The following is a 115343-nucleotide window of genomic DNA, read 5'->3' on the forward strand; positions in this document are numbered from 1 at the left end:
GCAGCGTATTGTGCATCTGCATCACCTTCCAGCAGATTTGGATTTGCCAACCAGCTTTCCATACCGTTGATACGGCGCTCCAGCGTACGGCGATCACCGTAACCTTCAGCAATCATCCACTTCAATAGCACAATGTTGGATTGCAGATATTCAGTGATAGGTGCTTTATCTAGCTTAATGGTACAGCCAGCCGCAGAACGCTCGGCAGAAGCATCTGCCAGTTCGAACGCTTGTTCGACCTTCAGCTCAGGTAAACCTTCAATTTCCAGAATTCGGCCAGAGAAAATATTCTTCTTGCCTTGCTTCTCGACAGTCAGCAAACCTTCCTGAATCGCGTAGTAAGGGATTGCATGCACCAGATCACGCAAGGTGATACCCGGCTGCATTTCGCCTTTAAAACGCACCAGTACAGATTCAGGCATGTCCAGAGGCATCACACCGGTTGCCGCCGCAAAAGCGACCAGACCAGAACCTGCAGGGAAAGAGATCCCGATAGGGAAACGGGTATGGGAGTCACCGCCTGTACCAACGGTATCTGGTAGCAGCATGCGGTTCAGCCATGAGTGAATGATACCGTCGCCCGGGCGCAGAGACACACCGCCACGGTTCATAATAAAATCAGGCAGTGTGTGATGGGTCGTCACGTCAACTGGCTTCGGATATGCCGCTGTATGGCAGAATGACTGCATCACTAAATCAGCGGAGAAACCCAGACACGCCAAGTCTTTCAGCTCATCACGCGTCATTGGCCCAGTGGTATCTTGTGAACCGACCGAAGTCATTTTAGGCTCACAATATTCACCCGGACGCACTCCAGCAACACCACAGGCGCGACCCACCATTTTTTGTGCCAGCGAGAAACCTTTGTTGCTTTTCGCCACCGGTTTCGCCACACGGAATACTTCACTGGCAGGCAGCCCTAATGATTCGCGAGCTTTCGTGGTCAAGCCACGGCCCACAATCAATGGAATACGGCCACCGGCGCGGACTTCATCCAGCAACACATCCGTTTTAAGTTCGAAAGTGGCTAATATCTCGCCAGTATCATGGCGGCGAACTTCACCCAGATACGGGAAGATATCAATAACGTCGCCCATATTCATATTGGCAACATCGACTTCGATTGGCAGAGCACCAGCATCTTCCATGGTATTAAAGAAGATTGGCGCAATTTTGCTGCCCAGCACCACACCACCACCGCGCTTGTTCGGCACGTAAGGGATATCGTCGCCCATAAACCACAGCACAGAGTTAGTGGCAGATTTGCGCGAAGAACCAGTACCAACGACGTCACCGACATAAGCCAGCGGGAAGCCTTTTTTGTTCAGCTCTTCAATTTGCTTAATTGGGCCAACACTGCCCGGTTGATCCGGATGAATCCCCTCACGCTCATTTTTGAGCATTGCCAGAGCATGCAATGGGATATCAGGGCGAGACCAGGCATCAGGGGCCGGAGACAAGTCATCAGTGTTGGTCTCACCAGTGACTTTAAAGACCGTGACCGTGATTTTCTCAGCCAGTGCTGGACGGGAAAGATACCATTCGGCATCAGCCCAGGATTGCATCACTTTCTTAGCATGCGGATTACCGGCTTTGGCTTTTTCTTCCACATCGTAGAAGTTATCAAACATCAGCAAGGTATGAGATAAGGCTTTGCCCGCAATTGGAGCCAGCTTTTCATTATCTAACGCATCAATCAGCGGATGAATATTATAACCGCCTTGCATGGTGCCAAGCAGTTCAATAGCTTTCTCTGCGGTAATCAAAGGGGAGTGGGCTTCGCCCTTGGCGATAGCAGCCAAAAAACCAGCTTTAACATAGGCTGCTTCATCAACACCAGGTGGTACGCGGTTAATCAGCAGGTCTAATAGGAATTCTTCTTCGCCCACAGGCGGATTTTTTAATGATTCAACCAGCGCTGCCATTTGTGATGCATCTAATGGCTTGGGGACGATACCCTCTGCAGCACGCTCGGCTACGTGCTTACGGTATTCTTCTAGCACGACTCTCTCCTCGCTCTTATTGTCATTTATTTTGCCGGGCTTATTCCACCAGCCATCATCACTGATGCAGTAGGTGTAAGGTAAGAGGCCCAGTTTCGCTCAACCAGCATACCAGTATTTAAACTCAGTGTTAATTCGTTCACATAAAAGCAACATTAAATTTTTGCTGAATCGTTGAGCGCAGTGTAATCATCTTACATATTGATAACGGCTCTCAGTTAGCCCATCACTAAAGGCCAACACACCTGCTGATTGAAAGATGACAAGTATAATAACCATAACTAATGAATGGATACCATCGCTCTCTGAGTGTCTCGTGCTGTTGGTAGGACTTTTATGGCGGTGAATGGCAAATGGAAAATATTGTGGCGATAAAGAGAGCAGAAACAGCCGAAAATGGCCGTATCTGCTCATTGTAGAGAGGTAAGTTTAGAACTGAGTATTCAAGCTCACAAAGAATGTCCGGCCCGGCTCATTATAAGTGGCCGCCCCAGCACCCGCGATATTGGCAACGTTCTGCGCATTACCCGCACGGAACTGGCGCTTATCAAACAAGTTTTCGATACCCGTGGTGACACTGACATTTTTTGTCACGGTATAGCTGGTGCTCAGACCAAAAATGGCATACGGGCTGACTTCATTGAGCGCCGTACCTGTCACAGGCAAACCTTGATAGTCATATTTCTTCGGTTTCTGACGCCCATACCATGTCACAGTCGACAGGAAGGACAGATCATCCGTTGCTTGCCAGCTCAATGAGCTATTCAGTGTAAACTCTGGGGTGATCGATAGATAATCCCCGGTCGTTTTGTTCTTCGATTCCAACATGTAGGTCAGGTTGCTACTCCATTGCACCGTATCAGTGAATGGAACGGTCAGGTTACCTTCCAAACCTTCAACCAATGCTTTCGGCACATTCTCCCACTGGAAAATATCGGAGTTAGCATAAGCGCCAGTTCCGCCACTGGCGTTGCCCAGTGAGACCAAGCCCGGCTCAATCTTATTGCGATAATCATTACGGAAGTAAGTAATACCGGCAATAATGCCATCGTTATTATGGAACTCGAACCCAATCTCTTTGTTCACACTCGTTTCGGCTGATAGAGAATCATTCCCCATCAAGTAGCAACTGCCGCCACCACCATAGCAGCCCTGACCACGGCTATATAACAGATAGTTAGGGTTGGTTTGATAGAGATTCGGCGCTTTATATGAACGCGCGATACCCATTTTCATGGTGAAGTAATCGCCCAGTTCTTGTGACAGGTTTAGGCCCGGACTCCAGTTACTGCCCGCGGTGCTGTGATGATCAAAACGCAGCGCAGGGGTGAGCATCGTGGTGTCTGTCAATTCAATATTGTCTTCAACAAAGACCGACGCTATCTGTGCTGACGAGCGAGTATCGCGCCCGGTGCCAGTTAAGCCACTGACACTGCCCCCTTCGCTCGTTGTTTGGGTATTAGAGGTTGGGTCATTCATTTTCTGGTCATTCCATTCGGCACCCACAGTCAGTACCTGATTAACGCCCCAATCAAAGGGCAAGTTAATTTCGGAATGGGCCAAATAGTTATCCAGCTTGATAGTGCTGAAATGGTTATTAGAGAAAATACCTTCTGTACCGCCCGCCAGTCCCTCATTAATACGTGAGTTGCGTGTATCTTCATACTGAACATAAGAGGTCGTGCTGACACCGTTATCCCAGAAACCACGATGTGTGAGTGAGAAGTTATCGCGATACATCACGTTAGTTTCTGCGCCGTATAAACTACGAACAATGGCATTGCTGTTGGTGTTTTGGGTATCACCAGCGTAAATATTCCCCTGACGGCTATAACCCACCTCAAACTCCAGAGATTGGCCGACCGCGAAGTCCCAACGCAGTAACCCATTGATATCTTTATTGCGCACCCCTTCACGCCCGGCCGGCAACGTCCCAGCCTGATTACCTGTTCGGGCTGACTCATGACCGGCGTTAATATCCCAATCATCAGCATCAGTTTTATTGTATCCACCGTATAAACGGAAGCTGAGGGTGTCACTTAATGGCCCCATCAGACTAAAATCAGTGCGCCGCGTTGCCCCTTCTTCACTGTGCTGTGGCAGGTTCATATAAGCATTCCAGCTACCGTGCAGCTCTTTGTCTGGTTGTTTGGTGATGATATTCACCACACCACCTGCGGCACCATTACCATAGCGTGCCGCTGCCGGGCCGCGTAACACTTCGATTTTTTCAACCATATTAGCGGGAACCCAGTTGGTATCACCACGGGTATCACGCTCGCCACGCCAACCATAACGCACCGCATTGCGGCTCGAAACCGGAATGCCATCAATCATAATCAGGGTATTTTCTGGCCCCATGCCACGAATATCAATCTGGCGGTTATTACCGCGCTGACCACTGGCTGAGTTGCCGGAAAGATTCACACCCGGCATAGTACGGATAATTTCGGATAGGTCATTTGCCGGTGGGCGTTTGCGGATATCTTCCGCAGTAATAGTGGATGCCCCTAATGCTTGACGCACTTGCTGTTGAGCCGTCACCACTAGAGTATCGCCAGACGCCGCTTTGCCTCCGGCTTCAGAGGGTTCTTGCTGTTGAGTCGCGGTGACAGTTTGTGTTTTTTCTATCGCGGCTGTATCAGAGCCGGTTTGAGTGCTATCTTGTGTCTGCGCCCAAAGCGGAGTTGAAATACACAGGCCAATCAAGCTCGCCAAGGTCGTCAGAGAGCGCCGCTGCCATTTTACTTTCATTACACTTTCCCCGATGCAAAAGCCCACAGCAAATGTCAGCAGAGGAAAATCTCTACCGATCTATTCATAGGGCAACAAAAACGAACAAGATTGATAATTATTTTCATTATCAATTCATCTTGCTAATTGTTACATTTGCTATCAGAAAAAAGGTTTGTGTAAACAGCAAAGCTCTTTGTCAGAACGTCAATGTCAGTGGAGAATTTGTCATGCCCGCGGTGAAAAGAAATAATTTACGCAATGTTTCCCCCTCATCCAAACCGATTTACCGCGACCAGATTGTGCAGCAATCGAATCTGGTTGCCAGCGATTATCAGTTGAGCGGGGCTAAATCTTTGTCTACTGACCCGGTATTATATGGTGATTTTCAGGTGTTACGCCTAAATCCACACCTGATTTTGCATACCGCAAACGTCACTAATCTCTACGATATTAAAACGCAGAGTCAGCTCAATCCTGCGCTGAAACTGGCGATTGTGGTTAGCGGTAGCGCACATGTTTCATTTGGTGGTAAACAACTGCATTTGCAGGAAAAAGGCGATGCCTCCCTAGTTTCGCTGACGGAAAGCACTCTATTTACTCGCCATGGCAAAAACAACAGTCACGAACGCACGCTGACTCTCACCTTTGACCGTGAATGGTTGTACGGTGATTTATTGCCGCACTCTGGCTCCTGGGATGCGCTGTACAACTTTACTCAGCAACACTTGGCGATTCATTTATGGCGTCCATCCATCCACGCTCAAGCCATCGCCCAGAAAATAGCAAGTGCTCCGCCCTTTTCAACACCACTCGAGCGGCTACAGTGGGAAACTCAATGTATTGGGTTGATTATTGAAGCGTTCAGCTCACTGGAGAAGCAGGCCCAACAACAAAATAAAATGTCATTACGTGGGTTGAATCGTATTCAGCAGGTACGCGATTGGCTGGAAAGTGGCGAGGCTGACCACCTATCAATGAGTGAGTTAGCGCATTTAGTGAATATGAGCCAAAGTACGTTACAGCGGCGTTTTCGTGAAAGTTACAACATTACGGTGTTTGAATACCTGCGCCATTGCCGTTTAAAACGCGCCATGCTGGCACTCCAGAAAGAAGGTATCAGTATTGATCAAGCGGCCACCCTTGCCGGATATACCAGTTCAGCTAATTTCACGACAGCCCTACGCCGCACATTTAATATTACAGCAAGTCAATTACGCAATGGATTCCACCCCTGAAATAAATAAAATAATTTCACAGTCTATTATTTTATTTATTTCATATTAGCGTAATCACGGTTATTAATTCGCAGACACACATCCTCCTTAAAAAATAAAATTCCCTCCATTCATCAAAAACAATATTTTAATGCCAATGCATCGCCATGCTATTTAAATCTCAATAAAGCTTACATGTAAAAGGAGGTGATATGAATAAAATTGGAGTCGCATTTTTTTCTCTAACGGTCTTTGTTATGAATGATATTCATGCTCGACCCATGGAGCCTAAACGTAGAATTGGTCAGAACTGGACTGAGTTTCAGCACCAACATTGCCAATGGCGTACCGGGTATGCATGTAAAACAGTCCCTGAAGATGAGGGAAAATTACCCCCCAAGACCGGTGAAGAGATCGCTGTAGAGGTGAGTTTGGGGATATTATCTGGTGGGCCGACACCTCAACCCAAGGGGTTCAAAGTCGGTATCGGTGCGAAACCCGGCACGAGTGGAAGTCCCCGGCCCGGCCCAACCAGGATAACTAACCCCAGAATGACTGCACCAAAACCTCGACCTCGTACCAGCACAGAACGAACCCCCTTATTACCGACCACCAGCCCCAAACCTAATCCCAAGACTTCTGGCAGATTACAACGAGTGAATGGCAAAATAGGTTTCCTATTAGGGGATACGAAGCCCCCTACTATCAACGAGGGAGCAAGCACAAGCAGAGTTAAAGTAGAGTTATCGGATAATAGCAGTAACTCCTCTTTGGACATGTATGACGTAAAAGGGCATGACCCAATAGAAAAAAATAAAATTGACCGTATCAAATTAATTAAACCTCGTGATTTCGCCAAAATAAAAGAAGAAATGGAGAATATCTATGGTAAAGAAAGATTAGATGAAGGTGAGTTAGATATTGAAAAAGAGATCGAGCTTTATAATACATCTTACGCACATGAGAATATAAGTTTCAGAGAATATTTTGCTATTAGAAACTTCCAAGAAGAAGGATTTGTCGCTATAAATCATGCCCTACGAACAGGAGAGGCCGGCGACGAGTTAGACGTTGAAATAGCAGAAACCTACACCGCGCTCGATAATAATTCAGATATTAACATTTCACTGCGTGAAGATGGATATATCCCCTCTGAAGATGAGAGCGTCGTCGATGAAGTATATCGTGGGGAAGTCAGAGATCGTGCTGAATTTCTGGCCCAAGTAATACCAGAAGAAATCATTGAAATAGACTCATTCTTAAGCACTACGGCTGATGAGGACAGTATTGCTCACTTCAATAGCAGCGACCTGAATGATGGGCAAGTCAACGTAAGATATACCATAAGATTTTTCCTTGGCCGTACTAATAGCACTGAGATCGGGGATTTACTTGATGAACCGGGGGAAGAACGTATTTTTTTACCTAAAAGCCGTTTCTTGATTACAGAGTTAGAAGAGTCCGCAGATAGCTCAACTTTCAGGGTCAGCATGCTTGCCATTACCGATGAGCCTATGCCCCCACCCATTCAAATCAACTAAGCCAGTTCACCTTACTTTTATCCCAATAAAAAACGGCCCCTGTTCAGGAGCCGTCTTAACTAACTCATTAGCAATAAGAAATTATTTCTTTTTCGCTTTTGGGTTAGGCAAATCAGTAATGCTACCTTCGTAGATCTCTGCTGCCAGACCCACAGATTCATGCAACGTTGGGTGAGCATGGATAGTCAATGCGATATCTTCCGCATCACAACCCATCTCGATTGCCAGACCGATTTCACCTAACAGTTCACCACCATTAGTACCGACAATAGCACCACCAATGATACGGTGAGTTTCTTTGTCAAAAATCAGTTTAGTCATACCATCGGCGCAATCAGAAGCGATAGCACGGCCCGATGCCGCCCACGGGAAGGTGGAGGTTTCGTAGCTGATGCCTTTTTCTTTTGCTTCTTTCTCAGTCAGACCAACCCATGCGACTTCTGGCTCAGTGTACGCAATGGATGGAATAACTTTCGGATCGAAGTAATGCTTCATGCCAGAGATAACTTCAGCGGCAACATGGCCTTCGTGAACACCTTTGTGTGCCAGCATTGGCTGACCGACGATATCGCCGATTGCAAAGATGTGCGGCACGTTGGTGCGCAGTTGTTTATCAACGTGGATAAAGCCACGCTCATCAACTTCAACGCCAGCCTGACCAGCATCCAACAATTTACCATTAGGTACACGGCCGATAGCGACCAGAACGGCATCATAACGCTGTGGTTCAGCTGGGGCTTTTTTGCCTTCCATCGTGACATAGATGCCGTCTTCTTTGGCTTCTACCGCGGTCACTTTGGTTTCCAGCATCAAGTTAAATTGCTTGCTGATACGTTTGGTAAAGACTTTTACTACGTCTTTGTCAGCAGCCGGGATGACTTGATCCGCCATTTCAACGACATCAATTTTCGAACCCAGAGCATGGTAAACCGTCCCCATCTCCAGACCGATGATACCGCCGCCCATGACCAGCAGACGTTCTGGGACAGTTTTCAGTGCCAGTGCGTCAGTTGAGTCCCAAACACGTGGGTCTTCATGAGGAATAAATGGCAGTTGGATAGGACGAGAGCCGGCAGCAATAATCGCGTTATCGAACGTGATGGTCGTTGGACCATTTTCACCTTCAACAACCAAGGTATTTGCGCCAGTAAATTTACCCAAACCGTTAACCACTTTGACTTTACGGCCTTTAGCCATACCTGCCAAACCACCGGTTAACTGATTGATAACTTTCTCTTTCCAGACACGTACTTTATCAATGTCAGTCTTAGGTTCGCCAAAAACAATACCGTGTTCAGCCAGTGCTTTAGCTTCTTCGATAACTTTAGCGACGTGCAACAGTGCCTTGGAAGGGATACAACCCACATTCAGGCAAACACCGCCCAGAGTGGCGTAACGCTCAACTAGAATAGTTTCTAAACCTAAATCCGCGCAACGAAAAGCAGCAGAGTACCCTGCTGGACCTGCCCCAAGTACCACGACCTGAGTTTTAATTTCAGTACTCATCATGACCTCTTAATTGTTTGTCCGGCGGGTCTGACGTCATTTTTTAGGCTAATTAATTTCATAACGCCCTCATCCACCGTGACGTTCTTGCCTATTCCTGGATACAGACACTTTCAGGGATACTGACACGCGGCAAGTTTACAGAATTGTTAACAAACTGAAAAGCCGCATCACGTGACGAGTGTCTCAACAACCTTGTCGACTAATGTAACAGCCTGACAAACTTGGTATCAAAGTGTCTTTATCTGTCCGTATCTGTCTATATAACAACAAGGCCGGCACAAAGCCGGCCCCAGTGATTACATGACCAGACGGCGAATATCAGCCATAATGGTCGCGATATACGCTGCGAAACGCGCACCTGCAGCACCATCGATCACACGGTGATCGAAGGACAGAGACAGAGGCAGCATCAGACGCGGAGCAAACTCTTTACCATTCCAAACTGGCTTCATGGATGATTTTGACACACCCAAAATAGCCACTTCTGGCGCATTAACGATCGGCGTGAACGCCGTACCGCCGATGCCACCCAAGCTGGAGATAGTGAAACAGCCGCCTTGCATGTCAGATGCAGTCAGTTTGCCATCACGTGCTTTCTTGGAAATCACAGACAGCTCGCGAGACAACTCAACAATACCTTTTTTGTTCACATCACGGAATACCGGAACAACCAGGCCGTTAGGGGTATCAACCGCAACACCGATATTGATGTATTTCTTCAATGTCAGTTTCTGACCATCTTCAGAAATAGAGCTGTTGAAGCGAGGGAATTCTTCCAACGCCTTGGCAGCTGCTTTCATCAAGAACACCAGCGGAGTGATTTTCAGATCTTGTTTTTTCTTCTCGGCTTCGATGTTTTGTTGCTTACGGAATGCTTCAACTTCAGTGATATCCGCTTCATCGAATTGAGTCACATGTGGGATCATGACCCAGTTACGGCTTAGGTTAGCACCAGAGATTTTCTGGATACGGCCCAGTTCCACTTCTTCGATTTCGCCGAACTTACTGAAATCAACTTTCGGCCAAGGCAGCATGCCTGGCAGACCACCACCAGTGGCAGTCGCTGGTGCCGCTTCAGCGCGTTTGACCGCTTCTTTCACATAAGCCTGAACGTCTTCGCGCAGGATACGGCCCTTACGACCAGTCCCTTTCACTTTCGCCAGATTCACACCGAATTCACGAGCCAGACGACGGATAACCGGTGTTGCGTGAACATAAGCATCGTTTTCAGCAAACTCGCCTTTGCTTTCTGCTTTTGCTGCTGGCACTGCGGCTTTCGCCGGTGCCGCTGCCGCAGGAGCCGCTTGCTGAGCTGGAGCAGCCGTTGGGGCTGCGCCTTCTACTTCGAAGACCATAATCAGAGAGCCGGTTTTCACTTTGTCACCGGTGCTGATTTTAATCTCTTTCACTGTACCTGCGAATGGTGCCGGTACTTCCATTGAAGCTTTATCACCTTCAACAGTAATCAGTGATTGTTCAGCAGCAACCTTATCGCCCACTTTCACCATTACTTCGGTCACTTCAACTTCGTCACCGCCGATATCAGGTACTTCAACGTTTTTAGCCGCAGAAGCTGCCGGTGCTGCTGTTGGAGCTGGAGCTGCCGCTGCTACTGGAGCCGCTGCACCTGCAACTTCAAAGACCATGATCAAAGAACCGGTGCTAACTTTGTCACCCGTACTGATTTTGATCTCTTTAACTGTACCCGCAAAAGGTGCGGGTACTTCCATAGAGGCTTTATCGCCCTCTACAGTGATCAGAGATTGTTCTGCGGCAACAGTGTCGCCCACTTTGACCAGGACTTCAGTGACTTCAACTTCATCACTGCCGATGTCTGGTACTTCAACATTTTTCACAGCAGATGCCACAGGAGCCGCTGCCTGAGCAGGGGCCGCTGGTTTCTCTTCTGTTTTAGCAGGAGCGGTTTCAGCGCCCGCAGCTTCAAAGATCATAATCAGTTTGCCCGTTGCGACTTTATCGCCCACAGCAATTTTGATTTCTTTAACTACACCCGCCTGCGGTGAAGGGACTTCCATGGAAGCTTTATCACCTTCAACGGTGATCAGCGATTGTTCCGCTTCAACGGTATCGCCTACTTTCACCATAATTTCGGTGACTTCCACTTCATCTGCACCGATGTCTGGTACGTTAATTTCAATAGCCATTTGTTCTTTACCTCTTATGCCAGACGCGGGTTAACTTTATCGGCGTCGATACCAAACTTAGTAATTGCTTGTGCAACTACGCTGGTGTCGATGTCACCGCGTTTAGCCAATTCACCCAGAGCTGCAACCACCACGTAAGAAGCATCAACTTCGAAGTGGTGACGCAGGTTCTCACGGCTGTCAGAGCGGCCGAAACCATCTGTACCCAGTACGCGGAACTCGCTGGCAGGAATAAAGTTACGAATCTGTTCAGCGAACAACTTCATGTAGTCAGTTGAAGCAACTGCTGGTGCGTCGTTCATCACCTGAGCCACATAAGGAACACGTGGAGTTTCTGTTGGATGCAGCATGTTCCAACGCTCACAGTCTTGACCATCACGAGCCAGTTCAGTGAATGAAGTTACGCTGTACACATCAGAACCTACGCCGTAGTCGTTAGCCAGAATCTGAGCTGCTTCACGAACGTGACGCAGGATTGCACCAGACCCCATCAACTGCACTTTGCCTTTGCTACCTGCAACAGTTTCCAGTTTGTAGATACCTTTACGGATACCCTCTTCTGCGCCCTGCGGCATTGCTGGCATGTGATAGTTTTCGTTCAGCGTCGTCAGATAGTAATAAACGTTTTCTTGCGCTTCGCCGTACATGCGTTCCAGACCATCATGCATGATGACTGCCACTTCGTAAGCATAAGCTGGATCGTAAGAGATACAGTTCGGGATAGTCAGTGACTGAATATGGCTGTGACCATCTTCGTGTTGCAGACCTTCGCCGTTCAGTGTGGTACGACCGGAAGTCCCACCAATCAGGAAGCCACGAGCCTGTTGGTCACCCGCAGCCCAGCACAGGTCGCCGATACGCTGGAAACCGAACATGGAGTAGTAGATGTAGAACGGGATCATTGGCAAATCATTGGTGCTGTATGACGTCGCAGCAGCCAACCACGAAGAAGCCGCACCCAATTCGTTAATCCCTTCTTGCAGGATCTGGCCTTTTTCGTCTTCTTTGTAGTATGCAACCTGCTCACGGTCTTGCGGGGTGTACTGCTGACCATTCGGGCTATAAATACCAATCTGACGGAACAGACCTTCCATACCGAAGGTACGTGCTTCATCGGCGATGATTGGAACAATACGGTCTTTAATAGACTTGTTCTTCAGCATCACGTTCAGCACACGCACGAAAGCGATAGTGGTAGAAATTTCTTTATTCTGCTCTTCCAGCAATGAGCTGAAATCTGACAATGCTGGGATTTCCAGTTTTTCAGTGAACTTAGGCATGCGGGTTGGCACGTAGCCTTCCAGCGCCTGACGACGTTCATGCAGATATTTGTACTCTTCGGAATCTTTCTCGAAGGTAATGTATGGCAGTTTTTCGATATCAGCATCAGCTACAGGCACATTGAAACGATCGCGGAAGTGGTGAACCCCTTCCATGTTCATTTTCTTCACCTGGTGAGCAATGTTTTTACCTTCAGCTGTTTCGCCCATGCCGTAACCTTTGATGGTATGGGCCAGGATAACAGTCGGTTTGCCAGTAGTTTCTTGTGCTTTTTTCAGTGCAGCAAAGACTTTCTTCGGATCATGACCGCCACGGTTCAGGGACCAGATCTCGTCGTCGCTCATGTCTTTCACTAATGCAGCAGTTTCTGGGAAACGGCCGAAGAAGTGTTCGCGCACATAAGCGCCATCTTTGGATTTAAAGGTCTGGTAGTCACCATCCAGAGTTTCGTTCATCAATTGGATCAGTTTACCGCTGGTATCTTTACGCAGCAGTTCATCCCAACGACTCCCCCAGATGACTTTCAGAACCTGCCAGCCAGCACCACTGAAGATGCCTTCCAGCTCATTAATGATTTTGCCGTTACCTGTAACCGGGCCATCAAGGCGTTGCAAGTTACAGTTGATAACGAAGACCAAGTTATCCAGTTTTTCACGGGTCGCGATGGTGATCGCACCTTTAGATTCTGGCTCATCCATCTCGCCGTCACCCAAGAAGGCGTATACGGTTTGTGCTGAAGTGTCTTTCAAACCACGGTGAGAGAGGTATTTCAGGAACTTGGCCTGATAGATTGCACTGATTGGGCCAAGGCCCATAGATACAGTCGGGAACTGCCAGAACTCAGGCATCAATTTCGGATGCGGGTAAGAAGACAGACCCTTACCGTCAACTTCTTGGCGGAAGTTATCCATCTGCTCTTGTGTCAAACGGCCTTCAAGGAAAGCACGTGCGTAAACGCCCGGAGAGATGTGGCCTTGGAAGTAAACCAGATCGCCGCCGTCTTTTGGATTACGAGCACGGAAGAAGTGGTTGAAGCAGACTTCGTAGAAGGTAGCGGAAGATTGGAAGGATGCCATGTGGCCGCCCAAATCCAGATCTTTCTTCGATGCACGCAACACGGTCATCACGGCATTCCAACGGATGGCAGAACGAATACGACGCTCCAGATCCAAGTTGCCCGGGTAAGCGGGTTCGTCTTCTACTGCGATAGTATTGATGTAATCACGGCTGGCTGAACCAGCTGCAACACTCACACCACCTTTACGGGCTTCGCCCAAAACCTGATCAATCAGATACTGAGCACGCTCAACACCCTCTTCACGGATGACCGATTCGATCGCCTGTAGCCAGTCGCGGGTTTCGATCGGATCCACGTCATTATTTAAACGTTCTGACATGGTGGTATTCCTTATCTGTTTCTAATGGTTTATTTGGAGCCTATCTTCCTGTGCTTTAACCCGGGGCTAAAGCACGTGCCCTGGTGAAAACACCGGAAGATAGGCCCATCAGTTTAGTTGCCGCTAATGATTCTCAAATGAGAACCTATACCCACAGGAATTGGAGTTGCGGATAGACAGCAAGGGAACGAATCCCGATGAACTTACTCAAGTAAATCATTCGGGGGAGTTCACGCAGCTAACAACCCTGCAGCTTCAAGTACAAAGGGTACAAAACGAGTTATTGAGGTCTTGCAGAGGCGCAACCTGAATGATTCGTTTCTAGTCCTTGCGCTGTTGGAGCCGACGCAAAGATCGCTCACGGCGACTGTGCTCCCGACTGAGGTCCAACAGGATCTCCTCAATAAACGCCAAGTGACGGTGTGAAGCTTCGCGGGCTTTTTCTGGCTCGCGTGCCACAATCGCCTCAAAAATCCCGGCGCGGTGACTGCTCACCGTTGCCAGCATTTCGCGGCGCGAGTAAAGCAATTCAAAGTTTTGTTTTACGTTTTGTTCCAGCATTGGCCCCATACAACGCAGTAAATGCAGCAAAACCACATTATGCGCAGCTTCTGTGACAGCCACTTGATACTGCATGACAGCATCTGCCTCGGCATCCAAATCGCCGCTGTCCTGTGCTTGCTGAATCACAGTATGACACTCACGGATCCGTTGCAGGTCTTCATCAGTACCACGTAAAGCGGCATAATAGGCTGCAACACCCTCAAGAGCATGACGGGTTTCTAACAGGTCGAATTGTGATTCAGGATGGTCGGCCAGCAGTTCAGCCAGCGGATCGCTAAAGCTTTGCCACAGATTGGTTTGTACGAAAGTACCACCACCCTGACGGCGCAGCAGCAGCCCCTTAGCCTCAAGGCGCTGGATTGCCTCTCGCAGAGAAGGTCGGGAAACATCAAATTGCTTCGCCAGCTCGCGCTCAGGCAGTAATTTCTCACCCGGGCGTAGCGTCCCTTCCAAAATCAGGTATTCGAGCTGCTGCTCAATAACATCTGATAATTTGGGCTGACGGATTTTGTTGTAGGCCATATTTTTTGTAAGTCGCGCTGTAAGCCGTATTGAGTGAATCGTCTCTGCGAGTGGCGCGGAGTCAATTGGTAATACCAATTTCAAAAACGTGACGATAAAGTAACAAAGTATTCACTACCTGTCCATACGGACCTTGACCGAAATCATGAAACCCAGCACATTTTAACAACTTTGCTGATAAAGGGGTGCAAAGTGATAACGTGGCGGTGGTAATACCATTACTTGAGACAAACGAGTTTTAACTTTTATGAAACGGGTAATTAGGCAAGCTGAAGCGTTATAGTCATTTTATTTATGAGTTTAAAATCATTTTTTATGAATAAAAATTCAAAATGAAACAAGAAAAATCTGTATTCCTCTTTTCTTTCACCTGAACACTGGTATGACCATTATAAAAATAGCCAACTGGTGACTTTTCGTACTAAAAATGCACATTATTACTTTTTCCTGAAAACAACAGCTTGATCACGCATCAACATTTTTCTGCATGTTTTGACTAAAAATTCGCCGGTTAAAATAAAAAGCAGATGCAATAATTCTCGCCTACCACTATTCTCTTCTCAACGGTAGCCAAAATCGTAAATTCCACATAAAGCAACCGTAAACAAAACAATACAAATAATGTAATCAAAACCTTACGCATAGCAAGCAGCATCGGTTTAGCTAACTAAACCTGCTAAAAGTGACAACGACAGAGGATGCAATGATGAGTGTTCAACAAGAAGGTGCGGAGCTAAAGCGGGGGCTTAAAAACCGCCACATTCAGCTTATTGCCTTAGGTGGTGCTATTGGTACCGGGCTATTTCTTGGTATCGCGCAGACGATTCAAATGGCGGGGCCTTCAGTTTTACTGGGGTATGCAATTGGGGGCTTTATCGCATTCTTGATTATGCGCCAGTTGGGGGAAATGGTGGTCGAGGAACCCGTTGCCGGTTCTTTCAGCCACTTTGCTTATAAATATTGGGGCAACTTCGCCGGCTTTGCCTCTGGTTGGAATTACTGGGTTCTCTACGTACTCGTGGCCATGGCTGAACTCACGGCCGTCGGTATCTACGTGCAATATTGGTGGCCGGAGATCCCAACATGGGTATCTGCTGCGGTCTTCTTCCTTGCCATTAACGCCATCAATCTGGCGAACGTAAAAGTGTATGGTGAGATGGAGTTCTGGTTCGCCATCATTAAAGTGGTCGCCATCATTGCGATGATTCTGTTCGGCGGCTATTTACTCCTTAGTGGACAAGGCGGCCCAGAAGCCACTGTCACCAACTTATGGGCGCAGGGTGGGTTCTTCCCCAATGGCATCATGGGTCTGGTGATGGCGATGGCTGTCATCATGTTTTCTTTCGGTGGGCTTGAATTAGTGGGGATTACCGCTGCAGAAGCAGAAAACCCAGCCAAAAGCATCCCGAAAGCCACCAATCAGGTAATCTATCGTATCCTGCTGTTTTATATTGGTTCTCTGGCTATTTTACTGTCCCTCTACCCATGGGGAAAAGTGGTTGAAGGCGGTAGCCCATTTGTCCTTATCTTCCACGCATTGAACAGTAATGTGGTCGCAACAGTATTGAATATTGTCGTGCTGACGGCGGCATTGTCGGTCTACAACAGTTGCGTTTACTGTAACAGCCGCATGTTATTTGGTTTAGCCAAGCAAGGTAACGGCCCGAAAATACTGTTAAAAGTTGATGGTCGTGGTGTACCGGTGATTGCTATCGCCGTCTCTGCATTTGCCACTGCCTTCTGTGTACTGATTAATTATCTGTTGCCGGGGCGTGCTTTTGAATTACTGATGGCCTTAGTGGTATCAGCGCTGGTGATTAACTGGGCGATGATTAGTCTAGCCCACCTTAAATTCCGTGCAGCTAAAAACCGCCAAGGTGTCATCCCGCAGTTCAAAGCATTCTGGTATCCGTTCAGCAACTATTTATGCTTACTGTTCCTGACGGGTATTCTGGTCATCATGTACCTGACACCGGGTATCCAGATTTCAGTGCTGCTGATCCCAGCGTGGGTATTGCTTCTGGCTATCGGTTATGTCCTGAAAAACCGCCGTCAACGAGCAAAATCCTAATAGCAGAAATTAACCTGTTATCCATGAAAATCTGACGATTTCGTCTCTAACGGGCCAGCCACCAGTGCTGGCCCGTTTATTTTATTGTTTAGCAAAAATAAACCAATTTATCCTCCATCAATACCTTTCCATCGTAACCAACTGATTCTTATCTATAACGAATACTGACAGCTCATTATTCTCAGAAAAAAATTCGCGATAACTTATCTGTTTAATTTACTAAATCTGTATTTTGCAATCTGGCTCACACTTTGATGGCAATGGCTTATTTGTCCATCTCTATAACCATTAACTTCTGATGCCCCAGCCAATTGTGCGGCAATAATCCATCCCTAAGACTGTTTTTGATCCATAACGGAGAAAATATCCATGAACACCGCACTTACAGTGAAGGAAAAGATCGGGTATGGAATGGGGGATGCTGGTTGCAACATGATTGGCGGCGCAATCATGCTTTTCCTAAATTATTTCTATACTGACATTTTCGGACTCGCCCCAGCGCTAGTGGGGGTTCTGCTGCTTTCAGTTCGAGTTCTGGATGCGGTGACTGATCCGATTATGGGTGCTATCGCCGATCGCACTCAAAGCCGTTATGGTCGTTTTCGCCCCTATTTGTTGTGGATGTCCCTGCCCTATGTCTTATTCAGCGTTCTCATGTTTACTACGCCGGAGTGGACCTATAACAGCAAAGTTATCTATGCTTTCGCCACTTACTTCTTAATGTCACTCTCCTATACCGCCATTAACATTCCTTACTGCTCATTAGGTGGCGTGATTACGTCTGATCCCAAAGAGCGCGTCTCATGCCAATCATATCGTTTCATCATGGTGGGTATCGCCACCTTGATATTATCAATGACATTATTGCCGATGGCTGAATGGTTTGGCGGGGCGGATAAAGCACGCGGTTATCAAATGGCAATGGGGGTATTGGCGACAGTCGCCTTCTTTATGTTCCTATTCTGCTTCGCGACAGTAAAAGAGCGAATTAAACCCGCTATCCCCACAAATGATGCCCTAAAAGCTGATCTGCGCGATGTGTGGAAAAATGATCAGTGGGTTCGCATCTTATTACTGACATTCTGCAATGTCTGCCCCGGATTTATTCGTATGGCAGCAACAATGTATTACGTCACCTATGCCATGCAGCAATCATTCTCTTTCGCCAGCCTTTTTATCAGCCTTGGCGTCATCGGTATGATGATTGGCAGCGCACTGGCGAAACCATTGACAGATAAATTCTGTAAATTAAAAGTCTTTTTCTGGACTAATATCATACTGGCCATTTTCTCATGCGGTTTCTATTTCCTAAATCCCCACCTGACCGCACTGATTGTGGTGGCTTACTTCCTATTAAATATCCTGCACCAAATTCCCTCCCCACTGCACTGGTCACTCATGGCTGACGTTGATGACTATGGTGAATGGAAGACAGGTAAACGCATCACCGGTATCAGCTTCTCCGGCAATCTATTCTTCTTGAAAGTAGGATTAGCGGTAGCGGGCGCTATGGTAGGTTTTCTGCTGTCTGCCACCGGTTATCAAGCAGAGGCTATCAACCAAACACCGAGTGCATTAAACAGTATTGTGCTGCTGTTCACCGTGATCCCTGGGGTGGGTTATCTGATCACCGCTGGCGTCGTTCGGTTATTGAAAGTCGACCGTAATCTGATGAAACAAATTCAAATCGATCTGGAAAAACGTCGCCATAACTATCAAGAACTCAGTGACTATCGCACTGGGAAGCAACTGGAAGCCAAGGAGTCAGTATGACCGAGCGTACCTACCCTAACCCTTTAATTGAGCAGCGGGCAGACCCATTTATCTATCGGCACACTGATGGTTATTATTATTTTACCGCGTCTGTTCCGGAATACGACCGCCTCGAATTGCGCCGTGCAGCATCACTGACAGGGTTAGCTCAAGCCGAAGCTGTGACAGTGTGGCGCAAACCACAACAAGGCCCAATGTGCTCGTTAATCTGGGCACCTGAGCTGCATTTTATTGACGGCAAATGGTATCTCTATTTTGCTGCTGCCCATTCACCTGACATTGCCGAAGGTTTATTCCAGCACCGTATGTTCGCACTAGAGTGCGATGCCGCTAATCCACTGACCGGAAAGTGGGTTGAAAAAGGACGCATTGCCACACCACTGGATAGTTTCTCACTGGATGCAACGCACTTTGAACATAACGGGAAACACTATTATTTGTGGGCACAGAAAGACCCTCGCATTCAAGGAAACTCAAATTTATATTTGGCTGAAATGGCCAATCCATGGACGCTGAAAGGTGAACCAGTCATGTTGAGCCAACCAGAATTACCTTGGGAAACCATCGGTTTTTGGGTCAATGAAGGCCCTGCGGTTATTAAATATGGGGAGCGTATTTTTATCAGTTACTCCGCCAGTGCTACAGATGAAAACTACTGCATAGGGCTGCTATGGGCCGATATCAACAGTGATATTTTGGATGCAGCACAGTGGCATAAATTACCGGAACCCGTGTTTCGTACCCAATATCAAAATCGCCAATTCGGCCCCGGCCACAATAGTTTTACTCGCAATGAGTTTGGCGAAGATGTGCTGGTTTATCACGCCCGTAACTACACTGAAATTGAAGGTGATCCGCTTTATGATCCTAATCGTCATACTCGAATCAAGACTATCAGTTGGGATAAGCAAGGTATGCCGATATTTGGCGAGCCACCAGCAGATAATCACTGATTCACTCAGAAAATAGTTTATATCTTATGGGATAGCACTGGCCGGGAGCAAGTATTCCGGCCAGTACAGAAAGCACGTTAGCTATACCAACGCACCATAAATCGTGAGTAAAGCAACCACCACAATCACTGTCAGTGTAACTTTTCGCGCCAGAGAAACCGCCGCTCTTGGTGTCTGCACAGGGTCTAAATGAGGCTCTCGTGCCAACGAGTACTGTGCGAGACGAGTCAATACCTGATATTGCTGTGAGTGAAAATCACCCAATGAAGCGAACCAGGCTGGCAATGCTCTTTCGCCATGCCCTAATAATGCATAAGCGACCCCCACCAACCGCACAGGAATCCAGTCCAGCCAATGTAGGACACGATCAATGCCAGATTGAGAACGCTGCAAAGGTGTGTGATGACGAGCCAGCCAAGTTTGGTATCCACGCAGCATCGCGTACCCAGCTAATGCCACTGGGCCATACTTAGCACAGACGACAAACCAAAAGATAGGTGCTAAATAATAGCGGAAGTTTATCCATAACAATGCATTTTGCAGGGATTGCAGCCTGACCTTCTCACCACTCTCCATCGGTAAACCATGAATCAGCGCTAACTCCTCGGCCATTTTGTCAGTAGCATGAACATCGCCCTGTTTAGCGGCTTTCAGGTAGGCACGATAATGTTTACGAATGCCACCAGCACCAATACACAACAGACAAATCAGTATCCAAAGCAATAAAAGAGGGAAGCCAAACAAGATATTTTGCACGAGTTGCAAAACCAACCACACCAGTGTCATCCACACCGCAGTCAGTAAAATTGTTTGTATCAACGAAAAGCGATGAAAACGCGCAAATACCACTTCAAGGCGATGATCTAGCTGCCAATGTTCGCCCAGCTTAAACAAGCGCTCCCATGCCAGCACCAGCAACAGCGTAAACAGTGTCATTAGCTCTTATTCTCCCTTTGCTCTTAACCAGCCCTGAAACAGGGCATACGCCTCCCGGCATGTGTATACGACAATAGCAGACGAAGCGACAAACCCATAAGCGCTCGGCAGTAAATTCTGATTAACACATTGAATGCTCTCTACATTACGACGGTGAAGAGAGCGATGCTAAATGCTGCTGATACAACACCCAGTCAAAAGCGGGGCCAGGATCAGTTTTACGCCCCGGAGCAATATCACTATGGCCCGTCACCCGCTCGACGGTTATTGGATAATGAGCAAACAGTAATGCACTTATCTCCGTCAGGCTGCAATATTGTGCGGGCGTAAACGGTAACACATCTGTCCCTTCCAGCTCGATTCCAATCGAGAAATCGTTACACCGCTCACGTCCAGCAAAGGTGGAGACGCCAGCATGCCAAGCTCGTTTATCAAAAGGAACATATTGAATAATTTCACCATCTCGGCGAATCAGACAATGGGCTGAAACACGCAAGTGAACAATATCGGCAAAATAAGGATGTTCATTAGCATTCAATGTGCCAGTGAATAGCTGGTCGATATACGGGCCACCAAATTCACCGGGGGGCAGACTAATATTATGAATCACCAACAGGGAAGGAGTTTCACCATCGGGCCGCTGATCAAAATGGGGAGAAACGACCCGCTTAACTCCTGAAATCCAGCCATTATCTAACTGCATTATTTACCTTAGCCCCTATTAATACACACCAACCAGCTCTTTATAGTTAACACACCGACGACTTCAAGTACGAAGGGTATATGGCACTTCTGCCAGCAACAGAGTAGCATGTTTGGACAACTATCTATCCGCCATTTCGGAGTTTTCTATGCCGACCCGCAGCTATAATGCCGACAGCCGCCGCGCCGAGCTATTGGAACGAATTCAATATGATATCCCTTCTACTGTTGCCCAAGCTCTGAGTGAAGATCTGGGTGGAGAGGTCAATGCCGATCGTGACCTTACTGCACAATTGCTCCCAGCGGATAAACATGCCAAGGCCACTATTATTACCCGTGAAGAGGGTGTTTTCTGTGGTCAACGCTGGTTGAATGAAGTGTTCATTCAACTTGGCGCTCAAGTATCAGTCGAGTGGCTCGTTAACGATGGCGACAAATTGACAGCTAATCAGGTGCTCTGCCATCTGACTGGTCCGGCCCGCATCCTATTAACAGGCGAGCGTACTGCCCTCAACTTCCTACAAACACTTTCGGGTGTCGCCACGGAAGTCAGCCACTATGTCGCGATGCTATCAGGGCTAAATACACAATTACTCGACACCCGGAAAACATTGCCAGGGCTGCGTACCGCACTGAAATATGCCGTACTTTGTGGTGGTGGAAGCAATCATCGGCTTGGCCTATCCGATGCTTTCCTTATTAAGGAAAATCATATTATTGCCGCTGGGTCGATTAAAGAAGCTGTTGCCAAAGCATTTTGGATACATGCCGATGTCCCTGTCGAAGTTGAAGTGGAATCCCTTGATGAGCTACAGCAAGCATTGGAAGCGGGGGCAGATATCATTATGCTAGATAACTTCACCATTCCAATGATGCGTGATGCGGTAAAAAAACGCGATGAATTTGCCAAGGGCGGGAACAGTGCACAATTGGAAGTTTCAGGCAATGTCACACTGGAAACACTGCGTAGTTATGCTGAAACAGGCATTGACTTCATTTCAGTGGGTGCGCTTACCAAACATATCACCGCCTTAGACCTTTCCATGCGTTTTCAATAATCCTAGCAGATCATCTTCGGCGGAATATAACCATTAACAGACTCTGATTCTGTTTTGCGAACGCCGCCGAAGTTATCTGTCATGCCTATGTAACAACCTAAATATTCGACAGTATGCTTCGCAAATCGTGGCAGTGTTGCTATTGCCATGAATGAAAAACCTGCACTCTTACCTTGTTTTCTCATACACAAGGAAAGTGGCATATGGCTAATCAACGAGGTTTTACATTAATTGAACTGATGGTCGCGATCGCCATCATTGCAGTCCTCAGTGGCATTGGTATTCCGTCTTATCAACGCTATATCCAAAAAGCGGCACTCACTGATATGTTACAAACCATTGTCCCTTACAAAATGGCCGTAGAACTGTGTGTTCTGGAACATGCCAGCCTCAATAACTGTAATGCAGGCAGTCATGGCATACCTACAGGGGAAAAGTCACGTTACGTTCATACCACAATGATTGATAAAGGTGTCATTACGTTAACAGGCCAACACACGCTCGCCGACCTAACATTGGCTATGTCACCAACATTAAATAAAAGTGGAAATATTGTTTGGACCAGAACATGTACCGCGGTAGATAGCAGCCTTACAGATAACTGTAAGAGTGTATTTCGCTTCAATGACAAGGTCTAACCAATGACTGAACTCATGAAATACCCACCTCAAATAATCAGTGATGATTTACACGCACTTTGCCACCGTCACAGGGCAATAGCACTAAAACTAGACAGTCAGAATCTATTCATAGCGTCATCAACCCCAGTGAATCATGAGTTATTAACAGCACTACGTTTTACTTGTGGCCGCAAAGTCAGAGTGGAATATTGGCCAGAAGCCAAGATTGAGCAATCATTAAATTTGGCCCCATTCGAGGAGGGGAAATCCAAAGAAATATCTCCTAGTACACTCACGAAGCGGGAAGAACGACTTGGGGCTACTTTATCAAACCAACCGCAACAGGATTCTGATGAGACATTGCTAGATAATCAAAGCGATATTCCTGTTATTCAATTTATAACCCAAACACTCAGGTTAGCCATTGCAAAACGTGCATCGGATATCCATTTCGAGCCTTATCAGCATCACTACCGCATTCGATTAAGAATCGACGGCGTATTACATGAATCCCCCTCACCGCCCGCTGATTTAGCAAGTCGAATCAGTAGCTGCCTGAAGGTCATGTCTAAATTGAATATTGCTGAAAAACGCTTATCACAAGATGGTCAACTCACTTTGCTGTTAGACGGTATCCGCTACTCCATGAGAATCGCTACTCTTCCTGTGCAATATGGTGAAAAAGTGGTGTTGCGAATACTTAATGCACAACAGCAACCAACATTGGAGAAATTAGGGCTAGTCCCAATCGCTCACCAACAGTTAACGCGAGCACTAGCGGCTCCACAAGGCTTAATACTGGTCACAGGGCCAACAGGCAGCGGCAAGACAGTCACCCTTTATTGCAGCATGGAGCAACTAAACCAATCGCAGCTAAACATTTGTAGTGTTGAAGATCCTATAGAAATCCAAGTGGATGGCATAAATCAAACTCAAACTAACAAGAAGATAGGGCTAGATTTCTCTGGTGTATTACGCGCGATGTTACGTCAGGATCCTGATGTCATTATGCTAGGTGAGATTCGAGACAATGAGACGGCAGAAATTGCAGTTAAAGCAGCACTCACTGGGCATTTGGTGCTTTCAACGTTACATACCAACTCAACGGCTGAGACACTAATACGCCTGACACAAATGGGTATAGAACGTCACTTAATCGCCTCCAGCCTGATATTAGTCATTGCCCAACGCTTAGTGCGCCGCTTGTGTTTACATTGCCGAAAGCCATCTATCTCCCTTTTTCATCCCCCTTCCGATGTACAGATAAAGCCAATACAGCATTATCTTGCTGTCGGCTGTGAACATTGCAGTGCAGGCTATTATGGCCGGACGGGAATTTACGAAATATTAGATGTGACGCCCCCGATTAAACAAGCTTTGCTCAATAATGCCAGCCCGCCAGAACTCACTCGAATTGCGCTGGAACAAGAGCAAGTGACACTGCTTTCTGCTGGCTTGGCATTGGTCGAAAGTGGTGTGACTAGCCTGAGTGAGATTAAACGTGTCGTGGGGCAACTAACTAATATTGAGGCAATACCGTGAATCATCAGCGCTTATTCTATTGGAAAGCAACGAATACAGAGGGACAACTTCAAACCGGTGCACTATTGGCAACAGAGCGAAATATTGTCTATGAGCATATATTCCGTCAGGGATTACATCCCCTTGGCGTTAAAAGTGGTAAACAGTTATCAGCTCGTTATTGGCGAGGGGAGCGTCTAATTACTGTTACTCGCCAATTAGCCACCTTACTGCAAGCTGGGCTACCTTTAGTTAACAGCTTGCGAATGCTGGCAAAAGAAATGGATGATCTCCCGTGGCAGTGTTTATTGCAGGAAATAAGTCTTCAGGTTTCACAAGGGCAATCATTATCAGAAGTGATGGCGCGCTACCCTCATACTTTTCCCCGGCTCTATCCCCCAGTGATTGCGATGGGAGAATTGACTGGTAACCTTGAACAGTGTTGCCTCCAGTTGGTACAGCATCAAGAACGGCAGCAAAAACTACAAAATAAAGTGGTTAAGGCACTCAAATATCCAGTATTTGTCTGCGTTATTGCATTAGTTGTGAGCATGATTATGCTGGTCATGGTGTTACCTGAATTTGCACAAATCTACCAATCATTCGATACAGAGTTGCCAGCACTGACAGCCACATTACTTGCGACATCAGCATTTCTTACTGCTTATGGGCCATTCATCGTCTTATTAGTAACATCACTGTGTATTGGATATCTGTATATACGGCGGCATCAAGTTCACTGGAAGCAGCGAGAACAAAGGCTACTATTGCGCCTCCCATTCATATCAGCGTTAATTCGTGGCAGCAGTTTGAGCCAAATTTTTCAAACACTGGCAATGACTCAATATGCAGGGATCCCCCTAACCGCGGGGTTAGATGCCGCACTCATGTCCATCCATAACTGCAGTTATCAGCAAGCACTCAAGCATATCCAAGCTCAGATCAATCAAGGGCTGCCGTTATATAAAGCTCTAGCCCAACAGCCTCTCTTCCCGCCGCTATGCCAACAAATGGTGCGTGTAGGTGAGGAGTCAGGTGCATTGGACGTACTATTAGAAAAATTGGCGAATTGGCATCAGCAGCAAACACAAGATTTGGCCGATAATCTCACCCAAATGTTAGAGCCACTTTTAATGCTGGTTATTGGCAGCATTGTTGGGACTCTAGTGATTGCGATGTATTTACCTATATTTCAGTTAGGTGATGTTATTGGATAAATGAGATTGCCAGAGAGGGCATTATTCGGTGAAAAAGCTTGAGGTATTTTTAGAAAGAGGGCGTCAATAAGTACGCCCTTCTATCTCAACACATAAATATCATCAAAAATCTGAGATTAATTACTGCCGAATACGCGGTTTTCTTGCTCTGCTACACGGATAAATGTAGTGCGCTTAGTCAATTCTTTTAAATGAGAAGCACCTACGTAGGTACAAGCTGAACGCAAGCCGCCCATGATGTCACGTACCGTATTATCGACTGAACCACGCAATGGCAATTTAACTGTTTTGCCTTCTGCGGCGCGGTACTCGGCAACACCACCTACATGGCGTTTCATCGCAGATTCAGAACTCATACCGTAGAACAGCATAAACTTCTCGCCATTCTCTTCAACAACTCGGCCTTCGCATTCGTCATGCCCGGCAAGCATGCCGCCTAACATCACGAAGTCAGCTCCGCCACCAAAGGCTTTAGCTACATCCCCAGGCACTGAACAGCCGCCATCGCTGACAATCTGCCCACCTAAGCCATGAGCAGCATCAGCACATTCAATCACTGCTGATAACTGTGGATAGCCAACACCAGTCTTAACACGTGTAGTACAAACGGAACCGGGGCCAATACCCACTTTAACAATATCGGCACCAGAGAGAATCAGTTCTTCTACCATCTCACCAGTCACCACATTACCTGCACAGATAACTTTATCCGGGCAAGCTTCACGTGCTTTTTGCAGGAAAGAGACAAAATGCTCAGAATAGCCATTAGCGACATCAATACAGATAAATTTCAATGCAGGTGATAACGCCAGAATTTGTTTCATTTTGTCGAAATCAGCAGAAGAAGTCCCGGTTGAGACCATAACATGCCGCAATACTGATTCAGGAACTCGTTTTACAAACTCACCCCATTGCTCAACGCTATAATGTTTATGGACCGCAGTGAGTACGTCAAATGATGCCAGAACTTCTGCCATGCGGAAGGTGCCAACAGTATCCATATTAGCGGCGATGATAGGTACACCAGACCAATTCCAACCTGAATGTTTGAAGGTAAACTGGCGTTCCAGTTCTACTTCAGAGCGGCTTTTCAGCGTTGAACGTTTAGGACGGATTAACACATCTTTAAAGCCTAACTTCAAACCTTCTTCAATACGCATGGCTGATTATTTCCTGGTTAGTGGCGATAGATCGCAAAATGTGATCGGGCGTAAATCACGCCATCCCAGTGAAGCTATCATACGCATGAATATTTCTACGGCAAGACTGCGAATGCACCTTTATTTACGCTACAATCCCACAAATTACCTGAAGAGTAGCGGCAGCTCTTTTATCTGTATGCTCACGCCATCTATTTTTCTACTCAGTTCAAACAGAATGCATCCCATGCTATGCCTTCCCCGCTGCTTTCAGATACAATCCGGCCACTCACTAACAGTATGCAAGGCGAGGCAATGACCTATATTGTGGCCCTCACCGGTGGTATTGGCAGCGGTAAAAGCACAGTCGCAGACGCATTCGCCAATCTCGGTGTGCCCCTGGTTGATGCTGATATTATTGCCCGTCAGGTAGTTGAACCGGGAATGCCGGCATTAGGTACTATAGCGTCTCGCTATGGTGAAACTATCTTGCAAGCAGATGGCACATTGAACCGAGCGGCATTGCGCGAAAAAATTTTCAGTGAGCCGAAAGAAAAAGCATGGTTAAATTCCTTGTTGCATCCACTGATTCAGCATGAAACCCAGCGCCAACTTGCCAGCATTGATAAGCCATATGTACTTTGGGTTGTTCCCCTGCTGGTCGAAAATGGTTTACACAACCGTGCCAATCGTGTGTTAGTGGTAGATGTAGCACCTGAAATACAACTCGCTAGAACGATGGCGAGAGATGGTATTACTCGCCAACAGGCAGAACATATTTTAGCCTCACAGGCTTCGCGACAACAGCGGCTGGCCTGTGCTGATGACATTATTGACAACAGTGGCGATCCATTAGTTATCGCCCCGCAAGTTGCTTCATTACACCAGCAGTATTTAAAATTGGCAGTTGCGGCCCAACAGGATCTACATCGATGAGTGACCTCACCTCAACAATACTTTTTGAACATCCGCTCAATGAAAAAATGCGTACCTGGCTGAGAATGGAGTTTTTACTACAACAATTAGAAAGCCAACGTGCGTTAGATAATATTGCCAGTGCATTAACATTTTTCCGAACCGCATCTGATTTAATTGATGTCCTAGAGCGCGGTGAAGTTCGAACTGATTTACTTAAAGAGCTTGAACGCCAGCAACAAAAATTACAGCAATGGGCCGAGATGCCCGGCGTCGATGTCTCACGAGTAGAATCACTGCGGGGCCAGCTAAAAAGTCGGGCTTCAGTATTGATGTCAGCACCCCGTATCGGGCAATCACTAAAAGAAGATCGTTTAATCAGTGTTGTTCGCCAGCGCCTAAGTATCCCTGGTGGTTGCTGTAGTTTTGATTTACCCACGTTGCATACTTGGCTACATCAACCACAAGAACAGCGTAATCAACACATCGCCAAATTGCTGGAAAGTCTAGCGCCACTGAATCAATCGCTGACCATCATTTTAGATTTGATTCGGCAGTCAGGCCCACTGCGAGCACAAATTAGCTTAAATGGTTTCTTCCAAGATAATGCTGAAGGGGCGGATTTACTCAGATTACGTTTGCCACTGGACATTCAACTGTATCCGCAGATTTCCGGTCATAAAACACGATATGCCATTCGCTTCTTACCACTCGACAGTGAAAATGGTACCGTGCCAGCTCGTTTATCGTTTGAATTGGCCTGCTGCTGAGTGTGCACTCAGCTATACCCGAAGAATTGCAAAATGCAGGGTAGAAGGTGTTGATAGATTTTAGGAGAAAACATGGAAACCGAAGAAATAGAGGTTAACTGCCCAACATGTGGAAAGGTCGTTGTTTGGGGCGAACAAAGCCCTTATCGCCCTTTCTGTTGCAAGCGTTGCCAGCTTATTGATTTAGGTGAGTGGGCTGATGAAGAAAAACGCATACCTAGCCATGGCGAACAATCTGATAGTGATGAGTGGAGCGAAGAAGACCCTCTCAAACACTGACAGCGTTAACAGCCAATTATCGTCTCATAAGGGTGGAGCAAATGGCATGTTGCTCCATTCTCGCACTATCAATCAAAATCTATCATATCCACGGCGTTATGCCGTCAGCAGTTCAATGATTGCTGCATTGGCTGGCGGGAATTCTTGCGCCAATAATTCAGATTGTTTCACCCAACGCATAGGCTGCCCTTCGCGCCCAAAAGGTTCTCCCTCCCAAACCTCAACTAGATAGAAACTTAGTGTCACGATACGATCGGTAAAAGTATGTTCAAGTACCTTCAGTAACGTCGCCTTTTGTACTTCAATTCCAGTTTCCTCCAGCAGTTCACGCCTTAGAGCAAGCTCGGGGGTTTCGCCCTGCTCAATCTTGCCTCCGGGGAATTCCCAAAAGCCGGCCATATGGGAATCGGCAGCACGCTGAGTGATAAAAATTTCTTGCTGCGAGTTACGAATAATCCCCACGGCGATATGTAAGTGTTTCAATTCTCTTTCTCCTGATCAGGGCATTCCTGCGGCTTTGAATATCCCTGCTTGCTTGTCCTAGGATAAAACGACAAAAAAAAGTCAAAATAAAGGGCGGTTTTTACGCCGCCCTCATTAACAGTATCAATCTTAGCCTAAAATATTACTGCAACCGGCCATGGCACTGTTTGTATTTTTTGCCTGAACCACACGGGCACGGATCATTACGTCCCACTTTGCGTTCAAGACTAGCAGCGACGCTGACTTCTTCCTGTGACATCAGTGCACTGTTATCTGATTGATGGCTTAATTGCTGCTGTTTAGCCAAACGTTCAGCTTCTTCACGGCGCTGGACTTCCAAGGCTTCAACCTCTTCCGGCATCCGCACCTGTACTTTGCTCAGAACGCTGATCACTTCATATTTCAGCGACTCCAGCATGGCAGCAAACATAGCAAAAGACTCACGCTTATATTCTTGCTTAGGATCTTTTTGCGCATAACCACGTAAATGAATGCCCTGACGCAGGTAGTCCATTGCAGCCAAATGCTCTTTCCACAAGGAATCCAGCGTTTGCAGCATCACGCCTTTTTCGAAGTTGCGCATCATTTCAATGCCCACAACTTCTTCTTTACGCTGATAAACCTCGATAGCCTGTTGCAGAATGCGCTCACGCAATGTTTCTTCATGCAACTGTGGCTCGTCCTCAAGCCATTGAGCAATCGGCATATCGAGATCAAAATCATTTTTCAGACGTTGTTCCAGACCTTCAACATCCCACATTTCTTCCAGAGACTGGGTTGGGATATAGCTGTCGATAACCGTTTTGAAGACATCCTCACGAATGCTGTTGATAGTTTCGCTAACATCAGACACGTCCAGCAGTTCATTACGCTGGCTGTAGATAGCCCGACGCTGGTCGTTAGCCACATCATCATATTCGAGTAATTGCTTACGGATATCAAAGTTACGGCTTTCAACTTTACGCTGCGCATTAGCGATAGCTTTGGTAACCCATGGGTGTTCGATCGCTTCACCCGGCTTCATACCCAATTTACGCATCATGCCAGACACACGGTCAGAGGCAAAAATACGCATCAAAGCATCTTCCATTGATAGGTAGAAGCGTGAAGAACCCGCATCCCCCTGACGGCCCGCACGACCACGTAACTGGTTATCAATACGACGCGATTCATGACGTTCAGTACCAATGATATGCAAACCACCGGATGCCAACACTGCATCATGACGAACCTGCCATGCCGCTTTAATGGCGGCAATTTGATCTTCAGTTGGGTCTTCCAGCAGTGCAATCTCACTCTGCCAGCTCCCCCCCAACACGATGTCGGTACCGCGCCCTGCCATGTTGGTGGCGATAGTCACCGCCCCAGGCTGACCGGCTTGAGAAACGATTTCCGCTTCCATGGCGTGGAATTTGGCATTCAGAACTTTATGTTCAATACCGGCTTTGGTTAGCTCCGCAGAGACGACTTCGGATTTTTCAATCGAGATTGTCCCCACCAATACGGGTTGGCCGTTTGCCGTACGCTCACGGATATCTTCGATAATGGCACCAATTTTTTCCTGTTCAGTCATATAGACCAAATCAGCCAAATCCTTACGGATCATTGGGCGGTTGGTGGGGACAACAATAGTATCCAGCTTATAAATCGAGCTAAATTCAAATGCTTCTGTATCCGCTGTACCGGTCATACCGGCCAGTTTTTCATAGAGTCGGAAGTAGTTCTGGAAGGTAATCGAAGCCAGCGTTTGGTTTTCGTTCTGGATCTCAACGCCTTCTTTAGCTTCAACAGCCTGATGTAGGCCATCGGACCAACGGCGCCCTTGCATGGTACGCCCGGTGTGCTCATCAACGATGATGACCTCACCGTCTTTCACGATGTAGTCAACATCACGGGTAAATAGCACGTGCGCACGTAGCGCCGCAGTGACGTGGTGCATTAACATAATGTTGCTTGGAGAATACAGAGACTCCCCTTCATCCATGATGCCCGCGTCCACTAACATTTGTTCGATCAGAATCAGACCACGCTCAGTCAAATGAACCTGACGTGATTTTTCATCTACCGAGAAGTGCCCTTCACCCTGGAAGGTATCTGAATCCTCTTTTTCCTGACGAATCAGTTTTGGAATCAGTTTGTTAACACGGATATACATCTCTGAACTATCTTCAGCCGGGCCAGAGATAATTAGCGGGGTACGAGCTTCATCAATCAAGATGGAGTCGACCTCATCCACCAGCGCATAGTGCAGTTTACGTTGCACACGCTCTTCAGGGCTAAACGCCATGTTGTCGCGCAGGTAGTCAAAACCGTATTCGTTGTTAGTACCGTAGGTGATATCCGCAGCATAAGCAGCACGTTTAGCCGGTGCCGTCATATTTGGCAGGTTGATACCGACACTCAAACCCAAGAACTCAAATAATGGACGGTTATTTTCGGCGTCACGTTGAGCCAAGTAGTCATTGACGGTAACCACGTGAACACCACGTCCAGTCAACGCATTCAGGTAAGCAGGCAGAGTTGCTGTCAGTGTTTTACCTTCACCTGTACGCATTTCTGCGATGCAGCGTTCGTTCAGGACCATACCACCAAGCAACTGTACGTCGAAGTGACGCATACCAAACACACGTTTACTGGCCTCACGCACCACAGCAAAAGCTTCAGGAATCAAGGTTTCCAGCACAGCACCTTTTGCCAAACGCTCACGAAATTCATCCGTTTTAGCGCGTAATTCTGCATCAGTCAGTTTTTCGACTTCAGGTTCCATGCGGTTGATAAGATCAACCACCTTGCGCATACGGCGCAGTGTACGATCGTTACGGCTGCCAAAAACTTTGGTTAATAATTTAATTAGCATGATTCTTAATATCTCTTACAAAACCACCAAACCGGCGGCCAAAGGTTGTATAAAATTGGGGTGAACCAAGAAAACAATTAACTCAAATTGGCAGGCCCGGCTCGGATGCCTTGCACTTGTGCAAGCCAAAGTCCGGGTGTGTGTAGCGAAATAACGGGACGTTTAACCTGCTCAGTATAACGAATGATCGCGGGCGGTTTAAATTCGTGTGTCAGCAGCGCATTCAGTGTATCCAACAAGGCAAGCTGTTGAATTTGAGACGACTGAACTTGTTCGATTTCTACATCTTCTTGTACTCGTGCATAAGCTGCTTGAGGTGCCAGAGCAAATGAAAGATGACGAATAACCGTGCGCAGTGCATGCTGTTGCCAGTAGTCTACGCTGAATGAAGGGCGACGATGCATATCATGCAACAATGCCAAACTGTTAAAGTTTGTCGCGCCTTGATTCTGACGGCTTTGGCTAGAGGATGTATTCGGTATCGCGGCTTGATCAGGAACGCCAGACAGGTTTGATGGCACGCCAAGACTCGCCGCGACCATCCCCAATAGGAGATGCGGCCAGAAATAACGTCTGCCAAATTGTCGCCAACGATTTAGAATACCGATCACGAGTTTAAAATCCGCCGGAGCCTTGTCAATGCGTGAAAGCCGCCCACAATTATTAGATGTTCTGTTCGATGATGCTATTGCAGCAGAAAACGGACCACTGCATAACGTACAGCAACGCGCTACAGCACTGTTAAAACTTAACCGTGCGGTAAAAGGATTGCTCCCTTCACAGTTGCAGCCATGGTGTCGCGTCGCTAACTATCGACAGAGTGTTTTAGTGCTAGAGACTGCGAGCGCTAGCTGGTTAATGCGCTTACGTTATGAACAACCCGCGTTGCTCTCTGCACTACGAGCGCAAATTCTACCATCATTGTCTTCAATCGACATCAGGATTAATCCATCGTTAATGGCGAAGGGCCATAACATTACGCAAGATATCGCAAAATCTACGCAAAATTCTGAGAAATCGCCGCCATTGCGCCATTTAAGTTTAGAAAGTGCTAAGGAATTAAGAGGATTAGCGAGCCGTAGCCCTGAAAAACTGAGGACAATATTGGAACGATTGGCTGCGTTGGCCGGAGAGAGTGCCAACGCAACCAAAAGTGATAAATAATAGCTTTTAGTAAGCCAATACCGTAGACGGAGCTTTGAATGCCAATGGCATTTCGGCTTCGTCTTGGAACGTCACATATTCCCAAGCTTCTTGTTTAGCTAAAACAGCCTGCAATAGCTTGTTGTTGAGTGCATGACCAGATTTGTACGCAGTAAATGCGCCAATAATGTTGTGACCACACATAAACAGGTCGCCGATGGCGTCCAGCATTTTGTGACGAACAAATTCATCTTCGAAGCGCAGGCCATCTTCGTTCAACACGCGGTAATCATCTACCACGATGGCACAATCGAAACTACCGCCCAGGCACAAACCACGGGACTGCAGATATTCGATATCACGCATGAAACCAAAAGTACGCGCTCGGCTAATTTGACGGACGAATGAGTCGGCCGAAAAATCTAAACGGTAACGCTGAGTACTTGAGTCAATCGCCGGGTGATTAAAATCAATGGTAAAATCCAAACGGAATCCATTGAATGGAGACAATTCAGCCCATTTATCACCGTCTTCAACCCGCACAGTCTCTTTCAGACGCAGGAATTTCTTCGCAGAGTTTAACTCTTCGATACCGGCATCCAGCAGCAAGTACACAAATGGACTGGCACTACCGTCCATAATCGGTACTTCGGGAGCGTTAACTTCAATAATAATGTTATCAATCCCTAACCCTGCCAGAGCAGCGTTGAGATGCTCAACAGTAGAAATACGCACGTCATGCTCATTGACCAAGCAAGTACAGAGCATGGTATCACGCACGGATTTTGCATCTGCCGGAAAATCAACCGGTGGATTCAAGTCAGTGCGACGATAGATGACCCCGGTATTAGCCGGCGCGGGTCGCATTGTCAGCGTGACTTTCTTACCGGTGTGCAAACCGACGCCAGTCGCCTGAACAATACGTTTTAAAGTCCTTTGTTTGATCATCGTTTTATCTCGCAATGTTATCCATCCTACCGACCAAGCTTATAACAAGATCGGCGGGACAGTTTAGCACAAAGAGCGGAGATTCCAATATTTTCGATAATTAGTCGGCTTGCTTACGCAAAAACGCCGGAATATCCAAATAATCGGGCTCTTTATTTGTTTGAGCAGTTGGGTCATTAACCACTTTAGCCGCAGGTTTAACTTCCTGAGGTAAAGGAGACATGCCATGCTGCTGGTAACGATGGTCCATAACAGGCTGTGTTTGCTTGTTGGTTACCAGCGTTATCTCAGGGCGTTTATCCATGCCGATACCGGTCGCAACAACAGTTACGCGCAGCTCATCGTTCATTTCTGGGTCTAATGATGTACCGATAACAACGGTCGCATTGTCAGACGCAAATGCACGGATAGTGTTACCCACAGTTTCGAATTCATCCAAACGCAAATCGAAACCAGCGGTGATGTTAACCAGAACACCACGAGCACCAGACAAGTCGATATCTTCCAGCAACGGGCTGGAGATAGCCATTTCTGCTGCTTCTTCCGCACGGTCTTCGCCACAAGCAACACCAGAGCCCATCATGGCATAACCCATTTCGGACATCACTGTGCGCACGTCAGCAAAGTCGACGTTCATCAAGCCTGGGCGGGTAATCAGTTCAGCGATACCCTGAACAGCGCCTTTCAATACATCGTTAGCCGCACCGAATGCATCCAGTAGAGAGATGCCACGACCCAGAACTTTTAATAATTTATCGTTCGGGATAGTGATCAGTGAGTCCACATGCTTGGACAGTTCAGCAATACCCTGCTCAGCAAATGCCATGCGTTTCTTGCCTTCGAAATTGAAAGGCTTGGTAACCACAGCAACTGTCAGAATACCCAGATCTTTAGCCACCTCAGCAACAACAGGAGCAGCACCAGTACCGGTACCACCGCCCATGCCAGCAGCAATAAAGACCATGTCTGCACCTTCAAGGGCTGCACGCAGAGCTTCACGGTCTTCTTCGGCTGAATTGCGACCCACTTCTGGGTTTGCGCCAGCACCCAAACCTTTGGTAATACCGCTACCAATTTGGATTGTTTGGCCAACAGCCGTCTTACGTAGCGCCTGAGCGTCTGTATTAACGGCGAAGAATTCAACACCTTCGATGCGCTCGCGCACCATGTGTTCGACGGCATTGCCACCGCCACCACCGACGCCGATGACTTTAATCACCGCGTCATTGGTTAGTTCCATAGGTTCAAACATAGTTTCTCTCCGTTTTGTGCCTGTCGCTTCGAGATCAAAAAATATGTTCAGCATGATCTCTTTGTTGAAACATTAAAACTCTTTTCTCAGCCAGCTATTGATACGTTTAAACCAATTGCCCACTGAGGCACGTTTTTCTACTTCTGACTCACCACTGAGATGAGATTCTTTACCATAGTGCAACAACCCAACAGCAGTGGAGTAATAAGGTTCCTGTGCATAATCCGTCAGCCCGGTAATATTGAGCGGTTGACCGATACGCACCTGAGCATGAAATACTCGTTGCGCACATTCAGCCAAACCATCAATTTGTGCCGCTCCGCCTGTCAGCACAATACCGGCTGCCAGATGATGCTTCACACCTTGCTGACGTAATTGCTCCTGCAATTGTAAAATCTCGTCATTAACCAAATTCAGCAATTCGGTGTAGCGTGGTTCTATAACCTCAGCGAGTGTCTGTCTTTGCAGACTACGAGGAGGACGTCCGCCAACACTTGGCACTTCTACACTTTCGTCCTTGCTGACAATCGACCCGAGCGCACAGCCGTGTCGAACTTTAATCGCTTCCGCGTCTGTCGGCGGAGTCCCGAAGGCATAAGCTATATCGCTGGTGACCACATTCCCGGCGTAAGGGATAACTTTGGTATGACGCAATGCCCCACCGGTATAAACCGCCATATCCATGGTGCCACCACCGATGTCGACAACACAGACACCTAGCTCACGTTCATCTTCGGTCAATACGGCATAACTGGCTGCCAAACCGGCGAAAATCAATTGGTCCACTTTCAGACCACAACGTTCTACCGCTTTAACAATATTCTTTGCCATATCGTTATGGCAGGTAATCAGGTGTACCTTGGCCTGCATCCGCACGCCCGAAAGACCAACAGGATTTTTAATGCCTTCCTGATAATCGATGGCATACTCCTGCGGAATAACATGCAAGATACGATGCTCATCACGCACACGTACCGACTTCGCGGTATGCACTACGTTTTCTACATCTTCCTGAGTTACTTCCTCTTCTGAAATAGGAACCATCCCTATTTCATTCTGACAACTGATATGTTTACCCGACAACGCCAGATAAACAGATGAAATTTGGCAATCTGCCATTAACTCAGCCTGATCGATAGCGCGCTGGACGCATTTCACTACCGATTCAAGATCATTAACCCCACCCTTATCCATGCCACGGGATGGGCAACTGCCTACCCCAATAATATTGACCATGCCATCGGGCAGAACTTCCCCTACCAATGCGGAGACCTTTGCCGTTCCGATCTCAAGACCTACTACCAGTTTTCTGTCCGTCGACTTGATCATTGTTGTTTTGCCTGTGCCTGATTCTGTTGCGGATTACTGTTCTGCTGGTCATTTATGGATGGTTCAACACCCTGACTGCCGATAAATACCGGAGCCCAACCTATTGCAGCCCCTGTTTCATATCGCAAATCGACATAACTGACCCGTTTATCTGGCTGCTGTTGCAACATCGGATACAACTTGATGAAACGCTGCAAACGCCCCATCCGGTCATCCCGTCCCAGCTCCAGCCGAACATCATTATCTAAGGCCAACTGCCAAGAATGTCTGGCACTCATTGCCACCATTTTTAGCTGATACTTATTGGCCGCTAACACCTTGTTTATTGCCCGGTAACCTTCGAGAACATCCTGTTCACTGCCTTCCGGTCCGTACAATAATGGCAACTTCTGCTTACCGACTCGCTCAGACGGCACACTAAATGACCGCCCCTGCTCATCCACCATATGTAAATCATTCCAACGGGCAAAGGGCACATACTCCACCAGATGGATTTTCAGCTCATCCGGCCATTGTTTACGCACACTGGCCTGCTGAATCCAAGGTAATCTCTCAATCTGTTGCTGAATGATATTGACATCCTGCGTCATGAAAGTCCCTGGTGCGCCCAATGCCAGAATTGCCTGGCGAATATCATCATTGGTGGTGTAATGGCGCTCACCTGTCACCACCAGTTTCGACAGCGGCAATCGACTGGCATCCTTCATCCAACCGACGACTACCCATCCTCCCCAGAGGATGGTACCCAGAACCATTAGCAGGAAAATCAACCCTGCTAACTGTCCTCCGTTACTGCGCCGGGCGGCACTGTTTTCAGCCGCTCGTTCACGCGCATTCAGGGCAGCTTGCGACATATCAGTCAGCCAACATCAAAATTCGGGCCACTAACTGGGAGAAACTCAACCCCGACTCACGCGCTGCCATCGGCACCAAGCTGTGGCTGGTCATACCCGGTGAAGTATTCACTTCCAGCAGGTAGAAACGACCATCGCTATCTTGCATGACATCAACCCGGCCCCAACCGCTGCAACCCAGCGCCTGATATGCCTGTAATGCCAACTCCGCCAACTGTTGCTCTAACTCAGCACTCAAACCACTTGGGCAGAAGTATTGAGTTTCGTCAGACAGATATTTAGCTTCATAATCATAAAACACACCGGGCGCTTGAATCCGAATCGACGGTAAAACCTCGTCACCCAAAATAGCGACCGTGAATTCTGGCCCACTCAACCATTTTTCAATCAAGACATCTGTATCATGACGGAAAGCTTCAACTAAGGCGGCCTGTAACTCACTAGCCTTATTAACCTTACTCATCCCGACGCTAGAGCCTTCGTGGCTTGGTTTCACAATTAATGGCAGACCAAGCTTAGCGACACAATCATCTAATTCCTCTGACGAAAGTGTTTCAAACTGTTGACGATTTAAGGCGACATAAGGAGAAATCGGCAAACCTGAGGCTTGCCACACCAATTTGGTGCGTAATTTGTCCATTGTCAGCGCAGAGGCCATCACGCCGCTGCCGGTATAAGGTAATTGCAGAAACTCCAACACGCCTTGCAGCGTACCGTCCTCGCCCCCTCGACCGTGCAGAGCGATAAATACCTTATCAAAGCCCTGTTCTTTAAGCTGAGTCACCGGAAAATCTTTGGTATCAACGCCATGAGCATCAATACCCGCCTCTCTTAGACCCGCCAAAACAGCCTGGCCTGAAAGTAATGAAACTTCACGTTCAGCGGAGGTTCCACCCAGCAATACGGCAACTTTCTCAGCCATGATGTTCCTCGTCTTTTGTCTGCGGCTGCAATTTAAGCTCAGCCAATTTACGGGCAATCTTACCGATGTTGCCAGCACCCTGAACCAGAATCAGATCATCGCCATTAAGCACTTGCGCCAATACCTCAGGCACGGTTTCACTGTCAGAAACCAAAATTGGATCTAATTTGCCACGATTGCGAATAGTGCGGCACAGTGAGCGACTGTCAGCACCAGGAATCGGCGGCTCACCGGCGGCATACACATCCAACATCAGCAAAACATCAACCTGCGATAATACATTGGCAAAATCGTCATACAGATCACGGGTACGCGTGTAGCGATGCGGCTGGAAAACCATCACAATGCGTTTATCTGGCCAGCCAGCACGCGCGGCTTTAATCGTCGCATCAACCTCTGTTGGATGATGACCATAATCATCAACCAGCATTGCACTACCTTCTTTCCCGTTGACGGGTGCCAGTGGGAAGTTACCGAGAAAATCAAAGCGACGCCCTGTACCCTGAAATCCTGCCAGCGCACGCAAGATATCATCGTCTTCAATACCTTCTTCCGTTGCGACTGCAACCGCCGCCGCTGCATTTAGCGCATTATGACGACCCGGAGCATTCAAGGTTACCGTCATCAACGGCTTATCCAGACGCTTCAATGTGAAATGCCCCTGTGGGCCTTCCTGACGGTAGCTGGCAATCTGCACATCTGCGTCATCACTGAAACCGTAAGTAGTGATATGACGGCCTACGCGCGGTAGCAACTCACGCACCACAGGGTCATCGATACACATCACTGCACGGCCATAAAACGGCAAGTTGTGCAAAAAGTTAATGAATGTCTGTTTTAAATTCTCAAAGTCGCCCTGATAGGTATCCATATGGTCGGCTTCGATATTGGTGACAATCGCCACCATCGGTTGCAAATGTAAGAATGACGCATCACTCTCATCCGCTTCCGCAATCAGATAACGGCTGGAACCCAAACGTGCGTGGGTGCCCGCAGCTTTTACCAAACCACCATTCACAAATGTAGGATCCAGACCTGCTTCAGCATAAATACTGGAGACCATCGCGGTGGTGGTGGTTTTGCCATGGGTGCCAGCAACCGCAATCCCATGACGATAACGCATCAGCTCTGCCAGCATCTCTGCGCGGCGGATCACCGGAATTCGCGCCTCACGAGCGGCAACAATTTCTGGGTTATCCGCAGAAATTGCTGTTGAAACAACCACTACACTGGCATCCAATACGTTCTCTGGACGGTGATGGAAATAAATCTGCGCGCCCAATGAAGCCAAGTGCTGAGTGACTGGGTTCGGCGCCAAGTCTGAACCGCTAATCTGATAGCCTTCGTTTGCCAACACTTCAGCGATACCACCCATGCCAGCACCACCGATGCCAACAAAGTGAATGTGCCGGACGCGACGCATCTCGGGCACGATAGTACGTAGTTTCGCCAGTTGTTGTGTATTCACGTTTCTCTTCACTTTTTTGTCTGTTACATATTCACAGCCCGCATTTATTGCCAGCTGTTCATTATCTATTTCACTTACTGACAGCGACCACTTCAGCAGCCACTCGCTCAGTTGCGTCCGGGATAGCCACAAGTCTTGCTCGCTCCGCCATCGTCAGTAAGGTTGCTCGGTCCCACTGAGCGAGTAGGTCGCTCACGGCTTGCGCCGTAAACTGTGGCTGCTCAATAATCTTGGCCGCCCCGGCCTTTTCTAGCGGTAATGCATTCCAATATTGCTGCCGGTCTTTATGCTGGAAGGGCACAAAAATTGCCGGTAAACCTGCGGCAGCCACTTCACTGACGGTCAATGCCCCGGAGCGGCAAACCACCACATCAGCCCAAGCATAGGCCGCAGCCATATCATCAATGAATTCGACGATTTGATGTTTTTCGCCTTGCCCTACTTGCTGGTAGGCCGCTAATACATCAGGTAACGCACCTTTCCCTACCTGATGCCAAACCGTTATCTGCTCACCCAATGTTGCAGCAACTTGCGGCAACGTTTGGTTCAGCACTCGCGCCCCTTGACTACCACCGATGACCAACACCCGAATCGGCCCTTCGCGACCATTAAGACGTTCAGCCGGTAATGGCAGTGCCAATACATCTGTGCGAACTGGGTTCCCAACAACTTCTGCGTGCGCAAATGCCCCCGGAAATGCCTGTAAAACCTTTTTCGCGATTTTAGCCAACCAGCGGTTAGTCAAACCCGCAATCCCGTTTTGCTCATGCAGCACCACCGGAATGCCACATAACCACGCGGCTAAACCACCGGGACCAGACACATAACCACCCATTCCCAGCACGACATCCGGCTGATAATCCCGCATGATTTTCTTCGCCTGACGCACGGCACGATAAATTCGTACCGGTGCCGTCAATTGGGCCATCAGCCCCTTACCACGCAATCCAGAAATCTGGATAAAATCAATTTCAATGCCGTGCTTGGGAACCAATGACGCTTCCATTCTGTCTGCGGTGCCTAACCAACGCACCTGCCAGCCTTGCGCCATCAGATGATGTGCCACGGCTAAACCGGGGAAGACATGCCCCCCAGTGCCACCTGCCATCACCATTAAACGCTTGGTTTTGCCACTCATCGGGCACTCCTTACAAACGCTTGGGCTTTTGCCAAACGTGTTTCAAAATCAATACGTAACAACAGCACTATCGCGGTTGACATAATAATCAGGCTCGAACCGCCGTAACTTATCAGTGGTAAAGTCAAACCTTTAGTTGGCAACATCCCAGCGGCAGCCCCAACGTTAACCAGCGCCTGAAAACTAAACCAGATGCCGATCGAGCAGGCCAAAAAGCCAGAAAATCGCTGATCAATCTCTAATGCGCGACGCCCAATGGACATAGCACGAAAAGCGACGAAGAATACCATTAACAATGCAAGAACCACACCGAAATACCCAAGCTCCTCGCCTAAAATCGAGAAAATAAAGTCGGTATGCGCTTCCGGTAAATACTCTAATTTCTGCACGGAATTCCCCAGCCCCTGCCCCCATAATTCACCGCGGCCAAAGGCCATCAATGACTGGGTTAACTGGTAACCACTGCCGAAGGGATCCGCCCATGGATTCCAGAACGATGTCACACGGCGCATACGGTAAGGTTCGGCAACAATCAGTAAACACACGGCAAAAACACCGGAGCCGATAATAGCCAGAAACTGCCACATTTTTGCACCAGCCAAAAACAACATCGCCAATGTGGTGATAAACAGCACCACCACAGTCCCTAAATCGGGTTGTGCCAGTAGCAATACAGCCAGAATGACCATCACTCCCATCGGTTTACAGAAGCCCCAGAAGTTACTGCGAACCTCTTCAACTTTGCGCACCAGATAGCTGGCCAGATAACAAAACAGTGACAGCTTGGAAAGCTCGGCTGGCTGAATACGCAGTGGCCCCAGAGAAATCCAGCGGGATGCCCCGTTTACCGAGCTACCGACCACCAGAACCACCAGCAACATCACAATTGAAATCAACAACATAATATTGCTATAACGCTGCCAAACTTCCATCGGGATACGTAGTGTGACCAGCGACAAACCGAATGCCAGCGCCAGATACAGTGCATCACGCTTAGCAAACAGGAAAGGATCACCCGCCAGACGCTGGCCAATTGGCATTGACGCCGAAGTCACCATCACAAAACCAATAATCGCCAAACCGAATGTCAGCCACAGCAAGGTTCTGTCGTAAAGCACCATGCTGGTGGTGTCGCTCTCCCGCGACCCCATCACAAAATGCTTAACCGTATTAAACAGCCCCAGCCCCGGCATGCGCATCAGCCCAGCTCCTCCGCCAAACGAGCAAACTCATCACCGCGTTGCTCAAAGCTTCGGAACTGGTCCAAACTGGCACAAGCAGGAGACAGCAGCACCATATCCCCCGGTGCAACGCTCTTCGCCAGTTGCACCATGGCTTGCTCCATTGTCTCCGTGAGCGTTGATACCTCTGGACGTAATTCGGCCAGTTGGGCACCGTCACGACCAAAGCAGTAAATCTTGATATGGTCGCCTTGCAAAAAGCGAGTCAACCCGGAGAAATCAGCAGACTTACCGTCGCCGCCAAGCAACAGATGCAAAGTGCCATCAACCTGTAAACCATCGAGTGCGGCTTCAGTGCTACCCACGTTGGTGGCTTTAGAATCATTAATCCAGCGCACGCCATTGCGCTCAACCACCAATTGGAAACGATGTGGAAGGCCAGTAAACGTCGTCAATGCTTTCAAACTTGACGAACGAGGAATACCAACTGCATCAGCCAGCGCCAGTGCCGCCAGCGCATTGGTGTAGTTATGACGCCCGGTCAATTTCATTTCCCGAGTATTCAGTACCTTCTCACCACGCACTCGCAGCCAAACTTCACCTTGCTGTTTATTCAGATGGTAATCACCCACATCAACACCAAAACTGATACAACGGCTATCGGCACCACGAACTGGCATGGTGAGCGCGTCATCGGCATTCACGACGCAAACTTTAGCGTTTTCATACACCCGCAGTTTAGCTGCGCGATATTGCTGCAACCCGAATGGATAACGGTCCGTGTGATCTTCCGTGACATTCAGTATGGTGGCGGCATTAGCGCGTAAACTTGAGGTGGTCTCCAATTGGAAACTGGACAACTCCAGCACCACCAATTGGTTTTCCTGTTTCAATAGCGACAGAGCCGGAACACCGATGTTACCGCCAACCCCCACCGGCCAACCGGCCGCTTTGGCCATCTCGCCAACCAAGGTAGTCACGGTGCTTTTGCCGTTAGAGCCAGTGATAGCCACTACGGGCGCTTGATTCTCACGACAGAACAGTTCGATATCACCGACAATTTCGACACCGGCGTCTGCTGCATCGCTTAATGCAGGGTGTGCCAGTGCAATACCGGGGCTAGCAACAATCAAATCAGCATCTAACAGCCATTGCTGATTCAGGTCACCTACATGCCGCTCAACACTGTCAGGCAGTTTATCCAGGCCCGGAGGATTGATACGGGTATCCATAACACGCGGCGTTACACCACGCGCCATAAAGAAATCAACGCAGGAGAGGCCTGTTAGCCCCAACCCGATAATGACGACTTTTTTACCCTGATAATCAACCATAATTACCGCACCTTCAGCGTCGCTAGGCCAATCAGCACCAGCATCAGCGAAATAATCCAGAAGCGCACGATCACCCGTGGTTCTGGCCAGCCTTTAAGTTCGTAATGATGATGAATTGGGGCCATGCGGAAAATCCGCTGCCCACGTAACTTAAAGGAACCGACTTGCAAGATAACCGACAGCGTTTCAACAACGAACACCCCGCCCATAATCACTAACAAGAACTCTTGGCGCAGTAATACTGCGATAGTGCCCAGCGCGCCGCCCAATGCTAACGAGCCGACATCGCCCATAAATACTTGAGCCGGATAAGTGTTAAACCACAAAAAGCCCAACCCGGCTCCAACAATTGCGGTACACACAATCACCAACTCACCGGCATGACGCAGATAAGGAATATGCAGATATGCAGCGAAATTCACGTTACCGGTCGCCCAAGCCACCAATGCAAAACCGCCTGCGACGAAAACTGTTGGCATAATTGCCAGTCCATCCAGCCCATCGGTCAAGTTGACCGCATTACTGGTCCCTACGATGACAAAGTAAGCCAGTAGGATATAGAGCAAGCCGAGCTGCGGCATGATGTCTTTAAAGAATGGCACCACCAGTTCAGTAGCTGGGGTATCTTTACCGATGCTATACATGGCGAAAGCGGCCGCCAGTGCAATGATCGACTGCCAGAAGTATTTCCAGCGAGCAATTAACCCCTTGGTGTTTTTACGAACCACTTTGCGGTAGTCATCAATAAAACCGACAATCCCGTAACCGACGAGAATGAACAGTACACACCAGACATATGGGTTAGAGGGGTAAGCCCACATCAGAACCGAGATAGTGATGGAGAACAAAATCATCAGGCCGCCCATCGTTGGCGTACCGCGTTTGCTGAAATGTGACTCTGGCCCATCATTACGCACAACCTGACCAATCTGTAATTTCTGTAAGTAAGAAATCAGGTGCGGCCCCATCCACAATGAAATAATTAATGCGGTCAACAGACTAACGATGGCGCGGAACGTCAAATAAGAAAAGACGTTAAAGCCGGAGTAAAATTTTACTAAGTATTCAGCCAACCAAACTAACATGATGCCTTCTCCTGTAACGCACGCACGACATTTTCCATGGCGGCGCTACGTGAACCTTTAATTAAGACGGTGATAACCGGATGTTCTTGCAGCAATTCACTCACACGGGCTGCCAAGGTGTTCTTATCCTGAAAATGTTCGCCACATCCGCTCGCATCACTCAGCGTCTGGCTCAACATGCCGACACTTAGCACTCTATCGATACCCGCTTGTTTCGCCGCTTCTCCCACCTGACGATGGCAATCGACCGCGGTCTCACCCAATTCAGCCATGTCGCCGACGACCATCACCCGATAGCCTGGCATTTCAGCTAGCACTTGGGCGGCGGCGGTCATGGAACCCACATTGGCGTTATAGCTGTCATCAAGCAGTAACTTGTTCTCGGCGAGTTGAATAGGGAATAAGCGACCCGGCACAGCCTGTAACTGAGACAGCCCTTGACGGACAGCCGCTAAATCGGCCCCGACCGACATAGCTAATGCCGCTGCGGCTAACGCATTGGCAATGTTATGCCGCCCCGGCAGTGGCAATTCGATATCCACGGAGCCAAAGGGGGAATGCAGGGTGAAATACGTCACTTGCGGCGTAATACGCGCATTACTGGCATAGAAATCAATATCTTCCGCAGCCTGAGGTGAAAAACGCCATACTCGTTTGTTATGTAATGTTTCTTGCCAATGCGGCCAGTCGTGGCTGTCTGCATTGATAATCGCGGTGCCGTTAGCAGGTAACCCCGCAAAAATTTCGCCTTTAGCTTGCGCCACACCAGCCAGTGAGCCAAATCCTTCCAAATGTGCGGCAGACAAATTGTTGACCAAGGCGCTTTCCGGACGGCTTAAATCGGTAGTGTAGGCAATTTCACCCACATGGTTGGCACCCAGCTCGATGACGGCGAAGTCATGCTCAGGCGTCAGACGTAGCAGAGTCAATGGCACGCCGATATCGTTATTAAAGTTGCCAGCGGTATACAGCACATTGCCACATTGGTGCAAAATCGCGGCAACCATTTCTTTTACCGAGGTTTTACCCGAGGAACCGGTTAACGCGACCACACGAGCGGGCACTTGCTGGCGCACCCAAGCAGCAAATTGCCCCAGCGCCAAACGAGTGTCTTTAACCACTAATTGCGGGGCCCCCACCAGTAAGCGTTTACTTACCAGCAGAGCGCCTGCACCAGCGGAAACAGCATCTTCTGCAAAATCATGTCCATCAAAACGCTCGCCTTTCAGCGCAACAAACAAACACCCCGCAGTGACCTTGCGAGTATCAATGGTCACTTCAGTAATATCGATACCATCGCGCTGTTTGTCGTTAACAATGTATTCAGCGTTAAGCAACGTGGACAAGAATTGCAGGGAGACCTTAATCATGCCATCACCCCCAACAAGCGGGCGACGGTCACACGGTCGGAGTAATCCAGCCGACGATTGCCAACCAATTGATAATCTTCATGTCCTTTACCAGCAATAACCACAACATCGTCTTCGTTGGCTTGCATAATGGCACTGGTCACCGCTTCGGCGCGGCCATGAATCGCCATCGCTCGGCCCGCATCCATTAAACCGGCAAGAATGTCAGCAACAATAGCCTGTGGCTCTTCACTACGCGGATTATCGTCAGTAACAACGACACGGTCAGCCAGTTGTTCCGCGATACCGCCCATAAGTGGGCGCTTACCTTTGTCTCGGTCGCCACCGCAACCGAACACACACCACAACTGGCCTTTACAATGTAAACGAGCCGCAGCCAACGCTTTTTCCAACGCATCCGGGGTGTGGGCATAATCCACCACTACCGTCGGTTTGTCTGGCGCGTTAAACACTTCCATCCGCCCACACACAGGTTGCAGATGAGGTGCAGCAGCTAATAGTTGTGCCAACGGGTAACCCAGTGAAAGCAATGTTGACAGAGCTACGAGCAGGTTACTGACGTTAAATGCCCCCATCAGGCGGCTTTCTAACTGCCCCTCACCCCAACTGGAGTCAAAGGCGATGCTGGCCCCGTTATCGTGATAATCAACTTTGGTGGCAGATAACCACGGGCCTTTCCAACCTGTAGGAACGTTGTTTTCCATGCTGACGGCTACCGCTTGCGGCAACTGGCTTAACCAGCGGCGCCCCACTTCGTCATCAGCATTGATAATTTTGTGCTCGGATTGATGAGTAGAGAACAACAGCCACTTCGCCGCTTCATAACTCGCCATATTGCCGTGATAATCCAAATGATCACGGCTTAAGTTAGTGAACACAGCAGCAGCAAATGGCAACGCCGCGACACGATTTTGAATCAAACCATGAGAAGAGACTTCCATTGCCGCGAAAGTTGCGCCTTGGTCAACCAAATTACGCAACAAATGTTGGATATCAACCGCCGAACCTGTGGTGTTCTCCGTCGGGATAACATGCCCCAATAAACCATTACCTACTGTTCCCATTACTGCGCTGGTTTCACCCAGCGACTGAGCCCATTGTGCTAGTAATTGGGTGGTGGTGGTTTTGCCGTTAGTCCCGGTCACACCCACCAAACGTAATGCGGCACCCGGCTGGTGATAAAATTGCCCCGCCAGTTTGGATAAGTGCTGATTCAAATTACGCAGATAGATAACAGGCACGCCATGCATTTCAACCATGCTGGTATCCGGTGCGACACCATCAGCTTCAGCGACCACGGCCGCCACACCTTGTGCGATGGCTTGCGGGATATAACGACGCCCGTCCGTCTGGTGGCCGACAACAGCGACAAACAAATCCCCGGCAGCGGCAACACGGCTGTCTAATGTCATTTCCCGTAGCGCACGCTCCGGGACGTCAAGCCCCCAAGGAGCGAGTAAGTCGCGCAAGTTACGATCTGCCACCTGAACCCTCTTTTGTATTAATCACTAATTCGCTTTTATCACCAGTGGGTAATGCATCTGGCTCAATGTTCATGGTGCGCAGTACGCCGCCCATGATGGCACCGAACACTGGTGCAGAAACCGCACCACCGTAATATTTCCCTGCCTGCGGGTCATTGATGACCACAACCAGAGCAAATCTAGGGTTACTCGCAGGCGCTACGCCAGCGGTGTAAGCGAGGTATCGGTCCATATATTTGCCATCTGGCCCGACTTTTTTGGCGGTACCAGTTTTAATAGCAATCCGATAGCCTTTGATGGCAGCTTTAGTGCCCCCGCCGCCAGGTAACGCCACGCTTTCCATCATATGAACCACGGTACGTACCAGCGGTTCAGGGAAGACGCGTTCACCGGCCACTGGCGGGTCAACTTTGGTTATCGACAGCGGGCGATAAATCCCCATGCTGCCGATGGTTGCATAGACTCGCGCTAGTTGTAACGGTGTTACCATTAGCCCGTAGCCGAAAGAGAAGGTGGCCCTCTCTATGTCAGACCACCGTTGTTTTTTAGGATATAAGCCACTGCTTTCTCCGACCAACCCCAAATTGGTCGCTTTCCCAAACCCAAACCTTGAGTAAGTCTCTACCAAGGCTGAGGATGGCATCGCTAACGCCAGCTTAGAAACACCGACGTTACTCGACTTCTGCAAGATCCCGGTCACGGATAGCTCAGCGTAACGGGCCACGTCTTTAATTTGGTGACCGTTAACAAAGTACGGCAAGGTATTCAGCACACTATTTTCTTTCACTACGCCATGCTGCAATGCCGTCATCACTACCATTGGCTTAACTGTTGAGCCGGGTTCAAAAATATCGGTTATCGCCCGGTTACGCATTGCGTCTTTCGGCGTACCGGTTAAGTTATTTGGGTTGTAAGACGGGCTGTTTGCCATCGCCAGCACTTCGCCGGTATTAACATCGACCAGCACAGCCGTGCCTGATTCAGCCTTGTTAAAGGCCACTGCGTTGTTCAATTCGCGGTAGACCAGCGCTTGTAAGCGTTCATCAACACTCAGCACCAAATTGTGCGCGGCCTGACTGTCTACCGAGGAGATATCCTCAATAACGCGGCCATAGCGGTCTTTACGTACCGTACGCTCGCCGGGTTGCCCAGTGAGCCAGCGGTCAAAACTTTTCTCTACACCCTCAATACCTTGGCTATCAATGTTTGTTACACCGATAATGTGCGCCATCACCTGACCCGCTGGATAGTAGCGGCGGGATTCCTGACGTAAATAGATTCCGGGTAATTTCAGCTTGTGGATGTAATCGCCAATCGCGGGGTTGACCTGACGCGCCAGATAAACAAAGCGCCCTTTCGGGTTAGCGTTGATGCGGGTTGCCAGTTGGTCGAGCGGGATCTCCAAAGCATCAGACAGCGCTTTCCAGCGTGTATCCAGCGTAATGCCACCGCGTTCGGTTAATTCTTTCGGGTCAGCCCAAACTGCATTAACCGGCACACTGACAGCCAACGGGCGGCCAGAGCGGTCACTTATCATGCCACGCGCCGTCGGCACTTCCTGTACCCGCAGAGAGCGCATATCACCCTCGCGTACCAGCTTGTCGGGGTTAATCACTTGCAGATAGGCTGTGCGCAACATCAAGCCGACTAATGCCAACAAAATACAGCCGCACAGCAACGCAAAACGCCAGCTTATAAAGCTGGCTTGTTCTTCCTGGCGCTTTAACTTCCCGGGGCGCGCTGCTTTCATGCGTTACCTTGGCTACTACGAGTCATGGTGGCGACAAATTCCTTTATTTATTAGAAAAACCTATTGCTGAACCACAATATTTTCTTGTGATGGATCAACATGTTGCATTCTCAGCTTTTCGGTTGCGATGCTCTCAACACGGCTGTGGTCACCCAATGCGTTCTCTTCCAGAATCAAGTTGCGCCATTCAATGTCTAGCGCATCTCGCTCCAGCACTAACTGTTCCCGCTCCGCAGTCAGCAAGCGCGTGCGGTGGGCGGTGGTCACAACAAAAATGGCAGACACGAGCACCGCAACCAGTAAAATTAGCGGGATCTTGGCATTACGGAGTAAGTCCCCGCCGATGACCCCAACCAGACCGTGGCGCTCGTTGCCTATCACGCCTTAACCCTCTCGGCAAAACGTAATACCGAGCTACGCGCCCGTGGGTTTTCAGCGACCTCTGCGTCAGGAGGCATCATTTTGCCAACAGATTTTAAGGTGCGCCCCCCCATGCTGCGTAACTGCGCTTCCGTCAGTGGTAAACCAGCAGGAACCTGTGGGCCACGGCTGTGATGACGGATAAAGTTTTTCACAATACGGTCTTCAAGAGAGTGGAAACTAATGACGGATAAACGACCACCCGGTGCCAAAACTTCAAGCGCACCATCGAGCGCACGCTCTATCTCTTCCAATTCACTGTTGATATAGATACGAATAGCCTGGAAGCTGCGAGTGGCTGGGTGTTTGTGCTTTTCACGGAATGGGCTGGCGTTAGCAATCAAATCAGCTAACTCTTTGGTACGCGTCATCGGTTGTGTGAGGTTACGCTCAACAATCGCCTTGGCTAAACGCTTGGCAAAACGCTCTTCGCCGAAGGTTTTCAGCACCCAAGCAATATCATCGGCGCTGGCTTTCATTAACCAGTCAGCAGCGGATAGTCCGCGGGTTGGGTCCATGCGCATATCCAACGGCCCGTCGCGCATGAAAGAAAAACCACGCTCGGGATCATCCAATTGAGGTGATGAAACACCCAGATCCAGCAGCACACCGTCGATGCGACCGACTAAATCCAACTCCTGCACATAGTGCGCCAAATCAGAAAAAGGACCATGCACAATAGAAAAACGTGGGTCGGTTATTGATTTTGCCGCTTCAATAGCTTGTGGGTCACGATCAATTGCTATCAAACGCCCTTCTGGCCCAAGTTGGGACAAAATCAGGCGCGAGTGGCCACCACGGCCAAAAGTTCCGTCAATATAGATGCCGTTATCACGGATGTTCAGGCCATTAACTGCCTCATCCAGTAACACGCTGGTGTGCTTGTAGTCGTTATCTACACTGTGGTTGTTATCTACCATGCTTATAGCGATAAGTCCTGTAGCCGCTCAGATAAAGGTTCCTGAGTGGACTGTTCTGCGTCGATGTCATCCTTGACTTGTTGATACCAGGTCTGTTCATCCCACAGTTCAAATTTATTGAACTGCCCAACCAGCATCACTTCTTTATTCAGCCCGGCGTGCTGACGCAATGTTCCTGCAATCAGTAAGCGCCCGGCACCATCCATCTGACATTCACTGGCATGCCCTAACAACAAACGCTGAACTCGACGTTCGGCTGGATTCATGCTCGACAGTCTGGATAATTTTTGTTCAATTATTTCCCATTCAGGGAGTGGATAAAGCAATAGGCATGGTTGGTGAAGGTCTATGGTACAGACCATCTGGCCTTGCGATTCCTCGTTCAGCAAATCCCGATAACGGGTAGGTACGGCGAGCCGCCCTTTGCTGTCGAGGTTAACCATCGTTGCCCCACGAAACATGACTGAGTTACCCCTTCATGACCCAATTCGCCACTTTATCCCACAAATCCCCACATTAAAGAGTTTACGGATGGTATGAAAACCTTGTCAAGCCAGAGCAGATGCGCTTTGACAATATTTATGGGCCGTTTTTGAGATATATCTCGTATAAGGGGCTATTTTAGGGATTGAAATAGAAATTAACGTCATGATAAACGGGCTATTTTTCCGCCACTAATTTCGGTAACTTAAATAAATAATAAATTGTCAATTAATTGACCCATTATTTCCTTCTGCAAGGAATGTCTCATTTTCAGTATGAAAATTGTACGCTTCAAAATTAGACAGCCTGAGCACAAAACCCGCGGCGGCTGGCGTTTCTTAGGGATAAACCGAGAAGATCGGCAACAAAATCCACGGCGAAACAATAATACCCTTGATAACAACAAGTGTTACTGGCAAGACATTTTACTTCAATTAACCGATCAGCATTAATCTATTTTGAAATAAATTATTGACGCATATTTCGAACATAACTGAAATATGAATCGCTTCAGACAGATAAATCTTAAATTAGGAAAATACTGTAAATTAGTATTTTTCTTACCTGTTATTTTTAATGCACCTTAACCGGTGCTGCGTTTTCCTACCATTCCCTCACAAAAATATAACATATTGTTTTTAAAATAAAAATAAGGTCATCGCCATTTAAAAAACCACAAAAAGCCTAAATCCTCGCAGTACAAAGTATAAAAATCAGACAAATGTTAAAAATAAAAATTTTAAGCTGGTTATATTACAAACAATAGCACTGTAAACTACACGAAAAGCAAAACGGCAATACAATTACCTGCATTTCAAATGATGAGCAATACATAAATCCCATCACAAATTTTGGCGGTGGGTGTTTTGGCAGATTTTTCCCCCAATTAGGGAGTTAATGACAATGTTTTCAACTGGGTCCCGTCTGCGTAGTGCTGCAGCCGATACTTTCGCACTTGTGGTGTATTGTTTTGTCATCGGCATGATAATCGAAATCGTGATCTCTGGAATGACGTTCCAGCAGTCACTTTCTTCGCGGCTGGTTTCAATTCCAGTCAACATCCTTATCGCCTGGCCCTATGGTATTTACCGGGATGTGTTCATCCGGTTTGCACATCGTCACGCAGGTGAGCATTTTTGGGCCAAGAACTTGGCTGACTTATTGGCATATGTCAGCTTCCAGTCACCCGTTTATGCCATGATTTTATGGTCTGTCGGGGCGGATATAGAACAGATAGCCACAGCCGTCACCAGTAACGCTTTGGTTTCAATGGCGATGGGCGTCGCTTATGGTTACTTTTTGGAATATTGCCGTAGGCTATTTCGTGTTGCGGGATATGTTTGATAGTGCTAGTTCAATGGTGGCAAACGAATAGCAATCAGGGCCAATATCGGCCCTGATTCTTTAAATGCGTGCTATTTTCGACTTAAACTTCCGCGGCGGAACAGATTGCGTCGAATACGGGTCAGCCCCGGTTTCGGCTTATGCGGTTCATCTAAACTGGCTAAGACTAACTCCAGTACACGTTCGGCAACATCCCGATGGCGTTGGGCAACAGCCAGTACAGGACATTCGAGGAAATCCAATAGCTCATTATCACCAAAAGTCGCGATCGCCAGATTACTCGGTAGACGCCCACTCTGTTTTAAAGTGACATCCATAACGCCCTGCAATAACTGGAATGAGGTTGTAAACAATGCCTGCGGCATTGGATGGGTCTTCAGCCATTGAGCAAACAACACACCTGCAGCTTCTCGCTCGTAGCTGTTGGCATACAGATAATCAACTTTGCGTGGGTCATCTTTCCATGCTTCACGGAACCCCATTTCTCGCAAGAAGCTGACCGATAATTCTGGCAACGCCCCCAGATACAACACAGACTCCGCAGGGAAAGAACGTAACTCTTGCGCCAACATCATGGCATCTTCTTGGTCTGCCCCAACAACACTGATGAAATGTTCCCGGTCCAGCGCGCGATCTAATGCGATGATGGGCAATGGATCATTAGCCCAGCGCTGATAGAAAGGATGCTCCGGCGGTAAAGCGGTGGAGACAATGATGGCGTCAACTTGGCGTTGTAACAAGTGTTCAATACAGCGCATTTCATTATCAGGTTGGTCTTCAGAACAGGCAATCAAGAGTTGATAACCACGTTGACGTGCCTGACGCTCCAGATAATTAGCAATACGGGTATAGCTGGTATTCTCAAGATCCGGGATCACCAAGCCGATCGAGCGGGTTCTGCCCGCACGTAATCCTGCCGCAACAGCATTTGGGTGATAGTTATGTTCCCTGACAACCGCCATAACTTTGTCTACTGTTTTATCGCTGACTCGGTACTGTTTCGCTTTGCCATTAATGACATAACTGGCAGTTGTGCGCGAAACGCCCGCAAGACGCGCGATTTCATCCAGTTTCACATTATCCCCTTATAAACCTAATAAAATGATGTTGTAGGCTAGACCAACAAATTGGCATATCCGATAGAATCTAAAATAAAGGATATAGACATAGTTTAACCATGGATATGATCTAACAGCAGAACTCACTATTGAGCAACCGCTTTAACCGCCATATAACGCTATACAGGTTAAAAAATAAGAAAAAAAAAGCTCAACATACCTGCTGAGCCTGATAATTAGAGATTAGTCAGTATTAATCACCATGGTTAACGCATGATTTTGTCACCACGGGATACACCGACGATACCGGAGCGGGCAACTTCAACAATTTCTGCCACTTCCCGCACCGCATTTAAAAATGCATCCAGTTTGTCGCTCGTCCCGGCCAATTGGACGGTGTAAAGCGTGGCAGTCACATCAACAATCTGCCCACGGAAGATCTCAGCACAGCGTTTCACTTCTTCACGCCCATAGCCACTGGCTTGCAATTTCACCAGCATAATTTCGCGCTCAACGTGTGAGCCGGAAACCAGCTCGCTCACACGCAGCACATCCACCAGCTTATGCAGTTGTTTTTCGATTTGCTCCAAAACCTTAGCGTCGCCGACAGTTTGAATTGTCATGCGAGATAGAGTTGGATCGTCGGTTGGCGCAACCGTCAAACTTTCAATATTGTAACCGCGCTGAGAAAACAGCCCCACCACTCTTGATAAGGCACCTGATTCGTTTTCCAGCAAAACTGATAAAATCCGGCGGCGCATAATTATGTCCTCTCCGTTTTACTAAGCCACATTTCATCCATGCCACCACCGCGAATTTGCATCGGGTAAACATGTTCTGTTTCATCGACGGTCACATCCACAAACACCAGACGGTTCGTCTCGGATAGTTGCGTCAGCGCATCAGCGAGTTTACTTTCCAACTCGTCCGGCGTACGGATAGATACCCCGATATGACCATAGGCTTCTGCCAATTTGACGAAATCAGGTAGAGAGTCCATATAGGATTGTGAATGTCGGCCTGAATAGATCATATCCTGCCACTGTTTCACCATCCCGAGGTAACGGTTGTTCAGGTTCAAAACCAGCACTGGCAAGTTATATTGCAGAGCTGTCGATAATTCCTGAATATTCATCTGGATACTGCCATCGCCTGTGACACAAACTACGGTTTCATCCGGTAGCGCCAATTTCACACCCAGCGCAGCGGGTAAACCAAAGCCCATGGTGCCAAGTCCACCGGAGTTAATCCAACGGCGAGGCTTATCAAACGGGTAATAAAGTGCAGCGAACATTTGATGTTGGCCAACATCAGACGTGACGTATGCATCACCTCTCGTCAAGCGGTGCAGCGTTTCAATCACGGCCTGAGGTTTGATTTTACCACTGTCGTTGTTGTAGCTCAGGCAATCGCGCGCGCGCCACTGTTCAATAGATTGCCACCAATCACGTAAGCTATCGAAATCTTGCACACAATCAATTTGTGATAACAAATCCAGCATCTGCGTCAAGACTTGTTTGGCATCACCAACAATAGGGATATCCGCTGTGACGGTTTTGGATATTGAGGTTGGGTCGATATCAATATGCAATACCGTCGCATCTGGGCAATACTTCGCCAGATTATTGGTAGTACGATCATCGAAACGCACGCCAACAGCAAAAATAAGGTCGGTATTATGCATGGCCATATTGGCCTCAAAAGTTCCATGCATCCCTAGCATGCCAACACTTTGGCGATGAGTACCGGGGAAGGCACCCAATCCCATGAGAGAGCTGGTCACTGGCAAATTAAGTTTCTCAGCCAATGTCAGTAACTCTTCATGACAAGCTGAATTAATCGCCCCACCACCGACATACATAATAGGTTTTTTCGCAGCCAGAATGGTTTGCAATGCACGTTTAATTTGCCCACGATGCCCCTGCACCGTCGGGTTATAAGAACGCAAGCTAACCTGTTCAGGATAGGCATAAGGCATTTTTACGGCAGGACCAACAATATCTTTTGGTAAATCAATGACAACGGGACCAGGACGACCAGTCGAAGCCAAATAGAATGCCTTTTTCAATACCGAAGGAATATCTTCGGTGCGCTTAACCAAAAAGCTGTGTTTCACTACCGGGCGAGAAATCCCCACCATGTCGCATTCTTGAAAAGCATCATAGCCAATTAATGAGCTTGGTACCTGACCAGAAAGCACCACCATAGGCACGGAATCCATATAGGCCGTCGCAATGCCAGTGATCGCATTGGTTGCTCCGGGACCTGAGGTGACCAGCACGACCCCAACCTCACCAGTTGCCCGCGCATAGCCATCGGCCATGTGAACCGCACCTTGTTCGTGGCGCACCAGCACGTGATCGATGCCTCCGACCGTGTGCAGGGCATCGTAAATATCAAGTACGGCCCCGCCGGGATAACCGAATACATGCTTAACGCCCTGATCGATTAACGATCGGACAACCATCTCGGCTCCTGACAACATCTCCATGGGTTTTGCCTCCAGGCTTAGTTTGCTCAGTGGATCACGGGAAGTCATTTCCACGAAATCCTGTAGGAAAGGCACTGCGCCCCATATCCTATTCTTTGTTTGTTATCGTTCGAATGTTTATTAACATACCTAACTTATTAACATAACGTCAGAATTTCTGGCAGGCAAACGGCAATTCTCTGCACTAAAGGCAATTCTACGGGGTGCGCTCTGAATTTATGCTCATCGAAAATATAAAACACTGCCTAAGCATTCATAACTGTGTTCTTCGCCCCATTTTAGCCACTAATTATAGAACTAAATTAGGCAGTGAATTTTTACGTTTTAAATACGGCAAAATGAGGGATTCTACGCAAAAATAGGTAAGGATATGCGGCAGGAGGTCGGAAAGAGAGCAACGGCATATACGACACTCTATACACCGTTGCACTTAAAATGCTAATCGCGATACATGGAATCAATTTCATTCTGATAACGCTGGAGAATGATTTTGCGACGTAACTTCATCGTTGGCGTCAACTCACCCGTTTCCATGGTAAACGCCTGTGGTAAGAGCGTAAAACGCTTAACCTGCTCAAATTTCGATAACTCTTTTTGCATATCTTTCAGCCGTTGCTCAAACAAACTGACAATATGGCTATGACGTAATAGCTCTAGCCGGTCATGATATTTTAAATTTATCGAGCGAGCATACTCTTCAAGTGATTCAAAACACGGAACAATCAGTGCCGACACAAATTTGCGAGTATCGGCAATAATGGCCACCTGCTCAATAAAACGATCCTGACCCAGCGTGCCTTCAATCATTTGTGGCGCGATGTATTTGCCACCAGAGGTTTTCATCAAATCTTTCAGTCGCTCGGTGATAAACAAGTTCCCTTGAGCATCTAACGCACCGGCATCACCCGTTTTGAGCCATCCATCTTCAGTAAAAGATTCGGCTGTCTCTTGCGGCTTATTAAAATAACCGCGCATAACAATTGGGCCACGAACCTGAATTTCGTTCTCAGCCCCCAAGCGCACCTCGATCCCCGGTAATGGTTTACCAATAGAACCAAAACGGAAATCTTTCTCTTCCCAACAAGAGACGGTGGCACAAGTTTCGGTCATACCATAGCCATACTTGATATTGATACCAATAGCTTGGAAAAACAGGATGATATTGTCATCTAAGCGTGCGCCTGCCGCCGGTAAAAAGCGCACTTTCCCGCCTAATACACCGCGCAATTTACTCAAAACTAAACGATCTGCCAGCTTATACATCTGTTCAGATAGCAGTGATAATTTTTGCCCATTTTGCAGGCTTTGGAACTTGCGCTCACCACACCCGACAGCCCAACGGAACAGCATCCGCCGATGCCATTTTGCCAGGGCAACTTTGTCATTAATGGCGCTGAATACTTTCTCGTAGAAACGGGGAACCGCACACATGACTGTCGGTTTTGCGGACTGCATCGCTGCACGCACCCAGTCGGTGTTACTGAGATATACATTTTGCGCGCCGGTATGCATCACATAGAAACTCCAGGCACGCTCAAATACATGAGATAACGGCAGAAAACTCAGAGAGACATCGTCGGTTGTCAGGGTTAAGCGCTGATCATGCAAATAAAGCTGGGCTGCCATATTACGGTAATCCAGCATCACACCTTTAGGTTCACCCGTGGTACCTGAGGTGTAAATCAGGGTAAATAAGTCATTTAAATCACAACTTTCAATACGCGTAGTTAAGAGATGCTGCTGGACTGCATCCGGCTGCTGCTCGAAATCAGCCAGATGTTGGGCATATTCACAACCACGCAGATCAACGGAGGGATCTAATACAATAATATGAGTCAACTGCGGACACAGCGATTTTAATGTGATGGCCACATCAAATTGCGTTTGCCCACCAACGAATAAAATTCGTACATCTGCATCATTAATTACATAAGCGGCCTGAGCCGTGGTATTGGTGGCGTACAGCGGCACACTCACACCACGTAATTGTAAAATAGCTAAGTCAGCCAATGACCAGGCCATGCTGTTATTAGCAAAAATACCAATACGTTCTTGGATTGCCGCCCCAAGAGACAACAATGCGGCTGAAATTCGCGTCACATGCGTATCAACTTGCTGCCAACTCAGTTGCTTTTCGCCTTCAGGTGACCATTCGCGGAAAGCAATTTTGTCAGCTCTCTGGCCTATTTGTTGGCGCAGACGGCGCACAAGATGGTATTGATCTAATGTATGGGTCATAACATTGCAGCTCGCTAATAAATCATTCGTTAAAATGAACCTCTGCTTCTTGCCTGTCGGCATTCAGCTTACATGCGTTCACTTTTTTTCGCGCAGTCTACCCACTCTATAGGTTATGGCAAATAAAATTCAGCGTAGAAGTGTGAGCTGAAATAGATTTTGATGAAAAAGACAGCGATTAGGCTAAGTGAGGTGAAGTCAGAATGAAGCATCGTTTTTGCAAAATGGGGTAACAATTGAATATAAAAGAATAACACTAAACGCTATACCAATGCTTGCCTGCTACTGAGAAGTATATGATTCCAGCAGCAGGACTTAGCGAAATAATTAAGAAGACAGACTAAGCTGGCTGAGTTGTTCTTTCATCCACTGATGTCCTTTGTCTCTATCAGTAGATTCATGCCAAGTGAGATAGCATGGGCAACTTATCTCCGCCCAAGGTAATGGGATAACTTTCAGATTAAGGGCTTCGCTATATATTTGAGCCATCCAGCGAGGAGCAATGGCAACAAAACAAGTCTGAGAGACTATATTCAGCACGCTATACATATCTGTGCCTTCATAAACAATCGTTTGAGCACTGCTGGTAGATTCATAATAAATATTACTGAAAGAACCTACTTTATCTAATGAAACGACTGCATGTAATTCAGCAAGAAGTTGTTCTTGAGTGATTGAATTATCAATACGTGGGTGATCTTTAGCCACAACCAGAACTGACTCATCACTAAACAGTGGTATATCATGAAAATCTGGGCGCTTGAACTTGGTATAACCTATAACAAACTCTGTATCTTGATAACGTAATTGATGTTCAACATTCTGGTTAATATAAGATCTAATAATGAGCTGAACGTGAGGTGCGGATGCCTTAACACGCTGTATTATTTGTGCAGTTAACCGGATATCTAAAGGACTACAAATAGATAAATTAAATATTCGCGTACTACTTTTGGCCTCAAAACCCACTCCGGGTAACTCATTTTGCACTAATTGCAGAGCCTGTCGAACGGGTCCAAAAAGCTGACGAGCTCTGACTGTTGGTTGAATACCGCGGCCATAACGGACAAACAGTTCATCATTAAACATCACTTTTAGGCGAGCAACCGCATTACTCACAGCTGGTTGAGACATGCCAAGCGACTGTGCGGCACGCGTCACGTTGTGCATTTGCATCACAGCATCGAAAACCGTTAGCAAATTAAGGTCGACACTGCGCAAATGAACATCACAGCCCTCCTTACAGCCTTCCTTTTTAGTTACTTGATTGTCGGTTACTAAGTTGTGTTCAAACATGCTTAACTCCACTAAGCTTTATGCAGATGGCGTGACTAATAAAAAATCTCACAGATACTTATTGGTTTTAAAAATATCTTTGAATACTTATTATTAATGATGCCAATATTCTCTTTAATACCTCAAGGAGGTAAAATTGAGTCTCATCCTTGTATAAGCGTGAAATATAAACCACACTTAATGCTTTTGGTAATCCGCAAACACCATAGATAAAAATACAAACAAGAAAAAAATGCAAAATATTTTGCATGATGCATATAACTAATCTACATAATCAATACCAAGACACCACACCATAAGCATCAATAATAGAACTCACGATATGATCACATCACAAAATGAGAAGATTAACAACTATGACATTAATGAATAATAAATTCTTCATTTAAAACTTATCAAACCTTAATTACATTTAAAAAAATACAAATAAAGTAAAAAACATCTCTTTATTTCATTATTATTAGCACCAATCTTCACGAATGATAAAAATAAATAATAAGACCAACGACTAAGGGGAAATAATTAATATATAAATATATTGTATGTATAAATTAAAACAAAAAAATGTGCCAAGAACGTCTCATTATTAATCTACAGAGATGCTTATTTTCCTCTTTCATTCCTAGCAAAAAGGCTCTTTAACGAATCAGAAAGAGGAAGTAAACAGTCTAGTGGCTCATAAAATCACGGAAAAGCACAATAATCCATACTTTGAGGATTATACCAAACAAAGCAAAATTCACTGCTTAATTTTTTGGAATTAAAAACCTAAAAAATTAATTTTTAAGTTTTTTATGTCGTTATAAGGAATCAAGTATCATTGTAACCAGTTGAACACGCCATTTTAAACAAATGTTGACATACCCATAGAATTCACGTATCAATTTAGGCAACGCAATAATTTAACTGATGAGAAACTGAAAATTATGTTCTATTCAACCCGTCTACTAAGCCTACTACTTAACGCATCTCTCTTGCGCGGTATGTTGGTGGACGGAAATCAGAACTGATTCAGCCATCAAGATTAACAAGCCCGCGCAAATGCGCGGGTTTTTTTTTACCCGCAAAGCGCAAATGTAAACACGACAAGGAATACCCCATGAGCCAGCAAGTCATTATTTTCGATACAACATTGCGTGACGGTGAACAAGCATTGCAAGCTAGCCTGAGTGTAAAAGAGAAGCTGCAAATCGCGCTGGCACTGGAAAGAATGGGTGTCGACATAATGGAAGTCGGTTTCCCGGTTTCCTCCCCGGGCGATTTTGAGTCCGTACGCACCATTGCCCAGCAAGTTAAAAATAGCCGGGTTTGTGCTTTGGCTCGTTGTGTGGATAAAGATATTGATGTCGCTGCTGAAGCTTTACGTATTGCTGAAGCCTTCCGTATTCATGTGTTCTTGGCGACCTCCACTTTACATATCGAATCTAAATTAAAGCGCTCGTTTGAAGATGTGCTGGCGATGGCAGTGCACTCCGTGAAACGTGCGCGTAATTACACCAATGACGTTGAATTCTCCTGCGAGGATGCGGGCCGTACGCCAATTGATAACTTGTGTCGTATCGTAGAGGCTGCAATTAACGCGGGTGCGACGACCATCAACATTCCTGATACCGTCGGTTACACCACGCCATATCAGTTCGGCGGAATCATCACCGACTTGTATGAGCGAGTGCCAAACATTGATAAAGCTATTATTTCTGTCCACTGCCATGACGACTTGGGTATGTCAGTCGCCAACTCCATCACTGCGGTACAGGCTGGCGCTCGTCAGGTCGAAGGCACCATTAATGGTTTAGGCGAGCGCGCAGGTAACTGCTCACTGGAAGAAGTGATCATGGCAATCAAAGTGCGCGAAAACATGTTGGGCGTGCATACCAACATTAATCATCAAGAGATTTACCGCACCAGCCAATTGGTCAGCAAATTATGCAATATGCCAATACCGGCTAACAAAGCCATTGTAGGTAGTAATGCTTTCGCCCACTCCTCTGGTATTCATCAGGATGGCGTGCTGAAAAATCGCGAAAACTACGAAATCATGACCCCAGAATCTATTGGCCTGAAAGGTGTGCAGTTGAACCTGACCTCACGCTCTGGCCGCGCGGCAGTCAAACATCGTATGGAAGAGATGGGTTATCAAGATAAAGATTACAATCTGGACTCCTTGTACGACGCGTTCTTGAAGTTGGCGGATAAGAAAGGTCAAGTCTTTGATTACGATTTGGAAGCCTTGGCGTTCATTAATAAGCAGCAGGAAGAACCGGAACATTACCGTTTGGACTACTTCAGTGTCCAGTCTGGTTCCAGTGTGATGGCGACGGCATCAGTGAAATTGGTGTGTGGTGAAGAAATTAAATCAGAAGCAGCCACAGGTAATGGTCCGGTCGATGCAGTGTATCAAGCCATCAACCGCATTACCGACTACCCCATTGAATTGGTGAAATATCAACTGTCAGCTAATGGTCAGGGTAAAGACGCATTGGGTCAGGTTGATATCGTGGTTGACCATAAAGGCCGCCGTTTCCATGGTGTCGGTCTGGCGACGGATATTGTCGAGTCATCAGCCAAGGCATTGGTTAACGTATTAAATAACATCTGGCGCGCTCATCAGGTCGATATCGAGAAGCAACGCCTGCAACAAAATAATCAGGAAATGGTGTGAACATGACGAAGACTTATCATATTGCCGTTTTACCCGGAGACGGTATTGGCCCTGAAGTAATGACTCAGGCAAATAAAGTATTGGATGCTGTGCGCCAGCGCTTCGGTATTAAGATTTCAACCAGCGCTTATGATGTCGGTGGTGCAGCTATCGACCGTCATGGTAGCCCGTTACCGTCAGCGACCGTCAATGGGTGTGAGCAAGCTGACGCCATTTTGTTCGGCTCTGTGGGCGGCCCAAAATGGGAACACTTACCTCCAGCGGAACAACCTGAACGTGGTGCCTTACTGCCATTGCGCAAACATTTCAAATTATTCAGTAATTTGCGCCCAGCGCGTTTGTATCAGGGATTAGAAGATTTCTGTCCATTGCGCAGTGATATCGCCGCTAAAGGCTTCGATATTCTGTGCGTGCGTGAATTAACCGGTGGCATCTATTTCGGTCAACCCAAAGGTCGTGAAGGCCAAGGCATGCACGAACGTGCATTTGATACCGAAGTTTACCATCGCTTTGAAATTGAACGGATCGCCCGCATTGCCTTTGAATCTGCTCGCAAGCGCCGTGGCAAAGTGACATCAATTGATAAAGCCAATGTGTTGCAGAGTTCAATTCTGTGGCGTGAAGTCGTTACAGCCATTGCCGCGGACTATCCTGATGTCGCGTTGTCTCATATGTATATCGACAATGCTACCATGCAGTTAATTAAAGACCCTTCCCAGTTCGACGTTTTACTGTGTTCTAACTTATTTGGCGACATTTTGTCAGATGAGTGCGCCATGATAACCGGCTCTATGGGCATGCTGCCGTCGGCCAGTCTGAATGAGCAAGGTTTCGGTTTATACGAACCAGCCGGTGGTTCAGCCCCGGATATCGCAGGCAAAAACATTGCCAATCCAATTGCACAAATTCTCTCTTTGGCCCTGCTGTTGCGCTTTAGTTTAGGTAAAGACGATGCTGCTGATGCCATTGAAAACGCCATTAATCAGGCATTGGAACAAGGCTATCGCACGGCTGATTTAGCGGGTGATGGCAAAGCAATCGGCACCAACGAAATGGGCGATATCATCGCTAAATTCGTGGCTGAGGGGGTTTAACATGGGCAAGACCTTATACCAAAAATTATATGATGCGCACATTGTTTACGAAGCGCCGAATGAAACGCCATTGTTATATATCGACCGCCATTTAGTGCATGAAGTAACGTCTCCACAGGCCTTTGATGGCTTGCGAGCGATGGGACGCCCGGTACGTCAGCCGAGCAAAACCTTTGCCACCATGGACCACAACGTTTCAACACAAACCAAAGATATCAATGCCAGCGGCGAAATGGCCCGCATTCAGATGCAAGAGTTGATTAAAAACTGCGCTGAATTTGGTGTGTCATTATATGACTTAAACCACCCATTCCAAGGCATCGTGCACGTCATTGGTCCAGAGCAAGGCATGACCTTACCGGGCATGACTATTGTGTGTGGTGACTCCCATACAGCAACCCACGGCGCATTTGGTTCATTGGCATTTGGCATCGGTACCTCCGAAGTTGAGCATGTACTGGCAACCCAAACCCTGAAACAGGGTCGAGCCAAGACCATGAAAATTGAAGTGAATGGCGATGTTGGCCCGGGCATTACCGCGAAAGATATCGTGTTAGCCATTATCGGTAAAACCGGCAGTGCTGGCGGGACAGGTCATGTGGTGGAATTCTGTGGCAGCGCTATTGAAGCCTTGAGCATGGAAGGCCGGATGACTTTATGTAATATGGCCATCGAAATGGGCGCTAAAGCGGGTTTGGTTGCGCCAGATGACACCACTTTCAACTATCTGAAAGGTCGCCAGTTTGCCCCGACCGGCGAACAATGGGAACAAGGCGTCACCTACTGGCGCAGCTTGAAATCAGATGCAGATGCCAAATTTGATACGGTTGTCACCTTGGATGCCGCGGAGATCGCGCCACAAGTTACGTGGGGTACCAATCCGGGCCAAGTGATTGCCGTTAATCAAATTATTCCGGCCCCTGAGTCCTTCAGTGATCCAGTAGAGCGTGCTTCAGCAGAAAAAGCCTTGGCTTATATGGATTTACGCCCTGGTATCAAGTTGACCGAAGTGGCCATAGATAAAGTGTTTATCGGTTCTTGCACTAACTCGCGCATTGAAGATTTACGTGCAGCGGCGGCAGTGGCACAAGGGCGTAAAGTTGCCAGTGGCGTGCAAGCGATTGTGGTGCCCGGTTCAGGTCCGGTGAAAGCACAGGCTGAAGCCGAAGGGTTAGATAAAATCTTCATCGACGCCGGTTTTGAGTGGCGTTTACCGGGTTGTTCTATGTGTCTGGCAATGAATAATGACCGTCTGGAACCGGGCGAACGTTGCGCATCCACCAGCAACCGTAACTTTGAAGGGCGTCAGGGCCGTGGGGGGCGTACTCACTTGGTTAGCCCAGCAATGGCTGCCGCTGCTGCTGTCAGTGGTCATTTTGCTGATGTTCGCGATTTATCTGCCGCCACTCACTAACCGGAGACACCACTATGGCAAAATTTACTCAACACATTGGTTTGGTCGTTCCATTGGATGCGGCGAATGTCGATACTGATGCGATTATCCCAAAACAGTTTTTGCAAAAAGTCACTCGTACTGGTTTTGGCCAACATCTGTTTAATGACTGGCGCTTCCTCGACGATGCCGGCAAAGTACCAAACCCTGAGTTTGTGCTGAATCAACCTCGCTATCAGGGTGCGACCATTTTGTTAGCACGCGAGAACTTCGGTTGTGGTTCATCCCGTGAGCATGCGCCATGGGCACTGACTGATTTTGGTTTTAAAGTGGTTATCGCACCAAGCTTTGCCGATATCTTTTATGGCAACTCGTTTAATAACCAGTTATTACCGGTAACATTAAGCGAAGCGGATATTGATACTTTATTCCAGTTGGTTAAAGAGAATGAAGGCATTGAGTTTATTGTCGATTTGGAAAAACAAACCGTTAATGCTGGCGGAAAAAGTTATTCTTTTGAGATAGACAGCTTCCGTCGCCATTGCATGATTAACGGTTTAGACAGTATTGGCTTGACGTTACAACATGAAAGTAATATTTCAGCCTACGAAAAACAACAACCCGAGTTTCTGCGTTAATTATTTTTAAGGTTGGCGATATTACGCTAACCCATTATGTGAGTATATTGTTGGTGTCCGGCTCGTCCGGCCCAACAATTAAAATCCGCCTAGAATATTAATCAAATAGATATCCCTCTCTCTTAATTTCATCACTTAAAAATATAAACTCCCGCACAATCAATCTGTTATAGAACAGAGCAATAAGCCGTTGCTTTACATACATATTAATCATTCTAATATAGATAATATTGATTGTAATTTGTGCTAACCGTCACTTTTTATTTCTTAAACAACGGTATGCTGTCAACTCTCCATCCACACCTAGAGGGCGCCTTATGACACGCATAGCCTTGCGTTATGAAGCACGCATCTCCGGCGATAGCCGAGCTTGGTTTAATATAGATTACCGCCTCGCCAACGATTTCCCTCGCTAGTTTCCTGCTGCTTATTCAGCTTCGGCTGAAAAAACTCATCTCTTTTATTTTTATTGCCATCATGGGCAATACGAACTGTTATTTCTTATTTTAATGGTTCTTATTATCCACGGCATAACTATACCCAAAAAATAATATTTGGAGTAATAAGCCATGAAACGCATTCCTGAACCCTTCCGTATTAAAATGGTAGAAAATATTCGGATGACCAACCGGGAAGATCGTGAGAAAGCATTAATTGAGGCAGGCTATAACCCATTCTTACTGCCTAGCGAAGATGTCTATATTGATTTACTGACTGACTCTGGTACGGGTGCTATGAGTGATCGTCAGTGGGCTGGATTAATGATGGGTGACGAGGCCTACGCCGGTTCACGTAATTATTATAACTTATGTCATCAAGTGGAAAAACTGATTGGCTACCCCTTTACTATTCCAACCCACCAAGGGCGTGGTGCTGAACAAATTCTATTCCCTTGCCTCATTGCAAAAAAACAAAAAGCAGGCGGTGGCAAGAAACCGGTATTTATTTCTAACTTCCACTTTGATACCACGGCCGCTCATGTCGAAATGAACGGTGCAAAAGCGATTAACGTGGTGACCCCAAAAGCGTTCGATACCGTGTCTTATTATGATTGGAAAGGGGACTTCGATTTAGATCAACTGAAAGCCACTATTGCCGAGCATGGTGCAGAAAACGTGGTATCTATTATTACCACAGTGACCTGTAACAGCTCTGGCGGCCAACCTATCTCAATGAGTAATATGCGCGAAGTTTATCGCATTGCTCAACAGCATAATATTCCAGTAGTTATTGACTCCGCCCGTTTCTGTGAAAACGCTTGGTTTATTAAGCAGCGCGAGCCAGGTTATGGCGATAAATCGATCAAAGAGATCATTTTAGAAATGTATCAGTATGGCGACATGCTGACCATGTCAGCCAAAAAAGATCCGATGGTGAACATTGGGGGCTTATGCTGTTTCCGCACTGATGAAGACTTGTTCAACGACGTTCGTATCCGTTGTGTGCCAATGGAAGGTTTTGTGACCTATGGTGGTCTGGCGGGTCGCGATATGGAAGCATTAGCCATCGGTCTGGAAGAGGGAATGAACGAAGACTTCCTGACCTACCGTATTGGCCAAGTAGAGTATCTGGGTGAACGCCTGCGTGCAGGGGGCATTCCGATTCAATACCCTACCGGCGGCCACGCGGTGTTTGTTGATGCCAAGCTCTTGCTGCCGCATATTCCGGCAGAGCAATTCCCAGCACAAGCACTCAATAATGCGCTGTATCTGGAGGCAGGTATTCGCAGTGTTGAAATCGGCTCATTGCTGCTAGGGCGTGATCCTGAAACCGGTAAACAGAAGCCATCGCCATTAGAACTGCTGCGCCTGACCATCCCGCGCCGGGTCTACACCAATGACCACATGGACTATATTGCCGATGCCCTGATTTCACTCAAATCACGGGCCGAGGAAATCAAAGGTCTCACCTTCACCTACGAACCCCCTGTTCTGCGCCACTTTGTTGCCCGACTAAAACCTATCGAATAAATGGCTCCGTCACTTCGATAGCACGCCCCCTGTCATGAGGCAGGGGGAATACCGCTATAAATCGCTACCTCTATAAGTGGTAAAACCACACGAGGACACCCTACTATGGCCCAAACTACACTAGAAGATCAGGTCACAGCAGCAAAAATTAAAACCCCTTCCCTACTCGGCGGCGCAATGATTATTGCTGGAACCATCGTCGGTGCAGGGATGTTTTCATTACCCGTTGTGATGTCAGGGATCTGGTTTTATTGGTCTATCGCTGTTCTGGTTTTTACTTGGTTCTGTATGCTTCACTCGGGATTAATGATCCTCGAAGCCAACCTCAACTACCATACCGGTGCCAGTTTCGACACCATCACCAAAGACTTACTGGGAAACGGCTGGAATATCGTCAATGGTCTGACAGTCGCCTTTGTGCTCTATATTCTGACTTACGCCTATATCTCTGCTAGCGGCTCGGTGATTCAGCATACCCTGCGCGGAATGGGAATAGACTTCTCGGCTCGGCTCGGCGGCCTGTTCTTTGCACTACTGGTCGCTTTTATTGTTTGGCTCAGTACCACCGCAGTGAGTCGAATGACTACCATTGTGCTAGGCGCCAAGATCCTCACCTTTTTTATGACTTTTGGTGGGTTATTAGGGCATGTCGAACCCGTAAAATTGTTCAATCTGAGCGAAGCCAACCCCAGCTACCTGCCCTACCTGCTGATGACGCTGCCATTCTGTCTGGCATCATTTGGTTATCACGGTAATGTCCCCAGCCTGATGAAGTATTACGGCAAGAATCCCCGCCGCATCCGCAACTGTCTGTTAATTGGTACGCTATTGGCTCTGACCCTCTATATCATCTGGCTAGTCGGCACGATGGGGAATATTCCGCGACCACAATTTCGCGAAATAGCCAGTCAGGGTGGGAACATTGATGTGCTAGTGAGCGCCTTGGGTGGGATCTTACAAAGCTCGTCGATGGATCTGCTGCTAACCATATTCTCAAACTTTGCCGTCGCCAGTTCATTTCTCGGCGTAACATTGGGATTATTCGACTATCTTGCTGATTTATTTAAATTTGACGACAGCCGCTTAGGGCGCGGAAAAACGGCTATCATAACGTTCTTACCCCCGATATTGGGTGGGCTGATTTACCCAGATGGTTTTATTTATGCCATCGGTTATGCCGGGTTGGCGGCTACGGTTTGGGCCGCTATCGTACCAGCACTGTTGGCACGAGCCTCACGCAAACGTTTTGGTAGCCCGCTGTATCGCGTCTGGGGTGGAACTCCATTGATTATCTTGATTTTACTGTTTGGGGCGATTAACGCCATCGCCCATATTCTGTCCAGCCTAAATCTGCTGCCGACCTATTAAAAACCAATAATCAGCGCCCTGCGGGGCGCTACGCTTCCCGTACCCGCGCACAGATAATGAGCGAGAGAATGGCTAGGATCATCGCCATCACATAAACCGAATTATGCCCCCAAGTTTCAGTTAAAACCCCTTGTAGCACCCCAGCCAGAATCACCCCGGTTGAAATACTGTTAGTAAACAGTGTGGTAGCAGCCCCAGCCCTGCCCGGCATTAAATCCTGAAAATAGAGCATACCGATACCGGCGACAATACCGATAAAGATGGCATTAAAAATCTGTAATAACATCAATGCGGATTTGAATTTAAACAGCACTAATCCGGTATAAAACAGCACGCCAGCCAGTACCGCAAACAACATAATTTTACGCTTACCAAAACGCCGAACCGAATAACCCGCCAGGAGCATAATAGGGATTTCCAACCCAGCGGCAGTTCCCATCAATAAGCCCGCCAGCCGTTCAGGTAACCCCAAACTTGCGGTGATATACAGTGGCATATCAATGATGTACATGGTGTTGCACGTCCACATCAGCATCGAGGCAATAAACAGCAGCAAAACATCTCTATCAGCAAACAAGCTGCCCTGAGCCACAACTGGGGCATCGGCTACCGGCTCTGCCCGCTTCACTGAAGGCAAAATAAACCACACCACCAGTGCGCTGAGTACAAAAATACCGGCGGCGATGCAGAACATCAGGGTAAAACCATAATTGAGCGCCAGCATAAAGGATAGCGGCGGCCCAATAACCCAGGCTAATGATAGCTGTGCACGCATGATGGAGCTGAACATCACCACTTCGCGGGCTGAGTTATCGGCATATTCACGTGCCAAGGCAAAAATCTGTGGCATTGCCGTGTTGGCGACCGATGCGAGCAGTACACCGGCAGTGATCAAAGTGAGGTAATCACGATTAAAAGCAAATAACAGACAGTTCCCCACTGCCATCAAATAGCAGAGCAAAATAAGTTTGCGGCGATCCCCCCGAGAATCGGAGCGTTTTGCTAATACAAAACTGACGGTGATCCCGGCAATCGCATTGACGGTATAAAACAGTCCAACCCACAGTGGCCGCACTTTAACTTCAGTACTGAGAAATAGACTTAACGTCGGCGCTTGTAAAGCACCCGCAATACCGGAGAGAAAAGCCACCACAAAAAACGCGAGAAAAACCGGGTTGATACGACGGGAAACGGTTAATGCAGATTTCATTCCAGGCTCCAACGCCAGAAACAGCTATGACTGACCATGCTACAGAAGTACATAAATTTATAAACAGAAAAGCCGAATAGATTTTATACCCAAATAATTGCTATTGCTCACAACGCCGTAACGTTAAGGGCGCAAAACATGACTCAAAGTCATTAGCGTCACCGCTAGGCAGCAAGTGAATAAATCCCGATGAGCTTACTCAAGTAAGTGAATAAATCCCGATGAGCTTACTCAAGTAAGTGATTCGGGTGAGTGAACGTAGCTCACAACGCCGTAACGTTAAGGGCGCAAAACATGACTCAAAGTCATTAGCGTTACAGCTAGGCAGCAAGTGAATAAATCCCGATGAGCTTACTCAAGTAAGTGATTCGGGTGAATGAACGTAGCTCACAACGCTGTGGCGTTAAGGGCGCAAAACATGACTCAAAGTCATTAGCGTCACAGCTAGGCAGCAAGTGAATAAATCCCGATGAGCTTACTCAAGTAAGTGATTCGGGTGAGTGAACGTAGCTAACAACGCTGTGGCGTTAAGGACGCAGAGTCAATAGAAAAAAAGCCAGTGGGTTATCCCACTGGCTGGTGAAACACACCATTACTCAGAAATTTTGGTACTTTTTACTGCTATTCTCACTACTACAGCAAGATTTGAAACACTCAATAATATCAATTAAAACAACAAACTATAGGGTATGTTCTGTTCGGGCGATGATGTCGTCTTGCGCATCTGGCGAGAGCGCGGTAAAGAATGCCGAGTAACCCGCAACCCTGACCACCAAATCACGGTAACGATCAGGATGTTGCTTGGCCTCAAGCAAAGTCTCACGCGAAACAATGTTATACTGCACGTGCCAACCCAGATATTCCTCAAAGAAAGTCCGCAGCATCATCATCAACTTTTCACGATCCCGTGGATTATCCAGCGTCGATGGATTCAATTTCTGGTTGAGCAACACCCCCCCTAGAATTGAAGCCGTTGGTAACTTGGACAGTGAGTTAAACACTGCCGTTGGCCCCAAATGGTCAGTGCCTGAAGCAGGGCTTGCTCCCTCCGCCAATGGACTGTGAGCTTTGCGGCCATCCGGGGTTGCCATGGTTGCCGCACCAAATGGCACGTTGGCAGAGATTGATGATGTCCCGGCATAATAAGTGCCACCAATAGGACCACGGCCAAACCGGGTATTGTGATATTGCTTCAGCTCATCAATGTATGTCTGATATGCACGCACTAACAGTTGGTCGACATCATCAACATCATTGCCATATTTCGGCGCTGAATTAATCAAATGCTGGCGTAGCTGCTCGCCATTTAGACCCGCAAAATCATTGGCTAGTGCGGTTGCCAATTGCTGCTGACCAATAAGTTGTTGTTCAAACACCAATTTACGCACTGCGGCCAAGCTGTTCCCCAAATTGGCAATCCCAACTTGTAAACCGGAAACCCAGTCATAGCGCGCGCCCCCCTGTTTGATACTTTTACCACGCTCAATACAGTCATCCACCAGCGCCGAACAGACAATATCGTGAGCATTCTCTTCCAGCACCGTATCCACCACACATTCAATCTCAATGGATTTTCGGGTGTAGTAACGAATCTGCTCGTCCCATTGCGCCATCACTTGCGAAAAATCAGTGAAATTCCCTTTCGACAGCCCCTGTTCCTGCGGCAAGAACACCTGCCCGGAGGTTGCATCACGGCCTTGTTCCAGCGCTGCCAGCATCACTCGGGCAAAGTTAATGAAACTCATGCCAGTACAGCGGTAACCCCACTTACCACCGACAGCCGTTTCAATACAGCCAATCGCCGCATAATCGTAGGCATCCTGCGGATCGATACCCAGCTTAATAAACTCCGGGATCACAATTTCGTCATTGTTAAAGGCCGGCATACCAAAACCACAGCGAATAACCTGTACACAAGCATCAAGAAAATCATCACTGATACCGGCATGATAGCGAACACTAAGATTAGGTTGAGTTGATCTTAAACGCCCACAGGACTCCAGTACCGCGTAAGAGAGTGGATTGACGGCATCAATGGCTTTGCCCTGCACCAATTTTTGCCCACCGATGGTGACATTTTGATAAAGCGGACTGCCCGCCGAAGCCTTAGAGTGTGAACCGGAGCGGATTTTGTTCACTTCCAGTAATTTCAACCAGCAGCTATGCAACATTTCAATGGCTTGCTCGCGGCTGAGGGTATTTTCCAGCTCAACATCACGGCGATACCACGGATACAAATACTGATCCAAGCGACCAAATGAAACCGAATGACCATTGGATTCAATTTGCAGAATCAACTGAATGAAATAACACAGTTGCAACGCTTGCCAGAAAGTCTGTGGCGGCTGGTGCGCGATTAACTCACAGTTTGCAGCGATCGTCTGCAACTCTACACGCCGCCATTCACGAGTTTCTTCCTCTGCCATTTGCCGTGCCACGCCAGCATAACGCTCAATATGTTCACTCAGTGCCGCCAGCGAAATATCAATCGCTTTGAGGAATTGCTCTTTATGTAGATCACTCCAGTCTGTCAATTGCAGGCGGGAGCGACGGCTGGCAACTTTAGTGCGTAAACCCCCTAGCCCTTTTTCCAACAACAGTGGGAAGTTAACCGCTAAATGTGCATCACCGGAGGTCATATTGCCTTCCGCTTTGATGATACCGGTAGCCAGTAAGGCTTTTTGTTCGTCAGTGAACATGCCATAGCAGCGATCTTGCACAGTTTGGCCGCGCCACCACGGGCACAGCTTGTGCAGCACTGCTTTATCTTCTTCGCTGACCGAGAAACCTGCACCGGGGCGGTCGGCTAATTCGTCAATCTCATTTTCTATCCAACTGACGGTATATTCTGGGAAAATCGGCGCGGCACGTAATTGGCTAGCCTGATTACCGATAATCAGCTCATCATTCTTAATCCAGACCGTGCGTTGCTGTAAATGGTGTGCCAGCGCCAGTGCGCGTCTAACGGGCAGTGGCTTATCCTGATGCTGTTGATAAACCTCGGTATAATGCTGCGCCCGTTCAGTACAGACCGGCGGTTTTACAATATGAATCAGCGCGTTTTTATGCTGTTTTGTCCGTTCGCTTAAGGTTACCAAATCGAGAGTGGTCATTGCGTCATCCTCTTAAAATTGCGGTCAGGCCCTTATCACGGGCATAACTTTCCGCGAAGGCCAGCAGGTCAGGAGAGTCTAAAGGCGTGCTTGCTGCCAGATAGGCTTCACCTAGCAGTGAGTATTTGTTGATGCCCAGTGTGTGATAAGGCAAAAAATGAATCTCTTTCACGCCAATTTCATCCGCGGCAAAATCAACAATCCCTTGCACTGAGCGGTTGTCCGCATTGAAATCGGGGATAAGCGGCACCCGTACAGTGATATGGGTGCCTGCGGCAGCTAGTTTGCGAAAGTTATCCATCACTCGCCTGGCTGAACCGCCAGTCCACTGCTGGAAACGGGTTTCATCGGTATGCTTTAAATCTGCCAGCATTAAATCCAGCCACGGCAGAGAGGGGGCAATATAACGCCACGGTGTATGCAGACAAGACTCAACCGCAGTATGAATACCAAGCTGATGACAGCGCTGTAATAATTCAGCGGCCACTTCTGGTTGCATAAAAGGCTCACCACCTGACAATGTTACGCCGCCCCCACTGCGCCGATAAAACGGCAGGTCGCGCAGTAATGTCTCCATCGTGGCATCAATATCAATCGGACTACCGCACTGCGTCAGAGCGCCACTCGGGCAACACTTCGCCAGCGCCTGAACATCCTCTTCTATCAATAACTGGCGATGAATCACAATGTGATCGTCAATACGTTGAATCGCTTGCGGGCAGGCTTGATGACATAAATCACAACCGGATAAGCAAAGACGAGGGTCAAAGAGCACTTCTGGTTTGCGTGAGCGGCTTTCTGGATTTTGACACCAGCGACAGCTTAGTGAGCAACCTTTGAGGAAAACCACGCTACGAATTCCCGGGCCGTCATGAGTGGAATAACGTTGTAAGTTAAAAATCATCTTATTCCTCCCTTTCGCTGTGACTGCGCTGGCATCGTCGTGGCGATTCACTTTCATTGGTCACCAGTATCTGCGTAATATAGGGAAAGAAAAATTGATGAAATTTGCTGCGGAGTTCCTCTTTTATGTCAGCCTCACGTTTGCAACAGCAGTTTATTCGACTCTGGCAACGTTTTAACGGTCAGCCGACAGAAACCACCTTACAAGAGCTGGCAGAAGTGCTCTGCTGCTCGCGCCGCCATGTGCGTTCTTTACTGGGCAGTATGCAACAAGAGGGTTGGTTGAGTTGGCAAGCAGAAGCGGGCCGAGGTAAGCGCTCACAACTAACCTTCCTCTATTCTGGATTAGCACTGCAACAGCAGCGAGCTGAAGAGCTACTGGAACAAGACCATATTGATCAGTTAGTGCAGTTGGTCGGGGATAAAAAAGCAGTGCGCCAAATGCTGTTATCCCAACTAGGGCGTAGCTTCCGGCAAGGTAAACATATCCTGCGCGTGCTCTATTATCGCCCGTTACAAAACTTGCTACCCGGCACCGCACTGCGCCGTTCAGAAACTCATATGGTGCGGCAGATATTTAATGGTTTGACCCGAATAAATGAGGAAAATGGGGAACTGGAGCCGGACTTATCTCACCACTGGCAGGCGATTAGCCCCTTGCATTGGCGCTTTTATTTGCGCCCCGCCATTCATTTTCATCATGGCCGTGAGCTGGATATGAATGATGTGATTAACAGCCTGACCCGATTAATCCCCCAGCCTCTTTTTTCGCATATTACGGCGGTACGCTCACCAACACCCTATGTGATTGATGTGCATCTTAGTACCCCAGATAGCTGGCTACCGTGGTTATTGGGCAGTGCTCACGCCATGATCTTGCCGCAAGAGTGGGAAAATCAATCAGATTTTCGTCGGCATCCCATTGGGACTGGCCCTTACTCCGTGATCCGCAATCACCATAGCCAATTGAAAATTCAGGCATTTGATAACTACTTTGGTTTCAGAGCATTGATTGATGAAGTCAATATCTGGGTATTGCCAGAGCTGTCTGATGAGCTGATTTATACCGGTGTTCAGTTGCAGGCTGATGATACCAGTAAAAATGAGTTGGAAAGTCGGCTGGAAGAAGGCTGTTATTTTTTGCTATTTGACCAGCGTTCACCCCAGACTTGTCATCCAGAAGTCCGCCGTTGGTTATGCGAACTGATAACCCCTGTCGCCCTACTCAGTTTTGCAGATCCCTTTTATCAACGTTACTGGTCACCCGCCTATGGCATGTTACCGCGCTGGCATCACAACCGGCTCACGGCACTGGAGCCGAAACCCGCCGAGCTAACCGAACTGACACTGACCTTTTATAGCGACCATTCAGAATTTGATGCTATCAGCCAGACGCTCGTCCAACTGCTAGCGGCTCATGGTGTTACCTTAAACATACAGGTGCTAGATTACACTCAGTGGTATCAAGGCGATGCACAGAGTGATATCTGGCTTGGCAGCGCAAATTTCTATCTGCCGCTGGAGTTTTCCCTGTTTGCAACTTTGTATGAACTGCCGCTGTTGCAATATTGCCTAGGCGATGAACTGGATCAAGATGTTGAATCTTGGCGCAATAATACGTTACCCATGGCCGATTGGAGCCAACGACTGGTTAGCCAAAATCAATTCCATCCGCTGTTCCATCACTGGCTAGAATTATATGGACAGCACAGTATGCGAGGGGTGCGCATGAATACCCTCGGCTGGTTTGATTTCAAATCAGCCTGGTTCACGCCACCAGAGGGATAAAGCCACTTTCACCCGCCCAGATTAATCTCTACAATAGCGCCGTCTCAACGGGGTGCAAGAATATCGCTAGCCAGGTTTAACCTAGTGTCGCAAGTGTTAAAAACACAGCGAGTCGGGTTCATACGGTGGCGGACAGCACACAGAAACCGGAGCGTACACATGACCTTGTAAATCATGGCTACGTGAGGATTTCGAGTACTGCCCAATACTGTATCAACCACGGTGCAGCATGTTTTTGCTGAGAGCAAACCCGTCGAACCTGATCCGGTTAACACCGGCGGAGGGATTTGAGAAAGATAACGCCTGTACCTCATGGATACTGATGTTAACTACCGCCTCAGATACCTTTGCCACCTTTAATTGTTAAGGAGTGCAAAGTGTTTAAACGCATTATTCCCTGTTTGTTCTTGCTGTCTGCGGCCGCGGTGGCTGCCGATAAACCGACATTGACGGTTTACACCTATGACTCCTTTGCTGCTGACTGGGGGCCGGGGCCTGCCATTAAAAAAGCCTTTGAAGCGCAGTGTGATTGCCAGCTTAAATTTGTGGCGCTGGAAGATGGCGTTTCACTGCTGAACCGTCTGCGGATGGAAGGAAAAAACAGTCAGGCCGATGTCATTTTAGGTTTGGATAACAATCTGGTGCAGGCGGCAGAGCAAACCGGGCTATTCGCCCCAAGTCAAGTGGATACCCGCCACTTAACCTTGCCACAAGCATGGCAGAATAAAACTTTCGTTCCCTTCGATTATGGCTATTTCGCCTTTGTGTATAACAAAGACAAATTGAAAAACCCGCCGAAAAGCTTGCAAGAATTAGTCGATAGCAAAGCGCCGTGGAAAGTGATTTATCAAGACCCGCGCACCAGTACTCCGGGCCTTGGCTTAATGTTGTGGATGCAAAAAGTATATGGCGATAAGGCCCCACAAGCATGGCAACAATTGGCGAAGAAAACCGTCACCGTCACTAAAGGTTGGAGTGAAGCTTATGGCTTGTTCCTGAAAGGTGAAGGGGATTTAGTCCTGAGCTACACCACGTCTCCGGCTTATCATCTGATTGAAGAGAAGAAAAGCAACTATGCCGCGGCAGATTTTAGTGAAGGTCACTATTTGCAAGTTGAAGTCGCAGGTCAAGTGGCCTCCAGCAAACAACCGGAACTGGCACAGCGTTTTATGCAATTTATTGTCACCCCCGCTTTCCAAGAAAATATTCCGACCGGCAACTGGATGTACCCGGTAATCAAAATGACTCTACCGGCCGGATTTGAAACCCTAACTGTGCCGCAAAAAGCATTGCAATTTGATGCTAAAGAGGTGGCAGACAACCGCAGCAAATGGATTCAGGCATGGCAATCCGCCGTCAGTCGCTGATCTCCGCTTGGTTGTGGCCGGGGCTGCTGGCGGCAGGGCTGATAGTCGGTGTCGCGCTACTGGCATTCACGGCTATCTGGCGTCATGCCCCTGCGGCGGATTGGCACAGCATCTGGCAAGACAGTTATCTGTGGCATGTCATTCGTTTTACTTTCTGGCAGGCGTTTCTCTCCGCACTGCTGTCGGTGACCCCTGCAATTTTTCTGGCTCGCGCCTTGAACCGCCGCCGCTTCCCCGGCCGCCAGTTGATGCTACGTTTATGCGCAATGACCCTGGTGCTTCCGGTGTTAGTTGCCCTCTTTGGCATCCTGACGGTTTATGGTCGCCAAGGTTGGCTTGCGGGGTTATTGGGCTGGTTGGGCGTGGATTACCGTTTCTCACCTTATGGCTTACAGGGGATTTTACTGGCGCATATCTTCTTTAATATGCCGCTGGCAACTCGCCTGCTATTGCAGTCATTGGAGAGCATTGCAGTGGAACAACGTCAATTAGCCGCACAACTGGGTATGAACGGCTGGCAGCATTTCCAGCTAGTCGAGTGGCCCTATCTGCGCCGCCAAATTTTACCCACTGGTGCATTGATTTTTATGCTCTGCTTTGCCAGTTTCGCTACTGTGCTATCGCTAGGAGGCGGGCCGCAAGCAACCACTATCGAGTTAGCCATTTATCAAGCCCTGAGTTATGACTACGACCTAAGCCGTGCGGCCTTGCTAGCACTGATTCAATTGGGCTGTTGTCTTGGGTTGGTGGTGTTAAGCCAACGACTCAGTTCGGTGTTGGCCGTGGGCAATACCCATGGGCAAATTTGGCGTAATCCGCAAGACTGTACTTGGTCACGCATCACTGACACGCTGTTAATTGGCGCCGCGTTACTCTTGATGGTGCCACCACTGCTGGCAGTCATCATTGATGGTAGTAATAAAACGATATTGACTGTGTTGCAGCAACCTGCACTATGGCAAGCGTTCTCTACCTCACTGATCATCGCCATAGGTGCCGGATTATTGTGTGTTACCTTGACCATGATGTTGTTGTGGAGCAGCCGGGAGCTAAAGCTGCACCAACGTGCCGCTTACGGGCAAGCATTAGAAGTCAGCGGCATGGTCATTCTTGCGATGCCCGGTATTGTGCTGGCGACGGGCTTTTTCTTATTGCTCAATGACACGTTTGGTTTGCCGCAATCCCCCTATGCACTGGTGATTCTGACTAATGCGCTGATGGCGGTACCCTATGCATTGAAAGTGCTGGATAACCCCATGCGTGACCTTGCTGAACGCTATACGCCACTGTGCCTATCACTGGATATTCATGGCTGGCACCGTTTGCGCTACATTGAGTTGAGTGCGCTGAAACGCCCACTAGCTCAGGCTTTGGCCTTTGCCAGTGTCCTCTCCATCGGCGATTTTGGTGTGGTAGCCCTGTTTGGTAATGAGCACTTTCGCACCTTGCCATTTTATCTTTATCAGCAGATAGGCTCTTATCGCAGCAATGATGGGGCCGTCACCGCCCTGCTACTACTGTTACTCTGCTTCTTGCTGTTTACTCTCATTGAACGACTGCCGAGCCGCCATGCTAAAGCTTGAGAAAATCACCTATGTGTACGACCACTTACCGATGCGCTTTGATTTGTGCGTTCAACCCGGTGAACGGGTGGCTATCCTTGGCCCCAGTGGGGCGGGTAAAAGTACCTTATTGAGCCTGATTGCGGGTTTTTTGGCACCGGCCAGTGGTCGAATGCTGCTGAATAATCAAGACCATACTCAAACCGCGCCCGCGCAAAGACCGGTATCTATGCTGTTTCAGGAAAATAACCTGTTTTCGCATTTAACCGTCGAACAAAATATTGGGTTGGGTTTGCATCCGGGGCTGAAACTCAATCATGAGCAAAAGTTGCTGTTACGCCAAATTGCTCAACAAGTGGGGTTGGAAGAGTGCCTCAGTAGACTACCGGCACAGCTTTCCGGTGGTCAGCGTCAGCGGGCGGCTCTCGCTCGTTGTTTGGTTCGTAGTCAACCTATTTTGTTGCTGGATGAGCCGTTTTCTGCACTGGATCCAGCGCTACGTAATGAGATGCTGCAATTGGTTGAACACGTTTGTGGCAACCGCCAACTCACACTGCTGATGGTGTCACACAATTTGGACGATGCAGCGCGCATCGCCGAACGTACATTATTGGTCGTCGATGGCCGAATTTACTACGACGGCCCGACACAGGCATTAGTGAGCGGCAACGCCCCAGAAGCCAGCGTGCTGGGGATTGCCAAACATCAGTAGCTGTTGAATATATTGCAATAATTCAATACCCAAAGTTATAGACTGTCGTAGGCAGGCAGCAAGCAATTCCCCCCTGATGAGCCTTTTCAAATAAGATCAACTGCAAGTCAGTGATTCGGGCAAGTGAGCGCAGCTAACCCCCTACGGCATCAAAGACGAAGGATATTTATCCAGCCAGAACCTTCCACAAAAGATGCCGATACACCGGCATAATTGGCTGCATATGTAGCCACACAAAACTGGCAATAGCCGCAATAATGGCTAATACAGTCACCCAGCGCAAACGGGCCAGAGGCAGCCATTGACTCAGGCGGTCTGGACTACGTTTACCAAAGCGCCACCAGCGCCATGACAACCATAATGCCAGCCAGATCAACACCACAACTACGAATAATAGCCATTTGAACATATAGCTATTGGCACTTGGTGGAATATCGATCGCCACCCCAGCCAATATGCCGGGGAAAAGATAAATAGGCGGCCATGTCAGGCAACCAATAATATTTGGCAATGCGAATTTCACCGGAGGGAGATTTAGCATCCCCGCCACCATAGGAACAATAGGCCGCGCTGGGCCAATAAAGCGCCCCAGCAATACCGTCGCCATGCTGTGATTGTGTAACGCATGCTCGGTTTTATTCAGCATGGATTTATGTTTTTTCAGAAAAGACCAGCGATGCAGCGGCTCTTTGAAGCGACGGCCAATAAAATAAGAGATCCAATCGCCCATCAGGCAGCCAACAGTGGCAGCAACCCAAGCCGAATAAAATCCGACTTCACCACTACCAATCAATGCTCCTACACTGGTCATCATCACCGTACCGGGCAATAACATGCCCACCAGTGCTAAAGATTCAAGAAATGTAACTAACATGACGACAAATAGCGTGAAAGCCAGAGATTGTGTCAGTAAATGTAATAAATAGGCTTCCATAAATTTGTCCGTTTGTTAACAACGTAAGGGATTGTCCAGCCCACCGGTAAAGGAGTCAATCATCAATTCATTCCCTTCATCCATCGAGTAGAGGGATGTTAGCTGTGGCTCCAACGACTTTAGCGACGCACGAGTTAAAGGAAAAAAGCATTAAAATAGACAATCACTGTATAAATAACCATAATAAAGATCTAAAACCTTCAGGCGTTATTGTTGCAGTCAGTTTGAATGCGGACTGCGTGCAGAGACCGTAGCGTACATAAGTACGTGAGGATTTCGAGCACAACCCAAGCCCAAAATGACAAATAAATAGCCTGTACATAGTCTAATCGTTTTTCTTATTAAGGTAGTTTTGTGGGTCAAACCCGACAGGGCTTCCTGCTAACTCGCCACTGGCGCGACACGCAGGCCGGCACCGAAGTTGAATTCTGGTTAGCGACCGATGAGGGGCCACAGCGGGTTAAATTACCGCCACAGCCCTCGGTGGCCTTTATCCCGGCGGAACAACGGCAGCGGGCTGAAACGGTGCTGCACAATGAACGCAACTGGCAGTTGCGCCCTCTTGAGCTAACCGACTTCCACCAACGTCCAGTTCTGGGGCTGTATTGCAATCAACATCGCCAGCTTATTCGCTTAGAAAAATTGCTCAGAGAGAGTGGCGTGAATGTCTATGAAGGTGATATTCGCCCACCAGAACGCTTTCTGATGGAGCGTTTTATTACCGCACCAGTCTGGTTTAGCGGGGACGAAAATGGCAACGGCCCGCTACTCAATACGCAAATGAAACCCGCCGAAGATTACCGCCCGACATTGAAACTGCTGTCGCTGGATATCGAAACCAGTGAACATGGTGAGTTGTACTGTATTGGTCTGGAAGGCTGCGGCCAGCGTCAGGTCTACATGCTAGGCCCCCCCAATGGTCATCCGAAGGATGAAGCTGCACTGGACTTCAAACTCGAATATGTCGCCAGCCGGCCGCTACTGCTAGAAAAATTAAATCAGTGGCTAGAAGTGCATGATCCTGATGCCATTATCGGCTGGAACTTGGTGCAGTTTGATTTGCGGGTATTACAAAAACACGCTGATCGCTATCAGATCCCACTGCGTTTTGGCCGTGGTGGCAACTTACTGGAGTGGCGCGAGCACGGTTTTAAACAGGGCCATTTTTTTGCCTCCGCTGCGGGTCGGCTGATTATTGATGGTATTGAAGCGCTAAAATCCGCCACTTGGAATTTCCCGTCATTTAGTCTGGAATCCGTCTCACAGACCTTACTTGGCGAGGGAAAAGCCAGCGATAGCCCTTATCAGCGGATGGACGAAATTAACCAACGCTTTGCCAATGATAAACCGGCACTGGCCCGCTATAACCTAAAAGACTGCGAGCTAGTGACACGGATTTTTGCCAAAACCGAGTTACTCAGCTTCTTGCTTGAGCGCTCGACAGTCACCGGGTTGGCAGCCGATCGCAGTGGTGGGTCAGTGGCGGCATTTACCCACCTTTATCTGCCACGGATGCACCGTATTGGTTATGTGGCCCCGAATTTGGGCGAGTTACCGGAAGAGCATAGCCCCGGCGGTTTTGTGATGGATTCCCAACCCGGTCTGTATGATTCGGTGTTGGTATTGGACTATAAAAGCCTATATCCATCCATTATTCGCACCTTTTTGATTGATCCCGTAGGGTTGGTTGAGGGGATGTCCCAACCGGATCACCAGCATTCAGTACCGGGTTTTCGCGGAGCGTGGTTCTCCCGCGAGAAACATTGTTTGCCCGCCATCGTAAACCAAATTTGGCAGGGGCGAGAAGCGGCCAAACGGCAGCAAAACAAGCCGTTATCACAAGCATTAAAGATCATCATGAATGCCTTTTATGGGGTGTTAGGTTCTAGCGGCTGCCGTTTTTTCGATCCCAGACTGGCCTCATCAATCACCTTGCGTGGCCACGATATCATGCGCCAAACCCGTGAGTTAATTGAGGCACAGGGTTATCAAGTTATTTATGGCGATACAGACTCAACGTTTGTTTGGCTGAAAAGCGCCCATAGCGAGGAGCAAGCATCTCGTATTGGGAAGGCGCTGGTGCAGCATGTCAATCAGTGGTGGCAACTGCATATTCGGCAAACTTATGATTTACCCTGCTCACTGGAACTGGAATTTGAAACTCATTACCGGCGTTTTTTAATGCCCACCATTCGCGGTGCAGAACAGGGCAGCAAAAAGCGCTATGCAGGGCTGATTTCGACCCCAACAGGGGATCAGATGGTGTACAAAGGGCTGGAGACGGTTCGCACCGACTGGACGCCACTGGCCCAGCAATTTCAACGCGAGTTGTATCTGCGCATTTTCCAACAACAACCTTATCAGGACTACGTGCGGGATTACGTGGCGCGCACCCTAAATGGTGAGTTAGATGAGCAACTTATTTACCGCAAGCGTCTACGCCGGCGATTGAATGACTATCAGCGCAATGTTCCGCCACATGCCAGAGCCGCACGTTTAGCTGACGAGTACAACCGCAAGCTAGGCCGGCCGCTGCAATATCAAAATGGCGGCTGGATAAGCTATGTTATGACCACCGCAGGCCCCGAACCCTTAGAAACCCGGCAATCGCCCATTGATTACGATCACTACCTCACTCGCCAGTTGCAACCGGTAGCAGACGCTATACTTCCTTTCATGCATGATGACTTTACAACACTGATAACTGGTCAAATGGGGTTATTTTAATCGTCATTGGGCTGTTTTAGAGGTGACGAAGCGCTCGCCTTCCATTACCATAGCGCCCTTGCCAAAATTCGCATCAACCACATTGACAAAACCAACTCAGAATCTGTCTGTCATAAGTGACTTTTTCAGACAGACTCGTAAGCCACGCCACCTGCGTGGACGGTAAACTATTGCCAGTAACTTTAGTATTGTTCTTTATAAGTAGCTATTTACCAAAAACTTTTCTATCAATAACTGTCCAACAAAAAAATCGAGCCGATAATTTATGCCTTTTACACTTGGTCAACGCTGGATCAGCGACACAGAAAGCGAACTTGGATTGGGTACTGTCGTTGCCATTGACGTACGCATGGTCACCTTACTGTTTCCCGCAACCGGTGAAAACCGCCTTTACGCCAGAAATGACTCCCCCATCACTCGAGTCATGTTCAATCCGGGTGATATCATCACCAACCACGAGGGCTGGCAGCTAAAAGTGGAAGAAGTGACTCAAGAAAATGGGCTGATTACTTATATCGGGACCCGTTTGGATACTGAGGAAACCGGCGTTTCAATGCGTGAAGTGTTGCTCGATAGCAAACTGACTTTTAGCAAACCGCAGGACAGACTTTTTGCCGGCCAAATCGATCGTATGGATCGTTTTGCCCTGCGTTTTCGCGCCCGCAAGTATCAAAGTGAGCAATTCCGCCTGCCATGGAGTGGGCTGCGTGGTATTCGTGCCAGTCTAATCCCACATCAATTACATATCGCTTATGAAGTGGGTCAACGCCATGCCCCACGTGTATTGCTAGCCGATGAAGTCGGCTTGGGTAAAACCATCGAGGCGGGGATGATAATCCACCAGCAACTGCTGGCTGGCCGAGCTGAACGTGTATTGATTGTGGTGCCGGAAAGTCTACAGCACCAATGGTTGGTCGAAATGTTGCGCCGCTTTAATCTGCGCTTCTCCTTATTTGATGACAGTCGTTATTCCGAAGCCTTACTCGACAGCACCAATCCGTTCGAAACCGAACAGATGGTGATTTGCTCGCTGGATTTTGTGCGGCGTAATAAGCAGCGTTTGGAACAATTGGCAGATGCATCCTGGGATCTGCTGGTGGTGGATGAGGCACACCATCTAGCTTGGAGCGAAGAGGCCCCAAGCCGTGAATATCAAGTTATAGAACAATTGGCCGAGCATATTCCCGGCGTATTGTTACTGACTGCAACGCCAGAACAATTAGGTCAGCAGAGCCACTTTGCTCGCCTACGTTTACTGGATCCCGATCGCTTCCATGATTATGAAGAGTTCATCAATGAGCAGCAGAAATACCGCCCGATTGCTGATGCCGTCACTCTACTGCTCGGTGGTGAGCGTTTAACGGATGATAAGCTGAACTTGCTCGGCGAGCTGATTAATGAACAAGATATTGAGCCACTGCTAAAAGCCGCAAACAGCCAAAGTGAAGACAGTGAAGCAGCGCGCCAAGAGCTGGTCACTATGCTGATGGACAGACATGGCACCAGCCGTATTTTGTTTCGTAACACCCGTAATGGTGTGAAAGGCTTCCCGCACCGCGTTTTGCATCAAATTAAGTTACCGTTACCGACGCAGTATCAAACTGCGATTAAAGTGTCCGGTATTATGGGTGCAAAGAAAACGCTGGAAGCTCGCGCCAAAGATATGCTTTATCCTGAGCAGATCTATCAAGAATTTGAGGGAGAGAACGCCACTTGGTGGAACTTCGACCCTCGCGTTGAATGGCTGCTGAACTATCTGATAGCCAATCGCGGTGAGAAAGTGCTGGTCATCTGCGCGCAAGCCGCCACCGCGTTACAACTTGAGCAAGTGCTACGTGAGCGCGAAGCTATTCGTGCTGCTGTATTCCATGAAGGTTTATCTCTGATTGAGCGTGACCGTGCCGCAGCCTATTTCGCCTCTGAAGAAGATGGCGCTCAGGTGCTGTTGTGTTCAGAAATTGGTTCTGAAGGGCGTAACTTCCAGTTTGCTTGCCAATTGGTGATGTTCGATCTGCCATTCAACCCGGACTTGCTGGAACAACGTATTGGTCGTCTGGACAGGATCGGCCAAAACCGTGAAATTCAGATAATGGTGCCTTACTTGGAAAATACAGCGCAGGCCATATTAGTGCGCTGGTATCACGAAGGTTTGGACGCTTTCGAGCACACCTGTCCGACAGGCCGAACCATCTATGATAGTGGTTACCAAGAACTCATTGGCTATCTGGCAACACCGAATGAACAGGAAGGGTTGAATGAATTTATCCACACCTGCCGCCAGCAGCACGAAGGTCTGAAGCTTCAGTTGGAACAGGGCCGTGACCGCCTGCTGGAAATGCATTCAAATGGCGGTGAGCACGGACAAGAGTTGGCACAAATCATTGCCGACCAAGATAATGATGTTAATTTGGTCAGCTTTGCCCTCAACTTGTTCGATATTGTGGGCATCAATCAGGAAGACCGTAGTGACAACCTGATTGTGCTAACCCCTTCTGACCATATGCTGGTGCCAGACTTCCCGGGCTTACCACAAGATGGCTGCACCGTGACATTCGATCGCGAACAAGCTTTATCGCGGGAAGATGCTCAGTTTGTCAGTTGGGAACACCCTATCATCCGTAATGGTCTGGATCTGATCTTGTCCGGGGATACGGGGAGCTGTGCAGTTTCTTTGTTGAAAAACAAAGCATTGCCTGTTGGCACCTTATTAGCAGAGTTAGTGTATGTCGTTGAAGCCCAAGCGCCGAAACACCTGCAATTGACTCGCTTCTTGCCACCGACCCCCGTGCGGATGCTCATGGATCGTAATGGGACCAATCTGGCCGCACAGGTTGAATTTGAAAGTTTCAACCGTCAACTTAATGCGGTAAATCGCCATACCTCCAGCAAATTGGTCAATGCGGTTCAGCAAGAAGTCCATACCATGTTGCAGCAAGCTGAGGCTCTGGTTGAGGAGCAAGCGCGGGTGCTAATTGACGCAGCCAAACATGAAGCCGATGATAAGCTGAGTGCTGAACTGGCGCGTTTGGAGGCCCTGAAAGCGGTTAACCCAAATATTCGTGATGACGAAATAGAAACATTGGAACATAACCGCAAAATGGTGCTGGAAAACTTGAATCAGGCGGGTTGGCGTTTAGATGCTATCCGTCTGGTTGTGGTCACACATCAGTAATTTTCTAGCATCAGCAAGAGCCGAGAGCCGAAATCATTCGGCTCTTTTATCCACGTTGATAAACGCAGTTAGCTCCAATAGCCTAGTCTTAGTCCACTAAGTGACTGGGGTGAGTGAAGGCAGCCAACACCGCTGCGACGTGAAAGATGCAGAAAACAATAAGACCCGAGAGATTTCGCGTTGCAGCAAGGCGGCAATTGAACGAATCCTCAGGAGCTTAGTCCACTAAGTGACTGGGGTGAGTGAAGGCAGCCAACACCGCTGCGACGTGAAAGATGCAGAAAACAATAAGACCCGAGAGATTTCGCGTTGCAGCAAGGCGGCAATTGAACGAATCCTCAGGAGCTTAGTCCACTAAGTGACTGGGGTGAGTGAAGGCAGCCAACACCGCTGCGACGTGAAAGATGAAGGGTATTGGAAACTATAATGGAACCTTACAACCCCCCCCGCGACCCATGGCTGCATATCCTCTATCAGGATGAGCACATCATGGTCGTCAATAAGCCGAGTGGGCTGCTTTCTGTACCAGGCCGTGCGCCCGAAAACAAAGACAGTGTCATGACGCGCATTCAGGCTGATTTTCCTGCCGCAGAATCGGTTCATCGGTTGGATATGGCCACCAGTGGCGTGATTGTGGTGGCACTCACTAAAGTTGCCGAGCGCGAGCTTAAACGCCAATTTCGTGAGCGTGAGCCAAAAAATCCTATATTGCACGGGTATGGGGCCATTTGGCTCAGGATGAAGGTTTGATTGATCTGCCATTAATTTGTGATTGGCCTAATCGGCCAAAGCAGAAAGTGTGTTATGAAACCGGCAAATCTTCGCAAACGGAGTATTTGGTACTTTCACGCGATGCTGACGGTAGTACGCGAGTCAAGTTATCCCCGATAACTGGCCGTTCACACCAATTGCGGGTTCATATGTTGGCGATAGGTCACCCCATTCTTGGCGACGGATTCTATGCACATCCTGAAGCTAAGGCGATGGCACCCCGCTTGCAGTTACATGCGCAGGAATTATGCATTACTCACCCAGAATTTGGCACAAAAATGCATTTTAAATGTGAAGCAAACTTTTAATATTTATTCATTAGAATGAGACTGAATAACTTGCTTACCTGTTAAATAAGGATACAGCCTCATTATTTTTCGAAAAAATATAAGACTAAATATAATATTTTGATGTTATAAAAAACAATAAAAATAACAATAACAATATAAACAATAATATCCCATTAATTTCATAGAAATGAAGGGGTGTTATTATGTCTGTAGCAGAAAGTTGCGTAGAAAATAGTGTTAAACTAAAACCTATTAAAGGAGAAAAAATAAGAAGTCGGACTCATCGATTTGACAAAGGTAATATGGAGGCATTAGCTGGATATTCGGTCAGTATGGGAACTGACTCGCAAGACTGGCATCATAAGATAAGCACGACATTCGCAGAAATAAAAAAAGAGATAAGAAAAGCAATTGAATCGAAAAACATTTCCATTCGGAAAAAAGAAGGATCGCATAAGAATGATAAAGAGATCACTTTTTATTTGTCCAAAAAGAAAGGAAATTATCGAAGTGAAATATCAGCACCGGGCGAGATAAAAATAAAATCAGAGTCATCCTATTCATTTGATTTTAAAGCAATCTCACTACCTAAAGATCTGATTGTGTTTCAAGTGAGAGAACTGAACGGTAGCATGAACACTCAAGGGGGAGACCGCCCATCTTTCTCACTGCATATAAATCACGAAGGTGTGTTAATTGCGACAGTAAACACTGTCGACCAAAACTCTATAGCGACAAAGCCTAATGGTAAGACTTATCGCAACGAAAACTTTTCGCTAAATAAACTTGAGCTAGGGAAATATTACAATATAAAAATTGATATAATCATGCATCGAGATAACCCGTCGATTAAAATTTGGGTTGATGATGAACCAATATTCCAACGAGATACCCCTTTTGGCGCTTTCGTTTCAAAGAAATTTTATAGTAAGTATGGTGCTTACGCTGCCCAACAGAAAAATAAAGAGGGAATCAATGACTCTGAAGTCAGCTTTGATAATATCAAAGAAACACATTATCAATATATGGCTGCAATAACAGAAGAAAATACTGGCTGTCTGGTATCCTTAACTGAAAACAATCTATTACCTGATGCTATTGCCGTCTTCAATAAAGATGAGCACGCTCTGGAGCAACTAAGTTTTGGGAACCCACCAGTGACACCAGAAATAACCGTAGTGACACCAGCATTAACACTTTAAAACGACTTTCAGCATTTAAATTAAAGAGCGAAAGAGGCCAAATGCCAGACATCTTTCGCTCTATTTTATTTAAACCCTTTTTCGCGCTTGATCAAATCATACGCAGCTTGAATCTCTTGGGCTTTTTGTTTCGCCATCTCCATCATTTCAGGCGGTAAACCTTTTGCCACCAACTTATCTGGATGATGCTCACTCATTAACTTACGATAAGCGCGTTTAATGCTCACGCTATCGTCAGAACTGCTTATTCCCAATACTTTGCAGGCGTCCTCCAGCGTTGGACCATTTGGCGCTTGCTGGTAGCCTCCTTGAGAGTATCCTCCTTGGTGCCCCTGCCAGCCGCCATGACCACCAAACTGACGCCCCCCTTCAATCATGCTCAGGAATTGATCAAACTGACCGCGTGAAATTCCCAATTCTTCAGCAATGACATACAACACCTGCCGCTCGTTAGGATGTAAAGAGCCATCAGCAAATGCGGCCTGTAACTGAATTTCCAGAAACATCCGAATCAGATCAAAGCGCCCAAAACAGACGCTGCGTAATTCCTGCAACCTTTCACGCAACGGAAATCCACTCTCTTTTCCTTCGCGGAAGGCTTGCTGCGCGGCAGTTCGGGCCTCGCCATGCAATTGCATTCTATCCATCAATTGGCTGGCAAGCTGAATATCAACTTCCGTCACCCGTCCCTTCGCCTTGGTTAAGTGCCCCATGACCTGAAAAGTAGTGCGGAAAAAAATTAATTGTCGTGTTTGTTGATCGGCAAAAAAGCCGCGACGCTTAGTGCTACGCGCCCTGTCGACCATATGGCCAACAAGCAACCCCAATATCGCACCCCAGACTCCACCGGACAGAAAGCCCAATACCAGACCGAGCAGTTTTCCCCAATACCGCATATACTCCTCAATTCATCATGCCGTCAGTCAAAATTTGCATTATCATACTCGGCATTCAGCTCTGTGCCTAACAGCGAGACGTGTAAGCGGCCGGATTTAACACTAGCGCAACTGTGATGAGTAATATAGTCTCAGACCGTTTGCCGGCATGATGCCCCCCGATGACGGAACACCAAAACCGCGTATGAAAAAAAGATTCCCAACACTGCTGGCCACATTGATATGGACGGCACTATATAGCCAGCACTCACTGGCCGACCTTGCTGAGCAATGTATGCTTGGCGTTCCTACCTATGATCAACCACTGGTGACAGGCGATCCAAATCAGCTACCGGTGCGTATTAATGCAGATAAAACCGAGGCTAATTATCCGGATAACGCGCTGTTCACTGGCAATGTTATCGTTCAGCAAGGTAATCGCACGCTGACTGCTGATCAGGTTGAACTGACCCAAGTCCAGAAACCGGATGACGCTATCCCGGTTCGTACCGTTACAGCAACTGGCGACGTTAATTACGACGATCCACAAATCAAGCTGAAAGGCCCTGCGGCCTGGTCAAATCTGAATACCAAAGACACTGATATGGATAAAGGCAACTATCAGATGGTCGGCCGTCAGGGGCGTGGTGATGCAGATTTAATGAAGTTACGCGGTCAGAACCGCTACACCATTCTGGAGAACGGGACTTTTACCTCCTGCTTACCGGGTGATAATAGCTGGAGTGTGGTGGGTACTGAAGTCATCCATGACCGTGAAGAACAAGTGGCAGAAATCTGGAATGCCCGGTTTAAAATTGGCAAAGTACCGGTGTTCTACAGCCCATACATGCAATTACCGGTCGGTGACAAACGCCGCTCGGGCTTCTTAATCCCTAATGCGAAATATACCAGTAATAATGGCTTTGAGTTCATGCTGCCGTATTACTGGAACATTGCACCAAACTTTGATGCCACCATTACGCCTCACTATATGGAACGGCGTGGTATGCAGTGGCAAAATGAGTTCCGCTACTTGCTGGCCCCTGGTTCAGGGACCATGGCACTGGATTGGTTACCAAGTGACCGCCTATATAAAGGGGCCGACGGCACAGAACAAGATCCAACCCGCTGGTTGTACTACTGGGGCCATTCCGGTGTGATGGATAAAGTTTGGCGCTTTAACGTCAACTACACTCGAGTCAGTGATCCAAACTATTTTACTGATTTAACATCACAATACGGTTCAACCACTGACGGCTATGCCACGCAAATATTCAGCGTTGGTTATGCTAACCAGAACTGGGATGCCACTTTAGCGTCCAAACAGTTCCAAGTGTTTACTAATGCGGGCAACAGCAATGCTTACCGCGCCCAGCCACAGCTGGATATGAACTACTATAAGAATGATATTGGTCCGTTTGATATGCATGTCTATGGTCAGGCGGCTAAATTTACCAGTGTCAACCCAAATAATCCGGAAGCCAGTCGTTTCCATATTGAACCCTCTGTCAATCTGCCTCTATCCAATGGATGGGGCAGTCTGAACACAGAAGCGAAGTTACTGGCAACACATTATCAGCAAGATATTCCGCAAGGTTTTGCCCGCTACTATTCCAATGCCAATGGTGGTGAGACTGCACCTAACTTAAAAGACTCAGTGGACCGAGTCATGCCGCAGTTTAAAGTAGATGGTAAAGTCGTATTTGATCGGCCAATGGATTGGGCGACAGGCTTCACCCAAACATTGGAGCCGCGTGCACAGTATCTCTATGTTCCATACAGGAATCAGGATGATATTTATATTTACGACACCACGTTGATGCAATCAGACTACTCTGGCCTGTTCCGCGACCGTACTTACAGTGGCTTGGACCGTATCGCTTCAGCCAATCAGGTGTCTACCGGTTTAACTTCTCGCATATATGATGATGCACTGGTTGAACGTTTTAACGTTTCAGTAGGTCAAATCTATTACTTTAGCCGTTCGCGCACCGGTATTAGTGAAACCATCGACAACAGTAATGATACTGGCAGCTTGGTTTGGGCTGGTGACACATTCTGGCGCATTAACGATCAACTGGGCCTGAAAGGTGGCGCGCAGTATGATACACGGCTGGGGAGTTTGACCCTGGGTAATGCAGTGATGGAGTATAGAAAAGACTCAGAGCGTATGGTTCAATTGAACTATCGCTATGCGAGTCCGGAATATATTCAAGCCGCAGTATCTAACGTGAAAAGTCCTGGTTATCAGCAGGGCATTTCTCAGGTAGGGGCTACCGCCAGTTGGCCGATTGCCGATCGTTGGGCATTAGTCGGGGCCTATTACTACGATACCAAAGCCAATCAGCCAGCAAGCCAATTGGTTGGCGTACAATACAACACCTGTTGTTGGGCTATTAATTTGGGCTATGAGCGTAAGATTACTGGTTGGAATTCACAAAACGAAACCAGCAAATATGACAACAGAGTTAGCTTTAACATCGAATTACGTGGTCTGAGCAGCGACCATAGCTTGGGTACTGCACAAATGCTTGGTTCAGGTATCCTGCCTTATCAAAGTGCATTCTGATACTGTGTAACACACTGAATACAGTGAATTTTAACCCGCAATAGCGGATTACATAAATGGAAAAGGTATGAAGAACTGGAGAACGCTTATTCTCGGATTGGTTGTCTGTGCCAATACCGCGTTCGCAGCACCACAAGAAATGAATAAAGTTGCCGCTGTGGTTGATAACGGCGTCGTTCTACAAAGTGATGTCGACGGTCTGTTACAGTCAGTGAAGCTGAATGCGCAGCAGTCTGGCCAACAGATTCCAGATGATGGGACGCTACGTCACCAAGTTCTTGAACGCCTGATCATGGATAATATCCTATTGCAGATGGCTAAAAAGATGGGGATTACCGTCAGTGATGAAGCACTAGATAAAGCCATTGCTGATATCGCCGCGCAAAACCGCATGACACCGGATCAAATGCGTAGCCGTCTGGCTGCTGATGGGCTGAATTACAACACTTACCGTGAGCAGATTCGTAAAGAAATGCTAACGTCAGAAGTGCGTAATAACGAAGTTCGTCGCCGAATAACCATTCTGCCGCAAGAAGTGGAATCTCTGGCCAAACAAATTGGTAACCAAACCAGTGGTGATGCCGAGCTGAACCTCAGCCATATTCTGATCCCGCTGCCAGAAAATCCATCTCAGCAGCAAGTTGACCAAGCGGAAGACTTGGCTAAAAAATTAGTATCAGACATTAAAGGCGGCGCTGATTTTGGTAAATTAGCAATTGCAAACTCTGCTGACTCTCAGGCGCTGAAAGGCGGCCAAATGGGTTGGGGAAAATTACAGGAATTGCCTTCTTTGTTTGCTGAAAGGCTGCAATCCGCCAACAAAGGTGATGTTGTTGGCCCAATCCGCTCAGGCGTTGGCTTCCATATTCTGAAAGTTAATGATATTCGTGGTGCAGATAAAACAGTGTCAGTGACTGAAGTTCACGCACGTCATATCTTGCTGAAACCGTCACCAGTACTCACAGACGATCAAGCACGCGCCAAATTAGCTGCTGCTGCCGCAGATATCAAAAGCGGGAAAGCTAACTTTGCCACGATAGCCAAAGAGATTTCTCAGGATCCAGGTTCTGCCATGCAAGGTGGTGATCTTGGTTGGGCATCTCCGGACATTTATGACCCAGCGTTCCGTGATGCCGTCATGAAGCTGCAAAAAGGCGAAATCAGCGCACCGGTTCATTCTTCTTTCGGTTGGCACTTGATTCAGGTTGTCGATACCCGTCAGGTAGATAAGACCGATGCAGCGCAGAAAGATCGGGCGTACCGTATGCTCTTTAGCCGCAAGTTTGCTGAAGAAGCTCAAACTTGGATGCAAGAGCAGCGTGCTGCTGCTTATGTAAAAATTCTTGATGGTAGTAATGCACAACCACAATAATCGTATCGTGATTACCCCCGGCGAGCCTGCCGGGGTTGGGCCGGATTTAGTCGTCGCTCTGGCTCAACAGGATTGGCCTGTTGAGTTGGTGGTGTGCGCGGATCCGGCCTTGCTACTTGCGCGTGCCCATCAGCTTAACCTACCCTTGCAATTACGTGAGTATCAGCAAGATAAGCCTGCATTGGCGCAGCAAGCTGGAACCCTCACTATTTTACCTGTGAAAACAGCCACTGAGGTGACCCCTGGTAAGCTTGATGTCAATAACAGCGACTATGTTGTTGAAACACTTGCCAAAGCCTGTGATGGTGCCATCAGTGGCGAATTTGCCGCATTGGTTACCGGCCCGGTACAAAAGAGTATCATCAATGATGCTGGTATCCCCTTCATCGGGCATACTGAGTTTTTTGCTGATCGCAGCCACTGCCCACGGGTAGTGATGATGCTAGCAACTGAAGAATTGCGTGTTGCTCTAGCCACAACTCACTTACCGTTGTTAGCCGTGCCCGGAGCCATAACTCAGGCCAGCCTGCATGAAGTGATCACCATTCTTGATAATGATCTGAAGACCAAGTTTGGTCTTCGCCAACCACAGATTTATGTGTGTGGACTAAACCCTCATGCAGGTGAAGGTGGTCATATGGGCCATGAAGAGATCGATACCATTATTCCTGCATTAGATGCATTGCGTCAGCAAGGGATAAAACTTATTGGCCCTCTACCCGCAGACACACTATTTCAGCCGAAATATCTGCAACATGCAGATGCCGTGCTTGCGATGTATCATGATCAAGGGCTACCAGTACTGAAATATCAAGGTTTTGGTCGGGCAGTCAATATTACCCTCGGGTTGCCTTTTATCCGCACATCTGTGGACCACGGTACCGCTTTAGAACTCGCCGCAACCGGTTCTGCCGATGTTGGCAGTTTCATTACGGCATTAAACTTAGCCATTAAAATGATAAATAACAGCAATGAATAATAGAGTCCACCAAGGGCACTTTGCCCGCAAACGCTTTGGACAAAACTTTTTAAATGATCAGTTTGTCATCGACAGCATTGTATCCGCAATCCACCCTGTTCCAGGTGAAGCGGTTGTTGAGATTGGCCCCGGTTTAGGTGCATTGACCGAGCCAGTAGCGGCACGTATGGATCATATGACCGTCATTGAGTTGGACCGTGATCTGGCCGCTCGTTTGGCTAGCCATCCTCAACTAAAAGACAAGCTAACCATTCATCAAGAAGATGCGATGAAAATCAACTTTTCTGAATTGGCCAAGCTTGCAGGACAACCATTGCGGGTGTTTGGTAACTTGCCATACAACATCTCGACCCCGCTGATGTTCCATCTTTTCAGCTATACTGATGCTATACGTGATATGCATTTCATGTTGCAAAAAGAGGTAGTTAACCGCTTGGTAGCTGGGCCGAACAGTAAGGCTTATGGTCGTTTGACCGTCATGGCGCAATACTACTGCAACGTCATTCCCGTGCTGGAAGTGCCACCGACGGCATTTACTCCAGCCCCGAAAGTTGATTCAGCAGTCGTGCGTCTGATTCCTCACGTACAAATGCCGAACCCTGTGGGTGATGTACGTATGCTTAGCCGTATTACTACGCAAGCTTTTAATCAGCGTAGAAAAACAGTGCGCAACAGTTTGGGTGACCTATTCACTCCAGAGCAATTAATCGAATTAGGCATTGACCCAATACTGCGGGCAGAGAATATTTCGGTAGCGCAATACTGTAAGTTAGCTAACTGGCTTTCAGCGCAATCAACACCGCAAGAATAAGCAGGAGCACATTATGATTGAACAGCCCCGCGTTTGTGTACAAGTGCAAAGTATCTATGTGGAAACTCAGTCGATACCCGACGAAGAGCGCTTCGTCTTTGCCTATACCGTGACGATTCGTAATTTGGGCCGTTCAAATGTGCAACTCATTGGTCGCTATTGGTTAATTACTAATAGTAATGGCCGGCAAACTGAAGTACAGGGCGAAGGGGTCATCGGTGAACAACCGCTGATCCTGCCTGGTAATGAGTTCCAATATACCAGTGGCGCTGTTTTAGAAACGCCACTGGGTACCATGGAAGGGCATTATGAAATGGTTGATCACCTTGGTCAGGCTTTCCGTACTGCGATTCCGGTCTTCCGCTTAGCGATCCCAGCACTGATCCACTAACCCTGACCTCAATTATGTCTACTTATCTTATTGGCGATGTTCATGGCTGCCTGGATGAGTTGCTTGCGCTGTTAGCGCAGGTTAATTTCGATCCGCGGCAAGATACTTTGTGGCTAACCGGTGACTTAGTTGCCCGTGGTCCAGCTTCGCTGGATGTTTTGCGCTACGTTCGCTCATTAGGGCCTGCCGTACGTATGGTTCTGGGTAACCATGACCTACATTTACTGGCGGTTTATGCGGGCATAAGCCGTAATAAACCTAAAGACCGTATCACTCCACTGCTGGAAGCACCCGATGCTGACGAGCTGATTAATTGGCTACGCCGCCAGCCCGTTTTGCAAGTTGATGATGAGCTAAAGCTAATCATGGCCCATGCGGGAATAACCCCTCAGTGGGATATCGAAACCGCGCAGATGTGTGCCCGCGAAGTTGAGGCAGTCCTAAGCAGTGACAGTTACCCACTCTTCCTTGATGCAATGTACGGTGATATGCCGAACAACTGGTCACCAGAACTGACGGGGCTGGCGCGTTTACGCTTTAGTACCAACGCATTGACCCGCATGCGCTTTTGTTTCCCTAACGGCCAACTGGATATGATCTGTAAAGACACACCAGAAAATGCCCCAGCCCCACTTAAGCCTTGGTTTGAGCTACCTCGCTTAGTCAGCCCTGAGTATTCAATTATTTTTGGTCACTGGGCATCACTGGAAGGCAAAGGTGTGCCTGATGGTATTTATGGGCTGGATACGGGTTGCTGTTGGGGAGGTAATTTAACCTTACTTCGTTGGGAAGATAAACGTTATTTCACTCAGCATGCATTCAATGTTGCAGCTGAAATAGCCCCTGTCGACGGGTTAGCCGATATATCGGAAGATCCTCCTAATTACTTATAATCATTCCAATTAAAGGCGCCCATTTTTCGGCGCCTTTATCTTTTCCTATATGTATAAAATAACAATAAAACTAAATAATTACTGAGTTTGCCAATGCGTATTAAACGCTATTTGGTAGCCGTCGTATTCGGCAAAATAACAGGTATATCTGATGTAATGGCAGCAATGGATACATCTGAAACTCGGCTAAACACGCAATCTTTTGCATTTTCGGCACGACATGTATAACTCGGGTAAGGTGAGTTTTCTTCATTCTTAACCCAAGCGGGCTTATCTGTTATTGAGATATATAACCCATTATTAATAAGCGATTTATTGTCTCTCAGTTTCATTTGTAAAAAACCTGCATCAAGCTGATAACTGCATTGTACCAATAAGCCTAGTGCTCGGTCACTTGTACCATGCGGGTAGTAAAATGCTTCTAGGAAGCGAACTGTATCACCTTTATTTTCAGCCCCTTGTGCGGAACCATGCCAACGTTGATTGTCCGATATATAAGTGCTCATAACCCGTGTAATTTCATTTGATTCTGGGCATGTGGTTATTTCGATGGCAGAAGCCAAGGGGGATAATAAAAATAAACAAGAAGTGACGATATATTTTATCTTTCCCATTCTACACTCCATAAATAATAGGATTCTAAGTTGAATGAATACGTTATTAAATCCAACGGCCAGAGAGTAGCATTCAGGAAATGAGCTAAAAACATTAAACAATAACGATAGATTATTATTAATTAATAGGTAATCTTCACGGGGTGATAAAATAAAAAAAGCCCATAAAATGGGCTTTTTAAACTAAAATCAAAGATGTCTTAATTAATCTTTAGCGCCGTTCTAAAATCTCGAAACAATAGCTGTGCGAATTAGCATCGTCTGCATCATGGAACTCACTGAAGGTACTTTCCCATTCATCCGGCTCATAATCAGGAAAGTGTGTGTCTCCCCCCACTTCAGCATCAATGTGCGTCAGGTACATACGGTTCGCGCGGTCTAAGAATTGCTTATAGACTCGCCCGCCCCCCATAACCATCACTTCTTCCACATCACCCGCCAAAGCAAGTGCTTCATCAATAGAGCTGGCCCAGGTCACCCGGTCATCAGTTCCTGGTTGGCTACTGATAACAATATTCAAGCGGCCAGGCAGAGGACGACCAATAGACTCGAATGTCTTACGACCCATAATTACCGGTTTATTTAGTGTGTTACGTTTGAACCACGCTAAATCAGCCGGTAAGTGCCATGGCATGGCGTTTTCCATACCAATAACGCGATCCGCTGCCAATGCAGCGATCAGGCTGATAATCATTATTAAACCCTGTAGGCTGCAAGAGCCAGTACCGAAAAATTGCTCACACTATACGTAAAGCCTAATCCAGCGTCGATAGAGATAAGCAGGCTAATCGCATATATAAGACAGCTCTTAGCCCAACTCAAAAACAGGGTAGAAAAAAAACCTTATACACCAGGACGTTTGCGATATAACCACAATCCAGGTAAGGATAAACCAATCGACAACGCACCAACAATAAATGAAGCTTTTAAGAAATTGGTCACCATGACCGACATTAATTCTTCGGTGTAACCCAGATGAGAAATCTCCACCACCGAGATCATTGCGGTATAGGCCGAGATCCCAGGAAACATAGGAATGACGGCGGCAACAGTGAAAACTTTTGGGTGCGCCAGCAACCAACGCGACCAATTAATTCCGATGATCCCAATCATAATGGAAGCCACAAGTGAGGCCAGCTCGATATTCATACCGAAATGGATCATCAGCATGCGCGAACCATGACCAATAGCCCCCAGCAACGCACAATAACGTAGTGCGCGAACCGGCACATTAAATACCATCGCAAAACCCAATGCTGGAATGGCGGCCAACACCATATCCTGTAATAACGCCCAGAGTAAACTCACGACCACCCCCGCAATCCCCACAATGCCATGGCGAATACCACCCCAATGCAGGTTGATAAGGTTAATAAACTTGCCATTGCCCAACGGGCAAGACCGGTATTAACATGGCCTTTGAACATATCAGCAACCGCATTAATTAGCGGGAATCCGGGCACCAACAGCAAGACGCTGGCGGCCATCGCGACACTCGATGCTTCATGGAAAAACGGTAAGCGCATCAATAAACCAGATGTTGAGGTCGCCACAAAAGCCGTGATACAAAAATTAATCAACGGATTCATATGGCGGGCAGTCAAACTTTGGCGCACAAACATTGCCAACCCACTGGCTAAAAAGCTGATGGAAAAGGCATCCCAACCACCGCCGTTTAATTTACTGAAGCAACCACATGACAGAGCAACCATCACTACAACCAAGGCTCGCGGATAACGCAGCGGTTTAATATTCTCAAAACGCCTATCCACATCCTTGGCATCCAGTAAGTGGTGTTCAACTAAAATGACGATATGTTGAACCTCCGTCACTACCTGCATATTGATGCCACGATCCGTATTTTTGCGCGTCGATGTCAGGCAATTCCCTTGGCTAATGGTGGTTAATACCACGGCGTTAGCCGAGATAGAACTCTCAACACTATCCATTCCAAGTGCCATACCAAGCCGGGCAGATAACTGCTCTACCAGCATACTTTCGGCCCCATGTTGCAGCAGTAACAGGGCACATTTAATACACAATCGAGTAATTTCCCGTTGCTGTTGATGTGGTTCCTCACTGTTTATTACATTCGCCTGGCTCATATTCGTGCATCACTATCCGTCAAAAGAGTAAAAGATAAAGGCTTAATCCCATCACTGCTGACAACAAAACCACCACCGATAATCAATAACAATAATGCACAGGACACCAAGTGGCGTTATTATCGCCATAACGCACCGTTTCTTACTCGGTAATATCTATGCTTGAAACCTCTATATTCGTCGCGACCATTGCTACATTGGGAATGATCTCCCCCGGCCCCGATTTTTTTCTGGTCATTAAAAATGCCGCCCGCTATCGCCGCCCTGCCGCCATGATGACGGCCCTCGGTGTCATTTTGGGTGTCGCGACACATATGTCTTACTGCGTGGCTGGGCTGGCAGTGGTTATCACCACCACCCCGTGGCTATTCAACTTTCTGAAATATGCCGGAGCTTGCTACTTGATCTGGATTGGTATCCAGGCATTGCTGTCACGCGGAGAAAGTAAGCTGAGTCTGGATAACGCGGCACAGTCTCCCATCACGTTGAAAGCCGCATTTTTACAGGGATACCTTTGCAACTTATTGAATCCCAAAGCGACTCTTTTCTTCCTCGCCGTTTTTACGCAAATATTACAGATTAACTCCGGCGTGGGTGAAAAACTGTGGTACGCCTCAATCATCTGGGTACTGGCCGTTATCTGGTGGCCTTTACTGGTGATTCTGATTCAAAGTGCGCCCGTACGTCGTGGTTTGGCGAAGGCACAAAAAGTTGTCGATAAACTTTTGGGCGGCCTGTTGATTGGCCTGGGAATCAAAGTCGCTTTAAGCTAGTCGCATCGGCCTTTGATTCGCTAGTTATTAAGTACTATCCACAATCCAATGAGCGGTAACATTGGTAAAGATCAATGTTGTTTATGAACAATATTATTGTTTATGAAAAATACTGTTTTTATGGTTAAAAGCCGTAATTCTTTAAATAGTGAGCATAAAAAAGGGCGATGTCTCCATCGCCCTCTTATTTACTGGATTGTCACCCGTATTAACCTTTCATATTCTTAATCTTGGCGTGCATTTCCTGCACTGAAATAACTTGTTCAGTTGGATCTGCATTCAGTGCCATGGCTGTGGCAAAACCACCATTCAGGGTTGTGTCGTAATGCACCTTATATTGCAAAGCACTGCGGCGGATTAATTTGGAGTCTTCAATCGCTTGACGCCCCGCAGTAGTATTCACGATATATGTGTATTCGCCATTCTTGATGCGGTCCTGAATGTGTGGACGCCCTTCATGCACCTTGTTGACCAAGCGTGGATTAATGCCTGCCTCGCCCAACACCACCGCAGTGCCGTGAGTTGCATCCAATTCAAAGCCCTGTTTAAGCAGTTTTGCCGCCAAATCAACCACACGATGTTTGTCACCCTCGCGTACCGATAACAGCGCACGACCACTCTTTTTCATACCAGACTGGCTGCCCAACATGGCTTTAGAAAATGCTTCAGCGAAGGTACGGCCAACCCCCATCACTTCACCAGTGGAGCGCATCTCTGGCCCTAAAATTGGGTCAACACCTGGGAATTTATTGAACGGCAGCACCACTTCTTTCACTGAGTAGTAAGGTGGAATAATTTCTTCCAGAATACCTTGCTCTGCCAAACTCTGCCCCACCATCACGCGGGCTGCAATTTTGGCCAGCGGCATACCGGTTGCTTTAGAAACGAAAGGTACTGTACGGGCGGCTCGCGGGTTAACTTCAATCAGATAGACTTCGTTATTCTTCACCGCAAACTGCACGTTCATCAGACCACGAACACAAAGCTCAAAGGCCAGTTTTTCTACTTGCTGGCGCATAACATCCTGAATTTCCTTGCTCAGGGTGTAAGCAGGTAATGAACAGGCAGAGTCACCTGAGTGAACCCCAGCTTGCTCGATATGCTCCATAATGCCGCCGATTAATACGCGCTCACCGTCGCAAATAGCATCCACATCCACTTCAACCGCATCATCAAGGAAGCGGTCTAGCAATACAGGTGCATCATTCGACACGCTGACTGCATTTTGGAAGTAACGGCGCAGGTCAGTTTCGTCATACACGATTTCCATCGCGCGGCCACCCAACACATAAGATGGACGAACCACCAGCGGATAGCCCAGACCGGTAGCCTTCTCAACGGCCTGTTCAATGGTCGCAACAGTGGCATTAGCCGGTTGCTTCAAGCCCAGACGGTTCACTGCCTGTTGGAAACGTTCACGGTCTTCAGCACGGTCAATAGCATCTGGACTGGTGCCAATCACAGGGACACCTGCAGCTTCCAGTTCGCGGGCCAGTTTCAATGGTGTCTGACCACCGTACTGCACAATCACGCCGGTCGGTTTTTCGATGCGAACGATTTCCAGTACATCTTCCAACGTGACAGACTCAAAGTAGAGACGATCCGAGGTATCGTAGTCAGTGGAGACAGTTTCTGGGTTGCAGTTCACCATGATGGTTTCATAACCATCTTCGCGCAGAGCCAGTGACGCATGTACACAGCAATAGTCAAATTCAATGCCCTGACCAATACGGTTCGGGCCACCTCCCAGCACCATCACTTTCGGGCGGTCGCTGGTTGGGTTGGATTCACACTCTTCCTCATAGGTCGAGTACATGTAGGCAGTATCGGTAGAGAATTCTGCCGCACAGGTATCTACGCGCTTATAAACCGGGTGCAAACCATATTTGTAACGCAGTTTGCGCACTTCACTTTCAGCCACACCGACCAATTTCGCCAGACGCGCATCAGCAAAACCTTTGCGTTTCAACTGGCGCATAAACTCAGCGGTCAGGCCATTGATGCCGCACTCTGCCACATTCTCTTCCAGACGAACCAGCTCTTCAATCTGCACCAAGAACCAGCGGTCGATATTGGTCAGGTTGAAGACACCATCAACAGACATCCCTGCGCGGAATGCATCGGCGATATACCAGATACGATCAGCACCCGCTTCTTTCAATTCGCGGCGAATTTTAGTCAACGCTTCAGGGTCATCAAGACTGACTTTAGGGTCAAAACCTGTTGCCCCCACTTCCAGGCCGCGCAATGCTTTTTGCAGTGACTCCTGCTGAGTGCGGCCAATCGCCATCACTTCACCGACAGATTTCATCTGTGTGGTCAGGCGGTCATTCGCGCCGGCAAACTTTTCGAAGTTAAAGCGCGGGATTTTGGTCACAACATAGTCAATGGATGGCTCGAAGGATGCCGGAGTACGACCACCAGTGATGTCATTCATTAACTCATCAAGCGTATAACCCACGGCCAGCTTGGCGGCAATCTTGGCGATGGGGAAGCCTGTAGCTTTAGACGCCAGCGCGGAAGAACGGGATACACGCGGGTTCATTTCAATAACGATCAGACGGCCATTCTTCGGGTTAACCGAGAACTGCACGTTAGAGCCGCCAGTTTCTACACCGATTTCACGCAGCACTGCCATCGAGGCATTACGCATGATTTGATATTCTTTATCCGTCAGCGTCTGAGCTGGGGCTACCGTGATGGAATCACCGGTATGAATACCCATGGCATCAAAGTTTTCGATGGAGCAAACAATAATGCAGTTGTCGTTTTTATCACGGACAACTTCCATTTCGTACTCTTTCCAACCAATCAGTGACTCATCAATCAGCAACTCTTTGGTTGGCGATAAATCCAGACCGCGCTCACAAATTTCTTCAAACTCTTCGCGGTTATACGCAATACCACCGCCGGTGCCCCCCATAGTAAAGGAAGGGCGGATAATACATGGGAAGCCAACATCAGCCGCCACGGCTAGTGCTTCTTCCATATTATGCGCAATACCTGAGCGGGCAGTATCCAGACCAATCTTCTTCATCGCGATATCAAAGCGACGGCGGTCTTCTGCTTTATCAATAGCATCGGCGGTTGCACCAATCATGGTGACACCAAATTCAGCCAGAACACCTTGGCGTTCTAGTTCTAACGCGCAGTTCAGTGCGGTTTGGCCGCCCATGGTTGGCAACACTGCATCCGGGCGCTCTTTTTCAATGATTTTGCGCACCACTTCCCAGTGAATCGGCTCAATGTAGGTTGCATCGGCCATCTCTGGATCGGTCATGATAGTTGCAGGATTAGAGTTCACCAGAATGACGCGGTAGCCCTCTTCGCGCAGAGCCTTACAAGCCTGAGCGCCGGAGTAGTCAAACTCACAAGCCTGGCCGATAACGATGGGGCCAGCGCCCAGAATCAGGATGCTTTTTATATCGGTACGTTTTGGCATGGTCTTAGCTCCTGATTACTTGCTATTAGTGCTTGCTGATGATGCGCGATAGGCTTCAATCAGTTCGATAAAGTGATTAAACAACGGAGCGGCATCATGCGGCCCAGGGCTAGCTTCAGGATGTCCCTGGAAGCTGAACGCTGCTTTATCAGTGCGGTGAATCCCTTGCAGGGAACCATCGAATAGGGAGACGTGTGTGGTGCGCAAATTGGGCGGTAATGTCGTCTCATCAACAGCGAAACCGTGGTTCTGTGCGGTGATCATCACACAGTTTGCATCCAAATCCTTCACTGGATGGTTACCACCGTGATGACCGAATTTCATTTTTACCGTTTTCGCGCCGCTCGCCAGAGCCAACAACTGGTGGCCTAAGCAAATACCAAACACCGGGATATCTGTTTCTAAGAAACGCTTAATCGCTGCGATAGCATAATCGCATGGCTCTGGGTCCCCGGGGCCGTTTGATAAGAAGATGCCATCTGGATTCAATTTCAGCACGTCTTCAGCTGGCGTTTGTGCCGGAACAACCGTCAAGCGGCAACCGCGATCCACCAGCATGCGCAAGATATTACGTTTCACACCATAGTCGTATGCCACGACGTGGAATGGCAACTCTTCAGCTTGCTTCGCCGCCGGTAAATCACCTTCTAGCGTCCAGCTACCTTGCAGCCAGTGATAAACTTCTTTGGTGGTCACTTCTTTCGCCAGATCCATCCCCTTCAAACCAGGGAACGCTTTTGCTTTTTCCAGCGCCAAAGCGGCATCAGATAAGTCACCCACAATAATGCAGCCGTTTTGTGCGCCTTTCTCACGCAGCAACCGAGTCAGCTTACGGGTATCGATATCTGCAATCGCCACAATATTGTGGCGTTTGAGATATTCGGATAAGCCTTCTTCATTACGGTAATTGCTAGCAATCAATGGTAGGTCACGAATAACAAGACCTTGGGCGTGTACTGCGGAGGATTCTTCATCGGAGGCATTAGTGCCGACATTGCCGATATGGGGATAAGTAAGAGTGACGATCTGGCGGGAGTAGGAAGGATCAGTGAGGATTTCTTGATAACCGGTCATCGACGTATTGAAGACCACTTCCCCCACTGCCGTACCCTCTGCCCCGATGGCCCGACCGTGAAATTGGGTTCCGTCTTCGAGAACCAATAGCGCTGACTTAATCAAAACACCCTCCAAGGAATAAACAGTCACATTATTTGCATATTAATTCATATCTAGCGATCTAAATCAATGCAAAAACCGCCCTCAAAGCTAATTTTTGGCAAATTGGGCGCATTTTAATGATGAGTGACGCTCTTGTCTAGCCAAAGTGCCATTTTTTCTCTGTTTTTTGCGCTTCTCATTAAAATGAGTCGATTATAGCGGCAAAAACACAAGCTAACTTAACATAGTAAACGGTTGCGAGGTGGAGTGGCTGCAAAATATCATTCTAAAGAGAGGAAAGTGAGCGTAAGTGCTGAACAAGAAGGACAAACAGTAGAAAATAGAGATTAGACATATAAAAGTAAGCATTTGATACAGAAAATGATACATAGATTATATTTTTAATAGAAAATAAAAAAGGACGATAAAATATCGCCCTGTTATCAAACAATTATGATAAAACAACCACATCACTGGCTGTGCTTTACACCTTTAAAGTTCATTCAAATTCAGTACATCTCGCATATCAAATAGACCATTATCAAACTTAGAGACCCAAACAGCTGATTTAACGGCACCATTAGCAAAAGTCATACGACTCGTGGCTTTATGGGTGATTTCAACTCGCTCACCGATATCAGCAAACATCGCCGTATGTTCCCCGACAATGTCACCTGCTCGCACTGTTGCAAAACCAATTGTGCCTGGCTGGCGTTCTCCGGTATGGCCTTCACGGCTATAAACCGCGCAATCTTTCAGTGAACGCCCCAAAGAATTAGCAATCGCCTCACCCATTGCCAGTGCAGTACCTGATGGCGCATCAACCTTATGACGATGATGCGCTTCGATAATCTCAATATCAGTATAATCGCCCATCACTTTGGCCGCTTTTTCCAGCAGCTTAAGCACCACATTCACCCCGACACTAAAGTTTGCGGCAAACACGATACCAATATCAGTTGCTGCATCAGCGATAGCGGCTTTACCTGCATCATCAAAACCGGTCGTACCAATAATCATGGCCTTACGGTGCTGGCGGCAAATTGCCAAGTGCTCCAACGTGCCCTCTGGGCGAGTAAAGTCGATCAACACATCAAAATGATCAGTCACTTTAGATAAATCATCACTAACCACGATGTTCAGTAAACCCGTACCAGCCAGCTCACCCGCATCGCTTCCCACTAATGAGGAGCCTACGCGCTCAACAGCAGCCCCCAGAACAACACCTTGCGTCTGTGTAATTGCCTGAATAAGCTGTCGTCCCATGCGGCCACCCGCGCCGACCACCGCGATACGAATTGTTGAATCAGTCATTAGTTCTCCCAATATTGTGTCATCTGCCCTGACAAGGGTTCAGATTAGCTGCCCGCAGTGGACTCTGCCAGCCTATTTAATCTGTATTAGAAAAAAATGATATACACTCATTTTTATCAGTGAAACCACTTAATTCCTTACATTACATTCATTAACTCGTAAACCCACGGGGGCTACAGTTAATCAGATACTCAATTTATCCTAATCCTGCGCCATCCCCTTCATTTCGGGAATAACGGCTATTTCGCATATTCATGCAATTATGATGCTATATATTCTATCATTCGTACTACTTTGTAGTGCGGTTCTATACGTCGTAACGATAAAGCCCCCTTCCAGGCGTAAAAAAAGCAGCCACTAAGGGCTGCTTGATAGACAGTAACAAATACTTGTCAGAGAGAATAAACATCAATCAATCGATCTGTTTAACCTCAACGCGTAATTCTTTAGGTACTTCAAAAACGATATTTTCTTCACGGCCGCGCAGTTCAACTGACCCGCTTGCGCCGAAGGCTTGCAAGCGTGCAATAACTTGCTGCACCAGAATATCAGGAGCTGATGCACCTGCAGTCACACCAATGCATGTTGCACCCTGCAACCAAGACTCTTTAATATCATCCGCAGAATCAATTAGATAAGCTGCTTTACCCATACGCTGTGCTAACTCGGCCAAGCGGTTAGAGTTAGATGAGTTTTTCGAGCCGACCACCAAAACCACATCCGCATCATTCGCCAAATTCCGCACGGCTTCCTGCCGATTGGTGGTGGCGTAGCAGATATCATCTTTACGTGGACCGATTATTTTCGGAAAACGCTGCTGTAAGGCATCAATGACAGCAGAGGTATCATCAACTGACAATGTTGTCTGAGTCATAAAGCAGAGATTATTCTCGTCTTTAACCTTCAGTTTCCAAACATCATCCGGAGATTCAACCAAATACATTCCCCCTTTCGGGTTACTGTATTGCCCCATAGTACCTTCCACTTCAGGATGACCAGCATGGCCAATCAAGATAGCCTCTTTCCCTTTGCGGCTAGCGCGCGCGACTTCCATATGAACTTTTGTCACCAATGGGCAGGTGGCATCAAACAACATGGTTAAATCACGCGCTCGAGCCTCTGCCCGAACCGCTTGCGACACACCATGGGCCGAGAAAATCAGAATGGAGCCATCTGGCACCTCTGCGATATCCTCGATAAAAATAGCGCCGCGCTCACGCAAGCTATCCACCACATAACGGTTGTGCACCACTTCATGACGTACATAAATTGGCGCGCCATACATTTCTATCGCGCGCTCAACAATACTGATAGCCCGATCAACTCCGGCACAAAAGCCGCGTGGATTAGCCAGCAATATCTGCATGGACAGCCTCCTGTTGGGGGTCAATCTCCAGCACTTCAATTTCAAAGCTGATGACATGCCCGGCCAACGGGTGATTAAAATCAACAGTAATGGACTCATCTGCGACCTCCCGCACAACGCCTGGCATTTCACTGCCATCACGGGAGGTAAACAGCATGATGGTTCCGGCATCTGGTACACCGGTTTGTGCAAAATCACGTTGAGTAAAATACTGAATCAAATCCGGACTTTCCAAACCAAAGGCATCTTCAGGTTGCAAGGTAAAAGCGTGCTTATCGCCCACATTTAAACCCATCAACTGCTGTTCCAGCGCATCGGAAAGACTGTTATCACCTAAGCGAAACAACGCAGGCTTTCCGTGAATATGAGTGGATTCTGCCGTTGAGCCATCTTCCAGCTTCAGAGTGAAATGCACTAATACGGCGCTCCCCTCTTGTACTTGATGGCTTTGTTCCTGCTCGGACATATCACTCACCTTTATTCATGGCCGTTTTTTCAGCCGGACTTAAAAAGCCTTCAAATATCACCAACGCAGCACCGATACAAATAGCTGTATCGGCGATGTTGAATGTTGGGAAGTGCCAGTTATTGACGTGAAAATCGATAAAGTCGATTACCGCACCATGCACCATACGATCAAATAAGTTACCTAATGCGCCACCGATAATCAGCGCATAAGCGCAATTGAGCAGGCGTTGTTTGGCGGTAGAACGATACATCAGCACCATCAATATGACTGAAATACCGATCGCTATCCCCGCAAAGAACCAACGCTGCCAACCGCTTTTATCCGCAAGGAAGCTAAATGCTGCACCAAAATTCTGGGCATAGGTCAGGTTGAAAAAAGGAATCAGCGGCACAGATTCATACAGAGCAAAGTGAGTCATGACCCACTGTTTGCTACCGAGATCCAAAATCACCACCAGTACAGCCAGCCATAACCAGCGCAATCCGGTCGAACAAATAGGTTTACTCATCAGGCGTACTTACGCTCTTCACCGTCTCCGGCAACGTTAGTGACACAGCGGCCGCACAGCTCTGCATGAACCGCATCCAAACCAATGTCTTGCGTGTAATGCCAGCAACGCGGGCACTTCTCACCATCGGCTTTATTAAAGGTAATTTTCAGCCCAGCAATTAATTCACTTTGCTGCGCATCGTCACCCGCGTCGGCATAGTCTGCAACTTTAGCGCCGGAAGTCAGCAACACAAAACGCAATTCATCTTGTAAGCTGTTCAGGCGCTCGGCCAGTTCAGGTGTGGCAAACAAGGTTACTGCTGCTTCCAGCGAGCCACCAATACGTTTGTCGCTGCGCGCCTGTTCTAGCACCTTGTTCACTTCGCCACGCACTTTTAACAGCTCGGCCCAGAAAGTATCGTTCATGCTTTCATCGCCTGCCAACCCAAACAGCCCCTCATACCATTCTTCAGTAAAGACATACTGAGGACGTTGACCTGGCAGTTGATTCCAGATTTCATCTGCGGTGAAGGACATGATGGGTGCCATCCAGCGAACCAACGCTTCTGCGATATGGAATAAGGCGGTCTGGCAGCTACGACGGGCAACACTGTCGCCTTTCGCGGTGTACTGACGGTCTTTGATAATATCGAGATAGAAAGAACCCATTTCTACAGAACAGAACTGCATCAGACGCTGCACAACCAAGTGGAAATCGTAATTTTCATACGCGGCCATAATCTCGGCCTGAGCCGCTTGCGCTCGCCCGACTGCCCAGCGGTCTACCACCACCATATCTTCCGGTTTCACCTGATGCTGTGCGGGATCGAATCCGTTAAGGTTCGCCAGCAAGAAGCGCGCAGTGTTACGGATACGGCGATAGGAATCAGCAGAGCGTTTCAAAATTTCATCAGAAACAGCAATTTCGCCAGTGTAGTCGGTTGATGCCACCCATAGGCGCAGGATGTCGCCACCCAGTTTATTCATTACATCTTGTGGGCTGATGGTGTTACCGATGGATTTGGACATTTTACGCCCTTGACCATCAACGGTGAAACCATGCGTTAGCACCTGACGATAAGGTGCTTTACCTTTCATCGCCGTCGCAATCATCAATGACGACATAAACCAGCCGCGATGCTGGTCGGAACCCTCCAAATACATATCTGGAGAATGACCATTGAACTCAGGGCGCACATCCACTACTGAGGAATGGGTTGAGCCAGAGTCAAACCAGACATCCAGTGTGTCAGGAACTTTGACGTAGTCAGCAGCATCCGCACCTAAGATCTCAGCAGGATCAAGATCCCACCACGCCTGAATACCATCTTGCTCTACGCGCTTGGCCACTTCTTCCATCAGCTCAGTGCTGCGTGGGTGAAGCACTTCCGTCTCTTTATGAACAAACAGAGACATCGGTACGCCCCAAGTACGCTGGCGTGAGATACACCAATCTGGGCGGTTTGCTACCATGGTCTCGATACGTGCCTGACCCCAGTCCGGGATCCATTGCACGCCTTTGATCTCTTCCAAAGACTGCTTACGCAACCCTTTTTGATCCATGCTGATAAACCACTGTGGGGTCGCACGGAAAATGATTGGTGTCTTGTGGCGCCAGCAGCATGGATAACTGTGGACCAGTTTTTCTACTTTCAGCAATGCGCCTTTTTCGCGCAGCAGATCAACAATCACATCGTTAGCTTTAAAGACAAACAAGCCATCCAGCGTAGGGTAAGTTCCCGCCAAGTAGCAGCCGTTCGGTCCTACCGGGTTGGCAACTTCTAAACCGTATTTCTGGCCGATAACAAAGTCATCCGGACCGTGGCCTGGTGCAGTGTGAACCGCGCCAGTACCGGCATCCAGAGTCACATGGTCACCTAAAATCGCTGGCACATCAAAGCCCATAAACGGATGTGCAAAACGCAGCAGTTCAAGATCAGCACCTTTGCAGCTACCCAGAACAGTCCACTGGGTGATACCTGCACGCTTCATGACACTTTCAACCAAATCTGCGGCTAAAATCAGGCATTCACCTTCAATCTGCACCAATTGATAAATGTATTCAGCATTCAGTGAGATTGCACGGTTGGCAGGCAAGGTCCACGGGGTGGTGGTCCAGATAACCAGTGAAATCGGGCCGTTGACCTGAGTTACACCAAATTTTGCGCTCACGGTAGCTGTATCGACGGCATTAAAACGCACATCAATTGACGGAGATGTTTTATCGTAATATTCGACTTCTGCTTCAGCTAATGACGAACCACAGTCGGTACACCAGTGCACTGGCTTCGCGCCTTTATGCAGGTGACCGTTATCAATGATTTTGCTCAGTGCACGAATGATATTGGCTTCAGTCTTGAAATCCATCGTCAGGTAAGGATGGTCCCAATCGCCCAGCACACCCAGACGGATAAAGTCTGCTTTCTGACCTTCAACTTGTTCAGCCGCGTATTTCCGGCAGGCAGCACGGAACTCTGCAGCACTGACCTTCTCGCCCGGCTTACCAATTAACTGCTCAACTTTTAACTCGATCGGTAGACCGTGGCAGTCCCAACCTGGGATATAAGGTGAGTCGTAGCCAGCCATTCCTTTCGATTTAACAATAATATCTTTGAGAATTTTGTTAACAGAGTGACCAATGTGAATGTTGCCGTTCGCATATGGAGGGCCGTCGTGCAAAATAAAGGTCTTTTTACCCTTCTTGGCCGTACGAATAATCCCGTACAGATCCTGCTCATACCAACGTTTCAGCATGTCAGGTTCACGCTTAGCCAGATCGCCGCGCATCGGGAACCCTGTTTCAGGCAAATTCAGGGTATTCTTGTAGTCACTCATTAGATTCTCGGTTCCGTTTCGGCTAGAAATATTAAACCGGTGTCTTTAGCCCGAAAAATGTTCGGGCCGTCACCACATCATTGGCGATTTGCTGCTTCAACGCATCGAGCGAAGCAAAACGCTGTTCGTTGCGCAGTTTCGCGCGTAGCACCACATCAATATGGCGCCCATAAAGATCCATTGTTACATCAAGCAGATGAACCTCTAGCTGCTGGCGAATACCCGCAACAGTAGGCCGAGTGCCAATATTGGCAACACCGGGTAATGGCTTTGGACCCAAGCCATAAACATCAACCGCATACACTCCTTTGACTGGAGCAACTAAACGTTTTAACGGCAAATTTGCCGTCGGGAAGCCAATTGTGCGCCCCAGTTCGTCACCGTGAACTACACGGCCAGAAATACTGTATGGGTGGCCTAGCAGTGTCTCGGCCAACACCAAATCGTCGTCATTAAGTGCCTGACGAATCGCGGTGCTGCTGATACGCAGCCCGCCATCACAGAAGCTGTCCGTGCTGATAACATCAAAACCAAATTCAGCACCCGCCTGCTGTAATAGCTGAAAATCTCCCTGACGCCCTGCGCCAAAACGGAAATCATCACCAACGGTTAAAAACTTAACACCCAACTTCTCTACCAGCAACTGAGCAACGAAAGCTTGCGCAGTATTCGCCGCAAAACGCGGATCAAACTTAACGCACAATAAATAGTCAACACCGGCTTCGGCCAGATATTTCGCTTTATCGCGCAAACGCGTCAGCCGTGCTGGTGCTTTCTCTGCTGCAAACAATTCCAGTGGTTGCGGTTCAAATATCATTACCATAGCGGGCAAACCTAAACGCTGACCTTCGCGCTTTAGCTGCTCCAATAGGGCCTGATGTCCGCGATGGACACCATCAAAGTTACCGATAGTTAGCACGCAACCATGGTGGCGTGCCCGGATATTATGTATACCGCGAATTAGCTCCATAGCTGGCTCAAAACAGTGGAAATCGCCGGATTATACCTTGTACAGCGGTTAAGGTTAACCCGCGATTGGCACCTTTAACCGAAAGTCATACCATTTTGCCAATTATCTGCAGGTAAAATCCCTTTTACTGACTTTATCCTGTAGAATACGCACGCCGTTGAATACAGAAGCAGGTTGAGATTTTTACAAGAACCGCCGTCGAATCCCTGTGAGGCAGTGAACTGTGGAATTTTCTTTCGAAAGACTGTATTCCGCAGCGCGAAGCTGGTAAAATCCCGCTCCATCACAACGTAGCAAGTGCCGCCCGTACAAACGGCGCTTATTTGCACAAATCCATTGACAAACGAAGGCTAAAAGGGCATATTCCTCGGCCTTTGAATTGTCCTCAATAGAATATATTTGGGAGTTGGACCTTGGCTAATATCAAATCAGCTAAGAAACGCGCCGTACAGTCTGAGAAACGCCGCAAGCATAACGCTAGCCGTCGCTCAATGGTGCGTACCTTCATTAAGAAGGTGTATGCGGCAATTGCAGCTGGCGATAAAGACGCAGCGCAAAAAGCATTTAATGAAATGCAACCAATCGTGGATCGTCAGTCCTGCAAAGGTCTGATCCACAAAAACAAAGCAGCGCGCCATAAGTCAAACTTAGTAGCGCAAATCAACGCAATGCAGTAATTGCATTACGTCGACTGCTTAGTAAAAAGACCGGCCTAGGCCGGTTTTTTTACATTCTTTTTTAGCCTAAAATCTCAGCTGCTAAAAAGCGCAGAAAAATCCTTGTTACACACCCTCTTCACCGCCGGATGCTGGATCATACGCTCGGCAAAAATAACGTAATACTCTTCCTGTACATTATCTAAGCGACCAATTTCTATAATCTTGTCATCTTGGGCATAAGCATCAGCAGCATAAATGGTTGGTGCAACAAAAATGGCATTGTTATAGAGCGCAAAGGCATTCATCAATGCCGCATCATCAAACTCCCCCAAAATCTCCACTTTCAACCCTTTACTGTTAATCCAATTCAATAACTTGCGCCCCAACATTGAACGACGTCCAGGGATCAACAGGCGTTTTTGTTCTAAACATGCTGGAAACGGTAAATCAGGAACAGGCTGACGACAGTAAAAACTAACACTGCACTCCCCAAGTTTCACGGAGAACAGTCCTTCTTGCTGGCTGGAATCGACCGGGCAATCCGATAGAATCATATCCAGTTTATGTTGGCTTAATTGCTCTAGCAGCATTTCATGGGTCGATTCGAAACAACGAAGATGAATTTCTCCGTGGTCTGCCACAGCAGTTTCTAGCACTTGGCTAACCAGCCGCTTGGATAATGCATCTGCAACACCGACATCGAATAGCAAGTTAGATTCTTTACGGTAATTAACGATATCCAACATTTCATGACTGAGCATAAACATCTTATCGGCATAGCGAAAAACCAATTGCCCCAATTCTGATGGCACAAGTCCCCGCCCTTGGCGCTTAAATAGCTTGCCGTCCAAGCGTTCTTCCAATGCTTTAATTTGCCCGGTAATCGTTTGTGGTGTCAGAAATAAGGCTTCGGCCGCGCCAACGACTGACCCCTCCTTACAAACCTGCCAAAAATAATACAAATGATTGAAATTGATATGTGACATTCGCATGTTGTTATCTCCTTAACATATCGCAGAGCCAAACCGCTCCATGCACGACAAACATTCCCTGTTCCGAGACTTCACAAATTGAAAGCCGGGAAATCCATCAAATAAAACGCCAGTGCCATGACAAGTGGCACTGGCTATCAACTATTCATGCAATATGACTATTAATCAGCTCGTTGCTTTTTCTTCTCTGGCAAGGCCAAACGTAGCAAGCCATAGCCCACAACTGCGGCGGTGGTCGAGCCCAGTAATATGCCCAGCTTAGAATACGTCGTCAAAGCAATGTCTGCGCCTTCGAATGCCAGCGAAGCAATAAATATCGACATCGTGAAGCCGATACCGCATAACACCGAGACTGCAAAAATCTGCTTAAAGTTTATTGCATCAGGCAGTTTAGCAATCCCTAACTTAACCGCTAACCAACTAAAGAGGAAAATCCCCAATGGTTTACCTATAAACAGGCCGCTCGCAATCCCAAGAGGCAGTAGTGATGTCAGCCCTGCGAGGGAGACACCTTGCAATGAAACACCCGCATTGGCAAAAGCAAATAATGGCAAAATCAAATAAGCTACCCACGGATGTAGCCCATGTTCCAGAGATTCTGAAGGCGAACGTTTGTCTTTAGTATGAAGCGGTATCATAAAGCCCACAATCACACCGGCCAAGGTTGCATGAACCCCAGACTTCAAAATGCAGACCCACAGAACCAACCCGACCAACAGGTAAGCCGATGTTTTCCCAACTCCGCGCCAGTTCATATAACCCAGCAACGCAATGGCTGCGGCGGCAATCCCCAAGGCCGGCAGTGAAACTTCGTGGGTATAGAACAACGCAATGATGATGATCACGCCCAAGTCATCAATAATGGCCAATGCCAGTAAAAAGACTTTCAAACTGGTTGGAACTCGGTTCCCCAGTAGGGCCATCACCCCCAGCGCAAAGGCAATGTCGGTGGCAGCCGGAATTGCCCAGCCTTGGCGGGTCACTTCATCCGCGCCATTAAACAGTAAATAGATGAGCGCGGGGGCCAACATACCACCGAGGGCCGCAATTGCAGGAAAAACAGCTTTATCGCGCCCAGCGAGCGAGCCTTCCATTAACTCGCGCTTCACTTCTAGCCCGACAACCAGGAAGAATATCGCCATTAAGCCATCGTTAATCCACAGCAATAGTGGCTTGCTAATATCCAGTGACGCAATCTTTACCGACACGGGTACATCAAGAAATGTTTGATAAATCCCGTGAAGTGGGCTGTTAGCCATAAATAAAGCCACAGCCGCGGCAAAAATCAAGATTAAGCCGCCTGCGGCCTCTTGGCGCAAAAATTGACGAATCATGTTTGTCACAATGAATAACTCCTTACATCGGACAGTGAGCAAATGCTCGGCAAATCAATTCATAAATTTTAGGATAATCATTAGCTCGAAAAAAGTCGTTTTTATAGCAACAAATGCTCGGTAAAGCCGAGTGATTAGGGATGTACATCACAGGTAGTCATCTTTGACGATGAAAAAAATCCCCGATATGTATCGAGGATTTTAATTTTCATCTACTTTATTAGCGGATTAACCACTAAATCACGACTAGCGGGTCAGATCGTCAAAGAACTTCTTAACACCATCTAAAAAGCTTTTAGAACGAGGGCTGTTTTTCTCGCCCG

The 115343-nt window shown here is 47.8% G+C and carries 89 protein-coding genes, 1 pseudogene and 1 riboswitch (2 of these 91 only partly in view); of the genes and pseudogenes, 37 read left to right on the forward strand and 53 right to left on the reverse strand.

The features are described 5' to 3' along the window. Together acnB and ACIOG0_RS17945 are read right to left on the reverse strand one after the other, a co-directional pair. A protein-coding gene (gene acnB, locus ACIOG0_RS17940; protein WP_128451275.1) for a bifunctional aconitate hydratase 2/2-methylisocitrate dehydratase crosses the window boundary here: on the reverse strand, positions 1-2003 show its 5' portion. 595 nt of this gene lie to the left of the window's left edge; 2003 of the gene's 2598 nt are visible here — the first part of the coding sequence; it begins with the start codon at positions 2001-2003; the stop codon falls past the left edge of the window. 429 nt (positions 2004-2432) lie between these two features. Continuing rightward, a complete protein-coding gene (locus tag ACIOG0_RS17945; RefSeq protein WP_050100442.1) occupies positions 2433-4757 on the reverse strand; it encodes a TonB-dependent siderophore receptor in 2325 nt (774 codons plus the stop codon). A gap of 209 nt (positions 4758-4966) precedes the next feature. On the opposite strand from ACIOG0_RS17945, the gene ACIOG0_RS17950 reads away from it, so the two are divergent. Both ACIOG0_RS17950 and ACIOG0_RS17955 read left to right on the forward strand, forming a co-directional pair. After that, positions 4967-5974, forward strand: a complete 1008-nt coding sequence (locus ACIOG0_RS17950) for an AraC family transcriptional regulator (RefSeq protein ID WP_050100444.1) — start codon at positions 4967-4969, stop codon at positions 5972-5974. 191 nt (positions 5975-6165) lie between these two features. Then, entirely contained in the window at positions 6166-7494 is a 1329-nt protein-coding gene (locus ACIOG0_RS17955; protein WP_050295875.1) for a hypothetical protein, read from the forward strand. A gap of 81 nt (positions 7495-7575) precedes the next feature. On the opposite strand, the gene lpdA is transcribed toward ACIOG0_RS17955, so the two are convergent. The 4 genes from lpdA to pdhR all read right to left on the reverse strand — a co-directional run bounded on the left by lpdA (position 7576) and on the right by pdhR (position 14932). Continuing rightward, a complete protein-coding gene (gene lpdA, locus ACIOG0_RS17960) occupies positions 7576-9000 on the reverse strand; it encodes a dihydrolipoyl dehydrogenase (protein WP_005156808.1) in 1425 nt (474 codons plus the stop codon). A 299-nt stretch (positions 9001-9299) separates the two neighbouring features. Continuing rightward, positions 9300-11168, reverse strand: a complete 1869-nt coding sequence (aceF, locus tag ACIOG0_RS17965; RefSeq protein ID WP_128451277.1) for a pyruvate dehydrogenase complex dihydrolipoyllysine-residue acetyltransferase — start codon at positions 11166-11168, stop codon at positions 9300-9302. A gap of 14 nt (positions 11169-11182) precedes the next feature. Further along, complete coding sequence (gene aceE, locus ACIOG0_RS17970; RefSeq protein WP_050100448.1) at positions 11183-13846, reverse strand: pyruvate dehydrogenase (acetyl-transferring), homodimeric type; 2664 nt, start codon at positions 13844-13846, stop codon at positions 11183-11185. A gap of 321 nt (positions 13847-14167) precedes the next feature. Beyond that, the gene (pdhR, locus tag ACIOG0_RS17975) at positions 14168-14932 is read right to left on the reverse strand and encodes a pyruvate dehydrogenase complex transcriptional repressor PdhR (protein WP_004389026.1); all 765 of its coding nucleotides are present in this window, start codon (positions 14930-14932) and stop codon (positions 14168-14170) included. 706 nt (positions 14933-15638) lie between these two features. Between pdhR and ACIOG0_RS17980 the strand changes: the two genes are divergently transcribed. The 3 genes from ACIOG0_RS17980 to ACIOG0_RS17990 all read left to right on the forward strand — a co-directional run bounded on the left by ACIOG0_RS17980 (position 15639) and on the right by ACIOG0_RS17990 (position 19729). Further along, a complete protein-coding gene (locus tag ACIOG0_RS17980; RefSeq protein WP_050100450.1) occupies positions 15639-17003 on the forward strand; it encodes an amino acid permease in 1365 nt (454 codons plus the stop codon). Positions 17004-17372: 369 nt separating this feature from the next. Further along, positions 17373-18776 carry a glycoside-pentoside-hexuronide (GPH):cation symporter gene (locus ACIOG0_RS17985; protein ID WP_050100452.1) on the forward strand — a complete coding sequence of 468 codons (1404 nt, stop codon included), beginning with the start codon at positions 17373-17375 and terminating at the stop codon, positions 18774-18776. Next, positions 18773-19729: a family 43 glycosylhydrolase gene (locus tag ACIOG0_RS17990; protein ID WP_050100453.1), complete on the forward strand. Its 957-nt coding sequence runs from the start codon at positions 18773-18775 to the stop codon at positions 19727-19729. The genes ACIOG0_RS17985 and ACIOG0_RS17990 overlap by 4 nt, the downstream gene beginning before the upstream one ends. A gap of 81 nt (positions 19730-19810) precedes the next feature. On the opposite strand, the gene ampE is transcribed toward ACIOG0_RS17990, so the two are convergent. Next, the gene (ampE, locus tag ACIOG0_RS17995) at positions 19811-20665 is read right to left on the reverse strand and encodes a beta-lactamase regulator AmpE (RefSeq protein ID WP_050100455.1); all 855 of its coding nucleotides are present in this window, start codon (positions 20663-20665) and stop codon (positions 19811-19813) included. Positions 20666-20810: 145 nt separating this feature from the next. Beyond that, positions 20811-21368 (reverse strand): 1,6-anhydro-N-acetylmuramyl-L-alanine amidase AmpD, encoded by a 558-nt coding sequence (gene ampD, locus ACIOG0_RS18000; RefSeq protein WP_050100456.1) that lies wholly within the window; start codon positions 21366-21368, stop codon positions 20811-20813. A gap of 148 nt (positions 21369-21516) precedes the next feature. Between ampD and nadC the strand changes: the two genes are divergently transcribed. The 4 genes from nadC (at position 21517) to hofC (ending at position 25783) form a co-directional block, all read left to right on the forward strand. Then, complete coding sequence (gene nadC / locus ACIOG0_RS18005; RefSeq protein WP_050100458.1) at positions 21517-22425, forward strand: carboxylating nicotinate-nucleotide diphosphorylase; 909 nt, start codon at positions 21517-21519, stop codon at positions 22423-22425. Positions 22426-22628: 203 nt separating this feature from the next. After that, positions 22629-23063 (forward strand): prepilin peptidase-dependent pilin, encoded by a 435-nt coding sequence (gene ppdD, locus ACIOG0_RS18010; RefSeq protein ID WP_050100459.1) that lies wholly within the window; start codon positions 22629-22631, stop codon positions 23061-23063. 3 nt (positions 23064-23066) lie between these two features. After that, a complete protein-coding gene (gene gspE, locus ACIOG0_RS18015; protein ID WP_164908345.1) occupies positions 23067-24587 on the forward strand; it encodes a type II secretion system protein GspE in 1521 nt (506 codons plus the stop codon). Next, entirely contained in the window at positions 24584-25783 is a 1200-nt protein-coding gene (gene hofC, locus ACIOG0_RS18020; protein WP_050100461.1) for a protein transport protein HofC, read from the forward strand. Before gspE ends, hofC begins: the two co-directional genes overlap by 4 nt. 116 nt (positions 25784-25899) lie before the next feature. Here the strand turns inward: hofC and ACIOG0_RS18025 are convergent, their stop codons facing one another. After that, entirely contained in the window at positions 25900-26943 is a 1044-nt protein-coding gene (locus ACIOG0_RS18025) for a GMP reductase (protein WP_004706206.1), read from the reverse strand. A 294-nt stretch (positions 26944-27237) separates the two neighbouring features. Between ACIOG0_RS18025 and coaE the strand changes: the two genes are divergently transcribed. The 3 genes from coaE (at position 27238) to yacG (ending at position 28886) form a co-directional block, all read left to right on the forward strand. Beyond that, positions 27238-27858 (forward strand): dephospho-CoA kinase, encoded by a 621-nt coding sequence (gene coaE, locus ACIOG0_RS18030; protein WP_050100462.1) that lies wholly within the window; start codon positions 27238-27240, stop codon positions 27856-27858. Continuing rightward, positions 27855-28607 carry a cell division protein ZapD gene (zapD, locus tag ACIOG0_RS18035; RefSeq protein ID WP_050100463.1) on the forward strand — a complete coding sequence of 251 codons (753 nt, stop codon included), beginning with the start codon at positions 27855-27857 and terminating at the stop codon, positions 28605-28607. Before coaE ends, zapD begins: the two co-directional genes overlap by 4 nt. Before the next feature lie 72 nt (positions 28608-28679). After that, positions 28680-28886, forward strand: coding sequence for a DNA gyrase inhibitor YacG (gene yacG, locus ACIOG0_RS18040; protein WP_050100465.1), 207 nt, complete (start codon positions 28680-28682; stop codon positions 28884-28886). A 96-nt stretch (positions 28887-28982) separates the two neighbouring features. Here yacG and mutT read toward each other — a convergent pair whose 3' ends face one another. The 3 genes from mutT to secM form a co-directional block, all read right to left on the reverse strand. Beyond that, positions 28983-29369, reverse strand: coding sequence for an 8-oxo-dGTP diphosphatase MutT (mutT, locus tag ACIOG0_RS18045; protein ID WP_050100466.1), 387 nt, complete (start codon positions 29367-29369; stop codon positions 28983-28985). A gap of 142 nt (positions 29370-29511) precedes the next feature. Then, on the reverse strand, positions 29512-32226 hold the full coding sequence (gene secA, locus ACIOG0_RS18050) for a preprotein translocase subunit SecA (protein ID WP_050140447.1): 2715 nt from the start codon (positions 32224-32226) through the stop codon (positions 29512-29514). A gap of 77 nt (positions 32227-32303) precedes the next feature. Continuing rightward, a complete protein-coding gene (secM, locus tag ACIOG0_RS18055; RefSeq protein ID WP_050100469.1) occupies positions 32304-32837 on the reverse strand; it encodes a secA translation cis-regulator SecM in 534 nt (177 codons plus the stop codon). 28 nt (positions 32838-32865) lie between these two features. On the opposite strand from secM, the gene ACIOG0_RS18060 reads away from it, so the two are divergent. Then, complete coding sequence (locus ACIOG0_RS18060; protein ID WP_050100471.1) at positions 32866-33390, forward strand: DUF721 domain-containing protein; 525 nt, start codon at positions 32866-32868, stop codon at positions 33388-33390. 6 nt (positions 33391-33396) lie between these two features. On the opposite strand, the gene lpxC is transcribed toward ACIOG0_RS18060, so the two are convergent. The 16 genes from lpxC to mraZ all read right to left on the reverse strand — a co-directional run bounded on the left by lpxC (position 33397) and on the right by mraZ (position 51285). Next, a complete protein-coding gene (gene lpxC, locus ACIOG0_RS18065; protein ID WP_050100472.1) occupies positions 33397-34317 on the reverse strand; it encodes a UDP-3-O-acyl-N-acetylglucosamine deacetylase in 921 nt (306 codons plus the stop codon). A 100-nt stretch (positions 34318-34417) separates the two neighbouring features. Continuing rightward, positions 34418-35569, reverse strand: coding sequence for a cell division protein FtsZ (gene ftsZ / locus ACIOG0_RS18070; RefSeq protein ID WP_025379504.1), 1152 nt, complete (start codon positions 35567-35569; stop codon positions 34418-34420). Positions 35570-35641: 72 nt separating this feature from the next. Next, positions 35642-36898: a cell division protein FtsA gene (gene ftsA / locus ACIOG0_RS18075; RefSeq protein WP_002210431.1), complete on the reverse strand. Its 1257-nt coding sequence runs from the start codon at positions 36896-36898 to the stop codon at positions 35642-35644. After that, positions 36895-37752: a cell division protein FtsQ gene (gene ftsQ, locus ACIOG0_RS18080; RefSeq protein WP_050100474.1), complete on the reverse strand. Its 858-nt coding sequence runs from the start codon at positions 37750-37752 to the stop codon at positions 36895-36897. The genes ftsA and ftsQ overlap by 4 nt, the downstream gene beginning before the upstream one ends. A gap of 1 nt (position 37753) precedes the next feature. Further along, entirely contained in the window at positions 37754-38674 is a 921-nt protein-coding gene (locus ACIOG0_RS18085) for a D-alanine--D-alanine ligase (RefSeq protein ID WP_050100476.1), read from the reverse strand. Then, positions 38667-40142 carry a UDP-N-acetylmuramate--L-alanine ligase gene (gene murC / locus ACIOG0_RS18090; protein WP_050100477.1) on the reverse strand — a complete coding sequence of 492 codons (1476 nt, stop codon included), beginning with the start codon at positions 40140-40142 and terminating at the stop codon, positions 38667-38669. Before murC ends, ACIOG0_RS18085 begins: the two co-directional genes overlap by 8 nt. Before the next feature lie 70 nt (positions 40143-40212). After that, positions 40213-41280: an undecaprenyldiphospho-muramoylpentapeptide beta-N-acetylglucosaminyltransferase gene (gene murG / locus ACIOG0_RS18095; RefSeq protein ID WP_050100481.1), complete on the reverse strand. Its 1068-nt coding sequence runs from the start codon at positions 41278-41280 to the stop codon at positions 40213-40215. Continuing rightward, positions 41277-42479, reverse strand: coding sequence for a cell division protein FtsW (ftsW, locus tag ACIOG0_RS18100; RefSeq protein WP_050100483.1), 1203 nt, complete (start codon positions 42477-42479; stop codon positions 41277-41279). Before ftsW ends, murG begins: the two co-directional genes overlap by 4 nt. Beyond that, the gene (gene murD / locus ACIOG0_RS18105; RefSeq protein WP_050295881.1) at positions 42479-43795 is read right to left on the reverse strand and encodes a UDP-N-acetylmuramoyl-L-alanine--D-glutamate ligase; all 1317 of its coding nucleotides are present in this window, start codon (positions 43793-43795) and stop codon (positions 42479-42481) included. Before murD ends, ftsW begins: the two co-directional genes overlap by 1 nt. A gap of 2 nt (positions 43796-43797) precedes the next feature. Further along, entirely contained in the window at positions 43798-44880 is a 1083-nt protein-coding gene (gene mraY / locus ACIOG0_RS18110) for a phospho-N-acetylmuramoyl-pentapeptide-transferase (RefSeq protein WP_050100485.1), read from the reverse strand. Then, positions 44874-46250 (reverse strand): UDP-N-acetylmuramoyl-tripeptide--D-alanyl-D-alanine ligase, encoded by a 1377-nt coding sequence (gene murF / locus ACIOG0_RS18115; protein ID WP_050140446.1) that lies wholly within the window; start codon positions 46248-46250, stop codon positions 44874-44876. Before murF ends, mraY begins: the two co-directional genes overlap by 7 nt. Beyond that, a complete protein-coding gene (gene murE / locus ACIOG0_RS18120) occupies positions 46247-47734 on the reverse strand; it encodes a UDP-N-acetylmuramoyl-L-alanyl-D-glutamate--2,6-diaminopimelate ligase (protein WP_186372038.1) in 1488 nt (495 codons plus the stop codon). Before murE ends, murF begins: the two co-directional genes overlap by 4 nt. Beyond that, on the reverse strand, positions 47721-49484 hold the full coding sequence (locus ACIOG0_RS18125; protein ID WP_050100489.1) for a peptidoglycan glycosyltransferase FtsI: 1764 nt from the start codon (positions 49482-49484) through the stop codon (positions 47721-47723). The genes murE and ACIOG0_RS18125 overlap by 14 nt, the downstream gene beginning before the upstream one ends. A 60-nt stretch (positions 49485-49544) precedes the next feature. Continuing rightward, positions 49545-49865: a cell division protein FtsL gene (gene ftsL, locus ACIOG0_RS18130; RefSeq protein ID WP_050100490.1), complete on the reverse strand. Its 321-nt coding sequence runs from the start codon at positions 49863-49865 to the stop codon at positions 49545-49547. After that, positions 49862-50824: a 16S rRNA (cytosine(1402)-N(4))-methyltransferase RsmH gene (rsmH, locus tag ACIOG0_RS18135; protein ID WP_050100492.1), complete on the reverse strand. Its 963-nt coding sequence runs from the start codon at positions 50822-50824 to the stop codon at positions 49862-49864. Before rsmH ends, ftsL begins: the two co-directional genes overlap by 4 nt. 2 nt (positions 50825-50826) lie before the next feature. After that, on the reverse strand, positions 50827-51285 hold the full coding sequence (mraZ, locus tag ACIOG0_RS18140; protein ID WP_004875568.1) for a division/cell wall cluster transcriptional repressor MraZ: 459 nt from the start codon (positions 51283-51285) through the stop codon (positions 50827-50829). Positions 51286-52210: 925 nt separating this feature from the next. Here mraZ and ACIOG0_RS18145 point away from each other — a divergent pair. Then, positions 52211-52651, forward strand: coding sequence for an L-alanine exporter AlaE (locus ACIOG0_RS18145; protein ID WP_050100493.1), 441 nt, complete (start codon positions 52211-52213; stop codon positions 52649-52651). A 71-nt stretch (positions 52652-52722) separates the two neighbouring features. Here the strand turns inward: ACIOG0_RS18145 and cra are convergent, their stop codons facing one another. The 5 genes from cra to leuO all read right to left on the reverse strand — a co-directional run bounded on the left by cra (position 52723) and on the right by leuO (position 59734). Then, the gene (gene cra, locus ACIOG0_RS18150) at positions 52723-53727 is read right to left on the reverse strand and encodes a catabolite repressor/activator (RefSeq protein ID WP_050100495.1); all 1005 of its coding nucleotides are present in this window, start codon (positions 53725-53727) and stop codon (positions 52723-52725) included. Between the two features lie 248 nt (positions 53728-53975). Then, positions 53976-54470 carry an acetolactate synthase small subunit gene (gene ilvN, locus ACIOG0_RS18155; protein ID WP_004388986.1) on the reverse strand — a complete coding sequence of 165 codons (495 nt, stop codon included), beginning with the start codon at positions 54468-54470 and terminating at the stop codon, positions 53976-53978. 2 nt (positions 54471-54472) lie between these two features. Then, complete coding sequence (gene ilvI / locus ACIOG0_RS18160) at positions 54473-56200, reverse strand: acetolactate synthase 3 large subunit (protein WP_128451302.1); 1728 nt, start codon at positions 56198-56200, stop codon at positions 54473-54475. A gap of 438 nt (positions 56201-56638) precedes the next feature. Then, positions 56639-58438 carry a long-chain fatty acid--CoA ligase gene (locus ACIOG0_RS18165; protein WP_128451278.1) on the reverse strand — a complete coding sequence of 600 codons (1800 nt, stop codon included), beginning with the start codon at positions 58436-58438 and terminating at the stop codon, positions 56639-56641. Between the two features lie 327 nt (positions 58439-58765). Further along, a complete protein-coding gene (gene leuO / locus ACIOG0_RS18170) occupies positions 58766-59734 on the reverse strand; it encodes a transcriptional regulator LeuO (protein ID WP_050100498.1) in 969 nt (322 codons plus the stop codon). Positions 59735-60833: 1099 nt separating this feature from the next. Here leuO and leuA point away from each other — a divergent pair. The 7 genes from leuA (at position 60834) to mtr (ending at position 68859) form a co-directional block, all read left to right on the forward strand. Continuing rightward, on the forward strand, positions 60834-62396 hold the full coding sequence (gene leuA, locus ACIOG0_RS18175; protein WP_050100500.1) for a 2-isopropylmalate synthase: 1563 nt from the start codon (positions 60834-60836) through the stop codon (positions 62394-62396). A 2-nt stretch (positions 62397-62398) separates the two neighbouring features. Then, complete coding sequence (gene leuB / locus ACIOG0_RS18180; RefSeq protein ID WP_050100502.1) at positions 62399-63490, forward strand: 3-isopropylmalate dehydrogenase; 1092 nt, start codon at positions 62399-62401, stop codon at positions 63488-63490. Position 63491: 1 nt separating this feature from the next. Continuing rightward, positions 63492-64904, forward strand: a complete 1413-nt coding sequence (gene leuC / locus ACIOG0_RS18185) for a 3-isopropylmalate dehydratase large subunit (RefSeq protein ID WP_050100503.1) — start codon at positions 63492-63494, stop codon at positions 64902-64904. Between the two features lie 14 nt (positions 64905-64918). Continuing rightward, positions 64919-65521 carry a 3-isopropylmalate dehydratase small subunit gene (leuD, locus tag ACIOG0_RS18190; protein ID WP_128451279.1) on the forward strand — a complete coding sequence of 201 codons (603 nt, stop codon included), beginning with the start codon at positions 64919-64921 and terminating at the stop codon, positions 65519-65521. Between the two features lie 317 nt (positions 65522-65838). Continuing rightward, positions 65839-65937, forward strand: a complete 99-nt coding sequence (gene tnaC / locus ACIOG0_RS18195; RefSeq protein ID WP_071843463.1) for a tryptophanase leader peptide — start codon at positions 65839-65841, stop codon at positions 65935-65937. A gap of 153 nt (positions 65938-66090) precedes the next feature. Then, positions 66091-67491, forward strand: a complete 1401-nt coding sequence (gene tnaA, locus ACIOG0_RS18200; protein ID WP_050100506.1) for a tryptophanase — start codon at positions 66091-66093, stop codon at positions 67489-67491. 105 nt (positions 67492-67596) lie between these two features. Next, positions 67597-68859 carry a tryptophan permease gene (mtr, locus tag ACIOG0_RS18205; protein WP_050100508.1) on the forward strand — a complete coding sequence of 421 codons (1263 nt, stop codon included), beginning with the start codon at positions 67597-67599 and terminating at the stop codon, positions 68857-68859. A 28-nt stretch (positions 68860-68887) separates the two neighbouring features. On the opposite strand, the gene ACIOG0_RS18210 is transcribed toward mtr, so the two are convergent. From ACIOG0_RS18210 to ACIOG0_RS18220, 3 genes are all read right to left on the reverse strand, one after another. After that, positions 68888-70069, reverse strand: a complete 1182-nt coding sequence (locus ACIOG0_RS18210) for a sugar efflux transporter (RefSeq protein WP_050100509.1) — start codon at positions 70067-70069, stop codon at positions 68888-68890. Between the two features lie 680 nt (positions 70070-70749). Next, a complete protein-coding gene (locus ACIOG0_RS18215; protein WP_050295885.1) occupies positions 70750-73182 on the reverse strand; it encodes a formate C-acetyltransferase/glycerol dehydratase family glycyl radical enzyme in 2433 nt (810 codons plus the stop codon). A 4-nt stretch (positions 73183-73186) separates the two neighbouring features. Continuing rightward, positions 73187-74086, reverse strand: coding sequence for a glycyl-radical enzyme activating protein (locus tag ACIOG0_RS18220; RefSeq protein WP_050140863.1), 900 nt, complete (start codon positions 74084-74086; stop codon positions 73187-73189). A gap of 125 nt (positions 74087-74211) precedes the next feature. Here ACIOG0_RS18220 and sgrR point away from each other — a divergent pair, with 125 nt between their 5' ends. The 4 genes from sgrR to thiQ all read left to right on the forward strand — a co-directional run bounded on the left by sgrR (position 74212) and on the right by thiQ (position 79514). After that, a complete protein-coding gene (gene sgrR / locus ACIOG0_RS18225) occupies positions 74212-75873 on the forward strand; it encodes an HTH-type transcriptional regulator SgrR (RefSeq protein ID WP_050101777.1) in 1662 nt (553 codons plus the stop codon). Between the two features lie 208 nt (positions 75874-76081). Next, positions 76082-76176: riboswitch (TPP riboswitch) on the forward strand. Between the two features lie 74 nt (positions 76177-76250). Then, the gene (gene thiB / locus ACIOG0_RS18230; protein ID WP_050140865.1) at positions 76251-77240 is read left to right on the forward strand and encodes a thiamine ABC transporter substrate binding subunit; all 990 of its coding nucleotides are present in this window, start codon (positions 76251-76253) and stop codon (positions 77238-77240) included. Then, positions 77216-78823, forward strand: coding sequence for a thiamine/thiamine pyrophosphate ABC transporter permease ThiP (gene thiP / locus ACIOG0_RS18235; protein ID WP_404704884.1), 1608 nt, complete (start codon positions 77216-77218; stop codon positions 78821-78823). The genes thiB and thiP overlap by 25 nt, the downstream gene beginning before the upstream one ends. Then, entirely contained in the window at positions 78810-79514 is a 705-nt protein-coding gene (gene thiQ / locus ACIOG0_RS18240; protein WP_050140867.1) for a thiamine ABC transporter ATP-binding protein ThiQ, read from the forward strand. Before thiP ends, thiQ begins: the two co-directional genes overlap by 14 nt. Positions 79515-79680: 166 nt before the next feature. Here thiQ and ACIOG0_RS18245 read toward each other — a convergent pair whose 3' ends face one another. Continuing rightward, positions 79681-80448, reverse strand: a complete 768-nt coding sequence (locus ACIOG0_RS18245; protein ID WP_050101770.1) for a DedA family protein — start codon at positions 80446-80448, stop codon at positions 79681-79683. 354 nt (positions 80449-80802) lie between these two features. On the opposite strand from ACIOG0_RS18245, the gene ACIOG0_RS18250 reads away from it, so the two are divergent. From ACIOG0_RS18250 to ACIOG0_RS18265, 4 genes and pseudogenes are all read left to right on the forward strand, one after another. Further along, complete coding sequence (locus ACIOG0_RS18250; RefSeq protein ID WP_128451281.1) at positions 80803-83175, forward strand: DNA polymerase II; 2373 nt, start codon at positions 80803-80805, stop codon at positions 83173-83175. A gap of 265 nt (positions 83176-83440) precedes the next feature. Continuing rightward, entirely contained in the window at positions 83441-86347 is a 2907-nt protein-coding gene (rapA, locus tag ACIOG0_RS18255; RefSeq protein WP_050101766.1) for an RNA polymerase-associated protein RapA, read from the forward strand. Between the two features lie 459 nt (positions 86348-86806). Further along, positions 86807-87426: pseudogene (gene rluA, locus ACIOG0_RS18260) on the forward strand (bifunctional tRNA pseudouridine(32) synthase/23S rRNA pseudouridine(746) synthase RluA). A 185-nt stretch (positions 87427-87611) separates the two neighbouring features. After that, complete coding sequence (locus tag ACIOG0_RS18265; RefSeq protein WP_404704885.1) at positions 87612-88610, forward strand: heparin lyase I family protein; 999 nt, start codon at positions 87612-87614, stop codon at positions 88608-88610. A gap of 65 nt (positions 88611-88675) precedes the next feature. On the opposite strand, the gene djlA is transcribed toward ACIOG0_RS18265, so the two are convergent. Further along, positions 88676-89506 (reverse strand): co-chaperone DjlA, encoded by an 831-nt coding sequence (gene djlA, locus ACIOG0_RS18270; RefSeq protein WP_128451283.1) that lies wholly within the window; start codon positions 89504-89506, stop codon positions 88676-88678. 184 nt (positions 89507-89690) lie between these two features. On the opposite strand from djlA, the gene lptD reads away from it, so the two are divergent. The 6 genes from lptD to apaH all read left to right on the forward strand — a co-directional run bounded on the left by lptD (position 89691) and on the right by apaH (position 96500). Continuing rightward, positions 89691-92054, forward strand: a complete 2364-nt coding sequence (gene lptD, locus ACIOG0_RS18275; protein ID WP_050101759.1) for an LPS assembly protein LptD — start codon at positions 89691-89693, stop codon at positions 92052-92054. Positions 92055-92121: 67 nt separating this feature from the next. Beyond that, positions 92122-93426 (forward strand): peptidylprolyl isomerase SurA, encoded by a 1305-nt coding sequence (surA, locus tag ACIOG0_RS18280; protein ID WP_050101758.1) that lies wholly within the window; start codon positions 92122-92124, stop codon positions 93424-93426. Next, positions 93410-94405, forward strand: coding sequence for a 4-hydroxythreonine-4-phosphate dehydrogenase PdxA (gene pdxA / locus ACIOG0_RS18285; RefSeq protein WP_050101757.1), 996 nt, complete (start codon positions 93410-93412; stop codon positions 94403-94405). Before surA ends, pdxA begins: the two co-directional genes overlap by 17 nt. Continuing rightward, the gene (gene rsmA / locus ACIOG0_RS18290; protein ID WP_050101756.1) at positions 94398-95216 is read left to right on the forward strand and encodes a 16S rRNA (adenine(1518)-N(6)/adenine(1519)-N(6))-dimethyltransferase RsmA; all 819 of its coding nucleotides are present in this window, start codon (positions 94398-94400) and stop codon (positions 95214-95216) included. Before pdxA ends, rsmA begins: the two co-directional genes overlap by 8 nt. 13 nt (positions 95217-95229) lie before the next feature. Further along, positions 95230-95607 carry a Co2+/Mg2+ efflux protein ApaG gene (gene apaG, locus ACIOG0_RS18295; protein ID WP_005193008.1) on the forward strand — a complete coding sequence of 126 codons (378 nt, stop codon included), beginning with the start codon at positions 95230-95232 and terminating at the stop codon, positions 95605-95607. A 14-nt stretch (positions 95608-95621) separates the two neighbouring features. After that, complete coding sequence (gene apaH / locus ACIOG0_RS18300) at positions 95622-96500, forward strand: bis(5'-nucleosyl)-tetraphosphatase (symmetrical) ApaH (RefSeq protein ID WP_050101755.1); 879 nt, start codon at positions 95622-95624, stop codon at positions 96498-96500. Between the two features lie 107 nt (positions 96501-96607). Here the strand turns inward: apaH and ACIOG0_RS18305 are convergent, their stop codons facing one another. The 4 genes from ACIOG0_RS18305 to ACIOG0_RS18320 form a co-directional block, all read right to left on the reverse strand. Next, on the reverse strand, positions 96608-97114 hold the full coding sequence (locus ACIOG0_RS18305) for a DUF3757 domain-containing protein (protein WP_080985810.1): 507 nt from the start codon (positions 97112-97114) through the stop codon (positions 96608-96610). A 211-nt stretch (positions 97115-97325) separates the two neighbouring features. Beyond that, positions 97326-97805 (reverse strand): type 3 dihydrofolate reductase, encoded by a 480-nt coding sequence (gene folA, locus ACIOG0_RS18310; protein WP_172667324.1) that lies wholly within the window; start codon positions 97803-97805, stop codon positions 97326-97328. A gap of 152 nt (positions 97806-97957) precedes the next feature. Then, complete coding sequence (locus ACIOG0_RS18315; protein WP_164908347.1) at positions 97958-98422, reverse strand: threonine/serine exporter; 465 nt, start codon at positions 98420-98422, stop codon at positions 97958-97960. After that, a complete protein-coding gene (locus ACIOG0_RS18320) occupies positions 98419-99219 on the reverse strand; it encodes a threonine/serine exporter ThrE family protein (RefSeq protein ID WP_050101749.1) in 801 nt (266 codons plus the stop codon). Before ACIOG0_RS18320 ends, ACIOG0_RS18315 begins: the two co-directional genes overlap by 4 nt. Before the next feature lie 158 nt (positions 99220-99377). Here ACIOG0_RS18320 and ACIOG0_RS18325 point away from each other — a divergent pair, with 158 nt between their 5' ends. Continuing rightward, on the forward strand, positions 99378-99992 hold the full coding sequence (locus ACIOG0_RS18325; RefSeq protein WP_050101747.1) for a LysE family transporter: 615 nt from the start codon (positions 99378-99380) through the stop codon (positions 99990-99992). 208 nt (positions 99993-100200) lie between these two features. Here the strand turns inward: ACIOG0_RS18325 and carB are convergent, their stop codons facing one another. From carB to ribF, 8 genes are all read right to left on the reverse strand, one after another. Next, positions 100201-103434, reverse strand: coding sequence for a carbamoyl-phosphate synthase large subunit (gene carB / locus ACIOG0_RS18330; RefSeq protein WP_050296355.1), 3234 nt, complete (start codon positions 103432-103434; stop codon positions 100201-100203). A gap of 15 nt (positions 103435-103449) precedes the next feature. Next, entirely contained in the window at positions 103450-104613 is a 1164-nt protein-coding gene (gene carA, locus ACIOG0_RS18335) for a glutamine-hydrolyzing carbamoyl-phosphate synthase small subunit (protein WP_050101743.1), read from the reverse strand. A 471-nt stretch (positions 104614-105084) separates the two neighbouring features. Then, a complete protein-coding gene (dapB, locus tag ACIOG0_RS18340) occupies positions 105085-105906 on the reverse strand; it encodes a 4-hydroxy-tetrahydrodipicolinate reductase (RefSeq protein ID WP_128451287.1) in 822 nt (273 codons plus the stop codon). 412 nt (positions 105907-106318) lie between these two features. Then, the gene (ispH, locus tag ACIOG0_RS18345; RefSeq protein WP_050296353.1) at positions 106319-107272 is read right to left on the reverse strand and encodes a 4-hydroxy-3-methylbut-2-enyl diphosphate reductase; all 954 of its coding nucleotides are present in this window, start codon (positions 107270-107272) and stop codon (positions 106319-106321) included. After that, positions 107253-107738, reverse strand: coding sequence for an FKBP-type peptidyl-prolyl cis-trans isomerase (gene fkpB, locus ACIOG0_RS18350; RefSeq protein ID WP_128451288.1), 486 nt, complete (start codon positions 107736-107738; stop codon positions 107253-107255). The genes ispH and fkpB overlap by 20 nt, the downstream gene beginning before the upstream one ends. Position 107739: 1 nt before the next feature. Next, positions 107740-108249, reverse strand: coding sequence for a signal peptidase II (gene lspA, locus ACIOG0_RS18355; RefSeq protein WP_050101737.1), 510 nt, complete (start codon positions 108247-108249; stop codon positions 107740-107742). Further along, positions 108249-111065, reverse strand: a complete 2817-nt coding sequence (gene ileS / locus ACIOG0_RS18360; RefSeq protein ID WP_128451289.1) for an isoleucine--tRNA ligase — start codon at positions 111063-111065, stop codon at positions 108249-108251. The genes lspA and ileS overlap by 1 nt, the downstream gene beginning before the upstream one ends. Positions 111066-111096: 31 nt before the next feature. Then, positions 111097-112035 carry a bifunctional riboflavin kinase/FAD synthetase gene (gene ribF / locus ACIOG0_RS18365; protein ID WP_050101732.1) on the reverse strand — a complete coding sequence of 313 codons (939 nt, stop codon included), beginning with the start codon at positions 112033-112035 and terminating at the stop codon, positions 111097-111099. A 413-nt stretch (positions 112036-112448) separates the two neighbouring features. On the opposite strand from ribF, the gene rpsT reads away from it, so the two are divergent. Beyond that, positions 112449-112712: a 30S ribosomal protein S20 gene (gene rpsT, locus ACIOG0_RS18370; RefSeq protein ID WP_002220715.1), complete on the forward strand. Its 264-nt coding sequence runs from the start codon at positions 112449-112451 to the stop codon at positions 112710-112712. A 74-nt stretch (positions 112713-112786) separates the two neighbouring features. Here rpsT and nhaR read toward each other — a convergent pair whose 3' ends face one another. From nhaR to dnaJ, 3 genes are all read right to left on the reverse strand, one after another. Beyond that, positions 112787-113686, reverse strand: a complete 900-nt coding sequence (gene nhaR, locus ACIOG0_RS18375) for a transcriptional activator NhaR (protein WP_050101730.1) — start codon at positions 113684-113686, stop codon at positions 112787-112789. 161 nt (positions 113687-113847) lie between these two features. Beyond that, a complete protein-coding gene (gene nhaA / locus ACIOG0_RS18380; protein WP_050140876.1) occupies positions 113848-115029 on the reverse strand; it encodes a Na+/H+ antiporter NhaA in 1182 nt (393 codons plus the stop codon). A gap of 237 nt (positions 115030-115266) precedes the next feature. Continuing rightward, a protein-coding gene (gene dnaJ, locus ACIOG0_RS18385) for a molecular chaperone DnaJ (RefSeq protein WP_019211140.1) crosses the window boundary here: on the reverse strand, positions 115267-115343 show its 3' end. Its footprint extends 1054 nt past the window's final position; 77 of the gene's 1131 nt are visible here — the last part of the coding sequence; its start codon lies off the right edge, out of view; the stop codon is at positions 115267-115269.

Source organism: Yersinia vastinensis, from assembly GCF_044905075.1.
In the GTDB taxonomy this organism is placed as follows: Bacteria; Pseudomonadota; Gammaproteobacteria; order Enterobacterales; family Enterobacteriaceae; genus Yersinia; species Yersinia vastinensis.

Bases quoted from the DNA above. Each gene is read 5' to 3' on its own strand.
- leuC (WP_050100503.1), top strand. From the start codon at position 63,492: ATGGGCAAGACCTTATACCAAAAATTATATGATGCGCACATTGTTTAC.
- secA (WP_050140447.1), bottom strand. From the start codon at position 32,226: ATGCTAATTAAATTATTAACCAAAGTTTTTGGCAGCCGTAACGATCGT.
- tnaA (WP_050100506.1), top strand. From the start codon at position 66,091: ATGAAACGCATTCCTGAACCCTTCCGTATTAAAATGGTAGAAAATATT.
- ftsW (WP_050100483.1), bottom strand. From the start codon at position 42,479: ATGCGCATGCCGGGGCTGGGGCTGTTTAATACGGTTAAGCATTTTGTG.
- ftsA (WP_002210431.1), bottom strand. From the start codon at position 36,898: ATGATCAAGTCGACGGACAGAAAACTGGTAGTAGGTCTTGAGATCGGA.
- murD (WP_050295881.1), bottom strand. From the start codon at position 43,795: ATGGTTGATTATCAGGGTAAAAAAGTCGTCATTATCGGGTTGGGGCTA.
- leuA (WP_050100500.1), top strand. From the start codon at position 60,834: ATGAGCCAGCAAGTCATTATTTTCGATACAACATTGCGTGACGGTGAA.
- sgrR (WP_050101777.1), top strand. From the start codon at position 74,212: ATGTCAGCCTCACGTTTGCAACAGCAGTTTATTCGACTCTGGCAACGT.
- ppdD (WP_050100459.1), top strand. From the start codon at position 22,629: ATGGCTAATCAACGAGGTTTTACATTAATTGAACTGATGGTCGCGATC.
- mraZ (WP_004875568.1), bottom strand. From the start codon at position 51,285: ATGTTTCGTGGGGCAACGATGGTTAACCTCGACAGCAAAGGGCGGCTC.
- pdhR (WP_004389026.1), bottom strand. From the start codon at position 14,932: ATGGCCTACAACAAAATCCGTCAGCCCAAATTATCAGATGTTATTGAG.
- coaE (WP_050100462.1), top strand. From the start codon at position 27,238: ATGACCTATATTGTGGCCCTCACCGGTGGTATTGGCAGCGGTAAAAGC.
- thiQ (WP_050140867.1), top strand. From the start codon at position 78,810: ATGCTAAAGCTTGAGAAAATCACCTATGTGTACGACCACTTACCGATG.
- ACIOG0_RS18325 (WP_050101747.1), top strand. From the start codon at position 99,378: ATGCTTGAAACCTCTATATTCGTCGCGACCATTGCTACATTGGGAATG.
- ACIOG0_RS18215 (WP_050295885.1), bottom strand. From the start codon at position 73,182: ATGACCACTCTCGATTTGGTAACCTTAAGCGAACGGACAAAACAGCAT.
- ACIOG0_RS17990 (WP_050100453.1), top strand. From the start codon at position 18,773: ATGACCGAGCGTACCTACCCTAACCCTTTAATTGAGCAGCGGGCAGAC.
- ACIOG0_RS18320 (WP_050101749.1), bottom strand. From the start codon at position 99,219: ATGAGCCAGGCGAATGTAATAAACAGTGAGGAACCACATCAACAGCAA.
- leuD (WP_128451279.1), top strand. From the start codon at position 64,919: ATGGCAAAATTTACTCAACACATTGGTTTGGTCGTTCCATTGGATGCG.
- ACIOG0_RS17980 (WP_050100450.1), top strand. From the start codon at position 15,639: ATGAGTGTTCAACAAGAAGGTGCGGAGCTAAAGCGGGGGCTTAAAAAC.
- ACIOG0_RS17945 (WP_050100442.1), bottom strand. From the start codon at position 4,757: ATGAAAGTAAAATGGCAGCGGCGCTCTCTGACGACCTTGGCGAGCTTG.
- ispH (WP_050296353.1), bottom strand. From the start codon at position 107,272: ATGCAGATATTGCTGGCTAATCCACGCGGCTTTTGTGCCGGAGTTGAT.
- ACIOG0_RS18245 (WP_050101770.1), bottom strand. From the start codon at position 80,448: ATGGAAGCCTATTTATTACATTTACTGACACAATCTCTGGCTTTCACG.
- ampE (WP_050100455.1), bottom strand. From the start codon at position 20,665: ATGACACTGTTTACGCTGTTGCTGGTGCTGGCATGGGAGCGCTTGTTT.
- ACIOG0_RS17985 (WP_050100452.1), top strand. From the start codon at position 17,373: ATGAACACCGCACTTACAGTGAAGGAAAAGATCGGGTATGGAATGGGG.
- ACIOG0_RS18125 (WP_050100489.1), bottom strand. From the start codon at position 49,484: ATGAAAGCAGCGCGCCCCGGGAAGTTAAAGCGCCAGGAAGAACAAGCC.
- lpdA (WP_005156808.1), bottom strand. From the start codon at position 9,000: ATGAGTACTGAAATTAAAACTCAGGTCGTGGTACTTGGGGCAGGTCCA.
- ACIOG0_RS17950 (WP_050100444.1), top strand. From the start codon at position 4,967: ATGCCCGCGGTGAAAAGAAATAATTTACGCAATGTTTCCCCCTCATCC.
- ileS (WP_128451289.1), bottom strand. From the start codon at position 111,065: ATGAGTGACTACAAGAATACCCTGAATTTGCCTGAAACAGGGTTCCCG.
- ACIOG0_RS18265 (WP_404704885.1), top strand. From the start codon at position 87,612: ATGTCTGTAGCAGAAAGTTGCGTAGAAAATAGTGTTAAACTAAAACCT.
- nadC (WP_050100458.1), top strand. From the start codon at position 21,517: ATGCCGACCCGCAGCTATAATGCCGACAGCCGCCGCGCCGAGCTATTG.
- ACIOG0_RS18210 (WP_050100509.1), bottom strand. From the start codon at position 70,069: ATGAAATCTGCATTAACCGTTTCCCGTCGTATCAACCCGGTTTTTCTC.
- ACIOG0_RS18220 (WP_050140863.1), bottom strand. From the start codon at position 74,086: ATGATTTTTAACTTACAACGTTATTCCACTCATGACGGCCCGGGAATT.
- apaH (WP_050101755.1), top strand. From the start codon at position 95,622: ATGTCTACTTATCTTATTGGCGATGTTCATGGCTGCCTGGATGAGTTG.
- ACIOG0_RS18145 (WP_050100493.1), top strand. From the start codon at position 52,211: ATGTTTTCAACTGGGTCCCGTCTGCGTAGTGCTGCAGCCGATACTTTC.
- yacG (WP_050100465.1), top strand. From the start codon at position 28,680: ATGGAAACCGAAGAAATAGAGGTTAACTGCCCAACATGTGGAAAGGTC.
- aceF (WP_128451277.1), bottom strand. From the start codon at position 11,168: ATGGCTATTGAAATTAACGTACCAGACATCGGTGCAGATGAAGTGGAA.
- carB (WP_050296355.1), bottom strand. From the start codon at position 103,434: ATGCCAAAACGTACCGATATAAAAAGCATCCTGATTCTGGGCGCTGGC.
- ACIOG0_RS18025 (WP_004706206.1), bottom strand. From the start codon at position 26,943: ATGCGTATTGAAGAAGGTTTGAAGTTAGGCTTTAAAGATGTGTTAATC.
- ftsQ (WP_050100474.1), bottom strand. From the start codon at position 37,752: ATGTCGCAAGCTGCCCTGAATGCGCGTGAACGAGCGGCTGAAAACAGT.
- ACIOG0_RS18060 (WP_050100471.1), top strand. From the start codon at position 32,866: ATGCGTGAAAGCCGCCCACAATTATTAGATGTTCTGTTCGATGATGCT.
- lpxC (WP_050100472.1), bottom strand. From the start codon at position 34,317: ATGATCAAACAAAGGACTTTAAAACGTATTGTTCAGGCGACTGGCGTC.
- leuB (WP_050100502.1), top strand. From the start codon at position 62,399: ATGACGAAGACTTATCATATTGCCGTTTTACCCGGAGACGGTATTGGC.
- ACIOG0_RS17955 (WP_050295875.1), top strand. From the start codon at position 6,166: ATGAATAAAATTGGAGTCGCATTTTTTTCTCTAACGGTCTTTGTTATG.
- aceE (WP_050100448.1), bottom strand. From the start codon at position 13,846: ATGTCAGAACGTTTAAATAATGACGTGGATCCGATCGAAACCCGCGAC.
- nhaR (WP_050101730.1), bottom strand. From the start codon at position 113,686: ATGCGAATGTCACATATCAATTTCAATCATTTGTATTATTTTTGGCAG.
- ACIOG0_RS18085 (WP_050100476.1), bottom strand. From the start codon at position 38,674: ATGGCTGAGAAAGTTGCCGTATTGCTGGGTGGAACCTCCGCTGAACGT.
- thiP (WP_404704884.1), top strand. From the start codon at position 77,216: ATGGCAATCCGCCGTCAGTCGCTGATCTCCGCTTGGTTGTGGCCGGGG.
- ribF (WP_050101732.1), bottom strand. From the start codon at position 112,035: ATGGAGCTAATTCGCGGTATACATAATATCCGGGCACGCCACCATGGT.
- leuO (WP_050100498.1), bottom strand. From the start codon at position 59,734: ATGTTTGAACACAACTTAGTAACCGACAATCAAGTAACTAAAAAGGAA.
- ilvI (WP_128451302.1), bottom strand. From the start codon at position 56,200: ATGGAGATGTTGTCAGGAGCCGAGATGGTTGTCCGATCGTTAATCGAT.
- djlA (WP_128451283.1), bottom strand. From the start codon at position 89,506: ATGCGGTATTGGGGAAAACTGCTCGGTCTGGTATTGGGCTTTCTGTCC.
- apaG (WP_005193008.1), top strand. From the start codon at position 95,230: ATGATTGAACAGCCCCGCGTTTGTGTACAAGTGCAAAGTATCTATGTG.
- rsmA (WP_050101756.1), top strand. From the start codon at position 94,398: ATGAATAATAGAGTCCACCAAGGGCACTTTGCCCGCAAACGCTTTGGA.
- ampD (WP_050100456.1), bottom strand. From the start codon at position 21,368: ATGCAGTTAGATAATGGCTGGATTTCAGGAGTTAAGCGGGTCGTTTCT.
- tnaC (WP_071843463.1), top strand. From the start codon at position 65,839: ATGACACGCATAGCCTTGCGTTATGAAGCACGCATCTCCGGCGATAGC.
- rsmH (WP_050100492.1), bottom strand. From the start codon at position 50,824: ATGGTAGATAACAACCACAGTGTAGATAACGACTACAAGCACACCAGC.
- fkpB (WP_128451288.1), bottom strand. From the start codon at position 107,738: ATGTCCGAGCAGGAACAAAGCCATCAAGTACAAGAGGGGAGCGCCGTA.
- ilvN (WP_004388986.1), bottom strand. From the start codon at position 54,470: ATGCGCCGCCGGATTTTATCAGTTTTGCTGGAAAACGAATCAGGTGCC.
- murG (WP_050100481.1), bottom strand. From the start codon at position 41,280: ATGAGTGGCAAAACCAAGCGTTTAATGGTGATGGCAGGTGGCACTGGG.
- gspE (WP_164908345.1), top strand. From the start codon at position 23,067: ATGACTGAACTCATGAAATACCCACCTCAAATAATCAGTGATGATTTA.
- rapA (WP_050101766.1), top strand. From the start codon at position 83,441: ATGCCTTTTACACTTGGTCAACGCTGGATCAGCGACACAGAAAGCGAA.
- lptD (WP_050101759.1), top strand. From the start codon at position 89,691: ATGAAAAAAAGATTCCCAACACTGCTGGCCACATTGATATGGACGGCA.
- murF (WP_050140446.1), bottom strand. From the start codon at position 46,250: ATGATTAAGGTCTCCCTGCAATTCTTGTCCACGTTGCTTAACGCTGAA.
- ACIOG0_RS18305 (WP_080985810.1), bottom strand. From the start codon at position 97,114: ATGGGAAAGATAAAATATATCGTCACTTCTTGTTTATTTTTATTATCC.
- mraY (WP_050100485.1), bottom strand. From the start codon at position 44,880: ATGTTAGTTTGGTTGGCTGAATACTTAGTAAAATTTTACTCCGGCTTT.
- ACIOG0_RS18165 (WP_128451278.1), bottom strand. From the start codon at position 58,438: ATGACCCATACATTAGATCAATACCATCTTGTGCGCCGTCTGCGCCAA.
- mtr (WP_050100508.1), top strand. From the start codon at position 67,597: ATGGCCCAAACTACACTAGAAGATCAGGTCACAGCAGCAAAAATTAAA.
- pdxA (WP_050101757.1), top strand. From the start codon at position 93,410: ATGCACAACCACAATAATCGTATCGTGATTACCCCCGGCGAGCCTGCC.
- lspA (WP_050101737.1), bottom strand. From the start codon at position 108,249: ATGAGTAAACCTATTTGTTCGACCGGATTGCGCTGGTTATGGCTGGCT.
- zapD (WP_050100463.1), top strand. From the start codon at position 27,855: ATGAGTGACCTCACCTCAACAATACTTTTTGAACATCCGCTCAATGAA.
- ftsZ (WP_025379504.1), bottom strand. From the start codon at position 35,569: ATGTTTGAACCTATGGAACTAACCAATGACGCGGTGATTAAAGTCATC.
- dapB (WP_128451287.1), bottom strand. From the start codon at position 105,906: ATGACTGATTCAACAATTCGTATCGCGGTGGTCGGCGCGGGTGGCCGC.
- surA (WP_050101758.1), top strand. From the start codon at position 92,122: ATGAAGAACTGGAGAACGCTTATTCTCGGATTGGTTGTCTGTGCCAAT.